At 64.4% G+C, this 93,679-nt stretch carries 89 protein-coding genes, 2 tRNA genes and 1 riboswitch; of the genes, 51 read left to right on the forward strand and 40 right to left on the reverse strand.

Annotation, left to right across the window (positions count from 1 at the left end; translation table 11 throughout):
- Positions 1-86: 86 nt before the first annotated feature.
- From SO180_RS18435 to SO180_RS18450, 4 genes are all read right to left on the reverse strand, one after another.
- A tRNA-Thr gene (locus SO180_RS18435) sits at positions 87-162 on the reverse strand.
- A gap of 112 nt (positions 163-274) precedes the next feature.
- On the reverse strand, positions 275-2,116 hold the full coding sequence (locus tag SO180_RS18440) for a heme biosynthesis protein HemY (RefSeq protein WP_449380262.1): 1,842 nt from the start codon (positions 2,114-2,116) through the stop codon (positions 275-277).
- A 21-nt stretch (positions 2,117-2,137) separates the two neighbouring features.
- Positions 2,138-3,391 carry a COG4223 family protein gene (locus tag SO180_RS18445; protein WP_449380263.1) on the reverse strand — a complete coding sequence of 418 codons (1,254 nt, stop codon included), beginning with the start codon at positions 3,389-3,391 and terminating at the stop codon, positions 2,138-2,140.
- 74 nt (positions 3,392-3,465) lie between these two features.
- On the reverse strand, positions 3,466-4,212 hold the full coding sequence (locus SO180_RS18450; protein WP_449380264.1) for a uroporphyrinogen-III synthase: 747 nt from the start codon (positions 4,210-4,212) through the stop codon (positions 3,466-3,468).
- Between the two features lie 147 nt (positions 4,213-4,359).
- Between SO180_RS18450 and tsaD the strand changes: the two genes are divergently transcribed.
- The 3 genes from tsaD (at position 4,360) to SO180_RS18465 (ending at position 6,944) form a co-directional block, all read left to right on the forward strand.
- Positions 4,360-5,433 carry a tRNA (adenosine(37)-N6)-threonylcarbamoyltransferase complex transferase subunit TsaD gene (tsaD, locus tag SO180_RS18455; RefSeq protein WP_449380265.1) on the forward strand — a complete coding sequence of 358 codons (1,074 nt, stop codon included), beginning with the start codon at positions 4,360-4,362 and terminating at the stop codon, positions 5,431-5,433.
- Between the two features lie 2 nt (positions 5,434-5,435).
- Positions 5,436-6,416: an NAD(P)H-dependent glycerol-3-phosphate dehydrogenase gene (locus SO180_RS18460; RefSeq protein ID WP_449380266.1), complete on the forward strand. Its 981-nt coding sequence runs from the start codon at positions 5,436-5,438 to the stop codon at positions 6,414-6,416.
- A 114-nt stretch (positions 6,417-6,530) separates the two neighbouring features.
- Positions 6,531-6,944: an EVE domain-containing protein gene (locus SO180_RS18465; RefSeq protein WP_449380267.1), complete on the forward strand. Its 414-nt coding sequence runs from the start codon at positions 6,531-6,533 to the stop codon at positions 6,942-6,944.
- Positions 6,945-7,087: 143 nt separating this feature from the next.
- Here SO180_RS18465 and SO180_RS18470 read toward each other — a convergent pair whose 3' ends face one another.
- A complete protein-coding gene (locus tag SO180_RS18470) occupies positions 7,088-8,170 on the reverse strand; it encodes an adenylate/guanylate cyclase domain-containing protein (protein WP_449380340.1) in 1,083 nt (360 codons plus the stop codon).
- A gap of 114 nt (positions 8,171-8,284) precedes the next feature.
- On the opposite strand from SO180_RS18470, the gene SO180_RS18475 reads away from it, so the two are divergent.
- Positions 8,285-8,743, forward strand: coding sequence for an SRPBCC family protein (locus SO180_RS18475; protein ID WP_449380268.1), 459 nt, complete (start codon positions 8,285-8,287; stop codon positions 8,741-8,743).
- A 139-nt stretch (positions 8,744-8,882) separates the two neighbouring features.
- On the opposite strand, the gene SO180_RS18480 is transcribed toward SO180_RS18475, so the two are convergent.
- Positions 8,883-10,052: a DNA topoisomerase IB gene (locus SO180_RS18480; protein WP_449380269.1), complete on the reverse strand. Its 1,170-nt coding sequence runs from the start codon at positions 10,050-10,052 to the stop codon at positions 8,883-8,885.
- Positions 10,053-10,443: 391 nt separating this feature from the next.
- On the opposite strand from SO180_RS18480, the gene acs reads away from it, so the two are divergent.
- Complete coding sequence (gene acs / locus SO180_RS18485) at positions 10,444-12,396, forward strand: acetate--CoA ligase (RefSeq protein ID WP_449380270.1); 1,953 nt, start codon at positions 10,444-10,446, stop codon at positions 12,394-12,396.
- Between the two features lie 447 nt (positions 12,397-12,843).
- Complete coding sequence (locus tag SO180_RS18490; RefSeq protein ID WP_449380271.1) at positions 12,844-13,359, forward strand: L,D-transpeptidase; 516 nt, start codon at positions 12,844-12,846, stop codon at positions 13,357-13,359.
- Positions 13,360-13,405: 46 nt separating this feature from the next.
- Here the strand turns inward: SO180_RS18490 and SO180_RS18495 are convergent, their stop codons facing one another.
- Both SO180_RS18495 and SO180_RS18500 read right to left on the reverse strand, forming a co-directional pair.
- Positions 13,406-13,999 (reverse strand): thermonuclease family protein, encoded by a 594-nt coding sequence (locus SO180_RS18495; protein ID WP_449380272.1) that lies wholly within the window; start codon positions 13,997-13,999, stop codon positions 13,406-13,408.
- A gap of 49 nt (positions 14,000-14,048) precedes the next feature.
- Entirely contained in the window at positions 14,049-14,249 is a 201-nt protein-coding gene (locus SO180_RS18500; protein WP_449380273.1) for a DUF1674 domain-containing protein, read from the reverse strand.
- 194 nt (positions 14,250-14,443) lie between these two features.
- Between SO180_RS18500 and SO180_RS18505 the strand changes: the two genes are divergently transcribed.
- From SO180_RS18505 to purH, 3 genes are all read left to right on the forward strand, one after another.
- Complete coding sequence (locus SO180_RS18505) at positions 14,444-15,790, forward strand: RsmB/NOP family class I SAM-dependent RNA methyltransferase (RefSeq protein WP_449380274.1); 1,347 nt, start codon at positions 14,444-14,446, stop codon at positions 15,788-15,790.
- 157 nt (positions 15,791-15,947) lie between these two features.
- Positions 15,948-17,663 carry a heparinase II/III family protein gene (locus tag SO180_RS18510; protein WP_449380275.1) on the forward strand — a complete coding sequence of 572 codons (1,716 nt, stop codon included), beginning with the start codon at positions 15,948-15,950 and terminating at the stop codon, positions 17,661-17,663.
- 59 nt (positions 17,664-17,722) lie between these two features.
- A riboswitch (ZMP/ZTP riboswitch) is annotated at positions 17,723-17,804 on the forward strand.
- 36 nt (positions 17,805-17,840) lie between these two features.
- Positions 17,841-19,433, forward strand: coding sequence for a bifunctional phosphoribosylaminoimidazolecarboxamide formyltransferase/IMP cyclohydrolase (gene purH, locus SO180_RS18515; RefSeq protein ID WP_449380341.1), 1,593 nt, complete (start codon positions 17,841-17,843; stop codon positions 19,431-19,433).
- 145 nt (positions 19,434-19,578) lie between these two features.
- On the opposite strand, the gene SO180_RS18520 is transcribed toward purH, so the two are convergent.
- Positions 19,579-20,967 carry an MFS transporter gene (locus SO180_RS18520; RefSeq protein WP_449380276.1) on the reverse strand — a complete coding sequence of 463 codons (1,389 nt, stop codon included), beginning with the start codon at positions 20,965-20,967 and terminating at the stop codon, positions 19,579-19,581.
- A 115-nt stretch (positions 20,968-21,082) separates the two neighbouring features.
- Here SO180_RS18520 and ggt point away from each other — a divergent pair, with 115 nt between their 5' ends.
- Positions 21,083-22,834: a gamma-glutamyltransferase gene (gene ggt / locus SO180_RS18525; protein WP_449380277.1), complete on the forward strand. Its 1,752-nt coding sequence runs from the start codon at positions 21,083-21,085 to the stop codon at positions 22,832-22,834.
- Positions 22,788-24,422: a serine hydrolase domain-containing protein gene (locus tag SO180_RS18530; RefSeq protein ID WP_449380278.1), complete on the forward strand. Its 1,635-nt coding sequence runs from the start codon at positions 22,788-22,790 to the stop codon at positions 24,420-24,422. The genes ggt and SO180_RS18530 overlap by 47 nt, the downstream gene beginning before the upstream one ends.
- An 11-nt stretch (positions 24,423-24,433) precedes the next feature.
- On the opposite strand, the gene SO180_RS18535 is transcribed toward SO180_RS18530, so the two are convergent.
- Positions 24,434-25,099: a glutathione S-transferase family protein gene (locus tag SO180_RS18535; protein ID WP_449380279.1), complete on the reverse strand. Its 666-nt coding sequence runs from the start codon at positions 25,097-25,099 to the stop codon at positions 24,434-24,436.
- A 151-nt stretch (positions 25,100-25,250) separates the two neighbouring features.
- Between SO180_RS18535 and SO180_RS18540 the strand changes: the two genes are divergently transcribed.
- The 3 genes from SO180_RS18540 (at position 25,251) to panE (ending at position 27,562) form a co-directional block, all read left to right on the forward strand.
- On the forward strand, positions 25,251-25,826 hold the full coding sequence (locus SO180_RS18540) for a DUF2239 family protein (protein WP_449380280.1): 576 nt from the start codon (positions 25,251-25,253) through the stop codon (positions 25,824-25,826).
- 104 nt (positions 25,827-25,930) lie between these two features.
- A complete protein-coding gene (locus SO180_RS18545; protein ID WP_449380281.1) occupies positions 25,931-26,539 on the forward strand; it encodes a 2-hydroxychromene-2-carboxylate isomerase in 609 nt (202 codons plus the stop codon).
- 99 nt (positions 26,540-26,638) lie between these two features.
- Positions 26,639-27,562, forward strand: a complete 924-nt coding sequence (gene panE / locus SO180_RS18550) for a 2-dehydropantoate 2-reductase (RefSeq protein WP_449380282.1) — start codon at positions 26,639-26,641, stop codon at positions 27,560-27,562.
- 80 nt (positions 27,563-27,642) lie between these two features.
- Here the strand turns inward: panE and SO180_RS18555 are convergent, their stop codons facing one another.
- From SO180_RS18555 to SO180_RS18570, 4 genes are all read right to left on the reverse strand, one after another.
- Positions 27,643-28,230 carry a c-type cytochrome gene (locus tag SO180_RS18555; RefSeq protein ID WP_449380283.1) on the reverse strand — a complete coding sequence of 196 codons (588 nt, stop codon included), beginning with the start codon at positions 28,228-28,230 and terminating at the stop codon, positions 27,643-27,645.
- 254 nt (positions 28,231-28,484) lie between these two features.
- On the reverse strand, positions 28,485-29,759 hold the full coding sequence (locus SO180_RS18560; RefSeq protein ID WP_449380284.1) for a PQQ-dependent sugar dehydrogenase: 1,275 nt from the start codon (positions 29,757-29,759) through the stop codon (positions 28,485-28,487).
- Positions 29,760-30,037: 278 nt separating this feature from the next.
- Positions 30,038-31,024 carry an NAD-dependent epimerase/dehydratase family protein gene (locus SO180_RS18565; RefSeq protein WP_449380285.1) on the reverse strand — a complete coding sequence of 329 codons (987 nt, stop codon included), beginning with the start codon at positions 31,022-31,024 and terminating at the stop codon, positions 30,038-30,040.
- A gap of 77 nt (positions 31,025-31,101) precedes the next feature.
- Positions 31,102-31,176: transfer RNA gene (locus tag SO180_RS18570), tRNA-Gly, on the reverse strand.
- Between the two features lie 275 nt (positions 31,177-31,451).
- Here SO180_RS18570 and trxA point away from each other — a divergent pair.
- Positions 31,452-32,375 (forward strand): thioredoxin, encoded by a 924-nt coding sequence (gene trxA / locus SO180_RS18575; RefSeq protein ID WP_449380286.1) that lies wholly within the window; start codon positions 31,452-31,454, stop codon positions 32,373-32,375.
- 114 nt (positions 32,376-32,489) lie between these two features.
- Positions 32,490-33,167 carry an LON peptidase substrate-binding domain-containing protein gene (locus tag SO180_RS18580; protein WP_449380287.1) on the forward strand — a complete coding sequence of 226 codons (678 nt, stop codon included), beginning with the start codon at positions 32,490-32,492 and terminating at the stop codon, positions 33,165-33,167.
- Between the two features lie 6 nt (positions 33,168-33,173).
- Here the strand turns inward: SO180_RS18580 and SO180_RS18585 are convergent, their stop codons facing one another.
- Both SO180_RS18585 and SO180_RS18590 read right to left on the reverse strand, forming a co-directional pair.
- Positions 33,174-33,986, reverse strand: coding sequence for an SDR family oxidoreductase (locus tag SO180_RS18585; RefSeq protein ID WP_449380288.1), 813 nt, complete (start codon positions 33,984-33,986; stop codon positions 33,174-33,176).
- Between the two features lie 32 nt (positions 33,987-34,018).
- Positions 34,019-34,369, reverse strand: coding sequence for a hypothetical protein (locus SO180_RS18590; RefSeq protein ID WP_449380289.1), 351 nt, complete (start codon positions 34,367-34,369; stop codon positions 34,019-34,021).
- Between the two features lie 92 nt (positions 34,370-34,461).
- On the opposite strand from SO180_RS18590, the gene SO180_RS18595 reads away from it, so the two are divergent.
- Complete coding sequence (locus SO180_RS18595; RefSeq protein WP_449380290.1) at positions 34,462-34,995, forward strand: TetR/AcrR family transcriptional regulator; 534 nt, start codon at positions 34,462-34,464, stop codon at positions 34,993-34,995.
- 152 nt (positions 34,996-35,147) lie between these two features.
- Here the strand turns inward: SO180_RS18595 and SO180_RS18600 are convergent, their stop codons facing one another.
- Positions 35,148-35,978, reverse strand: coding sequence for an FTR1 family iron permease (locus tag SO180_RS18600; protein ID WP_449380291.1), 831 nt, complete (start codon positions 35,976-35,978; stop codon positions 35,148-35,150).
- Between the two features lie 10 nt (positions 35,979-35,988).
- Positions 35,989-36,336, reverse strand: a complete 348-nt coding sequence (locus SO180_RS18605; protein WP_449380292.1) for a cupredoxin domain-containing protein — start codon at positions 36,334-36,336, stop codon at positions 35,989-35,991.
- 261 nt (positions 36,337-36,597) lie between these two features.
- Between SO180_RS18605 and SO180_RS18610 the strand changes: the two genes are divergently transcribed.
- Positions 36,598-36,795 carry a Trm112 family protein gene (locus SO180_RS18610; RefSeq protein ID WP_254101600.1) on the forward strand — a complete coding sequence of 66 codons (198 nt, stop codon included), beginning with the start codon at positions 36,598-36,600 and terminating at the stop codon, positions 36,793-36,795.
- A 138-nt stretch (positions 36,796-36,933) separates the two neighbouring features.
- Here SO180_RS18610 and SO180_RS18615 read toward each other — a convergent pair whose 3' ends face one another.
- Complete coding sequence (locus SO180_RS18615; RefSeq protein WP_449380293.1) at positions 36,934-38,154, reverse strand: ubiquinone biosynthesis hydroxylase; 1,221 nt, start codon at positions 38,152-38,154, stop codon at positions 36,934-36,936.
- A gap of 219 nt (positions 38,155-38,373) precedes the next feature.
- Here SO180_RS18615 and tesB point away from each other — a divergent pair, with 219 nt between their 5' ends.
- Positions 38,374-39,237, forward strand: coding sequence for an acyl-CoA thioesterase II (gene tesB, locus SO180_RS18620; protein WP_449380294.1), 864 nt, complete (start codon positions 38,374-38,376; stop codon positions 39,235-39,237).
- 136 nt (positions 39,238-39,373) lie between these two features.
- Here the strand turns inward: tesB and SO180_RS18625 are convergent, their stop codons facing one another.
- On the reverse strand, positions 39,374-40,270 hold the full coding sequence (locus SO180_RS18625; RefSeq protein WP_449380295.1) for a DUF4339 domain-containing protein: 897 nt from the start codon (positions 40,268-40,270) through the stop codon (positions 39,374-39,376).
- Positions 40,271-40,517: 247 nt separating this feature from the next.
- Here SO180_RS18625 and SO180_RS18630 point away from each other — a divergent pair, with 247 nt between their 5' ends.
- The 7 genes from SO180_RS18630 (at position 40,518) to SO180_RS18660 (ending at position 45,215) form a co-directional block, all read left to right on the forward strand.
- Complete coding sequence (locus tag SO180_RS18630; protein ID WP_449380296.1) at positions 40,518-40,856, forward strand: P-II family nitrogen regulator; 339 nt, start codon at positions 40,518-40,520, stop codon at positions 40,854-40,856.
- A gap of 228 nt (positions 40,857-41,084) precedes the next feature.
- Entirely contained in the window at positions 41,085-41,399 is a 315-nt protein-coding gene (locus tag SO180_RS18635) for an ArsR/SmtB family transcription factor (protein WP_449380297.1), read from the forward strand.
- Positions 41,396-41,749, forward strand: a complete 354-nt coding sequence (locus tag SO180_RS18640; RefSeq protein ID WP_449380298.1) for an SRPBCC family protein — start codon at positions 41,396-41,398, stop codon at positions 41,747-41,749. The genes SO180_RS18635 and SO180_RS18640 overlap by 4 nt, the downstream gene beginning before the upstream one ends.
- A 41-nt stretch (positions 41,750-41,790) precedes the next feature.
- Positions 41,791-42,393: an ATP-dependent Clp protease proteolytic subunit gene (locus tag SO180_RS18645; protein WP_449380299.1), complete on the forward strand. Its 603-nt coding sequence runs from the start codon at positions 41,791-41,793 to the stop codon at positions 42,391-42,393.
- Positions 42,394-42,779: 386 nt separating this feature from the next.
- Positions 42,780-43,118 (forward strand): P-II family nitrogen regulator, encoded by a 339-nt coding sequence (locus SO180_RS18650; RefSeq protein WP_280709846.1) that lies wholly within the window; start codon positions 42,780-42,782, stop codon positions 43,116-43,118.
- Between the two features lie 37 nt (positions 43,119-43,155).
- Positions 43,156-44,604, forward strand: a complete 1,449-nt coding sequence (locus tag SO180_RS18655; protein ID WP_254101585.1) for an ammonium transporter — start codon at positions 43,156-43,158, stop codon at positions 44,602-44,604.
- A 206-nt stretch (positions 44,605-44,810) separates the two neighbouring features.
- Positions 44,811-45,215, forward strand: coding sequence for a GFA family protein (locus SO180_RS18660; RefSeq protein ID WP_449380300.1), 405 nt, complete (start codon positions 44,811-44,813; stop codon positions 45,213-45,215).
- A 230-nt stretch (positions 45,216-45,445) separates the two neighbouring features.
- Here the strand turns inward: SO180_RS18660 and SO180_RS18665 are convergent, their stop codons facing one another.
- The gene (locus SO180_RS18665; protein ID WP_449380301.1) at positions 45,446-46,231 is read right to left on the reverse strand and encodes a GGDEF domain-containing protein; all 786 of its coding nucleotides are present in this window, start codon (positions 46,229-46,231) and stop codon (positions 45,446-45,448) included.
- A 299-nt stretch (positions 46,232-46,530) separates the two neighbouring features.
- Here SO180_RS18665 and SO180_RS18670 point away from each other — a divergent pair, with 299 nt between their 5' ends.
- The 4 genes from SO180_RS18670 to SO180_RS18685 all read left to right on the forward strand — a co-directional run bounded on the left by SO180_RS18670 (position 46,531) and on the right by SO180_RS18685 (position 52,198).
- Positions 46,531-47,745 (forward strand): aminotransferase class I/II-fold pyridoxal phosphate-dependent enzyme, encoded by a 1,215-nt coding sequence (locus SO180_RS18670; protein WP_449380302.1) that lies wholly within the window; start codon positions 46,531-46,533, stop codon positions 47,743-47,745.
- 4 nt (positions 47,746-47,749) lie between these two features.
- Positions 47,750-50,221: a DNA translocase FtsK gene (locus tag SO180_RS18675; protein WP_449380303.1), complete on the forward strand. Its 2,472-nt coding sequence runs from the start codon at positions 47,750-47,752 to the stop codon at positions 50,219-50,221.
- A 267-nt stretch (positions 50,222-50,488) separates the two neighbouring features.
- Complete coding sequence (locus tag SO180_RS18680; protein WP_449380342.1) at positions 50,489-51,244, forward strand: outer membrane lipoprotein carrier protein LolA; 756 nt, start codon at positions 50,489-50,491, stop codon at positions 51,242-51,244.
- Positions 51,245-51,382: 138 nt separating this feature from the next.
- Positions 51,383-52,198: an exodeoxyribonuclease III gene (locus tag SO180_RS18685; RefSeq protein WP_449380304.1), complete on the forward strand. Its 816-nt coding sequence runs from the start codon at positions 51,383-51,385 to the stop codon at positions 52,196-52,198.
- A 131-nt stretch (positions 52,199-52,329) separates the two neighbouring features.
- Here SO180_RS18685 and SO180_RS18690 read toward each other — a convergent pair whose 3' ends face one another.
- Both SO180_RS18690 and SO180_RS18695 read right to left on the reverse strand, forming a co-directional pair.
- Positions 52,330-52,773: a cyclic nucleotide-binding domain-containing protein gene (locus SO180_RS18690; protein ID WP_449380305.1), complete on the reverse strand. Its 444-nt coding sequence runs from the start codon at positions 52,771-52,773 to the stop codon at positions 52,330-52,332.
- Between the two features lie 59 nt (positions 52,774-52,832).
- A complete protein-coding gene (locus tag SO180_RS18695) occupies positions 52,833-53,519 on the reverse strand; it encodes a response regulator transcription factor (protein WP_027525091.1) in 687 nt (228 codons plus the stop codon).
- Positions 53,520-53,720: 201 nt separating this feature from the next.
- Here SO180_RS18695 and SO180_RS18700 point away from each other — a divergent pair, with 201 nt between their 5' ends.
- Entirely contained in the window at positions 53,721-54,281 is a 561-nt protein-coding gene (locus tag SO180_RS18700) for a L,D-transpeptidase family protein (RefSeq protein WP_449380306.1), read from the forward strand.
- Positions 54,282-54,287: 6 nt separating this feature from the next.
- The gene (locus SO180_RS18705) at positions 54,288-55,073 is read left to right on the forward strand and encodes a 2-keto-4-pentenoate hydratase (RefSeq protein WP_449380307.1); all 786 of its coding nucleotides are present in this window, start codon (positions 54,288-54,290) and stop codon (positions 55,071-55,073) included.
- A gap of 143 nt (positions 55,074-55,216) precedes the next feature.
- Here the strand turns inward: SO180_RS18705 and SO180_RS18710 are convergent, their stop codons facing one another.
- Complete coding sequence (locus SO180_RS18710) at positions 55,217-55,906, reverse strand: YggS family pyridoxal phosphate-dependent enzyme (protein WP_449380308.1); 690 nt, start codon at positions 55,904-55,906, stop codon at positions 55,217-55,219.
- A 111-nt stretch (positions 55,907-56,017) separates the two neighbouring features.
- Here SO180_RS18710 and SO180_RS18715 point away from each other — a divergent pair, with 111 nt between their 5' ends.
- The 4 genes from SO180_RS18715 to holA all read left to right on the forward strand — a co-directional run bounded on the left by SO180_RS18715 (position 56,018) and on the right by holA (position 62,148).
- Entirely contained in the window at positions 56,018-57,715 is a 1,698-nt protein-coding gene (locus SO180_RS18715; RefSeq protein ID WP_449380309.1) for a diguanylate cyclase domain-containing protein, read from the forward strand.
- A gap of 114 nt (positions 57,716-57,829) precedes the next feature.
- Complete coding sequence (leuS, locus tag SO180_RS18720; RefSeq protein WP_449380310.1) at positions 57,830-60,454, forward strand: leucine--tRNA ligase; 2,625 nt, start codon at positions 57,830-57,832, stop codon at positions 60,452-60,454.
- The gene (gene lptE / locus SO180_RS18725) at positions 60,441-60,992 is read left to right on the forward strand and encodes an LPS assembly lipoprotein LptE (protein WP_449380311.1); all 552 of its coding nucleotides are present in this window, start codon (positions 60,441-60,443) and stop codon (positions 60,990-60,992) included. Before leuS ends, lptE begins: the two co-directional genes overlap by 14 nt.
- 127 nt (positions 60,993-61,119) lie before the next feature.
- Positions 61,120-62,148: a DNA polymerase III subunit delta gene (gene holA / locus SO180_RS18730; RefSeq protein WP_449380343.1), complete on the forward strand. Its 1,029-nt coding sequence runs from the start codon at positions 61,120-61,122 to the stop codon at positions 62,146-62,148.
- 141 nt (positions 62,149-62,289) lie between these two features.
- On the opposite strand, the gene SO180_RS18735 is transcribed toward holA, so the two are convergent.
- The 7 genes from SO180_RS18735 to hemJ all read right to left on the reverse strand — a co-directional run bounded on the left by SO180_RS18735 (position 62,290) and on the right by hemJ (position 71,015).
- Positions 62,290-63,180: a ParB/RepB/Spo0J family partition protein gene (locus SO180_RS18735; RefSeq protein ID WP_449380312.1), complete on the reverse strand. Its 891-nt coding sequence runs from the start codon at positions 63,178-63,180 to the stop codon at positions 62,290-62,292.
- Between the two features lie 157 nt (positions 63,181-63,337).
- A complete protein-coding gene (locus SO180_RS18740) occupies positions 63,338-64,192 on the reverse strand; it encodes a ParA family protein (RefSeq protein ID WP_449380313.1) in 855 nt (284 codons plus the stop codon).
- Positions 64,193-64,226: 34 nt separating this feature from the next.
- Positions 64,227-64,856 (reverse strand): 16S rRNA (guanine(527)-N(7))-methyltransferase RsmG, encoded by a 630-nt coding sequence (gene rsmG / locus SO180_RS18745; protein ID WP_449380344.1) that lies wholly within the window; start codon positions 64,854-64,856, stop codon positions 64,227-64,229.
- A gap of 132 nt (positions 64,857-64,988) precedes the next feature.
- A complete protein-coding gene (gene mnmG, locus SO180_RS18750) occupies positions 64,989-66,872 on the reverse strand; it encodes a tRNA uridine-5-carboxymethylaminomethyl(34) synthesis enzyme MnmG (RefSeq protein WP_449380314.1) in 1,884 nt (627 codons plus the stop codon).
- A gap of 470 nt (positions 66,873-67,342) precedes the next feature.
- Positions 67,343-68,743, reverse strand: a complete 1,401-nt coding sequence (gene mnmE, locus SO180_RS18755) for a tRNA uridine-5-carboxymethylaminomethyl(34) synthesis GTPase MnmE (protein ID WP_449380315.1) — start codon at positions 68,741-68,743, stop codon at positions 67,343-67,345.
- 320 nt (positions 68,744-69,063) lie between these two features.
- The gene (gene rho / locus SO180_RS18760) at positions 69,064-70,329 is read right to left on the reverse strand and encodes a transcription termination factor Rho (RefSeq protein ID WP_027525104.1); all 1,266 of its coding nucleotides are present in this window, start codon (positions 70,327-70,329) and stop codon (positions 69,064-69,066) included.
- A gap of 251 nt (positions 70,330-70,580) precedes the next feature.
- Positions 70,581-71,015 carry a protoporphyrinogen oxidase HemJ gene (hemJ, locus tag SO180_RS18765; protein ID WP_449380316.1) on the reverse strand — a complete coding sequence of 145 codons (435 nt, stop codon included), beginning with the start codon at positions 71,013-71,015 and terminating at the stop codon, positions 70,581-70,583.
- Between the two features lie 472 nt (positions 71,016-71,487).
- Here hemJ and SO180_RS18770 point away from each other — a divergent pair, with 472 nt between their 5' ends.
- The 4 genes from SO180_RS18770 (at position 71,488) to dnaQ (ending at position 74,410) form a co-directional block, all read left to right on the forward strand.
- The gene (locus tag SO180_RS18770) at positions 71,488-72,324 is read left to right on the forward strand and encodes a pyruvate, water dikinase regulatory protein (protein ID WP_449380317.1); all 837 of its coding nucleotides are present in this window, start codon (positions 71,488-71,490) and stop codon (positions 72,322-72,324) included.
- Positions 72,325-72,334: 10 nt separating this feature from the next.
- Positions 72,335-72,943, forward strand: coding sequence for a Maf family protein (locus tag SO180_RS18775; protein WP_449380318.1), 609 nt, complete (start codon positions 72,335-72,337; stop codon positions 72,941-72,943).
- A gap of 123 nt (positions 72,944-73,066) precedes the next feature.
- The gene (gene coaE, locus SO180_RS18780; protein WP_449380319.1) at positions 73,067-73,666 is read left to right on the forward strand and encodes a dephospho-CoA kinase; all 600 of its coding nucleotides are present in this window, start codon (positions 73,067-73,069) and stop codon (positions 73,664-73,666) included.
- Between the two features lie 30 nt (positions 73,667-73,696).
- Entirely contained in the window at positions 73,697-74,410 is a 714-nt protein-coding gene (dnaQ, locus tag SO180_RS18785; protein WP_449380320.1) for a DNA polymerase III subunit epsilon, read from the forward strand.
- 205 nt (positions 74,411-74,615) lie between these two features.
- On the opposite strand, the gene secB is transcribed toward dnaQ, so the two are convergent.
- Positions 74,616-75,098, reverse strand: a complete 483-nt coding sequence (gene secB, locus SO180_RS18790) for a protein-export chaperone SecB (protein ID WP_449380321.1) — start codon at positions 75,096-75,098, stop codon at positions 74,616-74,618.
- Positions 75,099-75,497: 399 nt separating this feature from the next.
- On the opposite strand from secB, the gene SO180_RS18795 reads away from it, so the two are divergent.
- Genes SO180_RS18795 through SO180_RS18805 form a run of 3 tightly spaced genes read left to right on the forward strand, consistent with a single transcriptional unit; the run spans position 75,498 to position 78,308 of the window.
- On the forward strand, positions 75,498-76,202 hold the full coding sequence (locus SO180_RS18795) for a Tim44/TimA family putative adaptor protein (protein ID WP_449380322.1): 705 nt from the start codon (positions 75,498-75,500) through the stop codon (positions 76,200-76,202).
- Positions 76,180-77,721: a murein transglycosylase A gene (gene mltA, locus SO180_RS18800; protein ID WP_449380323.1), complete on the forward strand. Its 1,542-nt coding sequence runs from the start codon at positions 76,180-76,182 to the stop codon at positions 77,719-77,721. The genes SO180_RS18795 and mltA overlap by 23 nt, the downstream gene beginning before the upstream one ends.
- Positions 77,718-78,308: a Smr/MutS family protein gene (locus tag SO180_RS18805; protein ID WP_449380324.1), complete on the forward strand. Its 591-nt coding sequence runs from the start codon at positions 77,718-77,720 to the stop codon at positions 78,306-78,308. The genes mltA and SO180_RS18805 overlap by 4 nt, the downstream gene beginning before the upstream one ends.
- Positions 78,309-78,500: 192 nt before the next feature.
- Here the strand turns inward: SO180_RS18805 and SO180_RS18810 are convergent, their stop codons facing one another.
- The 5 genes from SO180_RS18810 to hslV all read right to left on the reverse strand — a co-directional run bounded on the left by SO180_RS18810 (position 78,501) and on the right by hslV (position 83,030).
- Entirely contained in the window at positions 78,501-79,625 is a 1,125-nt protein-coding gene (locus tag SO180_RS18810; RefSeq protein ID WP_449380325.1) for a hypothetical protein, read from the reverse strand.
- A gap of 202 nt (positions 79,626-79,827) precedes the next feature.
- Positions 79,828-81,132: an ATP-dependent protease ATPase subunit HslU gene (gene hslU, locus SO180_RS18815; protein WP_449380326.1), complete on the reverse strand. Its 1,305-nt coding sequence runs from the start codon at positions 81,130-81,132 to the stop codon at positions 79,828-79,830.
- Positions 81,133-81,185: 53 nt separating this feature from the next.
- Positions 81,186-81,803 (reverse strand): DUF2585 domain-containing protein, encoded by a 618-nt coding sequence (locus SO180_RS18820; RefSeq protein WP_449380327.1) that lies wholly within the window; start codon positions 81,801-81,803, stop codon positions 81,186-81,188.
- Positions 81,800-82,285, reverse strand: a complete 486-nt coding sequence (locus SO180_RS18825; protein ID WP_449380328.1) for a GNAT family N-acetyltransferase — start codon at positions 82,283-82,285, stop codon at positions 81,800-81,802. The genes SO180_RS18820 and SO180_RS18825 overlap by 4 nt, the downstream gene beginning before the upstream one ends.
- A gap of 187 nt (positions 82,286-82,472) precedes the next feature.
- On the reverse strand, positions 82,473-83,030 hold the full coding sequence (gene hslV / locus SO180_RS18830; protein ID WP_449380329.1) for an ATP-dependent protease subunit HslV: 558 nt from the start codon (positions 83,028-83,030) through the stop codon (positions 82,473-82,475).
- Between the two features lie 264 nt (positions 83,031-83,294).
- On the opposite strand from hslV, the gene hisB reads away from it, so the two are divergent.
- The 7 genes from hisB (at position 83,295) to coaA (ending at position 88,193) form a co-directional block, all read left to right on the forward strand.
- Positions 83,295-83,888, forward strand: a complete 594-nt coding sequence (hisB, locus tag SO180_RS18835; protein ID WP_449380330.1) for an imidazoleglycerol-phosphate dehydratase HisB — start codon at positions 83,295-83,297, stop codon at positions 83,886-83,888.
- A gap of 69 nt (positions 83,889-83,957) precedes the next feature.
- Positions 83,958-84,488: a DUF2628 domain-containing protein gene (locus SO180_RS18840; RefSeq protein ID WP_449380331.1), complete on the forward strand. Its 531-nt coding sequence runs from the start codon at positions 83,958-83,960 to the stop codon at positions 84,486-84,488.
- Complete coding sequence (gene hisH / locus SO180_RS18845; protein WP_449380332.1) at positions 84,485-85,135, forward strand: imidazole glycerol phosphate synthase subunit HisH; 651 nt, start codon at positions 84,485-84,487, stop codon at positions 85,133-85,135. Before SO180_RS18840 ends, hisH begins: the two co-directional genes overlap by 4 nt.
- On the forward strand, positions 85,123-85,866 hold the full coding sequence (gene hisA / locus SO180_RS18850; protein WP_449380333.1) for a 1-(5-phosphoribosyl)-5-[(5-phosphoribosylamino)methylideneamino]imidazole-4-carboxamide isomerase: 744 nt from the start codon (positions 85,123-85,125) through the stop codon (positions 85,864-85,866). Before hisH ends, hisA begins: the two co-directional genes overlap by 13 nt.
- Positions 85,867-85,977: 111 nt before the next feature.
- Positions 85,978-86,754, forward strand: coding sequence for an imidazole glycerol phosphate synthase subunit HisF (hisF, locus tag SO180_RS18855; protein ID WP_027525124.1), 777 nt, complete (start codon positions 85,978-85,980; stop codon positions 86,752-86,754).
- An 80-nt stretch (positions 86,755-86,834) separates the two neighbouring features.
- On the forward strand, positions 86,835-87,158 hold the full coding sequence (locus SO180_RS18860) for a phosphoribosyl-ATP diphosphatase (protein WP_449380334.1): 324 nt from the start codon (positions 86,835-86,837) through the stop codon (positions 87,156-87,158).
- Positions 87,159-87,236: 78 nt separating this feature from the next.
- Positions 87,237-88,193 (forward strand): type I pantothenate kinase, encoded by a 957-nt coding sequence (coaA, locus tag SO180_RS18865; protein ID WP_449380335.1) that lies wholly within the window; start codon positions 87,237-87,239, stop codon positions 88,191-88,193.
- A gap of 150 nt (positions 88,194-88,343) precedes the next feature.
- Here the strand turns inward: coaA and SO180_RS18870 are convergent, their stop codons facing one another.
- On the reverse strand, positions 88,344-89,000 hold the full coding sequence (locus tag SO180_RS18870; protein WP_449380336.1) for a CGNR zinc finger domain-containing protein: 657 nt from the start codon (positions 88,998-89,000) through the stop codon (positions 88,344-88,346).
- Positions 89,001-89,191: 191 nt separating this feature from the next.
- Here SO180_RS18870 and SO180_RS18875 point away from each other — a divergent pair, with 191 nt between their 5' ends.
- Positions 89,192-90,355, forward strand: coding sequence for a branched-chain amino acid ABC transporter substrate-binding protein (locus SO180_RS18875; protein WP_449380337.1), 1,164 nt, complete (start codon positions 89,192-89,194; stop codon positions 90,353-90,355).
- A gap of 145 nt (positions 90,356-90,500) precedes the next feature.
- Here the strand turns inward: SO180_RS18875 and SO180_RS18880 are convergent, their stop codons facing one another.
- Together SO180_RS18880 and SO180_RS18885 are read right to left on the reverse strand one after the other, a co-directional pair.
- Entirely contained in the window at positions 90,501-92,735 is a 2,235-nt protein-coding gene (locus tag SO180_RS18880; RefSeq protein ID WP_449380338.1) for a PAS domain-containing hybrid sensor histidine kinase/response regulator, read from the reverse strand.
- A gap of 130 nt (positions 92,736-92,865) precedes the next feature.
- Complete coding sequence (locus tag SO180_RS18885; protein WP_449380339.1) at positions 92,866-93,333, reverse strand: hypothetical protein; 468 nt, start codon at positions 93,331-93,333, stop codon at positions 92,866-92,868.
- Between the last annotated feature and the right edge of the window lie 346 nt (positions 93,334-93,679).

Raw genomic sequence — 93,679 nt, forward strand, 5'->3', positions numbered from 1 at the left:
CCTCGACAACCCGTTCGGCACGAGGCTGTCACCCATGTCTTAGGTACGGTCCGTTACCCATGTCTTCGGGCCGGACAGGGAGAAGGTGGTGCCGCAAGAGGGACTCGAACCCCCGACCCCGTCATTACGAATGACGTGCTCTACCAACTGAGCTATTGCGGCGGACCCTTGGGAGATCCTTGGGGGCCGACACGACCCGCGGCCCCAAATACGCGCGCCCCTGATATCGGGCATGGCCGGAATTGGCAAGGACAAGCCGGGCCGAACTTGCCGATCAGCGGCCCCAGCGGGACCAGAACCCCCGCCAACCGCCGGCCTGGGCCTTCGGCGTGCCGATTTGTTCCGTAAATTCGTCGCTGGGGCCCTCGTCATCGATTCCGGGGTCATCGGGTGCGCGGATGATCGGGATGACGGCGGGAATCGGCGAAGACACCGGCTTGCCGAGGTCGGCCCGGGCGCGGAACATGGGTGTGGCCGCAATGGTGGCTGATTCGGCGGGCCCCTCGGCCGGTTTGGCCAGCTCAGTGGTCTCCGTGGCCGGCTCTGACGCGTCGGACACTTTCGCTTCGGACATTTTGACGTCGACCGTCTTGGCTTCTGTCTTTGCCTCCGGCGCCTTGATCTCGGAAGGCTTGGCTTCCGAAATCTTGGCCTCCGAAGGCTTGATCTCCAAAGGCTTGGGTGCGGGCGGCAGGTTGTCCTGCGCGGCTGGCGCAGGCGCCGGCTGGATCGGTTCTAGCGCCTCGCTACTCACGGTAATCCGCTTCGGCGGCGGGGCAGCCAGCATGGCCTCCTCGAACGGGGAGGCCTCGATCGTCGTGCCCTTGTCCGAGGGCAGGCTCGCCACCGGCGTCTGCCATTGGAAGGCGTCGAGCCGGCCGGTAACCGGCGAAACCGGACGCCAGCGGTTGCTGACATAGCCGTCGGCCGTCCAGGCCGGGTCGTGACGCGCGCGCACCGCGCGCAAGGTCCAGGCCCGCGCGCGGCCGCTGTCGCCATGTTCGGCGCGCTCGATCTCCGCCATCAGCAGCGCAACCCGCTGGGTCGGATCGTTGACCAGCGGTGCCAGCGCCTCGCGCGCGCGGGCGAATTCGGATGCATCGATCGCGGCGCGCGCGAGCGCGAGCTGGCCCTCGACATGACCGGGCGTCTTGGCCGCCAGCGTCTCGATCCTCTGCAGGCGCTGCCGCGCGGAATCGCCGAGCTTCACATGCGCATAGGCGTCCGCAAGATCGGGATGCGGATGGGAGAGCCAGGCAGCTTCCACCAGCTTCATGGCGCGACGCACCTGATGCGCCTCGCTCTCGAATTTCGCCGCGAGGGCTGCAGCCGGCACCAGCGTCGGTGCGAGTTTCACCGCTTCCATCACGCTCTCGCGCGCCACGTCGCGGTCCATGGTCTCGAGCTCCAGCGCGCGCGCGGTGAGCAGGACACCGCGCTGCCGGCGCCAGGTCTTCTTGTCGATCAGGCCCGCGGAGAGATTTGAATCGAGGATCGCAAGCGCGCCGCTCCAGTCGCTGCGCGCGCAGCGGAAACCGAGCACCGCCTGCGAGGCCCAGGTCGAGGACGGCGACAACTTGATTGCCTCCTCCGCGATCATCACTGCGGAAACGGCGTCATCGGCGCGCTGCGCCTCGATGAACAGGCCGCGCAGGCCGAGGAGCCGCGTGTCGGGTCGTTCGGCCATGGCGCGGAAAGCTCGCTGCGCCTCGTCGCGATTGCCGTCGAGCTGCGCCGACTGCGCATGCAGCAGCAGCGCCAAAGGATCGTCCGGCGCATGCCGCCGCGCGGCTTCCGCATGGCGGCGCGCACGCGCGCTGTCGCCATGGCCGATCGCCAGCAGGCCATGGGTGATGGCGTGGCGGCCACGCGCATGGCGCTTCTCGTGGCGACGGCGACGCATCCGCGCCGGCGTTCGCCAGATCCCGCTCAAAATGCTCCAGGCGAATATGGCAGCCACCGCAACAAGGCCGAGCCCGAACGCGAACACCGGCACCGTCGTCGTGGCGCGTAAGTTGCCCCAGGTCAGGATGACATCGCCAGTCTGATCGGCAACCCAGGCCGCGCCGGCCGCGGCAAGTGCGATGAGGATGAGGAACGATACGACGCGAAGCATGGTGATCCCTTCAGGCGCGGCCTATTGCGCGGGTTTGGCGAGATCCGCCATGGCATCGTCGGCGAATTTGCGGGACGCGGCGAGCGCGGCATCGCGCGCATCGGTCTTGTCGAGCCAGGCTTTCGCAGCTTCGCGATCGGCTTCCGGCAAGCCCTTCAACTCGCGCCGCGCCGTGTCGAAATCGTTGCGCAGCGCCGCCGCGGTCACCCGCCCGACGATCGCGCCGCGATCATTGCCGCCACTGTCGGTGCGCTCGATGCGAACGAGTTTTGAGGCGCCCGCCTGAAGGTGTTCGATAATGCCGCCGCTGGGCTGCGCCTCCGCCGGTGGCGACAGTTTTGGCACGATGTTGAGGAGCTCGCGGCTCAGCGAGACCGGAGACGGAATGCCTGCGGATGCGAACGTCTCGAGCGGCTTCAACGCCTGGGGATCAGGCGCAAAGGATTTCGCTGCCGCAAGCTGCGCTGCATAGCCATCGCCGTGACGAACGGCCACGTCGAGCAGCGCCGCCGCAACGACGCGACGCATTGCCTTGTCGTCGGTCGACTTTGCATCGGCGATCTTCTCGCCCTGCTGTGCGAGCTCGGCACGCTCGGCCTTGATGGTGCGCTCGAGCTGCGCGATGCGATCGTTGATATCCGACAAATCCGGCGCGGCAGCCGCGTCGCGCGGCGCCGACTTCACGTCGTTCAGTGCACTGCCGAGCTTGTCCGATTGCGTGCGCAGGCTCGCGATGTCGCTGCGCAGGGTGGTGACGGATTTGTCCAGCGCGTCAAGCCGCGCCGCTGCGGCCGGGTCTGCCGCAGGTGCCGCTGATTTGTTGACCTTGGTCTCGACAACGGCGAGGCGTCCGCTCAGTGCATCGACCGTCGCAGTCGTAACCTGCGGCGCTGATGGAGCCTGCACGGGTTCTTGGCCGACTTGGGGCCAGCCCAGCATCCACCCGACAGCGATCACCAGTGCGGCTGCGACCGCGCCCGACAGCGGCGCGATGACCCAGGGGGACACCGGCTTGGACGTCGGAGGGAGCTCGGCCCGGGCCTCGGCGCGTTCCGGCTCGTCTTCTGGCCTGGCTGCTTGGGGCTTGGTTGCCTCGGCCGCGACGGATTCGGCTTTCACCGCATCGACCTCGGCCGGCTCCGGCTGCGCCTCGTCGGGCGCCTGCTGGGGCTGGGTGGACACCTCGGTCGCCTCGAGATCGATGGTGGGCGGAGTGCGCTTGGCACGACCTGACTCGGGGGCCAATCCTGCGTCTTCAGGCTTGTCTTCGGCCATCGTGACGTTTCCCTCACAATTGCAAGCAACGTACTCGGACCGGACCCCTTTCGCGAAGGATTCGGCCCGTTCTCTTACGCCAAACGGGTGCGCAAAGCACGCGCCAAGGTCTCAATTAAGGCATTTTCGTCCGGCGAGGCCGCGACCGCAACCTGCGTCGCGCCGGCCTCACGGAGCACGCCGGCGATGCTCTCGGACAGGCAGCACTGCGGAATCGACAGCGCGGAGATTTCGACGCCCTCGTCGCGCGCCGCATCCAAAAAGGCGCGCGCGCTGCGCCGCGAATAGTGCAAGACGGCCCGGATGCCATGGGCAGCAAAACCTTCGCAGACCTCGCGCGGCAGATGCTTGACCGGCACCATGCGATAGATGGTTTGCGTGACCACGTTGAATCCTTCCGCACCGAGCTCGGCCGAAAGATCGCGCGACAGATCAGCCCCCGCGAGATAGAGCAGCGCGCCCTTTTTCTTCACGACCTTGTCGCGCGCGCTTTGCAGCACCTTGTCCCTTAACACCGCCGCATCGCCGCCGGCGACGATGACCTCGGTAAAGCCGGCCTCGCGCGCGGCGCTCGCGGTGTGCTCGCCGACCGCGAACAGCGGCAGTTGTGACAGACGAAGCTCGCGCAATTGCGGCGCGATGGCGCGGATCGCGTTCGCCGAGGTGACGATGATGCCGCCATAGCTTGCCTCGCTTTCGTCGCGAAACGCTACCGGCTCGAACTTGAGCGCCGGCGCCAGCAGCACCACATAGCCCAGGGCACGCAAGTCTGCCGCGGTGGCCTCATTGTCGGGATGCGGCCGTGTGACAAGAATGGCCATGATCTCTATTCTCCGGCGCACCGCGACCCGGTGTTCCAGAAGCCCTCAAGGCGCGATTGCCTTTGACGACCTCGGAATGCTACCGGACGTACCAGAACTCTGCTTTGCGGAAGAGCGCAAGGGCGCAAATTGGATAACAATTCGCCAATGCTGGTATTGGGCATCGAAACCACCTGCGACGAAACCGCCGCTGCTGTGATCGCGCGCGCGGGCGACGGCGACGGCAGGATTCTCTCGAACATCGTGCGCTCGCAGATCGAGGAGCACGCCAGCTTCGGCGGCGTGGTGCCGGAGATCGCTGCGCGCGCCCATGTCGACCTTCTCGACGGTATCATTGACCGCGCGATGAAAGAGGCCGGCGTCGGCTTCGCAGAGTTGTCGGGTGTCGCGGCCGCTGCCGGACCGGGATTGATCGGCGGCGTGATCGTCGGGCTCACCACCGCGAAGGCGATCGCGATGGTGCACGACACCCCCCTCGTCGCGGTGAACCATCTCGAGGCGCATGCGCTGACGCCACGGCTGACCGATCACCTCGAATTCCCCTATTGCCTGTTCCTGGCTTCGGGCGGCCACACCCAGATCGTCGCCGTGGTCGGCGTCGGACAATATATTCGGCTCGGCACCACCGTCGACGATGCGATCGGCGAAGCCTTCGACAAGGTCGCGAAGATGCTCGGGCTGCCTTATCCCGGCGGACCGCAGGTCGAGCGCGCCGCGGCAGACGGCGATGCAGCGCGATTCGCGTTTCCGCGGCCGATGCAGGGACGGCGCGATGCCAATTTCTCGCTGTCGGGACTAAAGACGGCGGTGCGCAACGAAGCGAGCCGGATCACGCCGCTCGAGCCACAGGACATCAGCGATCTCTGCGCGAGTTTTCAGGCCGCGGTGCTGGACTCGACCGCCGACCGCCTGAGCATGGGCCTCAGGCTGTTCCGCGAGCAGTTCGGCGCACCGCAGGCGCTCGTCGCGGCCGGCGGAGTTGCGGCCAATCAGGCGATCCGCGGCGCGTTGCAGAACGTTGCGGATGCGGCCGGGACGCGACTGATCATGCCGCCGCCCGCGCTCTGCACGGACAACGGCGCAATGATCGCCTGGGCCGGCGCCGAGCGTCTCGCGCTCGGCCTCACCGACACGATGGATGCCCAGCCCCGCGCGCGGTGGCTGCTCGATGCCAACGCGACGGCGCCCAAAGGCTACGCCAACACGCGCGCAGGATTTTAGCGATGACATCCTTTCAGTCCGTCTCGGTGATCGGTGCGGGCGCCTGGGGCACGGCGCTGGCGACGGTCGCCGCACGGGCGGGAAGAACAGTGACGCTGCGCGCCCGCAACGCCGAGCACGCAGGCCGGATTGCCTCGTCGCGAGAAAATCCGCGGCTGCCCGGCGTAAAATTGTCGCCCGACATCGTGGTGACGAGCGAGCTGGCGCTCGCGGCGCGCGCAGATATCCTGCTGATCGTGACGCCCGCGCAGCACCTGCGCGGCGCGATCAACACGCTGGCGCCGCATTTGACCAAGCCAACTCCGGTGGTCGCCTGCGCCAAGGGCATCGAGCACGGCACCCATAAATTCATGACCGACGTGATCGCGGAAGCCGCACCGATGGCGCAGCCTGCGATCCTGTCGGGGCCGAGCTTCGCCGACGACGTCGCGCGCGGCCTGCCGACGGCGGTGACGCTGGCTGCAAAAGACGAGCAGCTCGCCAGCGCGCTGGTGCAGGCGCTGGGCTCGCCGACATTCCGGCCCTATCACTCGACCGATGTGCGCGGCGTCGAAATCGGCGGCGCGGCCAAGAACGTGCTGGCGATCGCCGTCGGCATTGCCGTTGGCCGCAAGCTCGGCGCTTCCGCGCAGGCCGCGTTGACCACACGCGGCTTTGCCGAGCTCGCCCGCTTCGGCCGTGCACTCGGCGCGCGTAGCGAGACGCTTGCAGGGCTGTCCGGCCTTGGCGACCTGATTCTGACCTGTTCGAGCCCGCAATCGCGCAACTTCGCGCTCGGGCTTGCACTCGGGCGCGGCGAGACGGCGCCAGCCGGCAAGCTCGCCGAAGGCGAATTCACCGCACCCGTGCTGATCGAGCTCGCATCTTTGCAAAACATCGAGATGCCGGTATCAGAAGCCGTCGCAGCGATCCTGAGCGGCAAGAGCACGATCGACGCCGCAATATCCGGACTTTTGACGCGCCCCTTCAAGGCAGAGGAATGATTTCCGACGTCATGCCCGCGCTTGTCGCGGGCATCCACGTCTTGATATTGAGTACGTGGCAAAGACGTCGATGGCCGGGACAAGCCCGGCCATGACGAACGGATGGGACACGTTATGAATTACTGGCTGGTGAAATCCGAACCGTCCGTCTGGTCGTGGGACCAGCAGGTCGCCAAGGGCACCAAGGGCGAAGCCTGGACCGGCGTACGCAACTTCACCGCGCGGCAGAATCTCGTGAGCATGAAGAAGGGCGACAAGGCGTTCTTCTATCATTCCAACGAGGGCAAGGAGATCGTCGGCATCGCGGAAATCATCAAGGAGGCCTATCCTGATCCGACCGACAAGACCGGCAAGTTCGTCTGCGTCGACATCAAGGCCGACAAGCCATTGAAGACGCCGGTGACGATGGCTGCCGTCAAGGCCGACAAGAAGCTCGCCGACATGGCGCTGGTGAAATACTCGCGCCTCTCCGTGCAGCCGGTGACGGCGGACGAATGGAAGCTCGTCTGCAAGATGGGCGGGCTGTAGTTACTGCCGTAGTCCGAATCGTAGGGTGGGCAAAGCGAAGCGTGCCCACCTCTTCTTTCGCAAGCATTGAGAGCAAGCATTGAGAGATGGTGGGCACGGCGCGCGAAGCGCGCGCCTTTGCCCACCGGCAGCCAACTATTCCATCAACCGTCCGGCAGCGCGAACACTTCGCATGGCTCTACGATCCCACGCAGCGGATGCATTCCAAGCGGCAGCAATGGCGTGTCGGTCTCGGCGGCGAGCGCACCCGACACCAGAACCGTCTTGCCGAGCGGCTTGCACAATCCCTCGAGCCGGCTGACCAAATTGACGGCCGAACCGATCGCGGTGAAATCCAGCCGATTGGCTGCGCCGATATTGCCCCACAGCATCTCGCCGAGATGAAGCGCGGCGCCGAACGACAGCGACGGCAATCCCTGGCGGCGCCGTTCGTCATCGAGGTGCATCATGCCGGCGCGCGCCGCGGTCGCCGCGCGCAAGGCGGCGCCGCAAGCCTCGCGCGGTGATGCGCCCACAACCGGAAAAATCGCCAGCACTCCATCGCCGATGAATTTCAGCACCTCGCCGCCAAAGGCGTGCACCGCGCCCGCGATGCGATCGAACCAGGCATCGAGCGCTGAAATGACGGCGGCCGGCGGGTTGCCTTCGGACAAGGCCGTGAAATCGCGCAGGTCGGCATAGAGCAGTGCAGCCTGGATGGTTTCGCCGAGATCGCGGCGCAGCGGCGCCGCCAGCACGCGCTCGGCGCTGCGCCGGCCGAGATAGGCTTCGAGCGCTGCCGCCAACGTGGCACGCGCGGCGAGCACGGCGAGCGGTGCGGCGGCGAAGCGCGCGGCTTGCTGGAGATCGTCGATCTCGCGCGGCGTGAACGGACGCGGCCCGATCCAGCCGAGCAACGGCCCGTCCGGACGCGGCCCGATTACGTCCTCGTGGACGATGCCGGTGGCTGTTGCACTCAGCCAGCGCCGGCCGGCATCGTTGCGTGGCGCGAGCGCGGCAGCCCCCGGCGCAAAACCGAGAGCTTCGACGACCTCGCCACTGTCGGCGCGCCACAGCCAGGTTCGCTGTGCGATCAGGGGATGCGGGACGTCCAGGGTCAGGCTGCCCGCGACGAGCGGCAATCCATCCGCAACCAGATGCCTGCCGAGATCCGCGAGCAAGCGGTCGGCGCCCGTGGTCTCAGCGGCGGCATCGACGAGCCAGGCGAGCGTCGAGGACAACTGCATGGCGCGATCATGCGGTCTGCGCGCCTTTTTTGTCACGACCTATCCTCGATGGCGGGCCTTGAAGAGGCACCGTAGCGGCGCCATCTGCCTAATGCAGCCAGGGAACCGACGCCGATGACTGAGCCCTTCATAGTCCGCCGCGAGACCCATATCCCCGCCCCGCGTGCCACTGTCTTCGCTTACCTCGCCGACCCCGACAAAATCGTGAACTGGATGGGCTCGGAGGCGACGTTCGAGACGCAGCCTGGCGGGCTTTACCTGCTGAAGGGTATTGGCCAGCGCGGCGGCGTCGCCCGCGGCGCGTTTCGCGAGGTCGTGCCGGTGCATCGGCTCGCCTACACGTTCGGTTGGGAAGGCGGTCAGGAAGTGCCACCCGGCTCGAGCCTGATCGAGATTGACCTGATCGAACGCGATGGCGGCACGCTGCTCCGCATGACGCATAGCGGCCTGCCGACCGCAGAACAATGCGACGCCCATAGCAAGGGCTGGGCGCATTATCTGCGCCGGTTGAGCCTCGTGGCCGGAGGCCGAGATCCCGGACCCGACGTGATGAAGCCTGAGAGCAAGATGTAGCCGGCGTTACTCGGTGGAATTCGGTAGGCATTCGTAGGGTGGGCAGAGCGAAGCGTGCCCACCACTTTTTTTTCTTTCGCAATCGCGGAGAGATGGTGGGCACAGCGCTTCGCGCCTTTCCCCACCCGGGGCAAATTGGTTATACCGCAGCCGTCGCCACCACCTGCGCCAGAAGCTGCTCGCGCCTCGCCTGTGAGCGCTGACCCTTCATCGTCGCGGCAAAACGCTCGAGGATGCCGTCCTCGAACGCGGTGACGATGGTGTCGTGGACGTAGCTCCTGCGGCAGATCGCCGGCGTGTTGGAGAGCTGGTCGGCAGCGGCACGGATCGCATCCAGCACCTGACGCTTGCGGCCGCGCTGGCTGGTCGCCGGCGTGATCCGCGACAGCGATTCCACGACGACGGCCGAGGCCATCAGCGTACGAAAATCCTTCAGCGAAATCTTGATGCCGGCGATCTCGCGCAGGAACGCGTTGACCTGCGTGGTATTCACGGCGCGCACGGTGCCGGAGGCATCGCGATACTGGAACATGCGCTTGCCCGGCACGCCGCGCAGAATGCCGATGGCACGGACCAGCTTGGCCGCGTCGCATTCCTTCCGCACCGCCTTGCCGCCCTTGGCCTTGAAGGTCAGCACGAAGCAGTCGTCTTCCAGCGTGACGTTGGACTTCAGCAGCGTGGTGGCGCCGCGGGTGCCGTTGAGGCGGGCATAGGATTCATTGCCGGGACGGATCGCGGTGCGGGCGATCAGTTCGATCACCGCCGAGAGCGCGAACTCGCGCGTCGGCTCCTCGCCCGACAGGAACATCGAGACCTTGCGCCGTATCTTCGGCAGCGCGCCGACGAGCTTTTCCAGGCGATGCGCCTTGCGCTGCTCGCGGACCTTTTCCCAGTCGGCGTGATAGCGATATTGCAGCCGCCCTGCGGCATCGCGACCCACCGCCTGGAGATGCGAGCTCGGATCGGCCGAGTAACGCACCTCGCGATAGGCCGGCGGCACCGCCATGGCATGGAGCCGGCGGATGGTGCGAGCGTCGCGGATATGGGCGCCGTTGGGGCGGACGAAGGAATAGCCCTTGCCGCGCTTGATGCGGCGGATGGTCAGCTCATTCTGGTCGCCGAGCCGCAGGCCCAATTCCTTGGCCAGCGCCTCGACCGAGGTCGCAGCTGCCGTGTCGAAGGTCTTCTTCGGGCTGGGACGCCTGAAACCAGTCGGTTTCGGCCATTGTCCGAGGGCTTTGGCGAGCGCAATAGCGGCGGGATCGGCTGAAGCGGGCCGCATTGTCCCGAAATTCTGCTGATCCATCATAGTCTTACGCCTTAGCTCCGCCTGTTATCGAACAATGCTGTTGTTTTGATTTTTGTTCCCAGCGGGTCTCGTTGGACCCCGGTCAGGCCATTTAGGAGGTTCCGAACGGCATTGCGAGTCCCGAATCAGTGACGATTGGTTTCTAAATACCTCCAACCCGTGCATGGAGGGTCTGCGTCGCCGCTTCCGCGAGGTTCGGTAAAGAGCGGAGGAGCCCTCACCCCGGTTGTTTCAGATTTGCGACAGGCACACTCACCGACTTGATCCTGCGCATGGTCGGATGCCCGCCGAAGGTCCAGCTTGTCCTCCTTGTCGGGCGCGGTAAGCCCGACGCATAATCATTCAAATGATGTCGGCGTGGCGTTGAGCTTGCCGCTTGGTGGAGGAAAACATGTCCGAGAAGATCTACGACGTGCCGGCAGAGTGGGCGAAGCGCGCCTGGGTCGACCAGGCCAAGTACAAGGACATGTACGCCCGCTCGATCTCGGACCCGAACGCGTTCTGGGCCGAGCAGGCCAAGCGCATCGACTGGATGAAGGCTCCGACCAGGATCGAGAACGTCTCCTTCGCGCCCGGCAACGTCTCCATCAAGTGGTTCGAGGACGGCGTCCTCAACGTCGCCTGGAACTGCATCGACCGGCACCTCGCCAAGCGCGCCAACCAGACCGCGATCATCTGGGAGGGCGACGATCCCTCGCAGTCGAAGCACATCACCTACAAGGAGCTGCACGACGAGGTCTGCCGGATGGCCAACATCCTGCGCACCCGCAACGTCAAGAAGGGCGACCGCGTCACCATCTACCTGCCGATGATCCCCGAGGCCGCCTATGCGATGCTGGCCTGCGCGCGGATCGGCGCGATCCACTCGGTGGTGTTCGCCGGCTTCTCGCCCGACAGCCTCGCCCAGCGCATCAACGACTGCAAATCCAAGGTGATCATCACCGCCGACGAGGGCCTGCGCGGCGGCAGGAAGGTGCCGCTGAAGGCCAATGTCGATGCGGCGCTCGCCAAGACCGAAGGCGTCGACTGGGTCATCGTGGTCAAGCGCACCGGCGGCAAAGTCGAGATGTCCCCGTCGCGTGACCTCTGGTACGACGACGCGGCCAGGATGGTGACGACGGAGTGCCCGGCCGAGCACATGCACGCCGAGGATCCGCTGTTCATCCTCTACACCTCGGGCTCGACCGGAACGCCGAAGGGCGTGCTGCACACCTCGGGCGGCTATCTCGTCTACGCCGCGATGACGCATCAATACGTGTTCGACTATCACGACGGCGACGTCTACTGGTGCACGGCGGACGTCGGCTGGGTCACCGGCCACAGCTACATTCTCTACGGGCCGCTGTGCAACGGCGCGACCACGCTGATGTTCGAGGGCGTGCCGAACTACCCCGATAATTCCAGGTTCTGGAACGTCATCGACAAGCACAAGGTCAACATCTTCTACACCGCGCCGACCGCGATCCGCGCCCTGATGCAGGGCGGCGACGAGCCGGTGACGAAGACCTCGCGCGCCTCGCTGCGCCTGCTCGGCTCGGTCGGCGAGCCCATCAATCCGGAAGCCTGGGAGTGGTACCACCGCGTCGTCGGCGACGACCGCTGCCCGATCGTCGACACCTGGTGGCAGACCGAGACCGGCGGCATCCTGATCACGCCGCTGCCGGGCGCCACCAAGCTCAAGCCCGGCTCGGCGACGCTGCCGTTCTTCGGCGTGGTGCCGGAGATCGTCGATGCCGACGGCAAGGTGCTGGACGGCGAGACGTCGGGCAATCTCTGCCTCACCCGCTCCTGGCCCGGCATGATGCGCACGGTCTATGGCGACCACGCCCGGTTCGAGCAGACCTATTTCTCGACCTACAAGGGCAAGTATTTTACCGGCGATGGCTGCCGGCGCGATGCCGACGGCTATTACTGGATCACCGGCCGCGTCGATGACGTCATCAACGTCTCCGGCCATCGCATGGGCACCGCCGAGGTCGAGAGCGCGCTGGTCGCGCATGAGAAGGTGTCGGAGGCCGCCGTGGTCGGCTTCCCGCACGACATCAAGGGCCAGGGCATCTACGCCTACGTCACCCTGATGGCCGGCGTCGAGCCGAGCGAGGATCTGCGCAAGGAGCTCGTGACCTGGGTGCGCAAGGAGATCGGCCCGATCGCCTCGCCCGACCAGATCCAGTTCGCACCCGGCCTGCCCAAGACGCGCTCCGGCAAGATCATGCGCCGCATCCTGCGCAAGATCGCCGAGGACGAGCCGGGCAGTCTCGGCGATACCTCGACGCTCGCCGATCCCGCCGTGGTCGACGATCTCGTCAAGAATCGCCAGAACAAGAAACAGACCTCGGCGTAAGAACGCTCTCGTGCCCCGGACGTAGCGCAGCACTTCCCTGGCGATGCGAAGCATCGTCCAGTTCGGCGGTGCGCTGCGGAGCCGGGGCCCATGCCGCAGACAAGTTTCTGGGTCCCGGCTCAGCGCAGCAGCGCCGAGGCGCTGCAGCGCATCCGGGACACGAGACTGTCCCTCGCTTCAACAGCATTTCCCGTTGGCAAACCACCCTCACGCACTTGTCAGGGCGTGAGCGAACGCGCCTGTATCTTTCCCGCGAAGTGTTGTTTTCCGGTCATTTACTTTAATTCGAACTTTTCCTTTGTTCCCCTGCCGGCTGGGCCCAAGGCGCGGCGCGTGGAAACCATCCGGTTAACACGCGCGGTTAAGAATGCGTGGGCGAGCGGGCAATTGCCGGGTTTTGCGTCAATTTGGACGGCCCGTTCGGGGCAACGGATAAGGAAGCAAGTAATGTCGATGAGGATTGCGGTGGCATTGGCCGCCACCATCGGGGCAGGGATCTTGATGTCGACGGCGGCCGAGGCGCGGCCGGAAATGGTGGGGCTGCACGGAGCCGATTATTCGCCGGGCACCATCGTGGTCAGGACCAACGAGCGCCGGCTCTATCTCATCCTCGATGGCGAACACGCGATGCGCTACCCCGTGGGCGTCGGCAAGTCCGGCAAGCAGTGGGCCGGCACCACGCGCATCGACGGCAAATATCGCAACCCGGCCTGGTCGCCGCCCGCCGAGGTGAAGCGTGACAAGCCGAACATGCCCGACGTGATTCCTGGCGGCTCGCCGCGCAACCCGATGGGCGTTGCGGCGATGACGCTGGCCGGCGGCGAATATGCCATCCACGGCACCAACGTGCCTGGCTCGGTCGGCGGCTTCGTCTCCTATGGCTGCATCCGCATGCTCAACGACGACATCACCGACCTCTATAGCCGCGTCCCCGTCGGCACCACGGTGGTCGTCACGCGCTGAGAACGAAGGGCCTCAGGACGAAAAGCCGCGTTCTGACGCGGCTTTCTTATTGCCAGAAGCGCCAGCTGCGCGCGCACCAGCCTTCGCGATGGCCGCCATTATAGCTGCGGGCATAACCGCCCGCGAGCAGCGCAGCCGAGACGTTGGCCGTGCGCGTGGTGGCAACATCGGCGAGAATGCGCCCGTATTTCTCTGGGCCGAGATTGTAGATCACAACGCCGCCCTGGCCGAGCAGCTTGCGTAGCGCATCGGTGGCAGCTTCGGCCTTGTCCAGCTCTTCCCGACAGGACGCCCTCATTTCAGGCGCATCGATGCCGCGCAAGCGGACCCGCCCGACGAGATCGCGCCCGTTGCGCTGATGCACACGCGCGAGAAACGTGTCGCCGTCGATGGTGCGGATGACGTCGACCGACTGGCGAATGTCGGGATCGCCTGCCTGCTGCAGGATGATCTCGGCGTCCTGCGCTCGTTCGTCACCGCCATGCCGCGCGGACCAGTTGGTCCCGTGCCGGAAGGTGAGCACGACCGCGGTGACGACAACAACCACGAACATCCACGGCAGCAGCCCCGCGAAGCGACGGCCAAACGGCGTGCCACTGAACGAGGGCCGATACGAATTGATTCGGTCGCGGGGAGACATCGGCCAACGCTAGGGCTGAGTCGGGCGAGCCGGCAAGAGACGCCCCGTCTCAGAAATCCGATGCGATGCCCTTGCGCTCCCAGTCGCCATAGCGCGTCGGCTCGGGACCCTTCGGCCCCTGCAGCTCTTTTGGTGCGGCTTCGGCATTGGCAACAGCCGCCCGCCGGCGCGCCTCGGCTTCCGCCAGCGCGCGCTGAGCGGCCGGCGTCTGCGCCTTGCGCTGAGGAGGACTGGACGGAGTGTCGTTCATCTCTGGCTTCCTAGCCCAGGCGCGCCCCTCGCGCGATCGGAAAAAACGCCGCGCATAGGGGTGGAGATCGTCATGCAGGGCTGAAAAAACCAGAGCCGATTCTTACATTTGGCATATTCGCATGCCACAGATGCGCTTCTTCAGGCATGCGCCCTCACGGCGGAACTGCCGCTCGCTCAGAACCTTACCTCCGCATGCCATCTCAACGTTTTGCTCCACCCACCGAAGTGCCTGGTCTGGCGGCACGGCGGATCGCCGCAGATATCGTCGATGGTGTCCTGCATAAGCACCGCACACTTGATGATCAGCTCGACGGTGGCGGCGCCCATCCCGGACTGAAGACGCTCGCCGATCGCGATCGCGCGCTGATGCGGCGCATGGTGGCGACCGTGCTGCGTCGGCTCGGCACGCTGGGCCACGTGCTGTCGCGCCTGCTCGACAAGGGCATCCCTGGCGAGGCGCCGCGCGCGCAAAGCGCGCTCCTGATTGGCGCTGCGCAAATTCTCTGGATGGATGTTCCCGATCACGCGGCGGTCGATCTCTCGGTCCGCCTGGTGCAATCCGACCGCCGCGCAGCGCGCTATGCCGGCCTCGTCAACGCCGTGCTGCGCCGCTGCGCACGCGAGGGCAAGGCGCTGGTGGAGGAAGTCGCAACGCAATCGCTCGACCTGCCACCCTGGCTGCTCGCGCGCTGGAGCGCGCATTATGGCGAGACCACCGCGCGCGAGATGGCGCTCGCGCTCGGCCATGAGCCCTCACTCGATCTGACCGTGAAGTCGGATGCCGCACAGTGGGCGAGTCGCCTGCACGGAGAGGTGCTGCCGACCGGAACCGTGCGCACGCTGCTGCACGGCTCGGTGACCATGCTGCCAGGCTTCAGCGAAGGACAATGGTGGGTCCAGGACGCCGCGGCGGCATTGCCGGCCCGGCTGTTCGGCGATATCGCCGGCAAGTCCATCGCCGATCTCTGCGCCGCTCCCGGCGGCAAGACGGCCCAGCTGGTGCACGCCGGCGCGAATGTTGTCGCCGTAGACCGCTCGCCGGCGCGCGTGGCACGGCTGCGCGAGAATCTGGCGCGGTTGTCGTTGCAGGCCGAAACCGTCGTCGCCGACGCCGTGGAATGGGCGGGTCCACAGCACGGCTTTGACGGCATCCTGATCGATGCGCCCTGTACCTCGACCGGCACGATCCGCCGCCACCCGGATGTGGCCTGGCTGCGTCAGGAGTCCGACATCGCGGCGCTCGCGGCGCTTCAGCAGCGCCTGCTGCGGAAATCCGTCTCGCTGCTGAGGCCGGGCGGAACGCTGGTCTATTGCACCTGCTCGCTGGAGCCAGAGGAAGGCGAGCAGGCGATCGCCGCGCTGCTGACGACCGAGCCCGCGCTGCGCCGCGTGCCGATCCAGCCGTCCGAGGTCTCGGGCCGAGCCGAGATCATTACCACCGAGGGCGACCTGCGCACCCTGCCGAGCCATTTGCCGAACGCCGACCCGAAGCTCGGCGGGCTCGACGGGTTCTTCGCCGCCCGGCTCGTTAAATCCTGATTTTGCACCGGATTTTGCGCCACTGATGCTGATTCGCCGCCTTTCAAGGTGGTGTCAGCCGGCCGATTTTGGGATTAAAAGGATTCGTCAGGAATCCTCTCCCCCTTCAAGGCAAGGCGTGTCGGTCGCTCAACGCAGACGCATCTCGACGTTGGTCATGAACCGCTTCGCGCGGAACATGCTGGCGCGCGCGAGCGGCGGTTCCGTGGCGGTGTCGCGGCTCTGGCCGGGCCGCACCGACCGGCTGATCATCGCCCCGCACGACCTGCGCACCGCGGACGCCACGCGCGCAGCTGAGATCTATGCCGGGCGCTTCGTCTTCGCTGGCAAGATCGTCAATTGCCACGGCCGCTCGATTTTCGATCTCGAGCCGCCGTCGGAGGACTGGGAAGTCGCCCTGCTCGGCTTCGGTTGGCTGCGCCATTTGCGCGCCGCCGACACCGCGCTGACGCGGGCCAATGCTCGCGCGCTGGTCGAAGATTGGATCTCCAATCCCGCCAACAAGCGCCCGGTCGCCCGCCGCGCCGACGTGCTGGCGCGGCGCGTGATCTCGCTGTTGTCGCAGGCGCCGCTTGTGCTTGGCGACACCGACAACAAATTCTATCGCCGCTACCTGCGGGCGCTGGCGCGCGAAATCCGCTATCTGCGTTTCACCATGGTCGACATCCCGGACGGGGTGCCGCGGCTGCAAGTGTTGATCGCGCTCTGCTACGCCTCGCTGTGTCTCGCCAACCAGGCGCGCCACATCCGCAGCGCCTCGCGAAAACTGTCCGACGAATTGCAGCGCCAAATCCTTCCCGACGGCGGACACGTCTCCCGCAATCCCGGCGCGTTGATCGAGCTTCTGATCGACCTGCTGCCACTGCGCCAGACCTTTGCAGCGCGCAACATCGCGCCGCCGCCGGCGCTGCTCAACGCGATCGACCGCATGATGCCGATGCTGCGCTTCTTCCGGCACGGCGACGGCAACTTTGCGCTGTTCAACGGCATGAGCGCGACGTCATCGGATCTTCTCGCCACGCTATTGGCCTATGACGATACCCACGGCGCGCCGATGGCGACCATGCCGCATACCGGCTTCCAGCGCCTCGACGCCGGAGCGTTGACGCTGATCATGGACACCGGCGCGCCGCCGCCTGCGAATGTCAGCCACGATGCCCATGCCGGCTGCCTGTCGTTCGAATTGTCGTCGGGCACGAGCCGCATCGTGACCAATTGCGGCATGCCGACGACCGGACGCGACAATTGGCGGCCATTCGCGCGCGGCACCGCGGCGCATTCGACGCTGACCTATCACGAAACATCGTCCTGCCAGTTCGTCGAGCTGTCGGCGATGAAGAAGCTGCTGCATGGCGCGCCCGTGATCAGGGGGCCGGCCGTGGTCGAGAATTTTCGCGAGGTCGTTCAGAACGGCACGCTGCTGACGACGTCGCATGACGGCTATCTCGCCAAGTTCGGCGTGATCCACCGGCGCGTGGTGATGGTCGCCAATGACGGCGCGCGGCTCGACGGCGAGGACACGCTGTCGCCGCCGCAGGGCGGACGGCTCAAAGGTGCGAATGCGGATTTCGCGCTGCGCTTCCATTTGCATCCGGCGGTGAAGGCGAGCCGGCTGTCGGATGCCCGCGGCGTGATGCTGGTGCTGCCGAACCGCGAGGTCTGGACCTTTGAAGCGTTGGACGACAAGGTCGATCTCGAGGACAGCGTGTTTTTGGCTGGCAATGACGGCCCGCGCCGCACTGCGCAGATCGTGATCCGGCAGGACGCGCGGCAGGCCCCCTCGATCCGCTGGAGCCTTGTTCGCTCCAGCGCCTCGCCGGCTGTCACCAACGCCCGCCGCAACGCCCGACGCGAGCCGGAACTTCCGCTGTAAACGCGCGCGGCTCGCGCCTATCTAGCCGTTGTGAGGAACGCCGAAAGCTGCTAACGAGCCCTCGCTCGCGCGACTGGCGACCTTGGATGGAGCACCATCGGGAAGCGCGGGACATATCTGCCGCGCGCCTGGGCATAGGTACTCCCCACACAGAGGATCTTGCCCATGACTGATGCGATGACTGACCATCCCCGCCGCGTCACCCGCGCCCTGCTTTCCGTTTCCGACAAGACCGGTCTGATCGAGTTCGCCAAGGCGCTTGCCGCCCATGGCGTTGAGCTGGTCTCGACCGGCGGCACCGCCAAGGCGATCGCGAGCGCGGGCCTCGAGGTCAAGGACGTCTCCGAGCTGACCGGCTTTCCTGAAATGATGGACGGCCGCGTCAAGACGCTGCATCCGAAGGTGCATGGCGGCCTGCTCGCGATCCGCGACAACAAGGAACATGCCGAGGCGATGAAGGCGCATGGGATCGCGCCGATCGATCTCCTCGTCGTCAACCTCTATCCGTTCGAGGCAACCGTCGACAAAGGCGCTGATTTCGAAGAGTGCATCGAGAACATCGACATCGGCGGTCCGGCGATGATCCGCGCCGCCGCGAAGAATCATGACGATGTCGCCGTTGTCGTCGACGCGCAGGATTACCAGGCCGTGCTCGATGAGCTCGCCGCCAACAATGGCGCGACCACGTTGAAGCTGCGCCGGCGCCTCGCCGCAAAAGCCTATGCACGCACCGGCGCCTACGATGCCGCGATCTCCAACTGGTTCAACCGGCAGCTCGAGATCGACGCGCCCGACTACCGCGCGTTCGGCGGCAAGCTGATCCAGGCGCTGCGTTATGGCGAGAACCCGCACCAGACCGCCGCCTTCTACGCGACGCCCGACAAGCGGCCGGGCGTCTCGACCGCGCGGCAATTGCAGGGCAAGGAGCTCTCCTACAACAACATCAACGACACCGATGCGGCCTATGAGTGCATCGGCGAGTTCGATGCCAAGCGCACCGCGGCCTGCGTCATCGTCAAGCACGCCAACCCCTGCGGCGTCGCGGAAGGTCCCGATCTCGTCACCGCCTATCGCAGGGCGCTCGCCTGCGACTCGACCTCCGCCTTTGGCGGCATCATCGCGATGAACCGCGTGCTCGATGCCGACACCGCCCGCGAAATCACGAAGATCTTCACCGAGGTGATCATCGCGCCCGATGCCAGCGAGGAAGCGATCGCGATCATCGGCGCGCGCAAGAATCTACGCCTGCTGCTGGCCGGCGCCCTGCCCGACCCGCGCACGCCCGGTCTCACCGCCAAGACCGTTGCCGGCGGCTTGCTGGTGCAGAGCCGCGACAACGCCGTGGTCGACGACATGGCCTTCAAGGTCGTGACAAAACGAGCGCCGACGGATGCGGAGATGCGCGACCTGAAATTCGCGTTCCGCGTCGCAAAGCACGTCAAGTCCAACACCATCATCTACGCCAAGGATCTCGCCACCGTCGGTATCGGCGCGGGCCAGATGAGCCGCGTCGATTCGGCCCGGATCGCAGCACGGAAAGCCCAGGACGCGGCGAACGAAATGAAGCTTGCCGAGCCGCTCACCAAGGGATCGGTCGTCGCGTCAGATGCGTTCTTCCCGTTCGCCGACGGCATGCTCGCCTGCATCGAGGCCGGCGCCACAGCCGTCGTGCAGCCCGGCGGCTCGATGCGTGACGACGAGGTGATCAAGGCCGCCGACGAGCACGGCATCGCCATGGTGTTCACGGGGACGCGGCATTTCAGGCATTAACTCCCTGTCGTCCCGGACAAGCGGAGCGCAGATCCGGGACCATAACCACAGGGAGTAGTTTGGCGAAGACTCGGAATTGACAGCGTCGCGCCACAACCTCTCCTTGGGGTTATGGGTCTCGGCCTTCGCCGGGACGACACTTGAGCTAGTTCTCCCTCACCCGCATCAGCAACGCCAGTCCCGCGGCGAAGAACACCACCAGCACGCCCATGCCGGCCTTCTGGCTTGCGGTCCCGGCCGTGATTGCGCCGATCAGGAGCGGGCCGATGAAGGACGTCACCTTTCCGGTCAGCGCGAACAGGCCGAAATACTGCGCGATGCGATCCCTCGGGGCGAGGCGGATGAGGAGCGTCCGCGAAGCGGCCTGGAGTGGGCCGCCAGCCGCGCCAATCAGGCATCCCAGCACGAGATAGGCGCGCTCGGCTGCGCCCGCGAACAAGGCGCCGCCCGGCTGGGGCGGAGCGACCTTGATGAACAGAATCGAATCCTTGTCGACCAGCAGGATTGCCGCCAGCGACAGCAGCAGCACCAGCATACTGCCGGCGATCACGCGCTTCGGTCCCAGGAGATCGTCGAGCTTGCCGCCGAGCCACGCGCCGAACGTGCCGGCGATCGCCAAGATGATGCCGAAGGTGCCGATCTGAATCGTGTGCCAGCCGAACGTGCCGGCCGCATAGATGCCGCCGAAGGCGAACAGCGAGACGAGGCCGTCGCTGTAGATCATGTTGGCGAGCAGGAACGTCGCCAGCGATCTCTGCCGCGGCAGTTCGCGCAGCGATTGCAGCAGTTGTGCAAGGCCAGCGCGCAGCGCCGCGCGCACCGGCCGCTTGGCGGGATAGTCCGGCGTGAACAGGAACATCGGCGTCACGAACACGATGAACCAGAGGCCCGTCAGCGGTCCCGTGATACGATCGCCCTCATGCACTGCCGGATCGAGCCCGAACAGCGGTTTGAAACCAAGCAGCGTACGCCCGGTCTCCGGGTTCGCGGCAAGGAAGCCGAGCACGATGATCAGGCTGATGATGCCGCCGACATAACCGGTGGCCCAGCCATTGCCGGAGAGCCGCCCGATCCGCTCCGGGGGCACGAGCGTCGGCATCATCGCATTGTTGAACACGGTGGCGAACTCCGCGCCGACGCTGGCGAGCGCCACGGCCGCAAGCAGCGGCGCGATGATGGCGGGATCGCCGGGCCTGCCGATCCACAGCGCACAGGAGCCGAGCACCAGCATAGCGCCGAATGCAGCGATCCAGGGCTTGCGCCGGCCCGCCGCGTCCGCGACGGCGCCTAACACCGGCGACAGCAGGGCAATGACCAGGCCAGCGGCCGCCATCGCGAATCCCCACAGCGACTGTCCGGCCGCAGGGTCCGGCGCGACGCTTGTGGCGAAATAGGGCGCAAAGACGAACGTCGTGATCAAGGTAAAATAGGGCTGTGCAGCCCAGTCGAAGAAGATCCAGCTGACGACGGCAGCGCGCGGCGGATAGATCCGCTCCGCATCGGCCATATCGGTATCAGAGGCGATCGTCGTCATCAGCATTCCTTATCACGAACAGTTTTGCCGCTCTTGGCGCAAACGGTATAGCATTGCCGTGACGGCTGTGGAGCGGCGCCAAGACACGACAGAAACAAGACACGGCGGAAATTTGATGATGTCGCTTGTCCTGACACGACGAAAAGTCGTAGTTGCCCTCACGATTCTAGGTATCGGCCTGTTGCCGGCGCGCGCTCAGGATGCGCGCCGCCTCTACGAGCCACCCGCGCTCGACACCGTTCACGCCATCGCGGCCGAGCACGGCATGGTGGTGGCCCAGGAGAGAATCTCCGCACGGATCGGCGCAGACATCCTGCGCAGCGGCGGCAATGCGGTGGATGCCGCGGTCGCGACCGGTTTCGCCATGGCGGTGACCTATCCGCGCGCGGGCAATATCGGCGGCGGCGGCTTCATGGTGATCCATTCCGCCGACCGCAAGGAAGACATCGCGATCGACTATCGCGAGACCGCGCCGGCTGCGACGACATCAGACATCTTCCTCGGCGCCGACGGCAAGCCCGATATCGCCAAGTCGCGCGACTCCGCACTCGGCATCGGCGTGCCCGGCACGGTCGCAGGACTGTCGCTGGCGCTGGAGAAATATGGCTCCGGCCAGTTCACGCTGGCGCAATTGCTGGAGCCGGCGATCGCGCTCGCCCGCGACGGTTTTATCATCAGCGACGACATCGCCGACACCTTGCCGGCCGCGCACAAACGATTTGCGCGCTGGCCGGCGTCGGCAAAAATCTTCTCGCGACCGGACGGGACGCCGCTGCAAGAGAATGACCGGCTGGTGCAAGGCGATTTGGCTGAGACGCTGTCGGCTATCGCTGCCCAAGGTCCGCGCGGATTCTACGAGGGACCGGTCGCCGAAAAGCTGGCCAAGGCCGTCACCGATGCCGGCGGCATCATGACTCCGGAGGATCTGCGGTCATACAGGCCCGTGATCCGCGAGCCGGTGCGCGGCAGCTACCGCGGCTTCGACATCGTCTCGATGCCGCAGCCGTCGTCCGGCGGCGCGGTGCTGGTGGAAACGCTGAACATCCTGGAGGGCTTTCAGCTCTCGGATCTGAAGCAGGGCTCGCCGGCCTCGCTGCATCTGCTGATCGAGGCCATGAAGCGCGCCTATGCCGATCGCGCGCGCTACCTCGGCGATCCCGCGTTCGTCAAGGCGCCGATCGAGACCCTGATCGCGAAGGATTATGCCGCAAAACTCCGCACCGGCATCAATGCCGACAGTGCCACGCCAGCGAGCAAGATCGTGGCGAGCGCGACGCCGCCGCGCGAAGGCAGCAACACCACGCATTTCTCGGTCGTCGATATCAGCGGCAATGCGGTGAGCAACACCTATACGCTCAACTTCAGCTATGGCGTCGGCCTCGTCGCCGACGGCACCGGCGTGCTGCTCAACAACGAGCTCGACGATTTCACCGCGGCGGTTGGCGCCTCCAATGCCTATGGCCTCGTCGGCTACGAGGCCAACCTGCCCGGCCCCGGCAAGCGGCCGCTGTCCTCGATGTCGCCGACCATCGTGCTGAGGGACGGCAAGCCGGTCCTGGTGACCGGCTCGCCCGGCGGCAGCCGCATCATCTCCACTGTGCTCCAGGTGATCGTCAACGTGCTCGACTATCATATGGATGTCGCCGCAGCCGTTGCAGCACCGCGGCTGCATCACCAATGGCTGCCGGATGAAGTGCGCGTCGAGCGCGGCTTTTCCGACGATGTCCTGTTCGAACTGAAGGCGATGGGTCACCTCGTCGTCGAGCCGATGGGTCAGACATCGGCCAACTCGATCGCGGTGACGCCGAACGGACCCTTCGGTGCGCCTGATCCGCGCACCCGCGGCGCCGCGGCGGAAGGACAATAAGCTTTCCCCTTTAGGAGGTCCGCGGTCAACGGCGCTGGTCATCGGTTTTCGCCTCCGGCCAATTCTCCGACGGCGGCCTCTGCGGGGTCTTCCTCGCGACCGTTGCGCTACCGGACACCCGCCGCCGCGCGCTGCATGCAGGCTAACAGGGCCCTTCGCATCTCATTCCCATATGTCGCGGGAACGACTAGGCTCGTGTCTCGGCAAGGAGATATGCGTGGTCCGCAAGATTCTGGCTTCCATCGCAGCCTTGCTGCTGGTGGCACTTATTGTGCTGACGGCCGTCTTTCGTCCGGATCGCGCACTTCGAATCGTGGCCGCTGTCGTCGCTCACAATGTCTGCGCCAAGAGCTTTGTCTCAGGACTTGATCCCGAGACATCCTTCGCAGAGATCACGAGTGATACCAGCCTGCGGTTCTGGCGGGCGATCATGACATATCAACTGGATCGCGCGGCAGGAACCGTCGAAATCTTTGCTTTCGGCCGATCTTATGGGCTCGCCGCCTTTCACGAAGGATTCGGCTGTGTGATCGTGAATGGATCGCGCCAGCCTTATGTGCCGCAGAGCGACATTCAGGCGCTGAAAGCGCCGCAGGAGCCGCCATTGCTCCCTGAAATCGCCGGGCCGGATCTCGTCGAACCCGGGGACGACGCGCTCAGGGCAGCCCTGACTCACGCCTTCGAAGAGCCTGGGGCCGTGCCCACGCGGAGAACCAAGGCCGTCGTGGTGGTGCACAATGGCCACGTGATCGCCGAACGCTACGCCCCGGGCGTCGGCATTGATACGCAATTGCTCGGTTTCTCTTTGACCAAGTCGGTGATCAACGCGCTGATCGGCATCATGGCGAACCAGGGCTTGATCAGCCCGTCGATGCCGGCGCCGATCCCGGAATGGCATTCGCCGTCCGACCCGCGCCACCGGATTGAGATCGAGCATCTCTTGCGCATGACGACGGGGCTTGCACTGGATGAGACCTTCGTCGGCTTTGATCAATCCAGCGAGATGTATGTGAAGGACGACATGGCCGACTTTGCAGCCAAGGCTGCGCTGATCGCACCACCGGGAACGCGTTGGCATTACTCGAGCGGATCGACACAGCTGCTGGCGCGGATCATACGCGATATGCTGGGCGGTCCCGAGCAAGCGTTGGGCTTTGCCTGGCGCACATTGTTCGACCCGCTCGGTATGCGCCATGTGACGCTCGAGTTCGATCCATCCGGAACGCTGCAGGGCGCGTCCAACATGCTGGCAAGCGCGAGAGACTGGGCGCGATTCGGCTTGCTCTATCTCAACAACGGCGTCATCGGCGGCAAACGCATCCTGCAGGAAGGCTGGGTGGATTTTTGCGCTGCCGCTACGCTCGAGACCAACTATGGGGCGGGCTTCTGGACGAATCGCGGCAAGCAAAGGAACGCGAGGGCCGACGTGCCGGGGGAGATTCCCCGGGATGCCTTCTTTGCGGCAGGCGCGTTCGATCAACGCGTCGCAATCATTCCGTCGCGCAACCTGGTTGTGGTGCGTCTCGGCGACGGCCAGGGTGACGTCCAACGGCTGATCAGGGAAGTGCTGGCCGCGACGCGAGAATGAAGCGAAGGAGCTTACCGCCCGACCTGGTACGGCCCGCCCTTCTCCAGCGCACGTTGATAGGCCGGACGCGCATGGATGCGTTCGAGGAACGCCATCGCCTTGGGATGGCCCTGCTCCAGCCCGCCGCGCGCCTGCGCCGCCTCCAGTGGAAAGCTCATCTGGATATCGGCCGCCGTGAACTCGTTGCCGGCGAACCACTCGCTCTTGCCAAGCTCGCCTTCCCAATAATCCATGTGCTGCTTGAGCTGCGGATTGACGAGCGCCGTGAGCGCCTGGTTCGAGACCTTGCGCACGAGAGGACGGAGCAGCGCCGGCGCGCGCTTCGGCATCAGGGTGAACAGCAGCTTGAGCAGCAGCGGCTGCATCGCCGAGCCTTCAGCATAGTGCAGCCAATAGGTGTAGCGCAGCCGCTCCGGCGTGTTGGGCGACGGGATCAGGCGTCCCTGGCCATAGGTGCCGACGAGGTATTCGACGATCGCGCCGGATTCGGCGATGGTATTGCCGTTGTCGGTGATCACGGGCGACTTGCCGAGCGGATGGATGGCACGCAGCTCCTTCGGCGCGCGCATGTCCGGCTGGCGCTGGTAGCGCACGATCTCGTAGGGCACGCCCAACTCCTCGAGCAGCCACAGCACGCGCTGCGAGCGAGAATTGTTGAGGTGATGAACGGTCAGCATTTTGAGGTCCCCCACTGGTCTCGGACGCGTTGGTGCCAGCCCGGCGGGCGAATGTCGAGCCGGATGGTCGTTAATTTTACCCGGGCATATTGACGCTTCTATTTCATCCGGATATTAAAAGGACACGGTGTCAAATTTCGCAGTGATTTCAATGCAGGAAACCTTCACAGCCTTTGTCGGTCAGCGGTGCCTGGCCTCGGGACCAATCGCGGATGTGGCCTTGGCGGTCAAGCGCGCGGATGCAGGGGCCGGCTCGCCGATCGTGATCTTCAGCGACTCGAGCGGGCGGGCGGCCGATTTCGACCTGCGCGGCGACGACCAGGAGGTGCTGGCCCGCCTGGCGACGATCGCGCCGGCGGAAGGCATCGAGCCGCCGACTGCGCCGCGCGGCCGCGGCCGGCCCAAGCTCGGCGTGGTTGCGCGCGAGGTGACGCTGCTGCCGCGACACTGGGAATGGCTCAACGCACAGCCGGGCGGCGCCTCGGTCGCGCTGCGCAAGCTCGTCGATGAGGCGCGGCGCGCAAGCGGCGATCGCGACCGCGAGCGGCAGGCGCGCGATGCGGCCTACCACTTCATGTCGGCGATGGCGGGCAATCTCGCGCATTTCGAGGAAGCCTCGCGCGCGCTGTTCGCAGGCGACCGCCGGCGCTTTGCGGCCGAGATCGCCGACTGGCCCGCCGACATCCGCGACCACGTCCTGAAACTCGCAAGCAGCGACCGCGCGTAGGCGGAACACGCCCCGGTCAAGGTATTATGACCATCATGAAACGGGTGGACGTGGCGCGGCTGCTGCGCCAAGATGTGCGCAAGCGAGCTCGGGGGAGGACGATTTTGACGCGCGCGGCCCCACAATTCCTGTTCGATTTCGGCAGTCCCAATGCGTTTCTCAGCCATGAAGCCATCCCTGCGATCGAGCAGCGGATCGGCGTGAAATTCGAGTATGTGCCGATCCTGCTCGGCGGCATCTTCAAGGCGACCAACAACAAGTCGCCGGCCGAGACGCTCGCCGGCATCAAGAACAAGCGGGAATTCCAGGCTGTCGAGACCGAGCGTTTCATCAAACGCTTCCACGTGCAGCCCTATGTCTGGAACCCGTTCTTCCCCATCAACACGCTGAACCTGATGCGCGCGGCAATCGCGGCCCGGCTCGAAGGCGTGTTCGAACAATATGTCGAAGCCGCGTTCCATCACATGTGGCGCGAGCCGAAGAAGATGGACGATCCGGAAGTTGCGATGAAGGCGCTCGCATCGTCAGGCCTCGATGCGCAGAAGTTGTTCACACGTGCCCAGGACCCCGATGTGAAAGCAAAGCTGATCGAGAACACCGAGGAGGCCGTCGCGCGTGGCGCGTTCGGTTCACCGACGTTCTTCGTCGGCAACGAGATGTTCTTCGGCAAGGAGCAGCTGCGCGAGGTCGAGGAGATGGTGTCGGGAAAGTGAGAGGTGCGAATGGCGGGTAGCGAATAGCGAGTGGAAATCATCCCTGCTATTCGCTACTCCGTACTCGCCATTCGCCAAGGACAACAACGGAGCATCCCCATGCGCATTCTCGTGGTCGGCGCCGGCGCCATCGGCGGCTATTTTGGGGGCAGGCTGTTGCAGGCCGGGCGCGACGTCACCTTCCTGGTGCGGCCGCGGCGGGCGACAGAGCTCGCGAGCGCCGGCCTCGTCATCAAGAGCCCAAACGGCGATGCAACGCTGACGAATCCGCCGGCAGTGCAGGCGGGCCAGCTCACCGAAAAATTCGACGTCGTGCTGCTGAGCTGCAAGGCGTTCGACCTCGATGATGCCATCAAATCGTTCGCGCCGGCGGTCGGGCCGAACACCACGATCATTCCCGTTCTCAACGGCATGCGGCATCTCGACGTGCTGGACCAGAAGTTCGGTGCCGAGCGCGTGCTCGGCGGGCTCTGCGCCATCGCCGCGACGCTGAATGAGACGCGCGAGGTGGTGCAACTCCAGCCGATGCAATCGATCAATTACGGCGAGCGCGACGGAGAACTGTCGGCGCGGGTAAAGGCGATCGACGAAGTCTTCACCAGCGGCATCGCCGGCGCCGGCGCGAGCCAGAACATCATGCAGGACATGTGGGAGAAGTGGGTGTTTCTCGCCTCGCTCGCGGCGTCGACCAGCCTGATGCGCACTTCCGTCGGCAACATCCTGGCGGTCGCCGGCGGCATGGATTTTCTCCTGGGGATGTTGGACGAGACCAGCGCGACTGCGACCGCGTCGGGCTATGCGCCCGGCGGACCGTTCTTCGAGCGGGTCAAGGGTTTGATCACCACCGAAGGCTCGCCGATGACCGCATCGATGTTTCGCGACATCAAGGCGAACCTGCCGGTCGAGGCCGATCACATCATCGGCGACCTCATCGCGCGCGCCGATGCTGCGAAAGTGCCGGTGCCAAAACTGCGCATCGCCTATACGCATTTGAAGGCGTACGAGAAGCAGCGGGCGGGGTAGCCTCGCACTCCGCCGTCGTCCCGGGGCGCGCAAAGCGCGAGCCCGGGACGACGAGTTGAGTAACCGTTTACAGCCTTCCGCTACTGCAAATGCGCCAGGTAATGCGCAAGTGCGGTGATCTCTTCCTCGCTGAGCGAATAGGCGACGTCGGCCATGGCGGCGACGCCGCCGCCGACGCGCAGGCCCGCCTTGTAGTCGTGCAGGGCCTTCACCAGATATTCCTCGCGCTGGCCGGCAAGGCGGGCGACGGCCTTGGTGCCGGCATAGCTGTCGGTGTGGCACGAGGCGCAGCGGCGGCCGCTGGCTGCTTCCTTGCCTTTCCGCGACAGGTCGGGATCCTTGTCCTCCGAACCCTTCGGCGGCGTGAGCTGCGAAAAATAGGCGCCGAGACTGCGGATGTCCTCGTTGGCGATCTCTTCCGCGATTGGCTGCATCTGCTCGTTCTTGCGCGAGCCGGCACGAAAGAACACGAGCTGCCACTGCAAGAACTGATCGGGCTGGCCGGCAAGCGAGGGGATGTTCTCGGTCTGCGAGATGCCGTTGTCGCCGTGGCAGCCGGCGCAGATTGCCGCCTTCTCCTTGACGTCGGCAGCGTGCGCGAAGGGAATGGTGACAAGCGCAGTGAGCGCAAGTCCGATGATCGCGTGAGGAGCAAACTGCCGGTGCATGATTGGAGGATTCCGCTCTAACAAGCCGTCATTCCGGGGCGCCCGAAGGGCGAGGTATGATGCGCAATTGCGCATCTGAGAATCCATAACCCCAAGTCGTGGTTATGGGTTCCGGACTTGCGCGCAAGGGGCGCACAGGTCCGGAACGACACTGTCCAGAACTCAAAGGGTCCAGAACTCAAAGGCCAGAACTCAAAGACAGAGGCTGCGGCCGCCGGTCCGGCCACCTCAGCCTCCGAGGCTTTCACGTCGCGCTACTTCTTGCTGTAGCTGATGCGATAGATCGCGCCGGCCCAGTCGTCGGCGACGAGGATCGAGCCGTCCTTCGCGAGGATGATGTCGTCGGGACGGCCGAGATAGCCCTGGTCGCCCTCGAGCCAGCCGGAGGCGAACACCTCCTGCTTGGGGTTCTTGCCGTCGGGCCCGACGATCACGCGCACGATGCGCGCGCCCTGGTACTTGTGCCTGTTCCAGGAGCCGTGCTCGGCGATCAGGATGTTGTTCTTGTACTCGGCGGGGAACTGGTCGCCGGTATAGAACTTCATGCCGAGCGGAGCGACGTGCGCACCGAGATTCAGCACGGGCGGCGCGAACTCCGAGCACTTGTGACCCATCGCGAATTTCGGGTCCGGCAGATCGCCCTGGTGGCAATAGGGATAGCCGAAGTGCTCGCCGATCTTCGAGATCATGTTCAGCTTGTCGCTGGGGAGATCATCGCTGACCCAGTCACGTGCGTTCTCGGTGAACCAGTATTTGCCGCTGCGCGGATCGACGTCGCCGCCGACCGAGTTGCGGACACCGAGCGCCCAGACTTCGGCGTTGCCGGTCTTGGGATCGACGCGCCGGATCTGCGAGACGCTGGTCGGCGGAATGCCGACGTTGAAGGGCGGTCCGAACGGCAGGAAGAACCAGCCATCCTTGTCGGTCGCGATGTACTTCCAGCCATGAGCGGCATAGGACGGCATGTCGTCATAGACGACCTTGCCCTCGCCGAGATTGTCGAGATTCGCTTCGACGTTGTCGTAGCGAATCAGCTTGTCGACGGCGATGACGTAGAGTGCGCCGTCCTTGAAGGCGAGGCCGGTCGGCATGTTCAGACCCTTGAGGATGGTCTTGACCTCGCGCTTGCCGCCATTGTCCTTGATCGAATAGACGTTGCCGAGGCCGAACGAGCCGACGAACAGCGTGCCCTTGTCGCCCCAGGCCATCTGCCGCGCGGCGAGAACGCCGGGCGCCCAGACCTCGATCTTGAAGCCCGCCGGCAACTTGATCTTCTTCACGATGTTGGCGAGCTCGGCCTCGGATGCGCCGGTCGGCGGGCCGGACGGCGGCGCAAGACCCTTCTGCGCCTCGGTCTCATCGCCCAAGAACCAGTCATCCGGCGGATGCGTCCAAAACTCCTTGGTGCCGGATTCGTATTTCTTCAGCGCCCGGTTCTTGTCCTGCTGCTGCGCATTCACGACGCTTGTCCCCGCGAGCAGGGCAACCGCCGCAAACGCAAAGATGGATCGATGGAATATGGATGTCATCGCGTCACTCCCCTAAGGCGGCCGTGGCGGCCATACCGTTATTGTTTTGCTATTCGAGAGGCGAAGTTCGGAGTCTGTCGACAGAGGCAGACGCGAAAAGGTTAGCACATCTGCGAGCGCTGAGAAGCGTGGCTGGCGCATCGCGATGAGCCTCAATAAAAATTGAGAGAGAACTTCTCCGCATGCGTAGCATGCGAGCACGTGCGTTCTCGCTGCAACGCGGAATCACGCGGCTAGCGACTATTTCGCAGGCAGCGCTCGCATGCGCGCGACGGGAATTATGAGACTACGGGATAAGGGCCACGGTCGAAGACGGTGTCATGATAACCCTTTGAGCCGACCTGACGCGCCAGCGCGCTGCGAAAATCGTGGTTCTCGCGCAGGCTGCTCAGCACGTGGGCAAAGTCGAATGCGGGCCGCCAGCCGAGTTCGCGGCGCGCACGATCGTTGACGTAGACGCGGTCGATGGTCGGAAACAGGCGCCAATCCCTCGCCGCGTAGAGTTTGGCGCAATCGGGATAGAGCGCATGCACGACGCGCGCGGCGTCCTCAAGCAGGGCGGCGAGGTGGTTTTGCGTGAACGGGCTCGTCGCCGACACGATATAGCGCGAAAAGCCGATGCTGGGTGCGCGCTCGACGGCGAGCAGATGCGCGCTTACCGCGTCCGCTATATCCAGCCGGCGATAAAGCAGCTCGTTGGCCTGCGCGTTCTCGGTCGCAAAGCTCGCCCGCGCTGAGGGATCGTCGTCCTCCTCCGGAAAGAAGCGCGAGGTTCGCAAGACGACGACGGGAAGCCCATGCTCGCGAAAGAACAGCTCGCAGAGATTCTCGGCCATCAGCTTGGTGGTACCGTAGATGTTCTTCGGCACCGACGGCAGATCCTCGGTGACCCAGACCGCGGCATTGCCGGCCTCGGGCCGAAGCTGCGAGCCGAACGCGCTGGTGGTGCTGGTGAAGACGAAGCTCTTCACGCCGGCCTCAAGCGCTGCCTCGAGCAGGTTGAGCGTGCCGGTGACGTTGGTGTCGATGAAGTCCTGCTTGGTATGGGTCGCGACATGCGGCTTGTGCAGGGTGGCGGCGTGGATGACGGCGGTGACGCCCGCCATCGCGGTCCGCACGAAGCCGGGATCGACGATCGAGCCCACCCGGTCGGTGAACTCCGATTTCTTCAAATCAACCCCATGCACAGTAGACCCGCGCGCGCGAAGCGCCCGGAAAATGGCTTCCCCGAGATGGCCCGCACTGCCGGTGACCAGAATTGTCATTCCACGTCCAACGTACGTCCCGGACGGAGCCGCCCAAAGGGCGATCCGGTCCTGTCAGGTTTGACGCTGGGAGAAATTGGAGCGGGCGAAGGGGCTCGAACCCTCGACCCCGACCTTGGCAAGGTCGTGCTCTACCACTGAGCTACACCCGCGTCCTGAGCCGGTCGCGTGACGCGCCGGCAACGGCTGTCGTATGCCAAAAGCGGGCGGCGAATGCAACAGCTACCCGCGGCATCTATTCGCTTCGGAGACCTAAATGAGCCCCGAATAGGGTCGAAAGCGACCCGAAACGCCCAGGAACCACCAAATCAGCGGTCATGGATTGAAATTCGGCCGTCCCGGCCCAATTTAGGAGCCGGGACAGCAGCATATGGAACGGCGTCGTGCTAAAGAGCCGCCTTTCCGGACATCAGACGAGGGGACTTCCGTGACGATCATTGACCAGGGCAACGGAGCGGCGGGCCAGGCTGCGCCCGATCTGATCAAGGACACCACCACCCAGACCTTCGTGAAGGACGTCATCGAGGAATCGAAGCGCCAGCCGGTGCTGATCGACTTCTGGGCCGAGTGGTGCGGCCCATGCAAGCAGCTGACCCCGGTGCTGGAAAAGGCCGTCAAGGCGGCCAAGGGCAAGGTCAAGCTGGTCAAGATGAACATCGACCAGCATCCGGCGATTCCGGGCCAGATGGGCATCCAGTCGATCCCGGCCGTGATCGCCTTCGTCAATGGCCAGCCGGCCGATGGCTTCATGGGCGCGGTGCCCGAGAGCCAGGTCAACGCCTTCATCGAGCGCCTGACCAAGGGCGTGACCGCGCCGGGCGAGGTCAACGTCGCAGAGATCGTGAGGGAAGCAGACGCCGTGCTCGCTGAGGGCGACGTCGAGGCCGCGGCGCAGATCTATGCCGAGGCGCTGTCGCACGATGCGACCAACATCGCCGCGCTCGCGGGCCTTGCGAAATGCTACGTCACGTCGGGTGCGATCGAGCAGGCCAAGCAGACGCTCGCCATGGTGCCGGAGTCCAAGCACGGCGATGCCGCGGTGAAGGCGGTGCAGGCCGCGATCGATCTCGCCGAGCAGGCGGAATCGCTCGGGCCGGTCACTGAACTGGAGCAGAAAGTCGCTGCAAACCCGCTCGATCATCAGGCCCGGTTCGACCTTGCGACCGCGCTCAACGCGCAAGGCAATCGGGCAGCCGCGACCGACCAGCTGCTCGAGATCGTCAAGCGCGACCGCAAATGGAACGATGATGGCGCACGCAAGCAGCTCATCCAGTTCTTCGAGGCCTGGGGCGGCGCTGATGATGCGACCGTCGAGGGACGCAAGCGGCTGTCGACGATCCTGTTCTCGTAGTTGTTGGAGCATGATCTTGTCGGAAGACCGCTTCACACTTTTCGCTAAAGCGGCCCTTCGGGTCCGGATCATGCTCTAAGGCCTGAGCGCCACACAAGTCAGCGGGGAGCGGGTATGCCGATCAATATCGAATATCGCGGGCCCGCCGATCTTCCCGAGATCATCCCGGTGTTTCCGCTGCCCGGCGCGCTGCTCTTGCCGCGCGGGCAGATGCCGCTCAACATCTTCGAGCCGCGTTATCTGTCGATGGTCGACGACTCACTTCGCGACGGCCATCGCCTGATCGGCATGATCCAGCCCGACGTGGCGCATTCGCCGAAGAACTCTGACAGGCCGGTGCTGTTCAACGTCGGCTGCGTCGGCCGCATCACCCAGCTCGCCGAGTCCGGCGACGGCCGCTACATCCTCGAGCTCACCGGGATTGCGCGCTTCAAGGTGGTCCAGGAGCTCGAGGTGCTGACATCCTACCGGCAGTGCAAGGTGAACTTCTTCGCCTTCACGGATGATTTCACCGCCCGCAAGGGCGAGGACGCGGTCAATCGCGAGGCGCTCCTGGTGGCGCTCGCCGACTTCCTGAAGGCCAACAACCTCAAGGTCGACTGGGAAGGTGTCGAGAGCGCACCCAACGAGGCGCTGGTCAATGCACTGGCGATGATGTCGCCCTATGGTCCCGCAGAGAAGCAGGCGATGCTCGAAGCTCCCGACCTGAAGACCCGCGCCGAGATCCTGATCGCCGTCACCGAGATGGATCTCGCCAAGAAACGCACCAGCGGCGATCCGCCGCTGCAGTGAGCGCACTTAGGCCGCGCGGCGAACGTCCGGCGATTGGCGGCGCAGCCAGTCCGCCCAGGATGATGTGCCGCGCACGCCCTGGCTGACGACGAAGCCCATGCCTCGCGCTGACCTTTCCGACAAAGCCATCGGCACGATGCGCCGGCGGATGGCGTGCGCCTCCTGGTACTGCCGCGCGAACTCGGTGCAGCCGAAATCGTCGGGTCCGCCGATCTCGGGCCGCATCCCGCGGCCACCATCGAAGGCACAGCTCACGACGTGATCGGCGACATCGGACGTGTCGACCGGATTGAACACCGTCGTCGGCACCGGCCACATCGGAAGCCAGGCGAGGCCGGCCAGCAGCCTGTCGAGCAGATAGTAGAAGGGCATCGCCCGGACCACGGACCATGACACCGACGAGCTGCGGACCAGCTGCTCACCCCTGAGCTTGACGCGTGCGTAAGGCAGCGTTGCATCGTCGAGACCCACGATCGAGACGTGCAGGAGGTGCTGCACCGAGGCCTCCTGGCAGAGCGAGAGCAGCAGCTCAGTTCCTTCGACGTCGACCGCGGACGGCGACGTGAAAAAGTCGGAGGGCCTGAAGCCGCCGCGGCGCGCGATCGGCGAATAGGTCGCCGCATTGATGACGGTGTCGACGCCGTGCAGCGCCTCGCGCAGCCCGGCGCCCGTTACAAGATCGCCGATGGTCCATTCGACATCGGCCCGCGCGCCGGGCGAGCGGGCAAAGACCCGCACGGAATGCCCGGTGGCGATGAGGCGGTCGACGATATCCTGGCCCAGATGGCCGGTGCCCCCGGTAACGAGCGTCAGCGGCATGCTTCGGTCCTCATCTAAAGCGCGATCATGCTCTAGTACCCGGCAACCGCCATCGCCACGACGGCACTCAGTGCCATCCAGCCGAAGTGGCGACCGCGTGTTGCCCAGGCGTTGGCGAAGGCGGCAAAGCCGAACACGATGGCCAGCGTGGTGACGATCCAGTGGCGCGCGGGTTCCGACGCCATCCAGGGCGTGGCGAACAGCAGGACGCCGCCGCCGATCCAGGCGACCGTCGAGGTCTGCCAGACCAGGCGGATCAGGGTCCGCAAGCGTTCCGGTTCGATTTTGGCGCGAGCAAAGACTTTTGTTTCGCCGAGGACGCCGTGAATGAGCGCCACGACGATCGTGGCCAATCCGGCGGCTTGCAGCAGCAGATCACGCATAGCCTGACCCTCCATACAGTGATGTATGGTGATAATGCCGGACTTGGCAGATGTCAATACAGTCCTGTATGGTTGGTCCAACGGAACCCGACATGACCGAACAGCTTTCCGCCGACGACTGGATAAAGCAGGGCCTGAAGGCGCTGGCGAGGAGCGGCTTCACGGCGCTGAAGGCCGATCCGCTGGCGAAGGCGATGGGCGTGTCGCGCGGCAGCTTTTACTGGCACTTTGCCGATCTCGGCGCGTTCCATGCTGCGATCCTGAAACGCTGGCGCGAGATCGCGGCCGAGCGGATCATCGCTGATGTCGAGGCCGACAGCGAGGGTGAGCCGCTACGTGCGCTGTTGCGGCGGAGCTTTGGCGCACGGCTCGATGTGGAACGCGCGGTGCGCAATTGGGCGGCGTTCGAGCCGGCGGCACAAGGTGCCGTTCGCGCGATCGATCGCCGCCGGCTCGACTACATCGAAGGGTTGCTCGAAAAACGCGGGTTCGCCTCGGCGATGGCGCAGGCGCGTGCGCAAATCCTGTACTGGACGTTTCTCGGCTTTGCACTGTCGAACACGCCGCTGCCGGCCGCGCGCCTGGAGGCGCTGATCGACGAGCTCCTGCGGATGGTCTCGAACTAAGAGATTGAGCTCGATTGCTGCCGCGCAGCAGGTGCGCTCCCTCCCCCGCAAGCGGGGGAGGGTCGGGGAGAGGGTGTCTCCACAGTGAACAATCCCCAAGTGGAGAGAGCCCTCACCCCGACCCTCTCCCGCCTGCGGGAGAGGGGGCACACCTAACCTGCGGCGACGGCGCGCCTGGGCGGCTCGGATCCGACCAGCCGCATCAAGGCGATCGTGACCAGGACGACGGCGGCATAGATCACGAGCTGCATCCCGGTCGGCTGGTCGGTGTAGCCGATCAGCGTGTGCAGGGTGCGGCCCAAGATGCTGTCCTCGGCGAGAAGCCAGCTCGTGTCCCACACCACGGTGTCGAGCGCGGTGAGCCAGTTGGCGCGCTCGAGGAACGAGACCGCCTGTGCGGCCATGCCGGCCGCGAGCAGCGTGATGAGCACCGTCGTGGTCGCAAACAGCGCGCGCGGCGGAATCCGCAACAGGCCGAAATAAGTGAGGAGGCACACCGCGCCGCCGAGCACGAGGCCGAGCAGGCCGCCCACGAGCAGGCTCATCGCCGTGCCGCCGTCGGATGCGGCGACGCCATAGAGGAACAGCGCCACCTCGCTGCCTTCACGCAGCACCGCGACCCCGACCACGACGGCAAGCGCCAGCAGCGATTTGGATCCTTCGGCGACGGCCTGGCCGACGGCGCGCAATTCGCCCGCCATCTCCTTGCCATGCCGCGCCATCCAGACGTTGTGCCAGGTCAGCATGATCACGGCGACGGCAAGGATCGCCGCGTTGAACAGCTCCTGACCCATGCCTTCGAAGAGCTGTGACAGGGCGCCCGCGAATGCCGCGACCACGCATGCGCCCAGAACGCCCGCCAGCACGCCGCCCACGATCCAGCGATTGCGATGCTTAACAGAGCGCGTCACCGCGAGCACGATGCCGATGATCAGACCGGCCTCAAAAACCTCGCGGAAGACGATGATGAGCGCGGCGAGCACGAGCGAGGCCTTATTCGACGATGAGAGTGCCGCGCGCCTTCTCGTTGAACTCGTCGAAGAACTCGTAGCGGCCGGCCTTCTGCGCGCGAACGTTGACGACGGCCTCGCCCTTCGACGGAATGACCTTCTCGACCTTCAGCGTCTTGCTCTCGAACTCCATCGCCTTGGCGGTGTTGTTCTTGACCTTGACGGTGATCGCCTTGCCGGCGGGTGCGCGCAGCTCGCTCGGCTGGAACGCGCCATCATAGACGATTTGGAGTTCGGTCGCCTGCTGCGCGTTCGCGGCAGGGAGCGGCAGCATCGCGGCAACGCAGAGCGCGGCGAGGGCGAAAGACCTTGGGTTAAGCGAAGCAAACATGGATCGGCGTGTCCCGGGCTAAATGGTCAAAATCGACGGCAAGCGCGCGCTGCGCTGGGCCGACGTCCTGCAAACCAAATATCGGCCGTGGCGGCTAGGCTGCGCTCTCGCAAAAGGACTTACTCTAAAGCTATTCTAAGTTATGACGACATGCGGAAAGTGCTGTCGCGCCAGAGATCGCAGGGCGTGTGAGACCCCTATGCGGCGACACGCCGCAGCTTTTCGTGCTAAGGGCCGGATCACCGCCGGAGACTACCATTCATGACCACGCCAAACGAACGCCCCGAAGCCACCGTCGATCCCAAGCTCTTGGAGATCCTGGTGTGCCCGCTGACCAAGGGTCCGCTCGAATTCGACGCCGCCAAGCAGGAGCTGATCTCGCGCTCCGCCAAGCTCGCCTACCCGATCCGCGACGGCATACCGATCATGCTGCCGGAGGAGGCGCGGAAGATCGATTGAGGCCGAAACTCCTCATGGTGAGGAGGCGCGCCAGCGCCGTCTCGAACCATGAGGCCCCGCTGCTGCAGCTCGGCCTTCATCCTTCGAGACGCGCGCAAGCGCGCTCCTCAGGATGAGGGTCAATGGCCTTGTTGACTGCTACAGCGCCTCGCCCTTCAACAATTTCGGCACTTCGCCGGTGAGGCCGGCGGCCTGGCGGATGAAGAGATTCTTCAGCGGCGGGGCGCGGTCGACGATGCCGAGGCCGATGTCGCGCACGGTGCGCAGAAGTGTCGACCTGTTGGAGAACAGGAAGTTCAGCGAATTGGTCGCTACCCCCATCGCCATGGTGTCGAAGCGCCGCCAGCGCTGGTAGCGCTCCAGCACATCGCTCTGGCCGATATCCATGCCGAGCCGCGCGGCATCGACGACCACTTCGGCGAGCGCGGCGACATCCTTCAGACCCATGTTGAGGCCCTGGCCCGCGATGGGATGGATGACATGCGCGGCATCGCCGACCAGCGCGAGGCGCTCGGCGATGAAGGAGCGCGCGACGAAATAGGACAGCGGAAACGCGCGCGGCTGGTCCAGCGCCTTGATCTCGCCGAGATGCAGGCCAAAGCGCTGCTCGAGCTCGCTGTGAAATTCGTCCTCGCTCAGCGCCGTGATGCGCGCGGCCTCGGTGCGGCCCTCGGTCCACACCAGCGAGGAGCGTTTTCCCGTCAGCGGCAGGATCGCGAAGGGGCCGGCGGGCAGAAAATGCTCCTCGGCGCGGCCCTCATGATCGCGCTCATGGCCGACGGTGACGACGATGCCGGACTGATCGTACTCCCAGCCATGGGTGGCGATGCCGGCGCGCTCGCGCAGCTTCGACTTGGCGCCGTCGGCCGCGATCAACAGGCTCGCCGCGACCACGCTGCCATCGCCGAGCGTCACGTCGATGCCATCGGGGCGCGCGTCGTAGGACGCAACAGGAGTGGCGCGAAGATCGATGCCTTCGGCTTCGGCGCGCTTGACCAGCACGTCAATGAGCTGGCGGTTCTCGATCATGTGAGCAAAGGGCTCGCCGGGCTCGACATCGCCGGCGAAGGTCAGGAACACCGGACGCGTCACGTCCTCCAGCTTGGAATCGGTCACGACCATGTCGAGGATCGGCTGCGCACCGCCCTTGACATCGTCCCAGGTGCCGATCGCCTCGAACAGCCGGCGGCAGGCCGCAACGATGGCGGTGGCGCGCGGATCGCGGCTCGGCCGCGTGGCGAGCGCCGGATCGGCGACGATCACGGGAATGTCTGGACCGAGGCCCTGGCGCAATGCGAGCGCGAGCGCTAGCCCTGCAAATGCGCCGCCGCCAATGACAATGCTACCCTGTACTGACATACCCTGGATCCCGGCTAACTCTTGGCCTTGCTAGCAGACTTGAGCTGGGCGAAACAGTGCGGTGAAACAAGGGCCGTTTCCTCATGTCATTCCGGGGCGCGCAAGGCGCGAACCCGGAATCCAGAGATTATTGGCTCGAGATTCCACATTGCGCAAATGCGCAATGGGGTTCATCGCTTCGCGTGCCCCGGAATGACGAAATCCTTCGAAAGCGCCACCATGTCCAAAAGCCTGATCGACCTCATCTCCATCCTCGATATCGAGCCGCTCGAGGTGAATTTGTTCCGCGGCAACAGCCCTAAAACGAGCTGGCAGCGGGTGTTCGGCGGGCAGGTGATCGGGCAGGCGATGGTCGCGGCCTGCCGCACGGTGGAGGGCCGGCTGCCGCATTCGCTGCATTGCTATTTCATCCTGCCGGGCGACCCGCAGGTGCCTATCATCTACCAGGTGGAGCGCCTGCGTGACGGCAAGAGCTATTCGACCAGGCGCGTCACCGCGATCCAGCATGGCAATGCGATCTTCTCGATCATGGTCTCGTTCCATGCCGAGGAGGAGGGCGCCTTCGATCACCAGGACAAGATGCCGGATGTGCCACCGCCGGAAAAGCTGACGGCGGAGGAAGTGTCGAAGCAGCCGATATTCCGCGAGATGCCGGAGTTTATCCGCCGCTATTACGAATCCGATCGTCCGATCGAGCTGCGCCCGGTCGAGCTCAGCCGCTATTTCGGCCAGAAGATCGAGGATGGCCGCATCCATGTCTGGATCAGGACTGCAGCAAAGCTGCCGGACGATCCGGCGCTGCATATGTGCGCGCTCGCCTATGCCTCGGACTTCTCGCTGCTCGATGCGGTGATGGCGCGCTACGGTCGCACGCTGTTCGACAAGCGCATGATGCCGGCAAGCCTCGATCACGCGATGTGGTTTCACCGTCCATTCCGCGCCGACGAATGGCTGCTTTACGCCCAGGATTCGCCGAGTGCGCAATCAGGCCGCGGCTTGACCCGCGGCCTGATCTTCAAGCCCGATGGCACGTTGGTGGCCTCCGTCGCGCAGGAAGGCTCCGTGCGCGAGCGGAAGGGCTGAGAGCTAGAGCACGATCCGGAAAAGTGTGCAGCGGTTTTCCCTCGCTACAAACGCGGAACGCGTTTGCGCGGAGATCATGCTCAAACGACAAACTAAAGCGCGATGACGATTCATCCCAATCTCATCGCGCTTTAGATTAGACCGCCCCCTTGGGTACGAGCTCGGTCTGCGACACCATCCAGCCCATCATCCAGCGATACATCCAGGGAATCGGGATGATGAAGCTGCAGAGGATGGCAGTCACGATCGCGCGCCAGAGGAACTCGAGTCCGGTGCCCTTGAAGACGATGTCGCGCCGCGTTCCTGCAATGTTGCGGCACAGCCAGCGGACCTGGGCAACCATGACCCACGCCCAGCCGATGATGGTGATGAAGGAGATCGCCAGCAGCAGGTTCCAGCCGATATAGGCCCAGATCGAGCCCGTGAAGCTGAGGCCGAGCGGCTGCCCGTTGGAGGCGAGGTTCGCGACCATCCATTTGATCAGCAGCCAGTACAGAACGAGCTCGGCGATGAAGAGCAGGTTGTTGAGCAACTGGACGCCGCTGAAATAGGCGACGATGGCGAGAACAATGAAACCGAAATACCACGGCACCAGCGTCATCGCATTGCCGGTGAAGTTGAGATTCGGTCGTCCTGGAACCTTCACGCAGGACACGATCCACTGCGTGTACCAGACGAACACCCAGGGCGCCGGAATGATCAGCATCGTGCCGATCAGCATGACGATGGTGCGCCAGGTGAACTCCAGGATGCCGAAATCGATCGCGAGCGCGGAGCCACCGCCGCTGTAACTGCCGCCGCTATAGCCCCCGGGAGAAGCCATCGTGGGTGGCCCACCCGTCGGAACGATCGGCGGCGCGCCGCCGCCAGCCATCAATCCCGGAATTTCGGCCGCCTTCTGCCAGCCCGCCATGCCCTCGGTCCACACCAGCGTGTCCGGGCGGACCACGCCCTGGGCAATGAGATCGCGGAATTGACCTTCCGGATAGGGCCCCTGCTGCTTGCCCTCGGCTGCGTAGAACCAACTCGCCATGAAATGCCCCCCCTTCAGTCCCAAAATACTTTTGTACCGGCCGGGACGGTTCGGTTCACCGCAACCATGCCAAAAATGCATTGTGAAGGACGACCCGCAGCTCTGTACAGAGGCGGTATCCCCCGTTGCGCCGCCTTTTTCCCTCTTCAACCTGCAACATTTTTATGCCATTTGCCCGGAAAGATGCGAGATTGACGCGGCGCCATCTGCGCATTGTTTGGCGAAGCTCCGGGAAACAGGCCTGACCATGAAACTCGTCGTCGCGATCATCAAACCCTTCAAGCTCGATGAGGTCCGCCAGGCACTGACGGCGATCGGCGTGCACGGCATGACCGTCACCGAGGTGAAGGGCTACGGCCGCCAGAAGGGCCATACCGAAATCTATCGCGGCGCCGAATATGTCGTGAACTTCCTGCCCAAGCTCCGGATCGAAATCGCGGTGCCCTCCGAGATCGCCGAGAAGGCCGTCAACGTCATCACCTCGACGGCGCGCACCGGGCAGATCGGCGACGGCAAGATCTTCGTCACGCCGATCGACCACGCGCTGCGCATCCGCACCGGCGAGACCGACAGCGACGCGCTCTGAATTCGACTATGTCGCAAGACCCTCATGGTGAGGAGCGCGGAACGCGCGGCCCCGGACGATGCTGCGCATCGCCGGGCGAACCATGAAGGACCGGCTCTCACCCACGGCCATCCTTCGAGACGCGCGCAAGCAGGCTCCTGATCGTCACCACCGCGCTGGTCCTGGTACCGAACAGCCTCAGGCCGCTTCGGGCTTGCGCAACACATAAGTGTATGCTTATGTATTACCATGATCGAAGCAGACATCTTCAAGGCGCTGGCCGACCCGACGCGCCGAAAGGTCTTTGAAAAGCTCGCTGGCGGAAGCCTGAACGCCAGTGCTTTGCGCGACGGATTGGACATCAGCCAACCGGCGATGTCGCAGCATCTCGCGGTTCTGCGTGCAGCAGGCCTCGTGCGCGAACAGCGGCAGGGCCGATTTGTGAACTACGAGGTCGACCCCAACGGCATCGCCACCATCGGAACATGGCTTGCGCGCTACCGTGCCTACTGGCCGAAGCGCATGGAAGCGCTCGCCGATCTCTTGAAGGACATGGATCAATGAGCGACGCAGCGAAGCCTGATCAAGCCGATACAGCCCTGGTGCTCGAATACGACTTCGATGCGCCGCCCGCCAAGGTCTGGCGCGCCGTGACCATTCCGGCGCTGCGCGAACGCTGGCTACCGGATTGCGACCTCGCCGGCGCCGAGCCCGAATCATCGGTCGCAGGCGAAGAGGTGCGTTACCGGCTTCGTGATCCCGAACCGCCGTTTCGCGAAAGCCATGTCATCTTCCGGATCGAGCCGAACGAGGACGGCGGCACCCGCTTTCGCATCATCCAGCAAGCCTGCGACGAGCGCGTAACGCTGCCGAAGCCGGCCAACACGAATTGCTGCCTGATGCGCGCGGCCTGACGGAAAACAGACTTCATCACCTGCAGACATGGAGGTCGCCGATGCGCGACATGCTTCAGCTCGTCCCTATGGTCGTCGAACAGTCGAGCCGCGGCGAGCGATCCTTCGATATCTACTCCCGCCTCTTGCGCGAGCGCATCATCTTCCTCAACGGCGAAGTCAATGATGCAATGTCCGGCTTGGTCTGCGCGCAGCTCTTGTTCCTGGAGGCGGAGAACCCGAACAAGCCGATCAATCTCTACATCAATTCTTATGGCGGCGTGGTCACCAGCGGATTTGCCATGTACGACACCATGCAGTTCATCAAGGCGCCGGTCCATACGCTCTGCATGGGTACCGCGCGCTCCATGGGGTCGTTCCTGCTGATGGCCGGCGAGCCCGGCCACCGCGCCGCCCTGCCCAATGCCAGCCTCCACGTGCATCAGCCGCTCGGCGGCTTTCAAGGCCAGGCGTCTGACGTCCTGATCCATGCAACCGAAATGCAGGAAACCAAGCGGCGCATCATCCAGCTCTATGCCCGACATTGCGGGCGCCCTGAGCAGGAGGTGGAACGGACTCTGGACCGCGACCACTTCATGAACGCGCAGCAGGCGGTCGAATGGGGACTGATCGACAGGGTTTTTGCGGAGCGCAGCGCCACCTGAGGGTCCGAGAGGACCCTTCGGCCGCTACATCCGGCTGCTCCATGCACATCTCCCAGCGTGGTGCGGCGCTGCAGCACGCGCCGAGCCCTATCAAGGTACCTTTCCGCTGCCCTACACGTGAGCAACATTGTGTCGGCAGCCTGTCGTGCATCGGTTTTGAGCAGGCATGACTACGTTTTAGGCGCGACCTATTAGCGCAGTGCAGCGCGACCCCCGCAAGGCGTGAAAAACCTCGCATTCATAATCCGTTAGGCAACGACGTCGATCTGGCACGGCATTTGATTCTCAGAGCCCGGCTGTGCCCGCGGTGTGAAGCTTCTCCTCGTGGTGAACCAGTCGAGAACGCCCGGCCACGTCCGGACCGGGCCCAAGCGGGGATAGGACCCATGAAAATTGTTATGGCGATAATCAAGCCATTCAAGCTGGAAGAAGTCCGGGACGCCCTGACCGCCATCGGCGTTCACGGTCTCACGGTGACGGAAGTCAAGGGATATGGCCGGCAGAAGGGCCATACGGAAATCTATCGCGGCGCCGAATACGCCGTGAGCTTCCTGCCCAAGATCAAGATCGAAGTCGCTGTCGCTTCCGAGCAGGTCGACAAGACCATCGACGCCATCACGTCGGCTGCGAAAACAGGGCAGATCGGCGACGGCAAGATCTTCGTCATCAGCCTCGACCACGCGGTCCGCATCCGCACCGGCGAGGCCGACGCCGCGGCACTTTGATTTCGCGCTCAACCTTATCGAATCAGGAGAAAATGAAATGACGTTTAAGCGTCCCTATGGCGCGGGACTGGCCGCCCTCGCAGTCGGCATGTTCGCTGCGACCGCAGCCTACGCCGAGCCAACGGTCAACAAGGGGGATAACGCCTGGATGCTGACATCGACAGTGCTCGTGCTGTTGATGACGATCCCGGGTCTTGCGCTGTTCTATGGCGGTCTCGTCCGCTCCAAGAACATGCTCTCGGTTCTCGCCCAGGTCTTCTACACGGTCTGCGTCGTCACCGTGCTCTGGGCCCTCTACGGCTACAGCCTTGCCTTCACCGGCGGTTCCGACTTCATCGGCGGCTTCTCCAAAGCCTTCATGATGGGCATCACGACGGACTCCAAGGCGGCGACCTTCAGCGTCGATGCCAACATCTCGGAGCTCGTCTATGTCTGCTTCCAGATGACCTTCGCGGCGATCACGCCCGCCCTCATCGTCGGCGCCTTTGCCGAGCGCATGAAGTTCTCGGCGGTCGCGCTGTTCATCCCGCTCTGGGTCACGCTGATCTACTTCCCGATCGCGCACATGGTCTGGTACTGGCCGGGTCCGGACCTGATCCAGGACGCTGCCAAGGCGCTGGCTGCTGCGGGTGATGCTGCGGCGAAGACGGCGGCCCAGGCCAAGCTCGATGAGATCAACGCCGACGCCGGCTGGATCTTCAAGAAGGGCGCGATCGACTTCGCGGGCGGCACCGTGGTGCACATCAACGCCGGCATCGCCGGTCTCGTTGGTGCGCTCCTGATCGGCAAGCGCACCGGCTACGGCAAGGAGCTGATGGCCCCGCACTCGCTGACCATGACCATGATCGGCGCCTCGCTGCTCTGGGTCGGCTGGTTCGGCTTCAACGCCGGCTCCAACCTCGAAGCCAACGGCGGCGCTGCCCTCGCCATGACCAACTCCTTCGTCGCCACCGCAGCCGCTGCGCTCGCGTGGATGTTCGCGGAATGGATCGTGAAGGGGCATCCCTCCGTGCTCGGCGCGCTCTCGGGCGCCGTCGCGGGTCTCGTGGCGGTCACGCCTGCGGCCGGTTACTCCGGCCCGATGGGTGCGATCGTTCTCGGCCTCGTCGTCGGCATCGTCTGCCTGTTCTTCTGCACCGTGGTGAAGAATGCGCTCGGCTACGATGACTCGCTCGACGTGTTCGGCGTGCACTGCGTCGGCGGCATCGTCGGCGCGCTCGGCACCGGCATCCTCGTCAACCCGGCGCTGGGTGGTGCGGGCATCATCGACTACACCGCGATCCCGCCGAAGGTTGCCGATTACGACCTCGTGGCGCAGATGACCTCTCAGGTCTGGGGCGTCGGCACCACCCTGGTGTGGTCGGGCATCGGCTCGGCGATCCTCTACAAGGTCGTCGACGTGATCGTTGGCCTGCGCGCCAATGTCGAGACCGAGCGTGAAGGCCTCGACATCACCGAGCACACCGAACGCGCCTACAACATGTAACGCTCTCCTCCCGGAGGCGACCTTCGAAGGAAGATCGCATCCAGAACTGCGGTTTGGGCACATACCCGGCAATGCCCCGACCGTTGAGGGGCTCCAGCGCAAGTTGGAGCCCCTTTCTTTTTGCGGTGTCACAAAAGAAAAACTTGCCAAGCAAGCGGGCCGGCGCAGAAATACCGACCTCAACGAACAACAAAAGGGAGGTCGTCATGCGGCTGGAAGGTGGATGCTATTGCGGCGAGGTGCGTTACGTCGCCGAGGGCGATCCGATGATGCAGGCGCAATGCCATTGCCGCGAATGCCAGTACATCTCGGGCGGCGAGCCCAACACCTTCATCGCGATGCCGGCGTCCGGCTTCACCTACATCACCGGCCAGCCCAAGCAGTTTACGCGCAAGGACCTCGAACGCGCCGTGACACGGGAATTCTGCGCCGAATGCGGCACGCATCTGGTGACGAAGGTCCCTGGCCTGCCGGCCGCGATCGTGAAGGTCGGCACGCTGGACGATCCTGCGCAGTTCAAGCCGCAGATCGCGATCTATACTTGCGACAAGCAGGAGTTCCACCAGATCCCCGCGGGCATCCCGACATTCGAGAAGCTGCCACCGCATTAGGAGCAGAATGGCTTTAGCTTGATCGATGCGGGCCACGGGCTCGCTCAACCTCTCCCGCTTGCGGGGGAGGTCGGCGCGAAGCGCCGGGTGGGGGCTCTATCCTCTTGGAGATTGTCCCGTTGCGGAGACACCCTCTCCCTGACCCTCTCCCGCAAGCGGGCGAGGGAGCGCACCGCCTTCGTGGCAATCTAGTCTGATCCCATGCCGTTCAGGCGCCAACCGGCAGATGATCACGCCGCCACGAGCGCGCGCTCGTCGGCCTCGACGACGCGATCACGGCCGCGGCGCTTGGCAGCATAGAGCGCGCGGTCGGCGATCCGGATCAGCTCGGCGAGCTCGGCATCGGCGCAGGACACCGTGAAGCCGAGGCTGATGGTGACGCGCTCGAGGTTTTCGCCGATCGGGATTTCGCGGCTCGCGCAGCTCGCGCGCAGCGCCTCCGCATGCCGCTCGGCCTGGTCGCGGGTAACGCCGACCATGAGGCCGGCAAATTCCTCGCCGCCATAGCGCGCGACCAGCACGCCCTCGGTCCGGGCGAGCTGCCGCAGCACGTCGGCGACCTCGACCAGCACCTCGTCGCCGGCGTCATGGCCGAAGCGGTCGTTGATCGACTTGAAATGGTCGATATCGCACAAGAACACCGTCACCGGCACACTGCGCTCGCGCGCGGAGGTCAGCGCGAGCGCCGCCGCATCGTCGAAGCCGCGGCGGTTGAAGAGGCCGGTGAGCTGGTCGGTCTGCGAGATGCGCGCGAGCTCTCTGCGGGTCAGCGTCAATTCCTGCATCACAAGGCCCGAGCGATAGCTGAGGGCGCCGGACAGCAATGCCGAGATCGCGGTGGCGACGCACAGGCAAAAGCCGATGATGTAGCCGACACTCACCGTGGCGCTGAAATCCGTGCCGAGATGCAGCAGCAATGTCGATGCGGTCATCACGATGGCCAGGCCTGCGGCGATCGCCGCACGCCTTGCCGTGTGGCGAAGCACATCGCCATGTGTCGCAATCTGAATGGTCACCCGCCGCCCCCGCTTGTCGTCAGCAGCCATAAAACCGGCAAGACTAGCGAATCGCCAACGCGAAAACCTTCTCGGAGGAGGGGGTTAACGGGGCGCAACGGGCTTGCCTAAAATGCCGGGAAACGGAACCGTCGATGGCCACGCATCCCCTGTTGACGGCGGCAATTATTCGGCTCTGGACGGGGGGACCGACCGATGGTTAATCGCGTCTTAACCTCGCCCTATCTATGGTGAACTGAACCGCTTCCGGCCGGTGCGACCTGCAACCGGCAGTTCCAAGAGTGCTGGCGCCCCAACGTATGGCTATGACCGCTTCATCCCGTGCGCCGCAGGGCAGTGGAAGCTCTGAGACCGAACGCTCGCCCTTCATCCGGCTGAACGAGCTCCTGGCCCCGCACCAGCCGGGCAAGTCCTTGATTACGCTCGCGGTTGGCGAGCCGCAGCATCCGGTGCCCGACTTCGTAGGACCGGTGCTCGCAAAGCACATTGCCGAATTCGGCCGCTATCCGCTGGCCAAGGGCATCGAGCCGTTCCGCAAAGCTGCCGCAAGCTGGCTCGGCCATCGCTTCAAGCTGCCCCGGCCGATCGATCCCGAGAACGAGGTCCTGGTTCTCAATGGCAGCCGCGAAGGGCTGTTCTTCGCCGCGATCACGGCTGCACGCTATGTCGGCCCGCGCCCCGGCAAGCCAGCGATCCTGATGCCGAACCCGTTCTATCCGGTCTACGGCGCCGGCACCCGCGCAGCAGCTTGCGAGCTGGTCTATCTGCCAACGACGGTCGAAAACGGTTTCCTGCCCGATCTCGACGCGATCGACGAAGCGACGCTGGCGCGCACCGTGGCGTTCTATATCGCCTCGCCCGCCAACCCGCAGGGCTCGATCGCCTCGCGCGACTACTTCACCCGCCTGAAGGGCCTCGCCGATCGCTATGGCTTCGTCATCCTGAGCGACGAGTGCTACTCGGAGATCTATACGCGGGAAGCGCCGGGCAGCGCGCTCGAATGCGCCGGCCCCGACTTCACCCGCGTCGTCGCCTTCCAGTCGCTCTCCAAGCGCTCGAACCTGCCGGGCCTGCGTGTCGGCTTCGCCGCCGGCGACAAGAAATTCTTGAGCCTGTTTCTCGAGCTGCGCAACGTGGCCGCGCCTCAGGTTCCGGTCCCGCTCCAGCATGTCGCCACCGTCGCCTATGGCGACGAGGCGCATGTCGAGGAGAACCGCAGGCTCTACCGCATCAAGTTCGATCTCGCCGACCAGATCCTCGGCAACCGCTACGGCTATCGCCGGCCCGAAGGTGGCTTTTGCGTCTGGCTCGATACCTCGCCGCTCGGCAGCGACGAGGCCGTGACCTTGAAACTCTGGAAGGAAGCCGGCGTGCGGGTCGTGCCGGGCAGCTACCTGGCGCGGCTCCAGCCGGACGGTTTCAATCCGGGCGCAGGCTTCATTCGCCTGGCGCTGGTGCAGAACGGCGAGGTCACCGCCGAAGCGCTGCACCGGCTCGTCGCGACGTTGGGTTAGGCGGATGAGCATGTCGGCAATCGAACGTGTCATCCCACTGGTCGGACACCTGCCGCCCTCGATCCGTGACGCGCTGACGCGCCGTGTGCGCGAGCTGACAGGTCTTGGCCTGATCGCGTTGTCGGGCGTCGCCGCAACCGCGCTGATGACCTGGTCGGTCCAGGACCCCAGTCTGAGCCACGCCACCTCGCGGCCGATCCGCAACATCCTCGGCTATGCCGGCGCGATCGGCGCCGATCTCGCGATGCAGATTCTCGGTCTCGGCGCCATCATGCTGATTCTCACCGTCGCGGTGTGGGGCTGGCGCATGATGACCCACCGCCCGTTCGATCGCGAGGCGCTGCGGCTCGGCTGCTGGATCCTCTGCACGGTGATCGCGTCGGGTTTTGCGAGCTGCTGGCCGCATGGCGGCGCATGGCCGCTGCCGACCGGGCTCGGTGGCGTGGTCGGCGACGCGCTGGTGCGCGCACCGGCCGTGATCTTCGGACCCGCGGGCGCCATCTATCGCATGGTTTTGGGGACGATCCTGTTCGTCGCGATGGCCACGACGTTCCTGATTGCCTGCGGTCTCGGCGCGCGCGAGCGTGACGACGACGAGCTGACGCCGATCGAGGACGACGACACCCCGTTCGAGGAAGTGGAAGAAGAGGAGCGCGGCTCGGTATCGCTCGGCTGGCTGTTCCATGCGCTGATGAGCACGAAGGCGCGGATCGTCTGGCTCTGTGGTGCCGCCTATCGCTCGTTGGTCTCGAGCGGGTCAAAGCCTCGCGCCGCGACTTTCGATCGCCAGGAGCCCAGTCTTGGCGGCCGCACGGCACCCCCGATTTCGCCGCATGCCGAGGACGAGGACTACGAGGAGGAGAGCGAGGAAGAGGAGGACGAAGAGGAGGAGGCGCCGGCCGCGCGCGCCCCGCGCAAGAAGGCTGCACCGAAGGCCGCTGCCAAGAAATCCTCCGACAAGTTCGACCTTCCGTCTGTCTCCATGCTTGCCGCGCCAAAGGCCGGCGATCGCCAGCCACTCAGCAAGGCCGAGCTGGAAACCAATTCGCGTTCGCTCGAAGGCGTGCTCGGGGACTTTGGCGTGCGCGGCGAGATCGTCAAAGCCAATCCGGGTCCGGTCGTCACGCTGTACGAGCTGGAGCCGGCGCCCGGCATCAAGTCGTCGCGCGTGATCGGCCTTGCCGACGACATCGCGCGCTCCATGAGCGCGCTGTCGGCGCGCGTCGCCGTCGTGCCCGGCCGCAACGCCATCGGCATCGAGCTGCCGAATGCGCATCGCGAAAAGGTGTACCTGCGCGAGCTGCTGGTGGCGAAGGAGGCGACCGAGACGGTGGCAAAACTGCCGCTCTGCCTCGGCAAGACCATCGGCGGCGACCCCGTCATCATCGATCTGGCGCGCACGCCGCACATGCTGATCGCCGGCACCACGGGCTCGGGCAAATCGGTCGCCATCAACACCATGATTCTCAGCCTGGTCTACAGGTTGCGGCCCGATCAGTGCCGGCTGATCATGGTCGATCCGAAGATGCTCGAACTCTCCGTCTATGACGGCATCCCGCATCTGCTCACCCCGGTCGTGACCGACCCGAAGAAGGCGGTGGTCGCGCTGAAATGGGCGGTGCGCGAGATGGAAGAGCGCTACAAGAACATGGCCAAGCTCGGTGTGCGCAACATCGACGGCTACAATGCGCGCCTGCTCGAAGCCAAGGGCAAGGGCGAGGAGCTCACCCGCACGGTGCACACCGGCTTCGACAAGGAGACCGGCAAGGCGATCTACGAGGACGAGAAGCTCGCGCTCGATCCGCTGCCCTACATCGTCATCATCGTCGACGAAATGGCCGACCTGATGATGGTCGCCGGCAAGGACATCGAAGGCGCGGTGCAGCGCCTCGCGCAGATGGCGCGTGCCGCCGGCCTGCACGTGATTCTCGCGACGCAGCGTCCGTCGGTCGACGTCATCACCGGCACCATCAAGGCGAACTTTCCGACCCGCATCGCCTTCCAGGTCACCTCCAAGATCGACAGCCGCACCATCCTCGGCGAGATGGGCGCCGAGCAGCTGCTCGGCCAGGGCGACATGCTCTACATGGCCGGCGGCGGCCGCATCAGCCGCGTGCATGGCCCGTTCGCCTCCGACGAGGAAGTCGAGAAGGTGGTGCGTCACCTCAAGACGCAGGGACAGCCGGAATACCTCGAAGCGGTCACCGCGGAAGAACCTGCCGAGGGCGAAGACGGCGCGGTTTTCGACGCCACCGGCATGGGTGCGGATGGCGGCGGCGACCTGTTCTCGCAGGCCGTCGCGATCGTCAAACGCGACCGCAAGGCCTCCACCAGCTACATCCAGCGCCGGCTCCAGATCGGCTACAACCGCGCCGCCTCGCTGATGGAGCGCATGGAACTGGAAGGTATTGTCGGACCGGCCAATCATGCCGGCAAACGCGAGATTCTGGTCGAGGAAGAGGACAGCCATATGTGAGGCGCAAGGCGCCGGAGCATGATCCGGAAAAGTGTGAGCGGTTTTCCGAAAAGATCATGCTCAAACAATAACCTAAGCGCGATGACGATTCGTCCCAATCTCATCGCGCTTTGGCCTCACAATGAGTTTTTCACGCAAAAACGATCTCCGCTTTTGCCCGAAACCACGGTAAAAGGGCGCCAAGCCACACAGGACGTCGCGTTGACCGGAAATTCAGATATTCGATTTGCTGCCTCCTTCGCCGCGCGCAGCGCGCGGCTTGTGGGCATGCTTGTCATCACCGCCTCGATGGCTGCCGCCAGCGCGACGTCGTTCGCGCAGACCGTCCCCGTTCCGAAACCGGCGCCGAAGGGCCGCGACGGCGGACAGATGAGCGGCGGGCCCGCCACGACCGGCGCCACCCAGACGCCGCCCAATCCGATCATCCCGGATCCGCGCCGCAACGTGCCGAGCAGCATTTTCCAGACCTTTGACGACAAGCAGAAGGCACAGGCCGCCAGGGTCAGCGCCTATCTGTCGTCGCTGCAGACTCTGGTCGGCAATTTCGTGCAGGTCGGGCCGGACGGCAGCAAGACGCAGGGCGACTTCTACATCCAGAAGCCCGGCAAGATGCGCGTCGAATACGATCCGCCCAATCCGATCGACATCATCGCCGACGGATCCTCGCTCGTGGTGCGCGACCGCAAGCTCGCGACGCAGGACGTCTATCCGCTGTCGCAGACGCCGCTGCGCTTCCTGCTCTCGGACCGCATCGACCTGATGAAGGACACCAACGTCGTCAACGTCACCGCGGACGATCTCTTCGTCAGCGTCACCATCGAGGAGAAGCAGGCGCTGATCGGCACCAGCCGCCTGCTGCTGATGGTCGGCGCCAAGGACGGCCAATTGAAGCAATGGACGGTGACCGACCCGCAGGGCTACGACACCACCTTCGCGGTCTATAATCTCGACAGCACCAAGAAGCTCGATCCGAACATGTTCAAGATCGACTTCACCAACTACAACGTCCCGTCGCCGGGATAGATCTCCGCTGCTGTAGGTGTCGTAGGGCGGGCAAAGCGAAGCGTGCCCACCATTTTTGTACGAAATTGAGAGAAGATGGTGGGCACGGCGCCATGCGCCTTTGCCCACCCCACGAGAGCTTGCTATGACGCATCCCTCATGCGTCTCTCCCTGACAACCTGGAACATCAATTCGGTGCGGCTGCGCATCGATCTCGTCGCCAAATTCCTCAAGAGCGCACGGCCGGACGTGCTGTGCCTGCAGGAGACCAAGTGCATCGACGATGCCTTTCCGCTCAAGCGCTTCAAGCGGCTCGGTTATGAGCACATCGCACTGAACGGGCAGAAAGGCTATCACGGCGTCGCCATCGTCTCGAAGCTGCCGTTCGAGGCAACCGACATCCGCACCTTCTGCGACAAGATCGATTCACGCCACATCTCGGTGTCGTTCGGCGAGAAAGCAAACATCGCAAAGCCGCTGGTGCTGCACAATTTCTACGTCCCCGCCGGCGGCGACATTCCCGATCCCGCGCTGAACGAGAAATTCGACCACAAGCTTCGCTTCCTCGACGAGATGAAGGCGTGCGAGCCGCTGCACCCGCGCGGGGAGGATCGCCACATCCTGGTCGGCGATCTCAACGTCGCACCGCATGAGAACGACGTCTGGTCGCACAAGCAGCTTCTGAAGGTGGTCTCGCACACGCCGATCGAATGCGAGAAGCTGCTGGCAGCGCTCTCCGCCGGCGAATGGGTCGACGTCGCGCGCGAGCGCATTCCGATGTCGGAGAAGGTCTATACGTGGTGGAGCTACCGCGCCGCCGACTGGACCGTCGGCGACCGCGGCCGCAGGCTCGACCACATCTGGGTCTCGCGCGCGCTCAAGGATGCGGTCAGCGACTTCAGGATTCTTCGCGATGCGCGGAGCTGGGAGCGTCCGTCCGACCACGTGCCGGTAACGGTGACGCTGGAGGTGTAGTCGCCAACCACAACCGAAGCCCTCATCCTGAGGAGCGCGCTCGCGCGCGTCTCGAAGGATGAGCCGCGGGCAACACTCGGGCCTTCATGGTTCGAGACGGCGCTGACGCGCCTCCTCACCATGAGGAGCAGCTAGTTATTCAGCTTCGAGCCCGCCGTCAGAATATCGCTTGCGATCTGGCTCGACCGGATCGCGAACTCATCGCGCAGGCGGAGAGCGGCGGCCGGATCGCTCTCCAGAACGCGCTGAAACAGGCTGCGGGCGACGCGGATGACGGAGGAGTGCTCGAGCGCGATCGCACTCGAGGGACGCTTCATCGGCACCACCAGCGCGAGCTCGCCGATCAGCGTGCCGGGGCCGGCGATCATCTCGGCGCCGGCGCCGTCCTCGACGCGAAAGGCGCCGCGCTGAACCACGAAGCCGGCGTCCGCGTCGTCGCCCTGATTGAAGAGGACGTCGCCGCGCACGAAATCGCGCTGCTCGGAGCCGATCGCCAACATGCGCAGCGAAGCGTCTCCCAACAGCCGCAGTGTCGGGACACGCTCGAGCAGCGCTACGTCGTCGTCGATTGACATTCAGGTCCGTGGCTCAAAGGCCCGCGATCTCAAACGATTCGCGGGACCTTGGGAGCGTATCACGGCACCAGCTTGTAGCCACCGGCTTCCGTGACCAGGATTTCCGGGTTGGCAGCGTCCTTCTCGATCTTCTGGCGGAGACGGTAGATGTGGGTTTCCAGCGTGTGCGTAGTGACACCGGAATTATAGCCCCAGACCTCCTGGAGCAGCGTCTCGCGCGAGACCGGCATCTGGCCGGCCCGGTAGAGGAAGCGAAGGATGGCGGTTTCCTTCTCGGTCAGCCGCACCTTGCGGGCATTGGCCGCGGTCAGCATCTTCGAGCCCGGACGGAAGCTGTAGGGCCCGACCGAGAACACCGCGTCTTCGCTCGCTTCGTGCTGACGAAGCTGGGCGCGGATGCGCGCCAGCAGCACCGCGAAGCGGAAGGGCTTTGCGACATAATCGTTGGCGCCGGATTCCAGGCCCAAAATCGTGTCGGAATCCGTATCGTGCCCGGTCAGCATGATGATCGGGGCCTTGAAGCCGCCCTTGCGCAAGCTACGCACCACCTCGCGGCCGTCGGTGTCGGGCAGGCCGACATCCATCAGTACCAGATCGGGGGAATTGGCCTTTGCGGCGCTCGCGCCCTTCGCACCGGTATCGACGGCGGAGGCTTCGAACTCTTCGTGCAGCGATAATTGCTCCACCAACGTATCGCGCAGATCGGAATCGTCATCCACGATCAGGATCTTGCGGGCATTGGCCATGGGGTCATCCTTTTGGGGTCGAACTCCGACGCGCGCATGCCGCCTCAGAGCTGCGATTGGTAAGTTAGAGGTCGCCGTTATTATTGTTGTTCGTGTTGAAGTAGTGGGCTGTTACCGATTCTCAAGCCAGAACTACTTTAACTCAGAATAGCAGGGCTTTTCGATGAATGTCCTGTAATGAAGCCGACACCGCGCCTTCACATGAAAAATTCTTATTCCTCAATTACTTACGCCAAGAACAGACCGCTTTCCACGATCCGGGTGAGAGCGTCGGCTGGCAATCCGCGGCGGGGCTGGCTGACCGCCGGACCCCTGACGATTCCCGTCGCGCTCGGCCGTGGCGGCATTCGCGCCGACAAGCGCGAGGGCGACGGCGGCACGCCGAAGGGCAGCTTTCGGCCGCGGCAGCTCTGGTGGCGGGGCGACCGCCACAACCGGCCGCAGACCTTCCTGCCGACCCGCGCCATTCAGCCCGACGATGCCTGGTGCGAAGACCCCGCCGACCGCCATTACAACCGGCCGATCCGGCGCGGGGCGGGGCAGGGCGGCGATCGGCTCACGCGCGCCGACCACCTCTATGACTTCATCGTCGAGATCGACCACAATACGCGGCCACGCATTCCCGGGCGCGGCAGTGCCGTATTCCTGCATCTGGCGCGCGACAATTTTGGGCCGACGGCCGGCTGCGTCTCCATGAGGCAAGCAGCGATGGTGCAGTTGTTGCGGCGCCTTGGACCACGGACCAGGATCATCATCGGGTGAGGGACCATGCTCGACGAGAACCAGATCAAGGCTGCCTCGCGGGTGCTCGCAGGCCATTGGAGCGCCGGCACCAAGCTTGACGCGCTCGAAAACTCCTTGCGGCCGCATACGCGCAGCGAGGGCTATGCCATCCAGGCCGCGCTCGAATCCGCTTCAGGCGGCAAGCTGTTCGGCTGGAAGATCGCGGCAACCAGCGAGGCCGGGCAAAAGCACATCAACGTCAGGGGACCGATGGCCGGGCGCATCCTGAGCGACACCGTCATCGCCGATGGCGGCACGGCCTCGATGAAGGGCAACGAGATGCGGGTGGGCGAGCCGGAATTCGCCTTTCGCATGGCGCGCGACCTGCCGCCGAGATCCTCAAGCTATGGCGTCGAAGAGGTCCTTGCTGCCGTCGCCAGCCTGCATCCCGCGATCGAGATTCCCGATTCGCGCTTTGCCGATTTCGCCAGCGCCGGCGAGGCGCAGCTCATCGCCGACAATGCGTGCGCCCATCTGTTCGTGCTGGGCGCGCCGACCACGGTGGATTGGCGCGCGCGTGATCTCGTGGAGGAGCGGCCAGAGATCACGCTGCGTGGCCAGCGCTACGTCGGCCATGGCAAGAACGTGCTTGGCGATCCCCGTGTCGCACTCGCCTGGCTCGCCAACGAGCTGCGCGCGCTCGGGATCACACTAAGAGCGGGGGAGGTGGTGACGACCGGCACCTGCCATCCGCCGCTGCCGATTGGGGCCGGCGATCATCTCGCCGCCGATTTCGGTGCGCTGGGAAAGGTCTCGGTGAGATTCGGGTAGTCACTCACACTGCGCCGTCATTGCGAGGAGCGAAGCGACGAAGCAATCCAGGCTGCCTCAGCGGAAGGATACTGGATTGCTTCGCGTCGCTCGCAATGACGAACTTGAGATCTTGCGTGAGGCACGGCCTTCGCCGACGGTTACTACCGATGCCCGAAGATCGCCGAGCCCACGCGGATATGCGTGGCACCTAACATGATGGCGGTGGCGAAATCCGCGGTCATGCCCATCGAAAGATTCTTCAATCCGTTGCGCGCGGCGATCTTGGCGGTGAGCGCGAAATGCGCGGCCGGCGGCTCGTTCGCTGGCGGGATGCACATCAGGCCGGAAATGGTGAGCCCGTAGGTGTCGCTGCAGCTCGCGATGAAGGCATCCGCCTCGCCGGGCGCGACGCCGGCCTTCTGCGGCTCCTCGCCGGTGTTGATCTGGACGAAGAGCTGCGGGTGCCGGTTCTGGGATTCGATTTCCTTGGCTAACGCCTGGCAAATGCTCGGACGGTCGACCGAATGAATGGCGTCGAACAGCGCGACCGCTTCTTTCGCCTTGTTGGATTGCAGCGGTCCGATCAGATGCAGTGCGATATCCGAGTAACTCGAAATTAACGCCGGCCACTTCGCCTTGGCTTCCTGCACGCGATTCTCGCCGAATACGCGCTGTCCGGCCGCGATGACCGGCGTAATTGCATCCGCGGCGAACGTCTTCGACACCGCGATCAGCGTCACCGCAGTGCGATCGCGCTGCGCGTCCTTGCAGGCGCGCGCGATCTCCTGTTCCACAACGGCGAGCGCATTTGGTGAATGCCCGGTTAGCGGCAAGGCGTTGGCTTCTGTCATGACGTCGCTCGAGACCCGTGTCTCTACGGAGGTAGTTCCAATTTTATCGAGTTCAAGAAAGGCTTCTTGAACCCTTGGAACTAAGTTGCGCGCGGGGTGGGTAGCACAAAAATGGCCAACATCAGTCTCAACCGCAAACGCGCGAAACTCAAGCAGGTTCTCGGAATCCGGGCCCGGCTTGCGTTGCTCGCGGTGATTCTGGTGACGCCCCTGATGCTGGAGCGCATCCGTTCGCTCGAAGATGCGCGCGTCAAGCAGATTGCGCAAGCGACGACCGAGTTCACCACCGTTGCGAGGCACAGCGCGGACGCGCAGCGCGAGGTGATTTCGTCGGTCGAGACCATTTTGAAATCCGAGGCTTTCATCCGCGCTTCCGCCGGCGGCGTCAGCAAGAGCTGCGACGTGTTGCGCGCGAGCCTGCCGGCCAGCCTGCCCTGGATTCGCACGCTGCTGATCGCCGGCCAGGACGGCCGCATCCAGTGCTCGACCAACAACATGTATGTCGGCCTCGACTTGAGTGACCGGCCCTATTTCCAACAGGCGCAGGAAACCGGCCGTTTCGTGCTCTCCGATTTCCTGCTGGCAAAACCTTCGCAGATGCCGACCGTGATGGCGGTCTATCCGGTCTCCGCGCTCTCGGGCGTCCCGGACGCCGTGGTGCTCGCGACCGTGAACCTCGACTGGATGTCGAAGATCATGAACAATCTGGGCGGCCGCTCCGGCATTTCGGCCGTGCTGGTCGATAGCACCGGCACGGTGCTGGCCGCGCCCGCCGACCAGTACAGCGCGGTCGGACGTCCGCTCGACAACCTGCCGCTGATGTCGGCGATCGCCGACATGGCGCTGCGCTCGGATCAGGACGAGGGATCGCTGTCCTTCACGGCGGTCGACGGCTCCCGCCGCGCAGTCAGCTACATGCGCATCGCCGGCACCAATGCGCGCCTGATCGCCAGCATCGACGAGGACAAGGTCTCTGCCGCCGTCAGCCGCGACATCCGCACCGCTTATCTCCAGCTCGCTTTCGTCGTCGTGTTCGTTCTGCTCGGCGCACTGATTGCGGCAGAGAAGCTGGTGATCAAGCCGATCGAGATGCTCGCGGACATGGCCAAGCGCTTTGGCCAGGGCGACCTCTCGGCCCGCGCCGCGCGCAATCGCCTGCCCGCCGAGTTCGTGCCGCTCGCCCGGGCCTTCAATGCGATGGCCGCGCAGCTCGGGCAGCGTGAACGCGAGCTGATCGCGAGCAACGACCGGCTGACCGTGATGGCCTCGATCGACATGCTGTCGGGTCTTGCCAACCGCCGCGGCTTCCAGAGCCGCCTCGATTTCGAATGGATGCGCGCGCAGCAATATGACAGCGACCTGTCGCTGCTGATGATCGACGTCGATCATTTCAAGCTCTTCAACGACACCTATGGCCATCTCGAGGGCGATTCCTGCCTGACCCGGCTCGGCGAAACGCTGTCGGGGATTGCGGCCGACACCATGGGCTTTGCCGCGCGGTATGGCGGCGAGGAATTCTGCCTGTTGCTGCCGAACACGGACCTCACGCGTGCCATGGAGATCGGCGAGACCGTTCGCGCCGCAGTGCTGCGGCTGTGCCTGCCGCATATCACCTCGAGCCACATGATCGTCACCGTCTCGATCGGCGTTGCCGCAGCGCGGCCCAATGAGACCTTGCGTCCGGGCGATCTCATCGAAGCGGCCGACGCCGCGCTCTACGCCGCCAAACATCGCGGCCGCAACACCGTCGTCGAGCACGGTTCGGTGCAGGAGAGCGAAGGCGCCAGCGCGATGGCGATGGCGGTCTGAAACAGCCCCCGCTCAGGCCGTTTTGAAGGCCTTAGACGTTGACCCCCGAGCTGCTTTTGTGGCCTAGTCCGCCGTCTTTACGACGGCCGAACCCTAGAAAACCGCAACGATTCCATGACCTCCGAACGTTATAACGCCCGCGATTCCGAACCGCGCTGGCAAGCCGCCTGGGACGAAAAGGCGATCTTCGTCTCCCGAAACGACGATTCGCGGCCGAAATACTACGTGCTCGAGATGTTCCCTTACCCGTCCGGGCGCATCCATATCGGCCACGTCCGGAACTATACGCTCGGTGACGTGCTGGCCCGCTTCATGCGCGCCAAGGGTTTCAACGTGCTGCACCCGATGGGCTGGGATGCCTTCGGCCTGCCGGCGGAGAACGCCGCGATCGAGCGCAAGGTCGCGCCGAAAGCCTGGACCTACGACAACATCGCCGCGATGAAGAAGCAGCTCCGCTCGATCGGGTTGTCGCTGGACTGGAGCCGCGAGATCGCAACCTGCGATCCCTCATACTACAAGCACCAGCAGAAGATGTTCCTGGACTTCCTGCGCGAGGGCCTCGCCGAGCGCGAGAAGCGCAAGGTGAACTGGGACCCCGTCGACATGACGGTGCTCGCCAACGAGCAGGTGATCGACGGCCGTGGCTGGCGTTCGGGCGCTGTCGTTGAACAGCGGGAAATGAACCAGTGGGTCTTCAAGATCACGAAGTACTCGCAGGAACTCCTGAGCGCGCTGGATACGCTCGACCGCTGGCCGGACAAGGTGCGGCTGATGCAGCGCAATTGGATCGGCCGCTCCGAGGGCCTGCTGATCCGCTTCGCGCTGGATCAGGCCACGACACCTGCCGGCGAGAGCGAGCTGAAGATTTTCACCACGCGCCCGGACACGCTGTTCGGCGCAAAGTTCATGGCGATCTCGGCCGATCATCCGCTGGCGCAGGCTGCCGCCGCCAAAAACCCGAAGCTTGCCGAGTTCATCGCCGAGATCAAGAAGATCGGCACCGCGCAGGAGATCATCGACACCGCCGAGAAGCAGGGCTTTGACACCGGCATCCGCGCCGTCCACCCGTTCGATCCGACCTGGAAGCTGCCGGTCTATGTCGCGAACTTCGTGCTGATGGAATACGGCACCGGCGCGATCTTCGGCTGCCCGGGCCATGACCAGCGCGACCTCGACTTCGTCAACAAGTACAATCTCGGCGTCACGCCGGTGGTGTGCCCCGAAGGCCAGGATCCGAAGACCTTTGTCATCACCGACACCGCCTATGACGGTGACGGCCGCATGATCAATTCGCGCTTCCTCGACGGCATGACCATCGACGCGGCGAAGGAAGAGATCGCAAAGCGCCTGGAAAACGAGATGCGCGGCAACGCGCCCGTCGGCGAGCGCCAGGTGAATTTCCGCCTGCGCGACTGGGGCATCTCGCGCCAGCGCTATTGGGGCTGCCCGATTCCCGTCATCCACTGCCCGAAATGCGACGTGGTGCCGGTGCCGGATTCAGAGCTGCCGGTGAAGCTGCCCGACGATGCGACCTTCGACAAGCCGGGCAACGCGCTCGATCATCATCCGACCTGGAAGCACGTCACCTGCCCGAAATGCGGCGGCAAGGCTCTGCGCGAAACCGACACCATGGACACCTTCGTGGATTCGTCCTGGTACTTTGCGCGCTTCACCGATCCCTGGAACGAGGCCTCGCCGACGACGCCTGCGGTGGCGAACCGGATGCTGCCGGTCGACCAGTATATCGGCGGCGTCGAGCATGCGATTCTGCATCTGCTCTACAGCCGCTTCTTCACCCGCGCGATGAAGGCGACCGGCCATATCGCGCTGGATGAGCCGTTCGCCGGCATGTTCACGCAGGGCATGGTGGTGCACGAGACCTACCAGAAGGCCGACGGCACCTACGTGCAGCCGGTCGAGGTGAAGGTCGAGACCGGCGGCAATGGCCGGCGCGCCACGCTGCTCAGCACAGGCGAGGACATCCAGATCGGCGCGATCGAGAAGATGTCGAAGTCGAAGAAGAACACGGTCGACCCCGACGACATCATCGAGACCTATGGCGCCGACGTCGCGCGCTGGTTCATGTTGTCGGACTCACCGCCCGACCGCGACGTGATCTGGAGCGACGAGCGCGTTCAGGGCGCCTCGCGCTTCGTGCAGCGGCTGTGGCGGCTGGTGAACGAAGCCGCGGAAGCCTCCAAGGGCGCGCCGGCGGCCCGGCCGGCGAGCTTTGGCGCCGATGCGATCGCCCTGCGCAAGGCCGCCCATGGCGCGCTGGACAAGGTCACGATCGGAATCGAGCGGCTGCACTTCAACGTCTGCCTCGCCCATATCCGCGAATTCGCCAACAGCCTGTCCGAGGTGCTCCAGCGCCCCGGCCAGCCGGCGGCCGACCTCGGCTGGGCGATCCGGGAGGCCGGGGCCATCCTGGTCCAGCTGTTCTCCCCGATGATGCCGCACCTGGCCGAGGAGTGCTGGCGGGTAGCGGGCCAGACCGGCTTCGTTTCGGAGGCCGCATGGCCGCAAATCGAACGCGATTTGCTGGTTGAAGACACCGTGACCCTGGTGGTCCAGGTCAACGGCAAGAAGCGGGGTGAGGTCACGGTTGCAACAGTGGCCCAGAATCCGGAAATCGAGGCTGCCGTTTTGGCCCTCGATGCGGTAAAGCTGGCCCTGGACGGCAAGCCCGTCCGCAAGGTGATCATCGTCCCCAAGAGGATCGTGAATGTTGTCGGCTAGGATCCGCATCGCTGCCCGCCTCGTCGCGGTTGCCGCCCTTGCGGCAATGACGGCCGGCTGCTTCCGGCCGATGTATGCCGAGCATACCGACGGTACTCCGGGATTGCGGGACAAGTTGATGGGCGTGGAAATCCCCCCCGTCGACAAGCCCAATGCCTCGCGCGAGGCCCGGGTCGGCGTGGAGATCCGCAACGCCCTCGCCTTCAAGCTTTATGGCAGCGCCACCGGCGCGCCGCCGACCCACCGCCTGGAGCTGCGGTTCACGACCAGCCGCTCCTCACTGCTCATCAGCTCCGCGACGGGCCTGCCGACGAGCGAGAACTACGGCATCGACGTTCAGTATAATCTGATCAACAACGCGACCAACACGTCGGTGATGACCGGCACCACCTTCTCGCGCGTGTCCTACGACATCCCGGGCTCCTATCAGCGCTTCGCCCGTCAGCGCGCCGTTCGCGATGCGGAAGACCGTGCCGCCAACGAGGTCGCCGACAACATCTCGACCCGCCTCGCCGCCTTCTTCACCGCCGGCACGTAACCGCTTCCGTCATTCCGGGGCACGCGAAGCGTGAACGCGGAATGACGATCCGTAACCTCTGGATTCTATGGTGCGCATTTGCGCACCATAGTTCGCGCGCTGCGCGCCCCGAATGACGATTTGGCCCATGGTCGCGTTGCGCGGAAAAGAGATCGACGCCTTCCTGGCCCGCCCCGATTCGGGCCGTCCGATCATCCTGCTCTATGGCCCCGATGCCGGGCTCGTTCGCGAGCGCGCCGACGCGCTGATCGCATCCGCGGTCGATGATCCCAACGACCCCTTCTCGCTGGTCAAGCTCGACGGCGATGAACTCTCGGCTGAACCCTCGCGCCTCGTCGACGAAGCCATGACCGTGCCGCTGTTCGGCGGCCGCCGCGCCATCCGCGTGCGCGCCGGCTCGCGCAGCTTTGCCAGTGGCGTCGACACGCTGGCCGAGATGAACGTGACGGACTGCCGCATCGTGATCGAGGCCGGCGAGCTCCGTCCCGAATCGCCGCTGCGCAAGGCCTGCGAGCGCGCCAAGACGGCAGTCGCGATCGGCTGCTATCCCGACACCGAGCGCGATCTCGCCAAGCTGATGGAAGACGAGCTGCGCATCGCCAATTTGCGTATCGCGCAGGACGCGCGCGCCGCGCTGATGTCGTTCCTCGGCGGCGACCGCCAGGCCTCGCGCAATGAGCTGCGCAAGCTGACGCTCTATGCTCACGGCAAGGGCGAGATCACGCTCGACGACGTGATGGCGGTCGTCGCTGACGCGTCCGAGCTCAAGCTCGATCCGATCGTCGACGGCGCCTTCGCCGGACGCCCCGACATCGTCGAAAGCGAGTTCGCCAAGGCGATGATCGCCGGAACCTATCCCGGCATGATCATCTCAGCCGCGCAGCGCCAGGCGGCGTGGCTGCACAAGTCGGCGCTCACCGTCGCCGAGGGCACGCCGATCTCGGCCGTGCTCGAAGGCGGGTTTCCGCGGCTGCATTTTTCACGAAAGCCCGCGGCCGAAACGGCGCTGCGCAATTTCAGCGTGGCGCGACTTGCCGGCGTCATCGAGCAGCTTGCAACCGCAGCCCTCGATACCCGCAAGCAGCCGTCCCTCGCCGCCGCGATCGCGCAGCGCACGCTGATGGCGATCGCCGCGAACGCGAAGCGGCGGGGTTGAAACTCCGCTCCATCCACGCGTCATTGCGAGACGCGCCTTCAGGCGCGAACTATGGTGGGCAATTGCGCACCATAGAATCTAGAGGTTGTTGCGCGAGATCCCGGGTTCTCGCTTCGCGAGCCCCGGAATGACGGTGCGGAGTTAGAGCACGCCCTTCGCCAACCTGCGCATCACCTCGTCGAGCTGCTCGAGGTTGCGGTAGTTGATCTGGACGGAGCCGCCGGGATCGCGGTGGTTGACGGTGACCTTGAGGCCGAGCGCATCGCTGACGCGCTTTTCAAGATCGATCGTGTCGGGGTCTTTCTCCTTGGCCCCTGCCCCGGCGCGCGCCTTCTGCGGCTTGCGCTCCGGCACGCCCTCCTCGTGCGCGAGCGCTTCGGCCTGGCGCACGTTGAGGCCTTCCTCGACGATGCGCTTGGCCGCCGTGAGCGGATCGGGCACGCCGATCAGCGCGCGGGCGTGGCCGGCCGTCAACTGCCCGCTCGCGATGAAGGCCTGCACCTCCACCGGCAACTTCGTCAGCCGCATCATGTTGGCGACGTGGCTGCGGCTCTTGCCGACGACCTTTGCGATGTCGTCCTGACTACGTTTGAACTCGCCCGCGAGCGCGTGATAGCCCTGCGCTTCTTCCATCGGGTTGAGGTCTTCGCGTTGCACGTTCTCGATGATCGCGAACTCCAGCGCATCGCTGTCGCTGATGTCGACCGGAACGATCGGCACCTCGTGCAAACCAGCGAGCTGGGAGGCACGCCAGCGCCGCTCGCCGGCGATAATCTCGTAACGGTCCTGCGTGCCCTTCACTGGACGGACTACGATCGGCTGGATCACGCCATGCTGCTTGATGGAGTCAGAGAGCTCCTTGAGCTCAACTTCCGAAAAAGTGCGGCGCGGGTTACGCGGATTGGGTTTGATGAATTCGATCGGCACCTTGCGCTGCGCGCGCGGCCGCTCGACATGCGCCGCCTCCCCGCCGACGTCACCGATCAGACTCGCAAGACCCCGGCCCAGTCGCGAACGCGCTTCGTCGGCCATCGCCAGCTCCCTTGGATTCACGTAGCAGTACTCCAGAACTGAATTTCAGATTCTCGATCGTAGGGTGGGCAAAGGCGCGTCTTCACGCCGTGCCCACCATCTTTCCAATCGAACGATTTTGGTGGGCGCGCTTCGCTTTGCCTACCCTACGGCAGTTTCAATGTGTCGTGCGCAGCTCGCGCTCGCGCTGGATCACTTCGGTGGCGAGCCGCAAATACGCTTCGCTGCCGACGCATTTGAGATCGTAGACCAGCACCGGCTTGCCGTAGGACGGCGCCTCTGAGATGCGCACGTTGCGCGGGATCATGGTCTTGTAGACCTTCTCGCCCATGAACTGGCGGACGTCGGCGACGACCTGGTTCGACAAATTGTTGCGCGAGTCGAACATGGTCAGCACGATGCCGTGGATCGATAGGCCGGGATTCAGTGTCGAGCGCACCTGCTCGACTGTCTGAAGCAGTTGCGACAGACCTTCGAGCGCGAAGAACTCGCATTGCAACGGCACCAGGATCGCATCGGAGGCCGCCATCGCATTCACCGTGAGCAGGTTGAGCGAGGGCGGGCAGTCGATCAGCACGTACGTGTAGTCCGCATCCGGCGAGACGTTGTTGTTGAGCGAAGAGATCGCATCGCGCAGGCGGAAGGCGCGGCCGGGCGTGGTACCGAGCTCAAGCTCGAGCCCGGAGAGGTCCATCGTCGAGGGTGCGATGTGCAGCCGCGGCACCGCGGTCGAGACCACCGCTTCGCGCAAGGCGGCTTCGCCGACCAGCACGTCATAGGTCGAGCAGGACCGGTTGCGGCGATCGATGCCGAGACCGGTCGAGGCGTTGCCTTGCGGATCGAGATCGACGATCAGGACGCGCTCACCAATCGCCGCGAGTGCCGTGCCGAGGTTGATCGCCGTGGTTGTTTTTCCCACGCCGCCCTTCTGATTCGCGAGCGCCAGGATCCGTGGATGGCCCTGCGGCACCGTCTCGGTCTGCTCCTGCTGAGGTTCGTCAATCACGGTCATGCCACTTCCCCACTCGCCCCCGTTTTCCGGGCCCTCACCCACGCCGCTGGATAGTGTCCAGCTCCACGATCCAACCGTCGCCCGTCCGGCTTTGATGGAGCTTGGGCTGAATAGTCCAATATTTAGCGGCTTCGGTCAATTCAGCCTCTACATCTTGGCCCTTGGGAAACAACGCTTTTGCACCGCTACGCACCAAGGGTTCCGCAAAGCCGATGAGTTGATGTAGCGGAGCCAGTGCGCGCGCGGTGACGCAATCGACCGGGCCGGTGATTCTATCCACATTATCCCCGATCTCAGCGAGATGTACGACCCCCGGAGCGCCGGCGATTCGGATCGCTTCGCGCAGGAAGGCGGCCTTCTTCGCGATTCGTTCGACGAGGTGGACACTGGCGCCCGGAATCTCCGCCATCATGCAGGCCAGCACCACACCCGGAAAGCCGCCGCCGCTGCCGAGATCGGCCCAGCGCTTTGCTGATGGTGCGAGCGAGACGAGCTGGAGCGAATCGGCGATGTGGCGGGTCCAGAGATGCGGCAGCGTCGAAGGCGCGACCAGATTGGTCTTGGCCTGCCACTCCCGGAGCAACGCGACGTAGCGATCGAGGCGCATCTCCGTTTCACGTGAAACGGGCGCGAGCTCGAGGGCTGCAGCCTTGTCCGCCGCCAGCCCCGAATCTAGCGCCTCCGCGTTTGGTGACGGCGCCGTCTTCCGGGCCCCCTCTCCCGTGTCAGGTCGCCGCGATGAGGATTTGCCCTTGGATTTGCCTCCGGCCGGTCCGCGCTGTTTCACGTGAAACGCCTAAGCGGTCGCCCTGGAAGTCTTGCGTCGTGCCTCACGGCGCAGATACGCGGCGAGGATGCCCAGCGCTGCCGGCGTCATGCCGTCGATCCGGCCCGCCTGCCCCACCGTGAAGGGTCGTGCCTTCTCCAGCTTGGCCCGCACCTCGTTCGAGAGTCCGGGCACGAACTGGTAGTCGACATCGGCGAGAACCAGCCCCTCGTCCCGCCGGAAGGCCTCGACGTCGGCGCTCTGGCGCTCAAGATAGACATCGTACTTGGCGTCGATCTCAAGGTGGGTCGCGATCCCAGGGTCAATGGCCGACAGCTCCGGCCAGATGCCACGAACCTGGCCCCAGCCGACATCCGGATAGGCCAACAGCTCAAAGGCCGACCGGCGCTGGCCGTCCCGGTTCAGGGACAGCCCGTGTCGCGCCGCTTCGTTTGGCGTCAGCGTCAAGGACTTTGACAGCGCTTTGGCGGCCTGGAGCGCTGCCATCTTGGCGCGATGGTGCGCCGTCCGGGCACTGCCGACACATCCCAGGTCGATGCCCTTCTCGGTCAGACGCTGGTCGGCATTATCCGCCCGCAGGGTCAGCCGATACTCGGCGCGCGAGGTGAACATCCGATAGGGTTCGGAGATGCCGCGGGTGACGAGGTCGTCGATCATAACCCCGAGATAGCCGTCGGCCCGGTCGAATACCGTGAGCGCCGCCCCACTCGCGGCCAATGCCGCGTTCAGGCCGGCGACAATGCCCTGGGCCGCAGCCTCCTCATATCCCGTCGTGCCATTGATCTGTCCGGCCAGGAACAGTCCCTGCACCCGCCTAGTCTGGAGGGTCGGATCGAGCTCGCGGGGATCGACATGGTCGTATTCGATGGCATAGCCCGGCCGGACCATCCTGACCTGCTCCAGGCCGGGGATGCTGGCGAGGATCGCGAGTTGAATCTCCTCCGGCAGCGAGGTCGAGATGCCGTTGGGATAAACGGTCGGGTCATCGAGCCCTTCCGGCTCCAGGAAGATCTGGTGGCCGTCCCGATCGCCGAAGCGGACGATCTTGTCCTCGATCGACGGGCAGTAGCGCGGCCCCGTGCTCTTGATCTGGCCCGAATACATGGGCGAGCGATGCACATTGGCCCGGATCACCTCATGGGTCGCAGCGGTGGTCCGGGTGATGCCGCACTGGATCTGCGGGGTCGTGATCCGCTCCGTCATCACCGAGAACGGCTCCGGCGGATCGTCTCCTGGCTGCATTTCCACGGCGGACCAGTCGATCGTCGTGCCGTCGAGGCGCGGCGGCGTGCCGGTCTTGAGCCGGCCCAGCGTGAAGCCCGCCTGCTCAAACGACTTCGACAGCCCCATTGCCGGCGCCTCGCCGACGCGCCCCGCCGGCCAGTTCTTCTCACCGAGATGGATCAGGCCGCGTAGAAAGGTGCCGGTAGTGACCACGACGGCCCCTGCCCGGATCATCCGGCCATCGGCCAGACGGAGCCCGGTGACGCGACCGTCCGAGACCATCAGTTCGTCCGCCTCGCCCTCAATCACGCTGAGGCCATCGGTCTGTTGGATCGCAGCCTGCATCGCGGCCGCATAGAGCTTGCGGTCAGCCTGCGTCCGGGGTCCGCGGACGGCTGGACCCTTGCGGCGATTGAGCATCCGGAACTGAATGCCGCCGGCATCTGCCACCCGGCCCATCAAACCGTCGAGCGCATCGACCTCGCGGACCAGGTGGCCCTTGCCAAGACCCCCGATGGCGGGATTGCAGGACATCGCACCGATGGTCGAGAAACGGTGCGTCACCAGAGCAGTCGTCGCACCCATCCGGGCAGCAGCAGCAGCGGCCTCACAGCCGGCATGGCCGCCGCCAATCACGATGACGTCGAAACTCTCTCGCTCTGTCCGCATAGGCGGACTTCTAGCCCAGGGACGATGAAGCCGGAAGTGGAAACTGGTGAGACGGTTGTTTCACGTGAAACAGAGACGCTCGGCCGTGAGGCATTTTTCGCAAAACAACCCCATGCAAAGTAGAAGGCACGGGGCACCCGGTGTTTCACGTGAAACAAGTTGGGTTCGCTGGGGAAGGTCTGGCGCCAAACGACGCCATTGCAAGCGCAGCGGAGCAATGCAGAATCGTCCGTAGGTGACATCCTGGATTGCTTCGTCGCAAGCGCTCCTCGCAATGACGGGATCGAGGCCGCATCCCGCTCACCCGTGAGCGCTCGCGCGACGACGTCAAACCGCCTGCCACGCCAAACCTCAAAGCGCTGACCAGGTCCCTCAATGTGTCGCGTCAAGCGGACCGGAACCGACCCGTGTTTCGCGTGAGACAGCGAACCCACTGGAACAAGCGATAGTTCTACAATGAAGAACTAGCGCTACTTTCCGATACAGAATTTTTGGAAAATGGCCCCGAGGACGTCCTCGACGTCAACCCGCCCCAGCAGCCGGCCCAGCGCGTAAGCGGCAGCGCGAAGTTCCTCAGCGGCGAGCTCCTCGCCTTCGCCGAGGAGATCGAGGCTCCGCTCCAACGAGCCGCCGGCCTGGCTCAACAAGTCGCGCTGCCGGGCACGGGTCACCAGCGCGCCCTCGCTCGATCCGAAGAACTCGACGGCGAACTCGACCAGCGCGGCGATCAGCTCGGGCAGGCCGTCACCGCGCCGCGCCGAGATCGCAAACGTTCGCGCGCGCGGGTCAGGCCCCTTAGCCTTCTTCGCCTCCGACCTCAAGGCCGCGCTCGAGGTCTCCCTCAAGGTCTCCTGCAAAGTCTCTTCCAAGGCCTCTTGGCGAAGGTCGATCTTGTTGCGGACTGTCCAGACCGGCGCGGTTCCGGCCGGCCCGCCCTCCTCGCTGCGATCGACGTCCGCCAGCCACAGCACAAGATCGGCATCCGCCGCTCGCGCGCGGGCGCGACGCACGCCTTCCTGCTCGACGGGATCGTCGGTCTCACGAATGCCGGCGGTGTCGATGACGGTCACGGGATAGCCGTCGAGATCGAGCTGCACCTCGATCACGTCGCGCGTCGTGCCGGCATGGGGCGAGACGATCGCGACCTCGCGCCGCGCAAGCTGATTGATCAGCGTCGACTTGCCGACGTTCGGCGGGCCGGCGATCGCGACCACGAGGCCATCGCGCAGACGTTCTGCCTTGCCCTGCGCCGCAAGCACTTTTGCGATCTCGTCATATAGCGCTTTGATCTTCGCGCGCGCCGGCGTCAGCAATTCCGCTGACACGTCGCCTTCATCGGAGAAGTCGATGCCGGCCTCGATCAGCGCGGAGGCCTCGATGATTCGCTCGCGCCAGTCGCGCGCGCGTTCGCCAAGCAATCCCTGCAATTGCCGCAGCGCCTGGCGACGCTGCCGGTCGGTGTCGGCGTGGATGAGATCGTCGAGGCCTTCGGCCTCGGTGAGATCGAGCTTGCCGTTCTCGAAGGCGCGGCGGGTGAACTCGCCGGGATCGGCGGCCCGCACATTTGGAATATCGGAAATAGCTGCGAACAGCGCCGAGAGCACCGCGCGACCACCATGGACGTGGAATTCGGCGACGTCCTCGCCGGTCGCGCTCGCGGGCCCCGGAAACCAGAGCACCACGGCATCATCGATCGCCTGGCCGCCTGCATCCCGCAGCAACACGTGATGCGCAAGCCGCGGCCGCGGCAACGCTCCCGCCAGCCTCGTGACGACCTGGCTCGCGTTTGTGCCCGAGACGCGAACGATCGCGATGGCGCTCGGTGGCCGCCCTGACGACAGCGCGAAAATGGTCTGGTCCCGCGGATGCATGGCCTATTTGTCTGCGCGCCCGCCAAAACGCAAATCGCGATTTCTGCGTCTCTTCGCGAGCCGGAAGGACGTTCCTTGCGCAGTAAATGCTGCGCATTGCGTCGCAATATAAAGCGCAGCATTTTGCTGCATGTTTTTGGTTCCAGACAACTCGGAACTACCAAAAATAGAAATATTATGTAGCTATATCAATAGCTTAATTCATCTTGAGCGCGGCAAACCGGATTCAAATTTTGCTGCGCCATCGTGCAGCAAAGCCGCAGCATAAACGCAAAAGGGCGCCCGAAAGGCGCCCTCCGCGAAAATTGCAGCAAACCAGCTCAGGTGTTCATCGAATCGAAGAACTCGGCATTGCTCTTGGTCGAGCGCAGCTTGTCGAGCAGGAAGTCGATCGCGTCCATCGTGCCCATCGGGTTGAGGATGCGGCGGAGCACGTACATCTTCTTGAGCACCTGCGGATCGGTGATGAGCTCCTCCTTGCGGGTGCCCGAGCGCGAGATGTCGATCGCCGGGAAGGTGCGCTTGTCCGAGACCTTACGGTCGAGGATCAGCTCCGAGTTACCGGTGCCCTTGAACTCTTCGAAGATGACTTCGTCCATGCGGCTGCCGGTATCGACCAGCGCGGTCGCGATGATGGTCAGCGAGCCACCCTCCTCGATGTTGCGGGCGGCACCGAAGAAGCGCTTCGGGCGCTGCAGCGCGTTGGCGTCGACACCGCCGGTCAGCACCTTGCCGGATGATGGCACCACGGTGTTGTAGGCGCGGCCCAGACGCGTGATCGAATCGAGCAGGATCACGACGTCGCGGCCATGCTCGACCAGGCGCTTTGCTTTCTCGATCACCATCTCGGCGACCTGGACGTGACGCACGGCCGGCTCGTCGAAGGTCGACGAGACGACCTCGCCCTTTACCGAGCGCTGCATGTCCGTGACTTCCTCCGGACGCTCGTCGATCAGAAGCACGATCAGGTAGCAGTCCGGATGATTTGCTGTGATCGAGTGCGCGATGTTCTGCATCAGCACGGTTTTACCGGTGCGCGGCGGCGCCACGATCAGTGCGCGCTGGCCCTTGCCGATGGGAGCAACGATGTCGATCACGCGCGCAGAGAGATCCTTCCGCGTCGGATCGTCGATCTCCATGCGGAAACGCTGATTGGGAAACAGCGGCGTGAGGTTGTCGAAATTGACCTTGTGCTTGGCCTTTTCCGGGTCCTCGAAATTCAGCGTGTTGACCTTGAGCAGCGCGAAATAGCGCTCGCCCTCTTTCGGGCTGCGGATATGGCCCTCGATGGTATCGCCGGTGCGCAGACCGAAGCGGCGGATCTGCGACGGCGAGACGTAGATGTCGTCCGGGCCCGGCAGATAATTGGCGTCCGGCGAGCGCAGGAAGCCGAAGCCGTCGGAGAGCACCTCGACGACGCCCTCGCCGACGATGTCGGTCTCTGCGAGCGAAAGCTGCTTGAGGATGGCGAACAACAGCTCCTGCTTGCGCATGGTGCTGGCATTCTCGACCCCATTCTCTTCCGCGAACGAGACGAGCTCGGCCGGGGTTTTGGACTTGAGGTCTTGGAGTTTGATTTCCCGCATTGGGGTGGTCCTGTGGGGTAACCTTGGAAGGGGGGTGCGAGGAGGCTTCGAAAATGCGGACGTGAGCAGGTAAGGTCCGCAGGTCTAGCAAGGTGAGTGCCGGTGGGGCTTCAAACCTGATGCGGCGCCCGGCTTTCGAAGAAGCTCGGACACAACCACATCCGCCTGCGTTGGGTGGGGATGGCCACAATATAGAAAATCGCTTGGCCCTCCGCAAGCCGAAGCGCTGAGCGGCGCCCCTCGAACTTTGCCTAGAACGGCTTCACGATCACCATGATCACGATGAAGATCATCAGGACCGTGGGCACCTCATTGATAATACGGTAGAATTTCTGGGTCCGCGGACGCCGGTCGGCAGCGAAATCCTTGCAGTAGCGGGAAAAAAAGCCGTGGACCGCGGACAGCGCCAGCACCAATGCCAGTTTTACGTGCAACCAGGGCGAGGTGAACCAATGGCCGGACCACGCGAGATAGAGCCCGGCGAGCCAAGTCACGATCATCGCGGGGTTGATGATCGCCTTGAGCAGCCGGCGTTCCATCACCTTGAAGGTTTCTGACTGCCTTGAACCGATCTCGGCCTCGCAGTGATAGACGAACAGCCGTGGCAGATAGAGCATGCCGGCCATCCAGGAGATGACGGCGATCACGTGCAGCGCCTTGATCCAGGGGTAGAGTTCGTCGAGCATTTCCAAAGTCCGAATTCGCGCCCAGCGCGGGGGTGGCTGGGGATAGTAAGAACTCGTTAAGTTCTTCCAGCGCACACATATCCGTCCGTAGCGCCCTTCTCAAATCTAGAATCTTAGATTCTTAAGGTTTGAGTCTGAATGACGGTGGATTGGACTCACGCAATGCTGTCAGGTCTTTTGCGGGTGCTTGTACACATCCATCAACATGCCCGGCGCGCTTCCAGCGAACGCGGATAATTCATCCATCTTCAAAGGCTTGTGAGAAATTATCGGCAGCTTATGAAAAGGCTTGCCGGTGCTGTCCCGCTTCCCCTTCGCCCTGTCCCAGAACTTGTCCTTCCGGGCAGCGATGTGAAGAAACTTGGCCGTTATCCCGTACGTCCTGTCGCACAACCCTTTCCGAGGGGTTAAGCTCCACAGAAATTCACAAACCACCCAACCGTCATCCCAAGCCCTCAATCGAAGAGTTTTCGTGCCGACCTCCAATTATTTCCATCTCCACCTGGTTTCCGACTCCACCGGTGAGACCCTGATCACCGTGGCGCGCGCGGTCGCTGCGCAATACGCCAACGTCACGCCGGTCGAGCATGTCTATCCGCTGGTGCGCAGCCAGAAGCAGCTCGATCGCGTGCTCGACGAGATCGAGGAGGCGCCGGGGATCGTGCTGTTCACGCTGCTGGAGAAGGATCTGGTCTCCCGGCTCGAGGGCAAGTGCAAGGAGATCAATGTTCCGAGCCTGTCGATCATCGGCCCGGTGATGCAGTTGTTCGAGGCTTATCTCGGCGCGGCAACAACGGGTCGTGTCGGCGCCCAGCACGTGCTCAACGCGGAATATTTCAAGCGCATCGATGCCCTGAACTACACGATGATGCATGACGACGGTCAGCACGTCGACGGCCTGGAAGAAGCCGACGTCGTCCTCGTCGGCGTGTCGCGAACCTCGAAGACGCCGACCTCGATCTATCTCGCCAATCGCGGCATCCGCACCGCCAACGTGCCGCTGGTGCCGGGCATTCCTGTGCCGGCGCAATTGGAGACGTTGACCCGGCCGTTGGTGGTGAGCCTGCACGCGACGCCGGAGCGGCTGATCCAGGTCCGCCAGAACCGCCTTTTGACCATGGGCGCCGATGCCAGCAGCGACACCTATATCGACAAGCAGGCGGTGGCAGATGAAGTCGCCTTCGCACGAAAGCTCAGCGCCAAGCACAATTGGCCGTTGCTCGAGGTGACGCGCCGCTCGATCGAGGAAACGGCGGCTGCGATCATGAAGCTCTATACGGACCGGCAACGCAACCGGCCTTTGGAATGAGTTTTTTGCGATGACGCTCTGGCGCGGCAAATCTACGTTGATCCTGGCGTCGCAAAGTAACGCGCGAAAAATGCTGCTGGCGAATGCGGGCCTCGCGTTCGAAGCAAGACCTGCCGATATCGACGAGCGCGGCGTTCAGGAAGCCTCGAAGCTGTCGAGCCCGCGTGAGGTTGCGCTGCTCCTGGCGCGAGAAAAAGCGAAGGCGGTATCTGCTCGATGTACCGGCTGTTACGTCGTCGGCGCCGACCAGACCTTGGCGTTCGGCGAGCAGCTGTTCACAAAGCCATCAGGCCGGGCTCAGGCAATGGCGCAACTGCGCGATCTCGCCGGCCGCACGCATGAGCTGCACTCCGCGGTTGCCGTGGCGCGTGACGACGCTGTGCTGTTCGAGGATGTTTCGGTCGCTCGCATGACCATGCGACAAATGACTGAGGCTGAGCTCTCCACCTATCTTGACGCCGCCGGCGATACTGTCACCACCAGCGTCGGCGCCTATCAGCTCGAAAGCCTCGGAGTTCATCTGTTCGAGAAGATCGAGGGCGATCACTTCACCATTCTCGGCCTGCCGCTGTTGCCGCTGCTTGCGTTCCTGCGGCGCGAGAGTCTAGTTGCGGTGTGAACCGACAAAAGCGCAATGAGATGGGGATGAAACGCCATCGCGCTTTAGATTATTGTTTGCGCATGATCTTTCCGGAAAACCGCGTCACACTTTTCCGGATCATGCTTTGATGGCTGCGACCTGATGCTGATCCTCGGACTGACCGGCTCGATCGGGATGGGCAAATCCACCACCGCGAAACTGTTCGCGGAGGCTGGCGTCCCCGTCTACGACGCCGATGCCGGCGTCCATCAGCTCTATGAGGGCGAGGCGGCTCCCGCGATCGAAGCTGCCTTTCCCGGCACCACAGGAAACGGCAAGGTCGATCGTGCAAAGCTGTCGGCCCGTGTGGTCGGAGATGCCGCGGCGATGCAGCAGCTCGAGCAGATCGTCCATCCGATGCTCGGTGCTTCGCGCGCGAGGTTTTTCGCGGAGGCCGAGGCCAGCAAGGCGCCCGTTGTGGTGCTCGACATTCCGCTGCTGTTCGAGACCGGCGGCGAGAAGCGCGTCGATGCGGTCGTGGTGGTGACGACGTCGCCGGAACTTCAGCGCGAGCGCGTGCTGGCGCGCGGCACCATGGATGCCGAAAAGCTCGACGCCATCATTGCCAAGCAGTTGCCCGATGCCGAGAAGCGCAAGCGGGCCGATTTCGTGGTGGATACTTCCCACGGGCTCGATCCCGTGCGCGCGCAGATCAAGCACATCCTGGCCGAGGTCGTTAAGATGCCGCAGCGGCGAAGCTGATTCGCTCATCTGACCGGCACCTCAAGAATCATGCGCGAAATCGTTCTCGACACTGAAACCACCGGCCTTGATCCCCTGCGCGGCGACCGCCTGGTCGAGATCGGCTGCGTCGAGATCTTCAATCGCATGCCGACGGGACAGACCTTTCACCGCTACATCAATCCTGAAAGGGACATGCCGGCGGAAGCCTTTGCGGTGCACGGCCTGTCGAGCGAATTTCTCGCGGCCAAGCCGCTGTTTCACGAGATCGTCGACGAGTTCCTGGAATTCATCGGCGACGCACCGCTGGTGATCCACAACGCCTCGTTCGACATCAGTTTCATCAACGCCGAACTCGACCGCATCAAGCGCGCCGCGATCCCGCGCGAGCGGCTGGTCGACACGCTTTTGCTGGCGCGGCGCAAGCATCCCGGTGTGTCCAACAGGCTCGACGATCTCTGCTCGCGCTATGCGATCGACAATTCCCACCGCACCAAGCACGGCGCGCTGCTGGACTCCGAATTGCTCGCGGAAGTCTATGTCGATTTGATCGGCGCCCGGCAGTCGCAGCTCATCCTGGCGTCGGAGTCCGAGGAGATTCGCGTCGGCACGAATGGTGATGCGCCACGGCGGCAGCGACCGGCGCCGCTGGCCCCGCGCGTCAGCGAGGCCGAGCGCGAGGCCCACCGGGCCTTCATTGCGACGATGGGTGAAAAGGCGATCTGGAACGAGTATCTCGCCCAGCCGGCGGCAAGTCCGACTTGATCGGTGCTGTCTGGCTCTAGTCTTCAGTCTTCGTGCGGTCTTGGTGCGCCACGAAACCCTCATGGTGAGGAGCGCGAAGCGCGTCTCGAACCATGAGGCCCGGATCTCTCCCGCGGCCATCCTTCGAGACGCCCGCCTCCGGCGGGCTCCTCAGGATGAGGGGGAAGAGTGCGTGTGACGCAGTCGGATTGCTAGGCCTACAGCCTCAGCTTGGCTTGACCTGACCCTGGGCGGCCATTTGCCGCTCCATGTTCTGCCGGTAGAGACCGACGAAATCGACCGGATCCAGCATCAGCGGCGGGAACCCGCCGTCGCGCACGGCGGTGGCAATGATCTCGCGCGCGAACGGGAACAAGAGCCGCGGACATTCGATCATGACCAGCGGATGCAGGTTCTCCTGCGGCACGTTGACGATGCGGAACACCCCGGCATAGGCGAGCTCGAACGAGAACATCACCTTACCCGCGGTCTCGGCCTTGCCCTCGACCGACAGCACGACCTCGTACTCGTGTTCCGAGAGGTTGTTGGCGTTGACGTTGATCTGGATGTTGATCTGGGGCTGCTGGCTCTGCGGCTGAAGCGAGGCCGGCGCGTTCGGATTCTCGAACGACAGATCCTTGGTATATTGCGCCAGCACGTTGAGCTGCGGAGCCTGGCCTGCCTCGGGGGTGCCGTTTCCGTTGGTCATGAAAATGTCTCCTTACCCGAATGGGCCTGATATCGCGGCCGGTTGGCTAACATAGGCTCGCCTCGTTCCACAAGGACGAACGGCCCCGGATTCGGCCTCCTAACATCACCGAAAAGGGTGGCCCCTTACCCGTTCTGGCCCGACGGAGCACATCTTAAACGATTGAAGATGCGCGATTTCCAGTCAGGATCCGATTTCCCCTTAAGGATAAAACGCGCTACACTTCGCACTGTGCCAAAAGGCGCCATTGGCCGGACTAGATTTCGTGCCTACATCGCTTGGATCTGATGCGGACCTAAAAAGGTGATGTGGCTTTGCCGTTCCTGTATGGAACGGTTGACTGGCCGGACTGATTTTCCCGGCGAAGACCCTGAGCAGAGACCAGAGAGCGAACACGACGTGGACATCTACACCATCATCTTCCTAGCGCTGGCGGTCTTCATTTTCCTGCGCCTGCGCAGCGTGCTGGGGCAGCGGACCGGCAACGAACGGCCTCCGTTCGACCGCACCGCCCGCAATGCGCTGCAGGGTGCCCAGGACAAGAACGTCGTGACCATGCCGGGCAAGGTGATCGATCAGGCTCCGCTGGCGCCGACCGCCGACGTCACGCAGCCTGCCGACCGCTGGAAGGGCCTGACTGAGCCAGGCACTGCACTGGGCCAGGGGCTGGACGCGATCGTCGAGAAGGACTCGTCCTTCGACCCGCGCCACTTCCTGTCGGGCGCCCGCAGCGCCTATGAGATGATCGTGCTCGCCTTTGCCAATGGCGACCGCCGGTCGCTGCGCGACCTCCTGTCCTCGGAAGTGTTCGAGAGCTTCGACGCCGCGATCAAGGAGCGCGAGAAGAACGAGCAGAAGACCGAGACGCGCTTCGTCTCGATCGACAAGGCCGAGCTGGTCGGCGCCGAGATGCGCGACCGCACCGCGCAGCTCACCGTCCGCTTCGTTTCGCAGATGATTTCGGTCACGCGCGACAAGGGCAGCAACATCGTCGACGGCAACGCCGACAAGGTCGCCGACATCACCGATATCTGGACCTTCGCCCGCGACACCACCTCTCGCGATCCGAACTGGAAGCTGGTTGGCACCGGAAGCGCGCATTAAGTCAGCCCTGACAAATTGTGCGACGGCGCTGTGCGCAGGTGCCGTCGCGCTGTCGTCGTTTTCACTCGGCGCTGAAGCGGCGCGCCGTCATCATCACAGCCGCATCGCTCCCGAAATCGCCGCCCCACCACCGCGGGCCTTGCCCTACCCCCAGCTCGCGTTGCCGTTCGAAATTCCCGGCGCGCAATATTTCCCCCTCGCCTGGTCCGAGGTGGCCGGCTGGAACGATGACGATCATCTCGCGGCCTACAAGGCGTTTCGCGCGAGCTGCAAATCGATCGCCGCGCAGCAGCCGCCGGTCGTCGAGCCCAAAGCCATCGGCGGCTCGCTTGGCGAGCCGTGCCGGATCGCCAAATCGCTCGATCTTTCCGACGAGAGCAAAGCCAAAACGTTTTTCGAGGAGCATTTTTCGCCGCTGCGGATCTCGCGGCTCGGCGAGGCCGACGGTTTCGTGACCGGCTACTACGAGCCGGTGCTCGACGGCTCGCACGTCCAGACCGATGTCTACAACGTCCCGGTCTATCGCCGCCCCTCGAACCTGTTCGTGCGCGGCTTCAAGCAGGATGCGCTGAGCCTGCCCAACAAGGGCCCGGTGTACCGCAAGATCGGTCGCCGCAGGCTGGTGCCCTATTACGACCGCGGCGAGATCGAGGATGGCGCGATCGTCGGCCGCGGACTCGAGCTCGCCTGGCTCAAGGACCCGACCGACCTCCTGTTCGCGCAGATCCAGGGTTCGGCGCGGATCAAGTTCGACGACGGCTCGTCCATCCGGATCAACTACGACGCCTACAACGGCTATCCCTACACGGCGGTCGGGCGCATCCTGATCGAGCGCGGCATCATCCCGAAGGAGGAGATGTCGATGCAGAAGATCAGGGAGTGGATGGCGCAAAACCCCGACGGCGCCAAGGAGCTCCGCCGCCAGAATCGCTCCTACATCTTCTTCCGCCAGGTCAATCTGTCCGACAAGGACGAGGCCGTCGGCGCGCAGGGCATCCCGCTGACGGCCGGCCGCTCGATTGCGGTCGACAAATCGCTGCATGTCTATGGCACGCCGTTCTTCATCGAGGGCGAACTGCCGATCGACTCCGAGAAATCGAAGACGCCCTTCCATCGCCTGATGATCGCGCAGGACACGGGATCGGCCATCATCGGCCCCGCTCGCGCCGATCTCTATTTCGGCGCCGGCCAGGAAGCCGGCCGCGTCTCGGGACGGCTGCGCCACAACATGCATTTCGTGATGCTGGTGCCAAAAGGCCTCGATCCCGTTGCGCGCGGTTCGAGGCTGCCCCTGCCCGATCCGCGACCCTCGGAGAAGATCGCGAAGCTGTTTCCGCAAACTGAAACGGCGAAAGCCGTTGAATCCGGGAAAGCTGGTGCGGCGTCGACCACCGTGTCACAAGCCAAGGATGCCACCGTCGCGGTGGCGAGCCCCGTGCCACTGCCGGAGCCGCGTCCCAACATCAAGCCCGCCCGCGAGCAGCGCAAGCACGTGCGCCGTCATTCCAGCCCGCAATGAAGCGATCGTCCCGCCCGCCTGTCCTGGACCCGCCGCCCTCGCCTCGCCGCCGCGCGCTCAGCGAGGACGAGCGCGCGCTGTGGGACGCGGTTGCCAAGCAGGTCAAGCCGCTCCGCAAACCTCGCCTGACGAAGGCGGAGGCGGCGGCGCGCTCCGACGGTTTGCCGGCTGCGCCGGCGGCGAGGCATCCGGCGCCTGCAAGGCCCATTGCCCCCACGCCGGCTCCCCGCGTGGCAAAGTCGGCTGTGCCGCCTCTCGCGCCGCTCGGCAAGCGCGAGCGCACAAAGCTGTCGCGCGGCCGCAGCGAGATCGACGCGCGGCTTGATCTGCACGGCATGACCCAGATGCGCGCTCATCGCGCGCTCTCAGGCTTCATCCAGCGCGCCCATCACGACGGCCTCACCTTCGTGCTCGTCATCACCGGCAAGGGAAGGACCGGCGGCGAAAGCGGCGTGCTGCGCCGGCAGGTTCCGGAGTGGCTCAGCCTGCCCGAATTCCGCGCCTTCGTCGTTGGATTTGAAGAGGCTCATATCGGCCATGGCGGCGAAGGCGCGCTTTATGTGCGGATCAGGCGCGCGAGGTTTTAGAGAACTCGATTTGGTCGCGGGCTCGCTGCGACCTCTCCCGCTTGCGGGAGAGGTCGGCGCGAAGCGCCGGGTGAGGGCTCTCTCCACATCGGGGAGTGTCCCAATGCGGAAACACCCTCTCCCCAGCCCTCTCCCGCAAGCGGGAGAGGGAGTGCACCGTCGCGGCGGCAGGTGGCGCGTCCTTGCGTAGCCCTAAAAAGGCCGCACGATTCCGACGCGCGGGATCAAGGTGATGATCACACCGAAGATATTCGTCTTGCGGTCCTCGGTTGGAATCGAAAGCACTTCCTGCCTGGCCGGCAGCATCTTCACCGCGTGCAGGATCAGGAACATGCAGACCGCCCAGTTCGAGATCCAGCGCGAATAGTCGAACACCATCGCGAACATCACGACATAGGCGAGACTGACGCCGACAAGCCCTGCGATGACGAGACGCCGGTGCGTCGCATCGGCGAGCGCGTGGATCAGGCCCGCGAAATAACGCCAGAGTGGCATGTGCAGCCAGATCAGCAGCGCAAAGACGGGCACGCCGAGAATGTTGTGGGGCATACGGCCCCAGGTATCCGCAAGCTCCTTCGCCAGGGGCTGATACCAGATGTAGCTGAATTGCAGGAGATCGGTACGCGCAGGATCAGCCATCCGGCTCTTCAGATGGGCGACGAAATCGGTCTCTGGGACCGGCATCGTTCCCAAAAATTGCGCGGCGAAGAACAGCGTACTGACACAAAGCAGCGCCGCGAGCCCGAACGCGACGTTCGCGCGATTGGTGCCGTGCGCGACATAATGCCTGACGACGACGATCATGATGATCGTCGGCACATACATCAGGAGATGAATGTGGTGAATCAGGATCAGCACGATCGAGAACACCGCTGCCAGCGCAACATGGAGGATCGAGCGTGCCGGGATCAGCAGCAGCACGATCGCGAGCGCACAGCCGTAGATGTCGAAATGGCCGAGCGTATGCATGAAATTTTTCAGGAAGAACGGCGAGCCCGCGATGAACACGAACAGCGGCAGGGTCTTCTCGTTGAGACCGAAGACCTTGCGGAAAAGCTGAACGAACAGACAGAGCGTCACCAGCCACGTCGCCCCGCCAAGCGCAAACACCAGCCACACCGGGACCTTGGTCGTGAACAGCCCGACGATGGCGCCGATCAGCGCGCGCTTGATGAAGCCGAAATGATAGTCGACGAGCAGGTGGATGTAGGGGACGTAGGGCGGCAGCAGGATTTTATGGATGAACACGCCGGCGATCACGGCGGCGTTGATCGCGAGCAGCAGGCGCCAGGGGTTTTGCAGGATGCGTACGGTCACGCCGCACCCGAGCTGGGGAGAGCTTTCTCCGCCGTCGTTCCGGACAAGCGAGCGTAGCGAGCGCTGATCCGGGACCCATAACCACAGGAGGTTGTTTGAGCCGAGACTGGGGCCGCCATCTGTTTCAACAAGGACCGCTGGTGGTTATGGGTCCTGGCTTTCGCCAGGACGACAGCGGCATAATTAGCGCGACCGCCCGAAATTACAAAATAAACCGGCTTAGATCGGCGTTCTTGGCGAGGTCGCCGATGTGCTTCTGCACGAAGTCGGCGTCGATCCGGATGGTTTCGCCGTTGCGGTCGGGCGCGGTGAAGGAAATCTCGTCCAGCACCCGCTCCATCACGGTCTGAAGCCGCCGCGCGCCGATGTTCTCGACCGTCGAATTGACGGCGACCGCGATGTCGGCCAGCGCATCGATGGCGCCGTCGGTGATGTCGAGCATCACGCCCTCGGTCTGCATCAGCGCGACATATTGCTTGATCAGCGAGGCCTCGGGCTCGGTGAGGATGCGCCGCATGTCGTCGCGGGTCAGCGCCTGCAATTCGACGCGGATCGGCAGGCGGCCCTGCAATTCCGGCAAGAGGTCCGAGGGCTTGGCGACGTGGAAGGCGCCGGACGCGATGAACAGGATGTGGTCGGTCTTGACGGCACCGTGCTTGGTCGAGACGGTGGTGCCCTCGATCAGCGGCAGCAGGTCCCGCTGCACGCCTTCGCGCGAGACGTCGCCGCCGACGCGACCGTCGCGTGCGCAGATCTTGTCGATCTCGTCCAGGAACACGATGCCGTTGTTCTCGACCGCGCTGATCGCCTCCAGCGTGAGCTGGTCAGTGTCCAGGAGCTTGTCGGATTCCTCGTTGACGAGGATCTCGTGCGAGCCCTCGACCGTCAGTCGCCGCGTCTTGGTGCGGCCGCCGAGCTTGCCAAAGATGTCGCCGATCGAGATCGCGCCCATCTGTGAGCCCGGCATGCCCGGGATTTCGAACATCGGAAGACCGCCGCCGGTGGACTGCGTCTCGATCTCGATTTCCTTGTCGTTGAGCTCGCCGGCGCGCAGCTTCTTGCGGAAGGATTCCCGCGTCGCGGAGCTGGCATTGGCGCCGACGAGGGCGTCCAGCACGCGCTCCTCGGCGGCAAGCTGGGCGCGGGCCTGCACGTCCTTGCGCTTCTTCTCGCGCACCTGGGCGATGGCGACCTCGACGAGATCGCGCACGATCTGCTCGACGTCGCGGCCGACATAGCCGACCTCGGTGAATTTGGTGGCTTCAACTTTAAGGAACGGCGCGTTGGCGAGCTTGGCCAGCCGCCGCGCGATCTCGGTCTTGCCGACGCCGGTCGGGCCGATCATCAGGATGTTCTTCGGCAGTACCTCCTCGCGAAGCGAGCCGGTGAGCTGCTGGCGCCGCCAGCGGTTCCGCAGCGCGATCGAGACGGCGCGCTTGGCCTCGGACTGGCCAACGATGAAACGGTCGAGTTCGGAAACGATTTCGCGGGGAGAGAAGTCTGTCATGGGACCTTAGCTAGGGTCAGAAACCGGCCGGGACAAGTCGCATTTTGGTAGGGTCAGATGATCGGCGGACCGGATTGCCATTGTTTCACGGCCTCGATCGGATGGATCAGCATCAGAATATTGAGCGTCAGATTGTCGCGAATGTGGAGCGCCATCATGAGCTCGAAAGCGAGCCCGATCAGGACGATGATCGTGACCGGCAGAACGCGGGCCGTGAGGAAGCCGAGCACCATGAACAGCGTGTCAGAAACTGAGTTGACGATGCTGTCGCCGTAATAATCCAGCGAGATCGTGCCGGCGCGATAGCGCTCGATGATGAAGGGCGAATTCTCGACGATCTCCCAGCTGCCTTCGATCAGCATCGCGATCATCAGCCGTGCCGGCCAGGATAGTTGCAGCAACGGCAGGCGCGCGAACAGCAGCCAGGTCAATCCGTAGAACAGGAAGCCATGGAGGATGTGGGAGAAGCTGTACCAATCGGCGATGTGCTGGGAATTCTCCGAGCTGTTCACCACGCCGTGCCAGAGCTTGACATAGCCGCAGGTGCAGATCGGCACCCGGCCCATGGCAAGCAGAATCGAGGCCTGCAGCGCCAGCAGCAACAGCGCAATGCCGATCCAGTAGATCGGTGAAACCGCCGTCTTGATGGCGTGGGTTGGCGCTGAGGTCATGGATTGCGCATCATCAGCAACGACGGCCCGTCGGGTGTCTGCACCATGCCGACTGGCCCAAAACCCGCCTTTTCGTAGGCGCGCACGGCGCGAACGTTCAGCGGATCAGGATCGGTCACCATGCGCGGGAGCCCTTGCCGCAGCTTCTCATCGACGAACTGCCGGATAAACGACGAGCCATGCCCGCGTGTGATCATGTCGGCTTCACCGATGAAAAGGTCGATGCCACGTGTCCCCTCCGGCTGCGGCCCAAAGCCCGTATTCCACGCAGTCAGGCTGTAGCACTGAAGATAGCCGAACGGCTTGCCCTCGGCCAACACGATGAACTGGTCCATCGCGGGCTCAATGAGGTCACCGCTCACGAGGGCAAATTGCTCATCCGGATCGCCCCACCATTCCCGCACATGGGCCGCTTTCAGCCACCGCCGGATCAGCGGCAGGTCGGCCGCGATCATCGGGCGGAAGGTATAGGTAAGGGACATCTAGCAGCCCCATCGGTGGTGCGCCCCCTCTCCCGCTTGCGGGAGAGGGTTGGGGAGAGGGTGTCTCCGCTAGCAAGAGCCCCCAAGAGGCGAGAGCCCTCACCCGCGCCTTCGGCGCGACCTCTCCCGCAAGGGGGAGAGGTTAGACCGAGCCCGGAGCTGCGCTGTTCGTCCACAGATGGATCCTCTAGCCGCTCGACAGGCTTTCGATCGTCACGCTGCGGTTGGTGTAGACGCAGATATCGGCGGCGATGTCGAGCGAGCGGCGGACGATGGTCTCGGCGTCCTTGTCGGTGTCGAGCAGGGCGCGCGCTGCCGCCAGCGCATAGTTGCCGCCCGAGCCGATCGCCATCACGCCGGCCTCGGGCTCCAGCACGTCACCGGTCCCGGTCAGGACCAGGGAGACGTCCTTGTCGGCCACGATCATCATGGCCTCGAGCCGCCGCAGATACCGGTCGGTGCGCCAGTCCTTGGCAAGCTCGACCGCGGCCCGGGTCAGCTGCCCCGGATATTGCTCGAGTTTGGATTCCAACCGCTCAAAGAGTGTGAAGGCGTCGGCCGTGGCCCCGGCAAAGCCGCCGATCACGTCGCCCTTGCCGAGCTTGCGGACCTTTTTGGCGTTGGACTTGATCACGGTCTGGCCGATCGAGACCTGGCCGTCGCCGCCGACCACCACCCGGCCGCCCTTGCGAACCGTTACGATCGTCGTGCCGTGCCAGACCGAGCTGTTTTGCGGATCCTGCATGAAGTACCTCGTTGTCGGGCCTGATTTAGGCGGTCCGGCCCAAAGGCACAACCAGCGCACAACGGGCGCACAAAGGCCGCTCCGGGCCAATTCCGCTCACCATAGGCGGAAGTAGAGCCCTGCCCCGGCCATCCCGCAGTAGCGAAGGCGTCATTTGGCTGTTAAAAGACCGCCGTTTTCGGCCCGAACGAGCATGATCCGGAAAAGTGGGCACCGGTTTTCCGAGGAGATCATGCTCACACCTAAGAGTGAAAGCTCGCTTCAATGCGCACTGCGACGATCAAGCGCAAGACCAAGGAGACCGACATCGAGGTATCCGTGAACCTCGACGGATCCGGCGTGTCTGATATCGCGACCGGGATCGGTTTTTTCGACCATATGCTCGATCTCCTCGCCCGCCATTCCCGCATCGACCTCACGGTCAAGGCAGTGGGCGACCTGCACATTGATTATCACCATACGACCGAAGACACCGGCATCGCGCTCGGCCAGGCCGTCAAGCAGGCGCTCGGCAACATGGCGGGCATCACCCGCTATGCCAGCGTCCACATGCCCATGGACGAGACGCTGTCGCGCGTCGTCATCGACATCTCGGGCCGCCCGGTCCTGGTGTTCAAGGCCGACTTCCCCCGCGACAAGATCGGCGAGTTCGACACCGAGCTCGTGCGCGAATGGTTTCAGGCCTTCGCCATGAACGCCGGCGTGACTCTCCACGTAGAGACCCTATATGGCGAGAACAGCCACCATATCGCCGAATCCTGCTTCAAGGGTCTGGCGCGGGCGCTCCGCACCGCCGTGGCGATCGATCCGCGGGCGGCGGGCGAAGTGCCCTCCACCAAGGGCTCGCTCGGCGGCTGACAGCTCCGTCTCGCGGCGATGAGCGCCGCCGGCGGTATCAAATATCTTCTTAAGAACGGGGCATCCAACATGCCTGCCTACACAGTTCATGCTCCCGGCCCCAGCGGCGCGGACCTGCGCGCGACGGACAACTTCGTCTTCGTGCGCGACGGCTTTCATTTCTGGGCGATGGTCTTCGGCCCGTTCTGGCTATTGTGGCACCGGCTGTGGCTGGCGCTGCTCGGCTGGGTGATCTTCTTTGCAGCGTTCCAGGCTGGGCTTTCGAGCGTTGGCGCCGGCCGCTCCTCGATCTTCCTTGCAGATATCGTCCTGGCCCTCTTGATGGGCCTCGAGGCGTCGAGCCTGCGCCGCTGGACGTTGTCGCGCGGCAATTGGCGTCAGCTCGATGTCGTCATCGCCGACGATCACGACACTGCCGAGCGCCGCTTCTTCGAGCGCTGGAGCAAGACACAGCGCGGCATCGTCAATGATCAGTGGGCCGTCGATCGCGGCGGTCCACCGCCGACCCGGAGCGTCCCGGGGCAGCCATTCTCAAACCCGCCGCCGCTTCCATCCGGTGGCATTATCGGATTGTTTCCAGAACCGGGAGGGTCACGATGAGCGTCGCCATCATCGATTACGGTTCCGGCAATCTGCATTCTGCCGCAAAAGCCTTCGAGCGCGCCGCGCGCAGCATGGCGGACGGCCAGAAGGTCTTCGTGACGAGCGATCCGGATCAGGCCTACGGCGCCGATCGCCTGGTGCTGCCCGGCGTCGGCGCCTTCGCCGATTGCCGTCGTGGGCTTGATGCCGTCAACGGCATGGTCGAGGCGATCACTGAAGCGGTGCGCGTGAAGGCGCGGCCTTTCCTTGGCATCTGCGTCGGCATGCAGCTGATGGCGAGCCGAGGCAAGGAGCATGTCACGACGGACGGCTTGAACTGGATCGCGGGCGACGTCGAGAAGATCACGCCGCGCGACGAGAACCTGAAGATTCCGCATATGGGCTGGAACACGCTCGAGGTGTTGCGCGAGCACCCGGTGCTGGAAAAGCTGCCGCTCGGCCCGAAGGGCCAGCACGCCTATTTCGTGCACTCCTACCACCTCAATGCCGCCAACGAGGCGGACGTGCTCGCGCGCGCCGACTATGGCGGTCCGGTCACGGCGATCGTGGCCAGGGACACCGCGATCGGCACCCAGTTTCACCCCGAGAAGAGCCAGCGCTTCGGCCTCGCCCTGATCTCGAACTTTCTGAGATGGAAGCCGTGATCCTCTTCCCCGCTATCGACCTCAAGAACGGCCAGTGTGTGCGCCTGGAGCAAGGCGACATGGCGCGCGCCACGGTGTTCAACCTCGATCCTGCTGCTCAGGCTCAGAGCTTCGTCGCGCAGGGATTTGAATATCTCCACGTCGTCGATCTCGACGGCGCCTTCGCCGGCAAGCCGGTGAACGCGCAGGCCGTGGAGGCCATGCTGAAGACGCTTCAGATCCCGGTGCAGCTCGGCGGCGGCATTCGTGATCTCGCGACCGTCGAGGCCTGGCTCGCCAAGGGCATCACGCGCGTCATCATCGGCACGGCCGCCGTGCGCGACCCGGAGCTGGTGAAGAGCGCGGCGAAGAAATTCCCCGGCCGCGTCGCCGTGGGACTCGATGCCCGAGATGGCAAGGTTGCCGTCGAAGGCTGGGCCGAGACCTCAGAGGTGACTGTGCTGGAGATCGCGCAGCGTTTCGAGGATGCCGGCGTCGCCGCCATCATCTTCACCGACATCGCGCGCGATGGATTGCTGAAGGGCTTGAATCTCGATGCCACGATTGCGCTTGCCGACGCCATCTCCATCCCCGTGATCGCCTCCGGCGGCCTCGCCTCGATCGAGGACGTCAAGGCCATGCTGACGCCGCGGGCGAAAAAGCTTGCGGGTGCGATCGCCGGCCGTGCGCTCTATGACGGCAGGCTCGATCCCGCTTCTGCCCTCACCCTGATCCGCAACGCGCGCGCCTAAAGCGCGACGAAATCGGGATGAAGCTTCGTCGCGCTTTAGGTTTTTGCTTGAGCATGATCTTTTCGGAAAACCGCTTCGCACTTTTCCGGATCATGCTGTAGGAGACGACAGATGTTCAAGGTGCGCGTGATCCCCTGCCTCGACGTCAAGGACGGACGGGTCGTCAAGGGCGTCAACTTCGTCGACCTGCGCGATGCCGGCGATCCCGTCGAGGCGGCGATCGCCTATGACGCGGCCGGCGCCGACGAGCTCTGCTTTCTCGACATCACCGCGACCCACGAGAACCGCGGCATCATGCTGGACGTGGTCCGGCGTACCGCGGAAGCCTGCTTCATGCCGGTCACCGTCGGCGGCGGCGTGCGCAAGGTCGATGATATCAAGACGCTGCTGCGCTCGGGCGCCGACAAGGTCTCGATCAACAGCGCCGCGGTGTCGCGGCGCGAGTTCGTCAAGGAGGCCGCCGAAAAGTTCGGCGAGCAGTGCGTGGTGGTTGCGATCGACGCCAAGCGCGTCAAGCGCCCCGGCGGCTCCGATCGCTGGGAGATCTTTACGCATGGCGGGCGCAACTCGACCGGCATCGATGCCATCGAATATGCCCAGGAGGTGGTGTCGCTGGGTGCTGGTGAAATCTTGCTCACCTCGATGGACCGCGACGGCACCAGGCAGGGCTTTGACATCCCGCTGACCCGGGCGATCGCCGACAGCGTTCCCGTTCCCGTGATCGCCTCGGGCGGCGTCGGCAATCTCGATCATCTCGTCGACGGCATCCGCGACGGCCATGCGACCGCGGTGCTGGCGGCATCGATCTTCCACTTTGGGGAATTTACAATCCGCGAGGCCAAGGACCACATGGCCCGTCGCGGTCTGCCAATGCGGCTGGATGCCTGACGACTCCGCTTCGCAAAAATGCTACACAGGCAAGTCTGGACCGGCCGATGAGGCTGGCCATGTGTTTCTGAGTATTTCGTATGTCGCGTTTCACGATCCACGATCTGGCCGCAACCATCGAAGCCCGCGCTGCGGCTGGTGGCGAGGCGTCCTATACCCGCAAGCTCCTGGACAAGGGCGCGGAACATTGCGCGAAAAAGTTCGGCGAGGAAGCAGTCGAAACCGTAATCGCAGCAGTCGAAAACAATCGCGCGCATCTGATCGCTGAAAGCGCCGACCTGCTCTACCACTTCCTTGTGCTGCTCAAGGCGCGTGGCGTAAAGCTGGAAGAGGTCGAGGCGGCGCTGGACAAGCGCACTTCGATGTCGGGGTTGGAAGAGAAGGCAGCGCGCAAGAGCGAGTAGGGTTTTTATTCGAGCATGATCTTTACGGAAAACCGCTTCACACTTTTCCGGATCGTGCTCTAGTGGAGAAGCGGCGTCATGGATATCCGCGCACCCGAGCAGATCTATAATCCCTACCGCGTCTATACGCGCGAACAATGGGCGCGATTGCGCGACGATACGCCGATGACGCTGGAGCCGGGCGAGTTCGACCGCCTGCGCTCGCTGCACGACCGCCTCGACCTTCAGGAGGTCGAGGACATCTATCTGCCGCTGTCGCGGCTGCTGTCGATCTATGTCGACGCCATGCAGCGCCTGTATTATTCGCAGCGCCAGTTCCTCAACATCCGCGATCGCAAGATGCCTTACATCATCGGCGTCGCGGGTTCCGTCGCGGTCGGAAAGTCCACCACCGCTCGCGTGCTTCAGGCCTTGCTCGCGCGCTGGTCGCCGCGGCCGAAGGTCGACCTGATCACGACGGACGGTTTTCTCTATCCCCTTGCGGTGCTGGAACGGCAGGGCCTGGTGCAGAAAAAAGGTTTTCCGGAGAGCTATGACCTGCCGTTGCTGCTCAGCTTCCTCTCCGACATCAAGGCCGGCCGCCACCCCGTGCGCGCGCCGGTCTATTCGCATCTGACCTACGACATCGTGCCGAACCAGTGGGTCGAGATCGACCAGCCGGATATTTTGATCGTCGAGGGCGTCAACGTGCTGCAGACCGGCAAGCTGCCGCGTGACGGCAAGGCGGTGCCGGTCGTGTCCGACTTCTTCGACTTCTCGGTTTATATCGACGCTGACGAAGCAGCGCTGCGGCAATGGTATGTGAAGCGCTTCCTGGCGCTCAGGGACACCGCGTTCACCGATCCCAGGTCCTACTTCCACCGCTATGCGCCGCTGTCGGACGAGGAAGCGACCGCCACCGCGCTCGCGATCTGGGAGCGTACCAACCTCGCCAATCTCGAGGACAACATTCTGCCCACCCGCCCCCGCGCGACGCTGATCCTGAAGAAGGGCGCCGACCACGTGGTGGAGACCGTGGCGCTGCGACGGCTGTAGCCGCGTTGTTGTAGGGTGGGCGAAGGCGCCCGCTTCGCGCGTCGTGCCCACCACTTCTGTTGTATGCGTGGAGAGATGGTGGGCACGGCGCAAGAGCGCCTTTGCCCACCCTACGGCTGCGTCGATTGTGGCTACACCTCCAGATGCCGTTCAGCCTTTTCGCGCCTGTCTCTGTCTGTCACGCGCGGCACGCACCTTGGCGCGGTTGCCGCAGACGCGCATTTCGCACCAGCGGCGGCGATTGTTCTTGGTGGTGTCGAAGAACAGCCAGCCGCATTCCTGGCCGGCGCAGCGCCTGGTGCGCAAGAGGTCCTTCTCCATCAAGAGCGTCAAGGCGGACAGCGTGATGGGGCCGAGGATCGCAGCCTCGATGTCGCGGCGCGGATCAAACACCCAGATGTAACTGCCCAGGCGCATCCTCATCTCGGCGTGGCGCAGGTATTCCGCGTGGGCGGCTGACAAGAGATCAAGAGACCTGGCCGGGACCGGCCGCTGCTCGGCGAGCGCGGTGCCGATCGTCCAGATCAGCTCGCGCAGCTCGAGGGCGCGCCCGAAGGCGTGGCGCGCCCGACGCGGATGGCCCGACAGCTGGGCACGGATGTAGGCGCAATCGGAGGGCGGCATGACGCGGGCGTGCTCGACCCACTGCATCAGCGTGTCGAAATCCCTCAGGTGCTCCTGGTGCGCGGCAGAGCCGCGTGCCGACGACGTGTTGGTGAAATCCCATGCCAGTTCGCCGCCGACGAGATCGAGACTGCCGGCGCGGGAGGGTGGGAGCACGATTTTGGTTCGCGGGATGGTGCTCATGTGTAACCATCAAATTGCACAAAAAGAGCTCGCCGCGGCGTGCCGTACCGCCCTGCCCCAGACGAAGCCGCGTTATCTCAGGCATTTTCGAAGCCCCGCGCAAGGCAAAAACTGTAACCATCTATCGATTATTGACTGGCGACGGGGTGCGTGACAGCCTGATACCTCTAAAACGATCTTTGGAGGTTACCATGACCTGTCGTCGCGGCGCTCTCCCCCTGCTCGTGTCCGTTCTCGCTCTTGCGGCTATGGACCCGTCTGCCGCGCAACTGGCCGGCAAGGACGTCAAGATCGGCATCGGCGGTCCCTTGACCACGACCTCGGCCGGTTTCGGTGTCGAGATGAAACAGGCGGCGGAACTCGCGGTCGACGAGCGCAACGCGGCGGGCGGCGTCGCCGGCGCCAAGGTCGTTGCGACGGCGATTGACGACAAGGCCGATCCCGAGATCGGAAAGACGGTCGCCAAGGCGTTTTGCGATGATCCGGCCATTTTGGGCGTGGTCGGCCACGTCAACAGTGGCGTCGCCATCGCCACCGGCCAGATCTATGCGGACTGCTCGCTTGCGGTGATCACGCCGATGGCGTCGAATCCGAAAGTGACGGAGAGCGGCTTTGCCACCATCTTCCGCCTGACCAATCGCGACGACCGGAAAGGGCCGGGGTTGGCACGCTACCTGATGGAGAAGCTGGGCAAGAAGCGCGCGCTCGTGGTCGACGACGGGACGTCCTATGGCGTCGGCCTCGCCGACCAGTTCGTTGCGGGCTTCGGCGCCGGCGGCACCGTGGTTGCGCGCAAATCGGTCAAGGTCGGCGAGAAGGATTTTGCCGATTTCGTCAAATCGTGGCCTCGGGATTTCGACGTGCTGTTCTTTGCCGGCATTCGCGAAGGCGCGCTGATCCTCAAGGAGATGCGTGCGCAGGGCCTGACCCAGCTATTCAGCTGCGGCGACGGATGCTGGGACACCAAGGCCTTCATCCAGGCCGCCGACGGCGCGGCGACGACGGCCGAAGGCGTTCGCATTCTCTCCGCTGCACCCGCCATCGGCACGGTGCCCGGCTCGTCCGAGTTCGGCGCCAAGTACACGGCGAAGTACGGCCCTATCAACAACTATGCCGCGAGCTCCTATGATTCAGCGCGAGTGTTGATGACCGCGATCGCCGAAGCGGCCAAGGCGAAGGAAGGCGCGCCAACGCGTGCCGACGTCGTAGCGGCGTTGCGAAAATTGACCTTCCAGGGCATCGCCTATGCGAGGCCGGTGCAATGGACCGAGAAGGGCGACAACAAATCGGCCGTCATCTTCGTCAACGTGGTCGAGGGCGACCATTTCAAGCAGGTCGACCAGATCGGCGAGTGAGGTTTTGCCGGGCCGCTGCGCGCGCCGATGAAAGTGCCTAGGCAAAGGCGCGCCCTTCGCGTGCCGTGCCCACCACTTCTGTTGCATTCGTGGGAGATGGTGGGCACGCTTCGCTTTGCCCACCCTACCGCGGCGTCGGTCGTGGCTACACCGCCACATGCCGTGACGCTGCGAGGCCGGCGAGCGCCTCCTCCAGCTTCTCGCGGTCGAGGGGCTTGATCAAAAATCCGTCCATGCCCGCTTCGAAACAGGCGTAGCGATCTTCCACCAGCGTGTTCGCGGTCAGCGCCAGGATCGGCGTGCGGCGGCCGTCCTCACCTGCTTCATGCGTGCGGATGCGCATGGCCGCTTCGATGCCGTCGAGCTGCGGCATCTGGATATCCATCAGCACGAGATCATACGGTGTGCCTGCGGATTTCGCAGCTAACCAGGATTCCAGCGCCGCTTCGCCATGGGTTGCGATCACGACGCGGTGCCCAAGCCGCGTCAGCAGGGATCGCATCAGCAGCGCGTTGATCTCGTTGTCCTCCGCGACCAGGATCGACAGACCCTTTGTCACTGCGGGCGGCGTCATGGATGCCTCGGCCGGTGGCTCCGGCGCGAGCTCGGGCGAGGCGACTTCCGGCGTCAGCGACAGGCGCCCGGCGAGCGAGGCGGCACGCAGCGGCTTCACCAGGTAGCCGGTGAATGCCGGCGAGAGCTGTTCGTGCCGCGTGGCGGGCGTGAGCAGCACCAGCCGTTGCGCGGCGTGACCGCGGGCCGCGTCGCCAAGCCGCGCCGCCACCTCCGGACCGAACGCGCGATCGATCAGCACGGCATGCCAGGAGCGCTCCGGCAGCAGCGCCAGTGCGGCGTCGACGTCCGAGACCGTGCAGGTCTGGCCGCCCCAGCGCTCCAGCCGCCGCGCGATCAGCGACGCCTCGATGCCTAGGGCGGCGATCAGCAGGATCGATTTGCCGGTGAGGTCGGGACTAGGAAACGTGGTTTGTCCCGTGCTGGCCTGGGCTGGTGCGAGCGGAGTCGAGACCTCAAAGGTCGAGCCCCTGCCCGGCTCGCTCTCCAGCGTGATCCGGCCGCCCATGCGCTTGACGATGCGCTCGCTGATCGCAAGGCCAAGGCCGGTGCCGCCATAGGTGCGCGCGACGCGCTCGTCGGCCTGCTCGAATTCGCGGAAGATGCGCGACTGCGCCTCGGGCGCGATCCCGATGCCGGTGTCGCGTACGAGAAAGCTGATCTCGTTCGGCCACAGGCCGGGCTCGACGATCAGCGCCACGCCGCCATGCGCGGTGAACTTGATGGCATTGCCTGCGAGATTGAGCAGCACCTGGCGCAGCCGCGGGGCATCGCCGACGACGTCGAGCGGCAGGCGCTCGTCGACATACGCCGCGATCTCGAGGTTTTTTGACTGCGCACGCGGCGCGAGCAGCTCGGTGATCTCCTCGATCAGGGTCGACAAGGCGAATGGACGCTGCTCGAGGTCGAGCTTGCCGGCCTCGATCTTGGAATAATCGAGCAGCTCCTCGATCAGCGCGGTCAGCGCCTCGCCCGAGGTTTTTACCGCCCTTGCATAGGTCGTCTGCTCCGGCGTCAGCGTGGTGTCGAGCAACAGGCTGCTCATGCCGATGATGCCGTTGAGCGGCGTGCGGATCTCGTGGCTGGCCATCGCCAGGAAGCGCGACTTGGCACGGTTGGCCGCATCGGCCTGGTCGCGGGCCTCGGAGAGCGCGCGTTCGCTCTCGGTGCGATCGGTGACGTCGCGGCCGACGCTCTGGAGCTCGGCCGGCTGGCCGGCATCCAGCCGCACGAAGCCCTCGCGCCAGGCGACCCAGCGTGCGCCGATCGGTGTTGCGATCCTCTGGTCGTGGATGCGCGTGCCATTGCTTTCGAGTGCGCTGTCGCCCTGCTCCAGCACGTCGAAATTAAAGCGCGTGCCGATCAACGCGCCGCGCGCCTGGCCGGCAAGCTCGCAATAGGCGTCGTTGGCAAAGGTGATTCGTCCGTGGTGGTCACGCAGGACGATTAGATCGCCTTGCGATTCAAAGAGGCTGCGCGCGCGCTCTTCAGCTTCCTTCAGCTCCCAATTGCGATCGACCAGCGCCTCGTTATGCGTCGCGAGCGTGCGCAGCCGCTTGTTGACGAAGCGCAGCCGCATGCTGAGCGTGGCAAGCCCAAGGCAGGCGAGGGCGAACAGGAAGCTCGCGCCGATCGCAAAGGCGTTGGGATCGTAGCCGGACTTCTCGGCCCGGCTGCCGGCGATGAAGCCGTAGGCGCCGCCGAACGTCGCCGAGAAGATCATGAAGGAGCGGATCGCGAAGGCGATCCTGGGATGGCGGCGCCTGAAGCGACGCATGCGCACTTTGATCCGGAACGACCGACCCATCGCCAACGATCCTGACCCTTCCTGAAAGAAATTCCTTTGCCCGCCCTCGGTGACGATGTGTCGTCCGACCTTGCGAACAGTTTGAGGTTTTGCGGCCGGCTCGAAACAGGGTTGATGAGACGTTAACGTCTCAGAGCGAGGCCGCCTGCAGGTGTCGATGCCCGCCGGCCGCGCCAACGATCAGCGCGGCGGCATCGCGGGTCGAGAACGTTCTCGACCGCACATAGATGCGATAGTCGGCCGGGCCCTCGCTGGAGAGATAGATCACCGGGGCATCGCTGCTCGGATGCGCGGAGATCGCGACGAGGCGCGTTGCCGCGCTCGATTGGCAGGCGTCCGTCTCCGAAGTTGGGGTGTCGTCGACCAGGACGAAGTCCGCAGCCTCCGGCGTCTCGGTGATCTGTACGCGGACGGTGGCGCGGGTAGGGTCGTCGGAGAAAGCAACGTGCAGGCCGGCGGTCCAGGGCACCGATGCGAGCTCGACCGGGGTCTCGCCGACGGCGATGCAGGGATGCGATGCTGATCCGGGGCCGCCGCGCGCCAGCATCGCCGCTGCCATCAAGGGAACAACCGAAGCCAGGATCTTGAAACGCAACATGACACTCTACTCACCAAGGACTCGCGCAAGGCCGGGAAAACGGCCGAGATGAACGCGTGGGCCTTATGGTTTGCAGAGCGTAAAGGAAACTCGTTACCGCCGGGTTGATACGGATGCGCGTTACGCCAACTGGCGTACATCCTCCGCGAGTGCGCGGTAGGAGAGCGCCTCGGCGAGATGCAGCCGGCCGATCGTCTCAGTGTTGTCGAGGTCGGCTAAAGCGGGATGGGGTTAGGTTGAATCGATTTGGGATTCCCAAATCAGCTTGCTTCTGATTCACCATGCTGGCTGGACGGAGGCCAGCATGGATGGGCAAGCCGTACTCTCTGGATCTTCGCAAGCGCGT

The sequence above is a fragment of the Bradyrhizobium sp. UFLA05-112 genome (assembly GCF_053572325.1).

Coding starts and splice junctions, on each gene's coding strand:
- SO180_RS18440 (WP_449380262.1), bottom strand. CDS start 2,116: ATGCTTCGCGTCGTATCGTTCCTCATCCTCATCGCACTTGCCGCGGCC.
- SO180_RS18445 (WP_449380263.1), bottom strand. CDS start 3,391: ATGGCCGAAGACAAGCCTGAAGACGCAGGATTGGCCCCCGAGTCAGGT.
- SO180_RS18450 (WP_449380264.1), bottom strand. CDS start 4,212: ATGGCCATTCTTGTCACACGGCCGCATCCCGACAATGAGGCCACCGCG.
- tsaD (WP_449380265.1), top strand. CDS start 4,360: ATGCTGGTATTGGGCATCGAAACCACCTGCGACGAAACCGCCGCTGCT.
- SO180_RS18460 (WP_449380266.1), top strand. CDS start 5,436: ATGACATCCTTTCAGTCCGTCTCGGTGATCGGTGCGGGCGCCTGGGGC.
- SO180_RS18465 (WP_449380267.1), top strand. CDS start 6,531: ATGAATTACTGGCTGGTGAAATCCGAACCGTCCGTCTGGTCGTGGGAC.
- SO180_RS18470 (WP_449380340.1), bottom strand. CDS start 8,170: ATGCAGTTGTCCTCGACGCTCGCCTGGCTCGTCGATGCCGCCGCTGAG.
- SO180_RS18475 (WP_449380268.1), top strand. CDS start 8,285: ATGACTGAGCCCTTCATAGTCCGCCGCGAGACCCATATCCCCGCCCCG.
- SO180_RS18480 (WP_449380269.1), bottom strand. CDS start 10,052: ATGATGGATCAGCAGAATTTCGGGACAATGCGGCCCGCTTCAGCCGAT.
- acs (WP_449380270.1), top strand. CDS start 10,444: ATGTCCGAGAAGATCTACGACGTGCCGGCAGAGTGGGCGAAGCGCGCC.
- SO180_RS18490 (WP_449380271.1), top strand. CDS start 12,844: ATGTCGATGAGGATTGCGGTGGCATTGGCCGCCACCATCGGGGCAGGG.
- SO180_RS18495 (WP_449380272.1), bottom strand. CDS start 13,999: ATGTCTCCCCGCGACCGAATCAATTCGTATCGGCCCTCGTTCAGTGGC.
- SO180_RS18500 (WP_449380273.1), bottom strand. CDS start 14,249: ATGAACGACACTCCGTCCAGTCCTCCTCAGCGCAAGGCGCAGACGCCG.
- SO180_RS18505 (WP_449380274.1), top strand. CDS start 14,444: ATGCCATCTCAACGTTTTGCTCCACCCACCGAAGTGCCTGGTCTGGCG.
- SO180_RS18510 (WP_449380275.1), top strand. CDS start 15,948: ATGAACCGCTTCGCGCGGAACATGCTGGCGCGCGCGAGCGGCGGTTCC.
- purH (WP_449380341.1), top strand. CDS start 17,841: ATGACTGACCATCCCCGCCGCGTCACCCGCGCCCTGCTTTCCGTTTCC.
- SO180_RS18520 (WP_449380276.1), bottom strand. CDS start 20,967: ATGACGACGATCGCCTCTGATACCGATATGGCCGATGCGGAGCGGATC.
- ggt (WP_449380277.1), top strand. CDS start 21,083: ATGATGTCGCTTGTCCTGACACGACGAAAAGTCGTAGTTGCCCTCACG.
- SO180_RS18535 (WP_449380279.1), bottom strand. CDS start 25,099: ATGCTGACCGTTCATCACCTCAACAATTCTCGCTCGCAGCGCGTGCTG.
- SO180_RS18540 (WP_449380280.1), top strand. CDS start 25,251: ATGCAGGAAACCTTCACAGCCTTTGTCGGTCAGCGGTGCCTGGCCTCG.
- panE (WP_449380282.1), top strand. CDS start 26,639: ATGCGCATTCTCGTGGTCGGCGCCGGCGCCATCGGCGGCTATTTTGGG.
- SO180_RS18555 (WP_449380283.1), bottom strand. CDS start 28,230: ATGCACCGGCAGTTTGCTCCTCACGCGATCATCGGACTTGCGCTCACT.
- SO180_RS18560 (WP_449380284.1), bottom strand. CDS start 29,759: ATGACATCCATATTCCATCGATCCATCTTTGCGTTTGCGGCGGTTGCC.
- SO180_RS18565 (WP_449380285.1), bottom strand. CDS start 31,024: ATGACAATTCTGGTCACCGGCAGTGCGGGCCATCTCGGGGAAGCCATT.
- SO180_RS18580 (WP_449380287.1), top strand. CDS start 32,490: ATGCCGATCAATATCGAATATCGCGGGCCCGCCGATCTTCCCGAGATC.
- SO180_RS18585 (WP_449380288.1), bottom strand. CDS start 33,986: ATGCCGCTGACGCTCGTTACCGGGGGCACCGGCCATCTGGGCCAGGAT.
- SO180_RS18590 (WP_449380289.1), bottom strand. CDS start 34,369: ATGCGTGATCTGCTGCTGCAAGCCGCCGGATTGGCCACGATCGTCGTG.
- SO180_RS18595 (WP_449380290.1), top strand. CDS start 34,462: ATGACCGAACAGCTTTCCGCCGACGACTGGATAAAGCAGGGCCTGAAG.
- SO180_RS18605 (WP_449380292.1), bottom strand. CDS start 36,336: ATGTTTGCTTCGCTTAACCCAAGGTCTTTCGCCCTCGCCGCGCTCTGC.
- SO180_RS18610 (WP_254101600.1), top strand. CDS start 36,598: ATGACCACGCCAAACGAACGCCCCGAAGCCACCGTCGATCCCAAGCTC.
- SO180_RS18615 (WP_449380293.1), bottom strand. CDS start 38,154: ATGTCAGTACAGGGTAGCATTGTCATTGGCGGCGGCGCATTTGCAGGG.
- tesB (WP_449380294.1), top strand. CDS start 38,374: ATGTCCAAAAGCCTGATCGACCTCATCTCCATCCTCGATATCGAGCCG.
- SO180_RS18625 (WP_449380295.1), bottom strand. CDS start 40,270: ATGGCGAGTTGGTTCTACGCAGCCGAGGGCAAGCAGCAGGGGCCCTAT.
- SO180_RS18630 (WP_449380296.1), top strand. CDS start 40,518: ATGAAACTCGTCGTCGCGATCATCAAACCCTTCAAGCTCGATGAGGTC.
- SO180_RS18635 (WP_449380297.1), top strand. CDS start 41,085: ATGATCGAAGCAGACATCTTCAAGGCGCTGGCCGACCCGACGCGCCGA.
- SO180_RS18640 (WP_449380298.1), top strand. CDS start 41,396: ATGAGCGACGCAGCGAAGCCTGATCAAGCCGATACAGCCCTGGTGCTC.
- SO180_RS18645 (WP_449380299.1), top strand. CDS start 41,791: ATGCGCGACATGCTTCAGCTCGTCCCTATGGTCGTCGAACAGTCGAGC.
- SO180_RS18650 (WP_280709846.1), top strand. CDS start 42,780: ATGAAAATTGTTATGGCGATAATCAAGCCATTCAAGCTGGAAGAAGTC.
- SO180_RS18655 (WP_254101585.1), top strand. CDS start 43,156: ATGACGTTTAAGCGTCCCTATGGCGCGGGACTGGCCGCCCTCGCAGTC.
- SO180_RS18660 (WP_449380300.1), top strand. CDS start 44,811: ATGCGGCTGGAAGGTGGATGCTATTGCGGCGAGGTGCGTTACGTCGCC.
- SO180_RS18670 (WP_449380302.1), top strand. CDS start 46,531: ATGGCTATGACCGCTTCATCCCGTGCGCCGCAGGGCAGTGGAAGCTCT.
- SO180_RS18675 (WP_449380303.1), top strand. CDS start 47,750: ATGAGCATGTCGGCAATCGAACGTGTCATCCCACTGGTCGGACACCTG.
- SO180_RS18680 (WP_449380342.1), top strand. CDS start 50,489: ATGCTTGTCATCACCGCCTCGATGGCTGCCGCCAGCGCGACGTCGTTC.
- SO180_RS18685 (WP_449380304.1), top strand. CDS start 51,383: ATGCGTCTCTCCCTGACAACCTGGAACATCAATTCGGTGCGGCTGCGC.
- SO180_RS18690 (WP_449380305.1), bottom strand. CDS start 52,773: ATGTCAATCGACGACGACGTAGCGCTGCTCGAGCGTGTCCCGACACTG.
- SO180_RS18695 (WP_027525091.1), bottom strand. CDS start 53,519: ATGGCCAATGCCCGCAAGATCCTGATCGTGGATGACGATTCCGATCTG.
- SO180_RS18700 (WP_449380306.1), top strand. CDS start 53,721: ATGAAAAATTCTTATTCCTCAATTACTTACGCCAAGAACAGACCGCTT.
- SO180_RS18705 (WP_449380307.1), top strand. CDS start 54,288: ATGCTCGACGAGAACCAGATCAAGGCTGCCTCGCGGGTGCTCGCAGGC.
- SO180_RS18710 (WP_449380308.1), bottom strand. CDS start 55,906: ATGACAGAAGCCAACGCCTTGCCGCTAACCGGGCATTCACCAAATGCG.
- SO180_RS18715 (WP_449380309.1), top strand. CDS start 56,018: ATGGCCAACATCAGTCTCAACCGCAAACGCGCGAAACTCAAGCAGGTT.
- leuS (WP_449380310.1), top strand. CDS start 57,830: ATGACCTCCGAACGTTATAACGCCCGCGATTCCGAACCGCGCTGGCAA.
- lptE (WP_449380311.1), top strand. CDS start 60,441: ATGTTGTCGGCTAGGATCCGCATCGCTGCCCGCCTCGTCGCGGTTGCC.
- holA (WP_449380343.1), top strand. CDS start 61,120: ATGGTCGCGTTGCGCGGAAAAGAGATCGACGCCTTCCTGGCCCGCCCC.
- SO180_RS18735 (WP_449380312.1), bottom strand. CDS start 63,180: ATGGCCGACGAAGCGCGTTCGCGACTGGGCCGGGGTCTTGCGAGTCTG.
- SO180_RS18740 (WP_449380313.1), bottom strand. CDS start 64,192: ATGACCGTGATTGACGAACCTCAGCAGGAGCAGACCGAGACGGTGCCG.
- mnmG (WP_449380314.1), bottom strand. CDS start 66,872: ATGCGGACAGAGCGAGAGAGTTTCGACGTCATCGTGATTGGCGGCGGC.
- mnmE (WP_449380315.1), bottom strand. CDS start 68,743: ATGCATCCGCGGGACCAGACCATTTTCGCGCTGTCGTCAGGGCGGCCA.
- rho (WP_027525104.1), bottom strand. CDS start 70,329: ATGCGGGAAATCAAACTCCAAGACCTCAAGTCCAAAACCCCGGCCGAG.
- hemJ (WP_449380316.1), bottom strand. CDS start 71,015: ATGCTCGACGAACTCTACCCCTGGATCAAGGCGCTGCACGTGATCGCC.
- SO180_RS18775 (WP_449380318.1), top strand. CDS start 72,335: ATGACGCTCTGGCGCGGCAAATCTACGTTGATCCTGGCGTCGCAAAGT.
- coaE (WP_449380319.1), top strand. CDS start 73,067: ATGCTGATCCTCGGACTGACCGGCTCGATCGGGATGGGCAAATCCACC.
- dnaQ (WP_449380320.1), top strand. CDS start 73,697: ATGCGCGAAATCGTTCTCGACACTGAAACCACCGGCCTTGATCCCCTG.
- secB (WP_449380321.1), bottom strand. CDS start 75,098: ATGACCAACGGAAACGGCACCCCCGAGGCAGGCCAGGCTCCGCAGCTC.
- SO180_RS18805 (WP_449380324.1), top strand. CDS start 77,718: ATGAAGCGATCGTCCCGCCCGCCTGTCCTGGACCCGCCGCCCTCGCCT.
- hslU (WP_449380326.1), bottom strand. CDS start 81,132: ATGACAGACTTCTCTCCCCGCGAAATCGTTTCCGAACTCGACCGTTTC.
- SO180_RS18820 (WP_449380327.1), bottom strand. CDS start 81,803: ATGACCTCAGCGCCAACCCACGCCATCAAGACGGCGGTTTCACCGATC.
- SO180_RS18825 (WP_449380328.1), bottom strand. CDS start 82,285: ATGTCCCTTACCTATACCTTCCGCCCGATGATCGCGGCCGACCTGCCG.
- hslV (WP_449380329.1), bottom strand. CDS start 83,030: ATGCAGGATCCGCAAAACAGCTCGGTCTGGCACGGCACGACGATCGTA.
- hisB (WP_449380330.1), top strand. CDS start 83,295: ATGCGCACTGCGACGATCAAGCGCAAGACCAAGGAGACCGACATCGAG.
- SO180_RS18840 (WP_449380331.1), top strand. CDS start 83,958: ATGCCTGCCTACACAGTTCATGCTCCCGGCCCCAGCGGCGCGGACCTG.
- hisH (WP_449380332.1), top strand. CDS start 84,485: ATGAGCGTCGCCATCATCGATTACGGTTCCGGCAATCTGCATTCTGCC.
- hisA (WP_449380333.1), top strand. CDS start 85,123: ATGGAAGCCGTGATCCTCTTCCCCGCTATCGACCTCAAGAACGGCCAG.
- hisF (WP_027525124.1), top strand. CDS start 85,978: ATGTTCAAGGTGCGCGTGATCCCCTGCCTCGACGTCAAGGACGGACGG.
- SO180_RS18860 (WP_449380334.1), top strand. CDS start 86,835: ATGTCGCGTTTCACGATCCACGATCTGGCCGCAACCATCGAAGCCCGC.
- coaA (WP_449380335.1), top strand. CDS start 87,237: ATGGATATCCGCGCACCCGAGCAGATCTATAATCCCTACCGCGTCTAT.
- SO180_RS18870 (WP_449380336.1), bottom strand. CDS start 89,000: ATGAGCACCATCCCGCGAACCAAAATCGTGCTCCCACCCTCCCGCGCC.
- SO180_RS18875 (WP_449380337.1), top strand. CDS start 89,192: ATGACCTGTCGTCGCGGCGCTCTCCCCCTGCTCGTGTCCGTTCTCGCT.
- SO180_RS18880 (WP_449380338.1), bottom strand. CDS start 92,735: ATGGGTCGGTCGTTCCGGATCAAAGTGCGCATGCGTCGCTTCAGGCGC.
- SO180_RS18885 (WP_449380339.1), bottom strand. CDS start 93,333: ATGTTGCGTTTCAAGATCCTGGCTTCGGTTGTTCCCTTGATGGCAGCG.